This is a genomic window from Bacillus halotolerans (genome assembly GCF_001517105.1).
GTDB lineage: Bacteria > Bacillota > Bacilli > Bacillales > Bacillaceae > Bacillus > Bacillus halotolerans.
In genome coordinates this window covers 57672-172255 of the sequence record NZ_LPVF01000013.1, presented here as the reverse complement: position 1 = coordinate 172255, position 114584 = coordinate 57672, and the positions used below count along the sequence as shown (strand labels likewise).

General features: G+C 41.3%; 130 protein-coding genes, 1 other RNA gene and 9 pseudogenes (2 of these 140 cut by a window edge). 97 read left to right on the top strand and 43 right to left on the bottom strand.

Annotated features, from left to right (window positions below; all coding sequences use genetic code 11):
* Window positions 1–172: the 3' end of a 5'-3' exonuclease gene (locus AU387_RS18915; protein WP_059336598.1), read on the top strand. Its footprint begins 716 nt before the window's first position; the window shows 172 of its 888 coding nt (coding positions 717–888); its start codon lies beyond the left edge, outside the window; its stop codon occupies window positions 170–172.
* An 8-nt stretch (window positions 173–180) separates the two neighbouring features.
* On the opposite strand, the gene sspL is transcribed toward AU387_RS18915, so the two are convergent.
* From sspL to AU387_RS18900, 3 genes are read right to left on the bottom strand one after another with little or no spacing between them, the layout of a single operon-like run.
* Entirely contained in the window at window positions 181–309 is a 129-nt protein-coding gene (gene sspL / locus AU387_RS18910; protein ID WP_010334670.1) for a small, acid-soluble spore protein L, read from the bottom strand.
* Window positions 310–350: 41 nt separating this feature from the next.
* Window positions 351–749, bottom strand: a complete 399-nt coding sequence (locus tag AU387_RS18905) for a reverse transcriptase-like protein (RefSeq protein ID WP_024121805.1) — start codon at window positions 747–749, stop codon at window positions 351–353.
* Window positions 749–1438, bottom strand: a complete 690-nt coding sequence (locus tag AU387_RS18900) for a queuosine precursor transporter (RefSeq protein WP_024121804.1) — start codon at window positions 1436–1438, stop codon at window positions 749–751. The genes AU387_RS18905 and AU387_RS18900 overlap by 1 nt, the downstream gene beginning before the upstream one ends.
* An 82-nt stretch (window positions 1439–1520) precedes the next feature.
* Here AU387_RS18900 and AU387_RS18895 point away from each other — a divergent pair, with 82 nt between their 5' ends.
* Together AU387_RS18895 and AU387_RS18890 are read left to right on the top strand one after the other, a co-directional pair.
* Complete coding sequence (locus tag AU387_RS18895) at window positions 1521–2201, top strand: ribonuclease H family protein (protein WP_059336685.1); 681 nt, start codon at window positions 1521–1523, stop codon at window positions 2199–2201.
* Window positions 2194–2376 carry a zinc-finger domain-containing protein gene (locus tag AU387_RS18890; protein WP_024121802.1) on the top strand — a complete coding sequence of 61 codons (183 nt, stop codon included), beginning with the start codon at window positions 2194–2196 and terminating at the stop codon, window positions 2374–2376. The genes AU387_RS18895 and AU387_RS18890 overlap by 8 nt, the downstream gene beginning before the upstream one ends.
* Before the next feature lie 26 nt (window positions 2377–2402).
* Here AU387_RS18890 and AU387_RS18885 read toward each other — a convergent pair whose 3' ends face one another.
* Window positions 2403–2672 (bottom strand): DUF2564 family protein, encoded by a 270-nt coding sequence (locus AU387_RS18885; protein ID WP_044155453.1) that lies wholly within the window; start codon window positions 2670–2672, stop codon window positions 2403–2405.
* A gap of 156 nt (window positions 2673–2828) precedes the next feature.
* Here AU387_RS18885 and degR point away from each other — a divergent pair, with 156 nt between their 5' ends.
* Entirely contained in the window at window positions 2829–3011 is a 183-nt protein-coding gene (gene degR / locus AU387_RS18880) for a transcriptional regulator DegR (RefSeq protein WP_010334663.1), read from the top strand.
* Window positions 3012–3054: 43 nt separating this feature from the next.
* On the opposite strand, the gene cspD is transcribed toward degR, so the two are convergent.
* The 4 genes from cspD to metA all read right to left on the bottom strand — a co-directional run bounded on the left by cspD (window position 3055) and on the right by metA (window position 5787).
* Window positions 3055–3255: a cold-shock protein CspD gene (gene cspD / locus AU387_RS18875; RefSeq protein WP_003230776.1), complete on the bottom strand. Its 201-nt coding sequence runs from the start codon at window positions 3253–3255 to the stop codon at window positions 3055–3057.
* A gap of 15 nt (window positions 3256–3270) precedes the next feature.
* Window positions 3271–3426 (bottom strand): hypothetical protein, encoded by a 156-nt coding sequence (locus tag AU387_RS21675; protein WP_157722699.1) that lies wholly within the window; start codon window positions 3424–3426, stop codon window positions 3271–3273.
* A 76-nt stretch (window positions 3427–3502) separates the two neighbouring features.
* Window positions 3503–4651, bottom strand: a complete 1149-nt coding sequence (locus tag AU387_RS18870) for a diglucosyl diacylglycerol synthase (protein ID WP_044155455.1) — start codon at window positions 4649–4651, stop codon at window positions 3503–3505.
* Between the two features lie 230 nt (window positions 4652–4881).
* The gene (metA, locus tag AU387_RS18865; RefSeq protein ID WP_024121799.1) at window positions 4882–5787 is read right to left on the bottom strand and encodes a homoserine O-acetyltransferase MetA; all 906 of its coding nucleotides are present in this window, start codon (window positions 5785–5787) and stop codon (window positions 4882–4884) included.
* A gap of 352 nt (window positions 5788–6139) precedes the next feature.
* Between metA and AU387_RS18860 the strand changes: the two genes are divergently transcribed.
* From AU387_RS18860 to AU387_RS18810, 11 genes are all read left to right on the top strand, one after another.
* The gene (locus AU387_RS18860) at window positions 6140–6622 is read left to right on the top strand and encodes a glutathione peroxidase (protein ID WP_059336597.1); all 483 of its coding nucleotides are present in this window, start codon (window positions 6140–6142) and stop codon (window positions 6620–6622) included.
* Window positions 6623–6653: 31 nt separating this feature from the next.
* Window positions 6654–7259, top strand: a complete 606-nt coding sequence (locus tag AU387_RS18855; RefSeq protein ID WP_059336683.1) for an HD domain-containing protein — start codon at window positions 6654–6656, stop codon at window positions 7257–7259.
* Window positions 7260–7318: 59 nt separating this feature from the next.
* Window positions 7319–8449, top strand: coding sequence for a conserved virulence factor C family protein (locus tag AU387_RS18850; RefSeq protein ID WP_059336596.1), 1131 nt, complete (start codon window positions 7319–7321; stop codon window positions 8447–8449).
* 292 nt (window positions 8450–8741) lie between these two features.
* Window positions 8742–10418 (top strand): dihydroxy-acid dehydratase, encoded by a 1677-nt coding sequence (gene ilvD, locus AU387_RS18845; RefSeq protein WP_044155461.1) that lies wholly within the window; start codon window positions 8742–8744, stop codon window positions 10416–10418.
* A 105-nt stretch (window positions 10419–10523) separates the two neighbouring features.
* On the top strand, window positions 10524–10958 hold the full coding sequence (gene brxA / locus AU387_RS18840; RefSeq protein WP_024121794.1) for a bacilliredoxin BrxA: 435 nt from the start codon (window positions 10524–10526) through the stop codon (window positions 10956–10958).
* 39 nt (window positions 10959–10997) lie between these two features.
* Window positions 10998–11783 carry a class I SAM-dependent methyltransferase gene (locus AU387_RS18835; RefSeq protein ID WP_044155464.1) on the top strand — a complete coding sequence of 262 codons (786 nt, stop codon included), beginning with the start codon at window positions 10998–11000 and terminating at the stop codon, window positions 11781–11783.
* A gap of 259 nt (window positions 11784–12042) precedes the next feature.
* A complete protein-coding gene (locus AU387_RS18830; RefSeq protein ID WP_059336595.1) occupies window positions 12043–12657 on the top strand; it encodes a YpjP family protein in 615 nt (204 codons plus the stop codon).
* Window positions 12658–12674: 17 nt separating this feature from the next.
* Entirely contained in the window at window positions 12675–13208 is a 534-nt protein-coding gene (locus AU387_RS18825) for a phosphatidylglycerophosphatase A family protein (RefSeq protein ID WP_003230797.1), read from the top strand.
* 85 nt (window positions 13209–13293) lie between these two features.
* On the top strand, window positions 13294–14088 hold the full coding sequence (locus tag AU387_RS18820; protein WP_010334650.1) for a thymidylate synthase: 795 nt from the start codon (window positions 13294–13296) through the stop codon (window positions 14086–14088).
* Window positions 14085–14594 (top strand): dihydrofolate reductase DfrA, encoded by a 510-nt coding sequence (gene dfrA / locus AU387_RS18815; protein WP_044155468.1) that lies wholly within the window; start codon window positions 14085–14087, stop codon window positions 14592–14594. Before AU387_RS18820 ends, dfrA begins: the two co-directional genes overlap by 4 nt.
* Window positions 14595–15215, top strand: coding sequence for a lysophospholipid acyltransferase family protein (locus AU387_RS18810; protein ID WP_059336594.1), 621 nt, complete (start codon window positions 14595–14597; stop codon window positions 15213–15215).
* A 32-nt stretch (window positions 15216–15247) separates the two neighbouring features.
* Here AU387_RS18810 and trhA read toward each other — a convergent pair whose 3' ends face one another.
* Both trhA and AU387_RS18800 read right to left on the bottom strand, forming a co-directional pair.
* A complete protein-coding gene (gene trhA / locus AU387_RS18805) occupies window positions 15248–15889 on the bottom strand; it encodes a PAQR family membrane homeostasis protein TrhA (RefSeq protein WP_044155470.1) in 642 nt (213 codons plus the stop codon).
* A gap of 23 nt (window positions 15890–15912) precedes the next feature.
* Window positions 15913–16917, bottom strand: coding sequence for a sigma 54-interacting transcriptional regulator (locus AU387_RS18800; RefSeq protein WP_059336593.1), 1005 nt, complete (start codon window positions 16915–16917; stop codon window positions 15913–15915).
* Window positions 16918–17167: 250 nt separating this feature from the next.
* On the opposite strand from AU387_RS18800, the gene ilvA reads away from it, so the two are divergent.
* The 7 genes from ilvA to AU387_RS18765 all read left to right on the top strand — a co-directional run bounded on the left by ilvA (window position 17168) and on the right by AU387_RS18765 (window position 22542).
* Complete coding sequence (gene ilvA, locus AU387_RS18795) at window positions 17168–18436, top strand: threonine ammonia-lyase IlvA (RefSeq protein WP_044155473.1); 1269 nt, start codon at window positions 17168–17170, stop codon at window positions 18434–18436.
* A 90-nt stretch (window positions 18437–18526) separates the two neighbouring features.
* Window positions 18527–18778 (top strand): DUF2535 family protein, encoded by a 252-nt coding sequence (locus AU387_RS18790; protein WP_044155475.1) that lies wholly within the window; start codon window positions 18527–18529, stop codon window positions 18776–18778.
* Between the two features lie 149 nt (window positions 18779–18927).
* On the top strand, window positions 18928–19509 hold the full coding sequence (locus tag AU387_RS18785; RefSeq protein WP_024121784.1) for an SCO family protein: 582 nt from the start codon (window positions 18928–18930) through the stop codon (window positions 19507–19509).
* Between the two features lie 77 nt (window positions 19510–19586).
* Window positions 19587–20354, top strand: coding sequence for an SGNH/GDSL hydrolase family protein (locus AU387_RS18780; RefSeq protein ID WP_059336592.1), 768 nt, complete (start codon window positions 19587–19589; stop codon window positions 20352–20354).
* A 9-nt stretch (window positions 20355–20363) separates the two neighbouring features.
* On the top strand, window positions 20364–20927 hold the full coding sequence (locus AU387_RS18775; RefSeq protein WP_059336591.1) for a YpmS family protein: 564 nt from the start codon (window positions 20364–20366) through the stop codon (window positions 20925–20927).
* Window positions 20928–20938: 11 nt separating this feature from the next.
* Window positions 20939–21175: a protein YpmT gene (gene ypmT / locus AU387_RS18770; RefSeq protein ID WP_059336590.1), complete on the top strand. Its 237-nt coding sequence runs from the start codon at window positions 20939–20941 to the stop codon at window positions 21173–21175.
* Between the two features lie 29 nt (window positions 21176–21204).
* Complete coding sequence (locus AU387_RS18765; RefSeq protein WP_059336682.1) at window positions 21205–22542, top strand: MATE family efflux transporter; 1338 nt, start codon at window positions 21205–21207, stop codon at window positions 22540–22542.
* 47 nt (window positions 22543–22589) lie between these two features.
* Here the strand turns inward: AU387_RS18765 and AU387_RS18760 are convergent, their stop codons facing one another.
* Complete coding sequence (locus AU387_RS18760) at window positions 22590–23015, bottom strand: MarR family transcriptional regulator (RefSeq protein ID WP_024121778.1); 426 nt, start codon at window positions 23013–23015, stop codon at window positions 22590–22592.
* 133 nt (window positions 23016–23148) lie between these two features.
* On the opposite strand from AU387_RS18760, the gene msrA reads away from it, so the two are divergent.
* Window positions 23149–23682: a peptide-methionine (S)-S-oxide reductase MsrA gene (msrA, locus tag AU387_RS18755; RefSeq protein WP_024121777.1), complete on the top strand. Its 534-nt coding sequence runs from the start codon at window positions 23149–23151 to the stop codon at window positions 23680–23682.
* Window positions 23683–24117, top strand: coding sequence for a peptide-methionine (R)-S-oxide reductase MsrB (gene msrB / locus AU387_RS18750; protein WP_024121776.1), 435 nt, complete (start codon window positions 23683–23685; stop codon window positions 24115–24117). It abuts the gene before it with no gap.
* 46 nt (window positions 24118–24163) lie between these two features.
* Here the strand turns inward: msrB and AU387_RS18745 are convergent, their stop codons facing one another.
* Complete coding sequence (locus tag AU387_RS18745; RefSeq protein WP_059336589.1) at window positions 24164–25189, bottom strand: SDR family NAD(P)-dependent oxidoreductase; 1026 nt, start codon at window positions 25187–25189, stop codon at window positions 24164–24166.
* A gap of 355 nt (window positions 25190–25544) precedes the next feature.
* Here AU387_RS18745 and AU387_RS18740 point away from each other — a divergent pair, with 355 nt between their 5' ends.
* Window positions 25545–26693 carry a phytase gene (locus AU387_RS18740; RefSeq protein WP_059336588.1) on the top strand — a complete coding sequence of 383 codons (1149 nt, stop codon included), beginning with the start codon at window positions 25545–25547 and terminating at the stop codon, window positions 26691–26693.
* 69 nt (window positions 26694–26762) lie between these two features.
* On the opposite strand, the gene cgeB is transcribed toward AU387_RS18740, so the two are convergent.
* Both cgeB and cgeA read right to left on the bottom strand, forming a co-directional pair.
* Window positions 26763–27716: a spore maturation protein CgeB gene (gene cgeB / locus AU387_RS18735; RefSeq protein ID WP_059336587.1), complete on the bottom strand. Its 954-nt coding sequence runs from the start codon at window positions 27714–27716 to the stop codon at window positions 26763–26765.
* A 6-nt stretch (window positions 27717–27722) separates the two neighbouring features.
* Window positions 27723–28124, bottom strand: coding sequence for a spore crust protein CgeA (gene cgeA / locus AU387_RS18730; RefSeq protein WP_024121772.1), 402 nt, complete (start codon window positions 28122–28124; stop codon window positions 27723–27725).
* A gap of 203 nt (window positions 28125–28327) precedes the next feature.
* Here cgeA and AU387_RS18725 point away from each other — a divergent pair.
* The 13 genes and pseudogenes from AU387_RS18725 to AU387_RS18670 all read left to right on the top strand — a co-directional run.
* Window positions 28328–28618 (top strand): annotated as a pseudogene (locus AU387_RS18725) (spore maturation protein CgeC); the annotation flags it as partial.
* A gap of 68 nt (window positions 28619–28686) precedes the next feature.
* Window positions 28687–29967 carry a spore maturation glycosyltransferase CgeD gene (gene cgeD / locus AU387_RS18720; protein WP_059336586.1) on the top strand — a complete coding sequence of 427 codons (1281 nt, stop codon included), beginning with the start codon at window positions 28687–28689 and terminating at the stop codon, window positions 29965–29967.
* Window positions 29968–29995: 28 nt separating this feature from the next.
* Window positions 29996–30775, top strand: a complete 780-nt coding sequence (gene cgeE / locus AU387_RS18715; RefSeq protein WP_059293295.1) for a spore maturation N-acetyltransferase CgeE — start codon at window positions 29996–29998, stop codon at window positions 30773–30775.
* A 79-nt stretch (window positions 30776–30854) separates the two neighbouring features.
* A complete protein-coding gene (locus AU387_RS20860; protein ID WP_044155488.1) occupies window positions 30855–30971 on the top strand; it encodes a YjcZ family sporulation protein in 117 nt (38 codons plus the stop codon).
* Between the two features lie 130 nt (window positions 30972–31101).
* A complete protein-coding gene (locus AU387_RS18710) occupies window positions 31102–32424 on the top strand; it encodes an aspartate aminotransferase family protein (protein WP_059336585.1) in 1323 nt (440 codons plus the stop codon).
* An 18-nt stretch (window positions 32425–32442) separates the two neighbouring features.
* Window positions 32443–33132, top strand: a complete 690-nt coding sequence (locus AU387_RS18705; RefSeq protein WP_044155490.1) for a CoA transferase subunit A — start codon at window positions 32443–32445, stop codon at window positions 33130–33132.
* Window positions 33117–33770: a 3-oxoacid CoA-transferase subunit B gene (locus AU387_RS18700; RefSeq protein WP_059336584.1), complete on the top strand. Its 654-nt coding sequence runs from the start codon at window positions 33117–33119 to the stop codon at window positions 33768–33770. The genes AU387_RS18705 and AU387_RS18700 overlap by 16 nt, the downstream gene beginning before the upstream one ends.
* An 8-nt stretch (window positions 33771–33778) precedes the next feature.
* On the top strand, window positions 33779–35089 hold the full coding sequence (locus AU387_RS18695; RefSeq protein WP_082687963.1) for a peptidase: 1311 nt from the start codon (window positions 33779–33781) through the stop codon (window positions 35087–35089).
* Window positions 35067–35894 carry a putative beta-lysine N-acetyltransferase gene (gene ablB, locus AU387_RS18690; protein WP_059336582.1) on the top strand — a complete coding sequence of 276 codons (828 nt, stop codon included), beginning with the start codon at window positions 35067–35069 and terminating at the stop codon, window positions 35892–35894. The genes AU387_RS18695 and ablB overlap by 23 nt, the downstream gene beginning before the upstream one ends.
* Before the next feature lie 32 nt (window positions 35895–35926).
* Window positions 35927–37342, top strand: coding sequence for a lysine 2,3-aminomutase (kamA, locus tag AU387_RS18685; protein WP_059336581.1), 1416 nt, complete (start codon window positions 35927–35929; stop codon window positions 37340–37342).
* Entirely contained in the window at window positions 37339–37617 is a 279-nt protein-coding gene (locus tag AU387_RS18680) for a YokU family protein (protein WP_024121762.1), read from the top strand. Before kamA ends, AU387_RS18680 begins: the two co-directional genes overlap by 4 nt.
* An 86-nt stretch (window positions 37618–37703) precedes the next feature.
* Window positions 37704–37928: a YozE family protein gene (locus AU387_RS18675; protein WP_010334616.1), complete on the top strand. Its 225-nt coding sequence runs from the start codon at window positions 37704–37706 to the stop codon at window positions 37926–37928.
* Between the two features lie 153 nt (window positions 37929–38081).
* Window positions 38082–38762 carry a hypothetical protein gene (locus AU387_RS18670; protein WP_010334614.1) on the top strand — a complete coding sequence of 227 codons (681 nt, stop codon included), beginning with the start codon at window positions 38082–38084 and terminating at the stop codon, window positions 38760–38762.
* On the opposite strand, the gene AU387_RS20850 is transcribed toward AU387_RS18670, so the two are convergent.
* Window positions 38759–38902, bottom strand: coding sequence for a hypothetical protein (locus AU387_RS20850; RefSeq protein ID WP_063623049.1), 144 nt, complete (start codon window positions 38900–38902; stop codon window positions 38759–38761). The genes AU387_RS18670 and AU387_RS20850 overlap by 4 nt on opposite strands.
* Window positions 38903–39022: 120 nt before the next feature.
* Between AU387_RS20850 and AU387_RS20845 the strand changes: the two genes are divergently transcribed.
* From AU387_RS20845 to yodL, 3 genes are all read left to right on the top strand, one after another.
* The gene (locus tag AU387_RS20845) at window positions 39023–39199 is read left to right on the top strand and encodes a YozD family protein (RefSeq protein ID WP_010334612.1); all 177 of its coding nucleotides are present in this window, start codon (window positions 39023–39025) and stop codon (window positions 39197–39199) included.
* Between the two features lie 76 nt (window positions 39200–39275).
* Entirely contained in the window at window positions 39276–39887 is a 612-nt protein-coding gene (locus tag AU387_RS18665) for a phosphatase PAP2 family protein (protein WP_059336580.1), read from the top strand.
* Between the two features lie 59 nt (window positions 39888–39946).
* Entirely contained in the window at window positions 39947–40261 is a 315-nt protein-coding gene (yodL, locus tag AU387_RS18660) for a shape determination protein YodL (protein ID WP_038954208.1), read from the top strand.
* Window positions 40262–40299: 38 nt separating this feature from the next.
* On the opposite strand, the gene AU387_RS20840 is transcribed toward yodL, so the two are convergent.
* On the bottom strand, window positions 40300–40425 hold the full coding sequence (locus AU387_RS20840) for a hypothetical protein (RefSeq protein ID WP_024121758.1): 126 nt from the start codon (window positions 40423–40425) through the stop codon (window positions 40300–40302).
* Window positions 40426–40627: 202 nt separating this feature from the next.
* Here AU387_RS20840 and deoD point away from each other — a divergent pair, with 202 nt between their 5' ends.
* Window positions 40628–41329, top strand: coding sequence for a purine-nucleoside phosphorylase (deoD, locus tag AU387_RS18655; protein WP_059293287.1), 702 nt, complete (start codon window positions 40628–40630; stop codon window positions 41327–41329).
* Window positions 41330–41412: 83 nt separating this feature from the next.
* Window positions 41413–42233 (top strand): annotated as a pseudogene (locus AU387_RS18650) (M15 family metallopeptidase).
* A 40-nt stretch (window positions 42234–42273) separates the two neighbouring features.
* Here AU387_RS18650 and AU387_RS18645 read toward each other — a convergent pair.
* Both AU387_RS18645 and AU387_RS18640 read right to left on the bottom strand, forming a co-directional pair.
* Entirely contained in the window at window positions 42274–42534 is a 261-nt protein-coding gene (locus tag AU387_RS18645) for a hypothetical protein (RefSeq protein WP_044155510.1), read from the bottom strand.
* A gap of 86 nt (window positions 42535–42620) precedes the next feature.
* Window positions 42621–43322: a class I SAM-dependent methyltransferase gene (locus AU387_RS18640; protein ID WP_059293285.1), complete on the bottom strand. Its 702-nt coding sequence runs from the start codon at window positions 43320–43322 to the stop codon at window positions 42621–42623.
* A 151-nt stretch (window positions 43323–43473) separates the two neighbouring features.
* On the opposite strand from AU387_RS18640, the gene ctpA reads away from it, so the two are divergent.
* Entirely contained in the window at window positions 43474–44874 is a 1401-nt protein-coding gene (gene ctpA / locus AU387_RS18635) for a carboxy-terminal processing protease CtpA (protein ID WP_059336579.1), read from the top strand.
* A gap of 34 nt (window positions 44875–44908) precedes the next feature.
* Here ctpA and AU387_RS18630 read toward each other — a convergent pair whose 3' ends face one another.
* Both AU387_RS18630 and AU387_RS18625 read right to left on the bottom strand, forming a co-directional pair.
* The gene (locus tag AU387_RS18630) at window positions 44909–46399 is read right to left on the bottom strand and encodes a sodium:solute symporter family protein (protein WP_059336681.1); all 1491 of its coding nucleotides are present in this window, start codon (window positions 46397–46399) and stop codon (window positions 44909–44911) included.
* The gene (locus AU387_RS18625) at window positions 46399–46599 is read right to left on the bottom strand and encodes a DUF3311 domain-containing protein (RefSeq protein WP_044155515.1); all 201 of its coding nucleotides are present in this window, start codon (window positions 46597–46599) and stop codon (window positions 46399–46401) included. Before AU387_RS18625 ends, AU387_RS18630 begins: the two co-directional genes overlap by 1 nt.
* Window positions 46600–46783: 184 nt before the next feature.
* Here AU387_RS18625 and AU387_RS18620 point away from each other — a divergent pair, with 184 nt between their 5' ends.
* Window positions 46784–47695, top strand: a complete 912-nt coding sequence (locus AU387_RS18620) for a ring-cleaving dioxygenase (RefSeq protein WP_044155517.1) — start codon at window positions 46784–46786, stop codon at window positions 47693–47695.
* A gap of 11 nt (window positions 47696–47706) precedes the next feature.
* The gene (locus AU387_RS18615; protein ID WP_044155519.1) at window positions 47707–48309 is read left to right on the top strand and encodes an alpha/beta hydrolase; all 603 of its coding nucleotides are present in this window, start codon (window positions 47707–47709) and stop codon (window positions 48307–48309) included.
* A gap of 45 nt (window positions 48310–48354) precedes the next feature.
* Here AU387_RS18615 and AU387_RS18610 read toward each other — a convergent pair whose 3' ends face one another.
* Window positions 48355–48963, bottom strand: coding sequence for a nitroreductase family protein (locus AU387_RS18610; RefSeq protein WP_024121749.1), 609 nt, complete (start codon window positions 48961–48963; stop codon window positions 48355–48357).
* A gap of 129 nt (window positions 48964–49092) precedes the next feature.
* Here AU387_RS18610 and yodB point away from each other — a divergent pair, with 129 nt between their 5' ends.
* Window positions 49093–49431, top strand: coding sequence for a transcriptional regulator YodB (gene yodB, locus AU387_RS18605; protein ID WP_024121748.1), 339 nt, complete (start codon window positions 49093–49095; stop codon window positions 49429–49431).
* Window positions 49432–49612: 181 nt separating this feature from the next.
* Window positions 49613–49879, top strand: coding sequence for a hypothetical protein (locus AU387_RS18600; protein WP_024121747.1), 267 nt, complete (start codon window positions 49613–49615; stop codon window positions 49877–49879).
* Between the two features lie 92 nt (window positions 49880–49971).
* On the opposite strand, the gene AU387_RS18595 is transcribed toward AU387_RS18600, so the two are convergent.
* Complete coding sequence (locus AU387_RS18595; protein WP_059336578.1) at window positions 49972–50361, bottom strand: tautomerase family protein; 390 nt, start codon at window positions 50359–50361, stop codon at window positions 49972–49974.
* Between the two features lie 364 nt (window positions 50362–50725).
* On the opposite strand from AU387_RS18595, the pseudogene AU387_RS21525 reads away from it, so the two are divergent.
* Window positions 50726–50827: pseudogene (locus tag AU387_RS21525) on the top strand (GntT/GntP/DsdX family permease); the annotation flags it as partial.
* 99 nt (window positions 50828–50926) lie between these two features.
* Window positions 50927–51160: a hypothetical protein gene (locus tag AU387_RS18590; protein WP_044155524.1), complete on the top strand. Its 234-nt coding sequence runs from the start codon at window positions 50927–50929 to the stop codon at window positions 51158–51160.
* 33 nt (window positions 51161–51193) lie between these two features.
* On the opposite strand, the gene AU387_RS18585 is transcribed toward AU387_RS18590, so the two are convergent.
* Entirely contained in the window at window positions 51194–51649 is a 456-nt protein-coding gene (locus tag AU387_RS18585; RefSeq protein ID WP_059293281.1) for an Hsp20/alpha crystallin family protein, read from the bottom strand.
* Window positions 51650–51747: 98 nt separating this feature from the next.
* Here AU387_RS18585 and rarD point away from each other — a divergent pair, with 98 nt between their 5' ends.
* The 4 genes from rarD to bshB2 all read left to right on the top strand — a co-directional run bounded on the left by rarD (window position 51748) and on the right by bshB2 (window position 54029).
* The gene (gene rarD, locus AU387_RS18580) at window positions 51748–52644 is read left to right on the top strand and encodes an EamA family transporter RarD (protein ID WP_059293280.1); all 897 of its coding nucleotides are present in this window, start codon (window positions 51748–51750) and stop codon (window positions 52642–52644) included.
* Between the two features lie 74 nt (window positions 52645–52718).
* A complete protein-coding gene (locus tag AU387_RS18575) occupies window positions 52719–52997 on the top strand; it encodes a hypothetical protein (RefSeq protein ID WP_044155530.1) in 279 nt (92 codons plus the stop codon).
* On the top strand, window positions 52994–53344 hold the full coding sequence (locus AU387_RS18570; protein ID WP_010334594.1) for a YojF family protein: 351 nt from the start codon (window positions 52994–52996) through the stop codon (window positions 53342–53344). The genes AU387_RS18575 and AU387_RS18570 overlap by 4 nt, the downstream gene beginning before the upstream one ends.
* 19 nt (window positions 53345–53363) lie before the next feature.
* A complete protein-coding gene (bshB2, locus tag AU387_RS18565; protein ID WP_024121739.1) occupies window positions 53364–54029 on the top strand; it encodes a bacillithiol biosynthesis deacetylase BshB2 in 666 nt (221 codons plus the stop codon).
* 32 nt (window positions 54030–54061) lie between these two features.
* Here the strand turns inward: bshB2 and rsbRC are convergent.
* Window positions 54062–54909, bottom strand: a pseudogene (gene rsbRC, locus AU387_RS18560) (RsbT co-antagonist RsbRC).
* A gap of 15 nt (window positions 54910–54924) precedes the next feature.
* A complete protein-coding gene (locus AU387_RS18555) occupies window positions 54925–56283 on the bottom strand; it encodes an MATE family efflux transporter (protein ID WP_059336577.1) in 1359 nt (452 codons plus the stop codon).
* A 275-nt stretch (window positions 56284–56558) separates the two neighbouring features.
* On the opposite strand from AU387_RS18555, the gene cdaS reads away from it, so the two are divergent.
* The 8 genes from cdaS to odhB all read left to right on the top strand — a co-directional run bounded on the left by cdaS (window position 56559) and on the right by odhB (window position 68237).
* Window positions 56559–57173: a sporulation-specific diadenylate cyclase CdaS gene (gene cdaS / locus AU387_RS18550; RefSeq protein ID WP_059293277.1), complete on the top strand. Its 615-nt coding sequence runs from the start codon at window positions 56559–56561 to the stop codon at window positions 57171–57173.
* Window positions 57174–57416: 243 nt separating this feature from the next.
* Window positions 57417–58634 carry a macrolide family glycosyltransferase gene (locus AU387_RS18545; protein WP_059336576.1) on the top strand — a complete coding sequence of 406 codons (1218 nt, stop codon included), beginning with the start codon at window positions 57417–57419 and terminating at the stop codon, window positions 58632–58634.
* Window positions 58635–59030: 396 nt separating this feature from the next.
* Window positions 59031–60266 (top strand): C40 family peptidase, encoded by a 1236-nt coding sequence (locus AU387_RS18540; protein ID WP_059336575.1) that lies wholly within the window; start codon window positions 59031–59033, stop codon window positions 60264–60266.
* Between the two features lie 143 nt (window positions 60267–60409).
* The gene (locus AU387_RS18535; RefSeq protein ID WP_059336574.1) at window positions 60410–61000 is read left to right on the top strand and encodes a superoxide dismutase family protein; all 591 of its coding nucleotides are present in this window, start codon (window positions 60410–60412) and stop codon (window positions 60998–61000) included.
* An 87-nt stretch (window positions 61001–61087) separates the two neighbouring features.
* A complete protein-coding gene (locus AU387_RS18530) occupies window positions 61088–61978 on the top strand; it encodes an AAA family ATPase (RefSeq protein WP_010334584.1) in 891 nt (296 codons plus the stop codon).
* A gap of 10 nt (window positions 61979–61988) precedes the next feature.
* Entirely contained in the window at window positions 61989–63905 is a 1917-nt protein-coding gene (locus AU387_RS18525; protein ID WP_059336573.1) for a vWA domain-containing protein, read from the top strand.
* Window positions 63906–64133: 228 nt separating this feature from the next.
* Window positions 64134–66968, top strand: a complete 2835-nt coding sequence (sucA, locus tag AU387_RS18520; protein WP_059336572.1) for a 2-oxoglutarate dehydrogenase E1 component — start codon at window positions 64134–64136, stop codon at window positions 66966–66968.
* 15 nt (window positions 66969–66983) lie between these two features.
* A complete protein-coding gene (odhB, locus tag AU387_RS18515; RefSeq protein WP_059336571.1) occupies window positions 66984–68237 on the top strand; it encodes a 2-oxoglutarate dehydrogenase complex dihydrolipoyllysine-residue succinyltransferase in 1254 nt (417 codons plus the stop codon).
* A gap of 57 nt (window positions 68238–68294) precedes the next feature.
* Here odhB and AU387_RS18510 read toward each other — a convergent pair whose 3' ends face one another.
* Window positions 68295–69260 carry a bile acid:sodium symporter family transporter gene (locus AU387_RS18510; protein ID WP_059336570.1) on the bottom strand — a complete coding sequence of 322 codons (966 nt, stop codon included), beginning with the start codon at window positions 69258–69260 and terminating at the stop codon, window positions 68295–68297.
* Between the two features lie 240 nt (window positions 69261–69500).
* Between AU387_RS18510 and AU387_RS18505 the strand changes: the two genes are divergently transcribed.
* Window positions 69501–70838, top strand: coding sequence for a sodium-dependent transporter (locus AU387_RS18505; RefSeq protein WP_044155549.1), 1338 nt, complete (start codon window positions 69501–69503; stop codon window positions 70836–70838).
* A 31-nt stretch (window positions 70839–70869) separates the two neighbouring features.
* On the opposite strand, the gene AU387_RS18500 is transcribed toward AU387_RS18505, so the two are convergent.
* The 3 genes from AU387_RS18500 to dhaS form a co-directional block, all read right to left on the bottom strand.
* The gene (locus tag AU387_RS18500) at window positions 70870–71715 is read right to left on the bottom strand and encodes a superoxide dismutase (RefSeq protein ID WP_044155550.1); all 846 of its coding nucleotides are present in this window, start codon (window positions 71713–71715) and stop codon (window positions 70870–70872) included.
* The gene (locus AU387_RS18495) at window positions 71705–73603 is read right to left on the bottom strand and encodes a terpene cyclase/mutase family protein (protein ID WP_059336569.1); all 1899 of its coding nucleotides are present in this window, start codon (window positions 73601–73603) and stop codon (window positions 71705–71707) included. Before AU387_RS18495 ends, AU387_RS18500 begins: the two co-directional genes overlap by 11 nt.
* 98 nt (window positions 73604–73701) lie before the next feature.
* Window positions 73702–75189, bottom strand: coding sequence for an aldehyde dehydrogenase DhaS (gene dhaS, locus AU387_RS18490; protein ID WP_024121723.1), 1488 nt, complete (start codon window positions 75187–75189; stop codon window positions 73702–73704).
* A gap of 228 nt (window positions 75190–75417) precedes the next feature.
* On the opposite strand from dhaS, the gene AU387_RS18485 reads away from it, so the two are divergent.
* The 10 genes and pseudogenes from AU387_RS18485 to AU387_RS22160 form a co-directional block, all read left to right on the top strand.
* A complete protein-coding gene (locus AU387_RS18485) occupies window positions 75418–75621 on the top strand; it encodes a DUF6501 family protein (protein ID WP_059336568.1) in 204 nt (67 codons plus the stop codon).
* Window positions 75622–76004: 383 nt separating this feature from the next.
* Complete coding sequence (locus AU387_RS18480) at window positions 76005–76349, top strand: PH domain-containing protein (protein ID WP_059336567.1); 345 nt, start codon at window positions 76005–76007, stop codon at window positions 76347–76349.
* A 121-nt stretch (window positions 76350–76470) separates the two neighbouring features.
* Entirely contained in the window at window positions 76471–76962 is a 492-nt protein-coding gene (locus tag AU387_RS18475) for a TraR/DksA family transcriptional regulator (RefSeq protein ID WP_059293268.1), read from the top strand.
* A 150-nt stretch (window positions 76963–77112) separates the two neighbouring features.
* Window positions 77113–77739, top strand: a complete 627-nt coding sequence (azoJ, locus tag AU387_RS18470; RefSeq protein WP_024121718.1) for an FMN-dependent NADH-azoreductase AzoJ — start codon at window positions 77113–77115, stop codon at window positions 77737–77739.
* 230 nt (window positions 77740–77969) lie between these two features.
* Window positions 77970–78156, top strand: a non-coding RNA gene (ssrS, locus tag AU387_RS18465) — 6S RNA.
* A 135-nt stretch (window positions 78157–78291) separates the two neighbouring features.
* Window positions 78292–80079: a DNA helicase RecQ gene (recQ, locus tag AU387_RS18460; RefSeq protein ID WP_059336566.1), complete on the top strand. Its 1788-nt coding sequence runs from the start codon at window positions 78292–78294 to the stop codon at window positions 80077–80079.
* A gap of 236 nt (window positions 80080–80315) precedes the next feature.
* On the top strand, window positions 80316–81179 hold the full coding sequence (locus AU387_RS18455; protein WP_059293267.1) for a LysM peptidoglycan-binding and 3D domain-containing protein: 864 nt from the start codon (window positions 80316–80318) through the stop codon (window positions 81177–81179).
* 584 nt (window positions 81180–81763) lie between these two features.
* Window positions 81764–81976, top strand: a complete 213-nt coding sequence (locus AU387_RS22170) for a hypothetical protein (RefSeq protein ID WP_059336565.1) — start codon at window positions 81764–81766, stop codon at window positions 81974–81976.
* A 130-nt stretch (window positions 81977–82106) separates the two neighbouring features.
* Window positions 82107–82403 carry a sodium:solute symporter family transporter gene (locus AU387_RS22165; protein WP_232460809.1) on the top strand — a complete coding sequence of 99 codons (297 nt, stop codon included), beginning with the start codon at window positions 82107–82109 and terminating at the stop codon, window positions 82401–82403.
* Window positions 82404–82420: 17 nt separating this feature from the next.
* A pseudogene (locus AU387_RS22160) lies at window positions 82421–82497 on the top strand (lipoprotein); the annotation flags it as partial.
* A gap of 330 nt (window positions 82498–82827) precedes the next feature.
* On the opposite strand, the gene desR reads toward AU387_RS22160, so the two are convergent.
* The 5 genes from desR to AU387_RS18420 form a co-directional block, all read right to left on the bottom strand.
* Window positions 82828–83427, bottom strand: a complete 600-nt coding sequence (gene desR / locus AU387_RS18440; RefSeq protein WP_044155563.1) for a two-component system response regulator DesR — start codon at window positions 83425–83427, stop codon at window positions 82828–82830.
* Window positions 83428–83445: 18 nt separating this feature from the next.
* The gene (gene desK, locus AU387_RS18435) at window positions 83446–84558 is read right to left on the bottom strand and encodes a two-component sensor histidine kinase DesK (RefSeq protein WP_044155565.1); all 1113 of its coding nucleotides are present in this window, start codon (window positions 84556–84558) and stop codon (window positions 83446–83448) included.
* A gap of 119 nt (window positions 84559–84677) precedes the next feature.
* Window positions 84678–85736 (bottom strand): Delta(5) desaturase DesA, encoded by a 1059-nt coding sequence (desA, locus tag AU387_RS18430; protein ID WP_044155570.1) that lies wholly within the window; start codon window positions 85734–85736, stop codon window positions 84678–84680.
* A 121-nt stretch (window positions 85737–85857) separates the two neighbouring features.
* Window positions 85858–86835 (bottom strand): S66 family peptidase, encoded by a 978-nt coding sequence (locus AU387_RS18425; RefSeq protein ID WP_059336563.1) that lies wholly within the window; start codon window positions 86833–86835, stop codon window positions 85858–85860.
* A 66-nt stretch (window positions 86836–86901) separates the two neighbouring features.
* Entirely contained in the window at window positions 86902–87399 is a 498-nt protein-coding gene (locus AU387_RS18420) for a hypothetical protein (protein WP_024121710.1), read from the bottom strand.
* Between the two features lie 170 nt (window positions 87400–87569).
* Here AU387_RS18420 and AU387_RS18415 point away from each other — a divergent pair, with 170 nt between their 5' ends.
* Window positions 87570–88352, top strand: coding sequence for a VLRF1 family aeRF1-type release factor (locus AU387_RS18415; RefSeq protein ID WP_059336562.1), 783 nt, complete (start codon window positions 87570–87572; stop codon window positions 88350–88352).
* A gap of 137 nt (window positions 88353–88489) precedes the next feature.
* Window positions 88490–89026 carry a DUF420 domain-containing protein gene (locus AU387_RS18410; RefSeq protein ID WP_003231280.1) on the top strand — a complete coding sequence of 179 codons (537 nt, stop codon included), beginning with the start codon at window positions 88490–88492 and terminating at the stop codon, window positions 89024–89026.
* A gap of 92 nt (window positions 89027–89118) precedes the next feature.
* Here AU387_RS18410 and AU387_RS18405 read toward each other — a convergent pair whose 3' ends face one another.
* A complete protein-coding gene (locus tag AU387_RS18405) occupies window positions 89119–89793 on the bottom strand; it encodes a lysozyme family protein (protein ID WP_024121708.1) in 675 nt (224 codons plus the stop codon).
* Window positions 89794–89984: 191 nt separating this feature from the next.
* Between AU387_RS18405 and czrA the strand changes: the two genes are divergently transcribed.
* Window positions 89985–90317, top strand: coding sequence for a Zn(II)-responsive metalloregulatory transcriptional repressor CzrA (gene czrA / locus AU387_RS18400; RefSeq protein ID WP_024121707.1), 333 nt, complete (start codon window positions 89985–89987; stop codon window positions 90315–90317).
* Between the two features lie 30 nt (window positions 90318–90347).
* Here the strand turns inward: czrA and csk22 are convergent, their stop codons facing one another.
* Complete coding sequence (csk22, locus tag AU387_RS18395; protein WP_044155576.1) at window positions 90348–90890, bottom strand: mother cell-specific sporulation protein Csk22; 543 nt, start codon at window positions 90888–90890, stop codon at window positions 90348–90350.
* Between the two features lie 206 nt (window positions 90891–91096).
* On the opposite strand from csk22, the gene AU387_RS18390 reads away from it, so the two are divergent.
* The 7 genes from AU387_RS18390 (at window position 91097) to csaA (ending at window position 95880) form a co-directional block, all read left to right on the top strand.
* Window positions 91097–92035 carry a helix-turn-helix transcriptional regulator gene (locus tag AU387_RS18390; protein ID WP_059336561.1) on the top strand — a complete coding sequence of 313 codons (939 nt, stop codon included), beginning with the start codon at window positions 91097–91099 and terminating at the stop codon, window positions 92033–92035.
* A gap of 53 nt (window positions 92036–92088) precedes the next feature.
* Complete coding sequence (locus AU387_RS18385) at window positions 92089–92574, top strand: GyrI-like domain-containing protein (protein ID WP_059336560.1); 486 nt, start codon at window positions 92089–92091, stop codon at window positions 92572–92574.
* Window positions 92575–92649: 75 nt separating this feature from the next.
* The gene (locus AU387_RS18380; RefSeq protein ID WP_059336559.1) at window positions 92650–93354 is read left to right on the top strand and encodes an MBL fold metallo-hydrolase; all 705 of its coding nucleotides are present in this window, start codon (window positions 92650–92652) and stop codon (window positions 93352–93354) included.
* Window positions 93355–93356: 2 nt separating this feature from the next.
* Entirely contained in the window at window positions 93357–93932 is a 576-nt protein-coding gene (locus AU387_RS18375) for a TetR/AcrR family transcriptional regulator (RefSeq protein ID WP_059336558.1), read from the top strand.
* A 78-nt stretch (window positions 93933–94010) separates the two neighbouring features.
* Complete coding sequence (locus AU387_RS18370) at window positions 94011–94763, top strand: GNAT family N-acetyltransferase (RefSeq protein ID WP_059293261.1); 753 nt, start codon at window positions 94011–94013, stop codon at window positions 94761–94763.
* Window positions 94763–95485, top strand: a complete 723-nt coding sequence (locus AU387_RS18365; RefSeq protein WP_059336557.1) for an AraC family transcriptional regulator — start codon at window positions 94763–94765, stop codon at window positions 95483–95485. The genes AU387_RS18370 and AU387_RS18365 overlap by 1 nt, the downstream gene beginning before the upstream one ends.
* A gap of 62 nt (window positions 95486–95547) precedes the next feature.
* Window positions 95548–95880 carry a chaperone CsaA gene (gene csaA, locus AU387_RS18360; RefSeq protein ID WP_044155587.1) on the top strand — a complete coding sequence of 111 codons (333 nt, stop codon included), beginning with the start codon at window positions 95548–95550 and terminating at the stop codon, window positions 95878–95880.
* A 695-nt stretch (window positions 95881–96575) separates the two neighbouring features.
* Here csaA and AU387_RS18355 read toward each other — a convergent pair.
* Complete coding sequence (locus AU387_RS18355) at window positions 96576–96923, bottom strand: winged helix-turn-helix transcriptional regulator (protein ID WP_059336556.1); 348 nt, start codon at window positions 96921–96923, stop codon at window positions 96576–96578.
* Between the two features lie 168 nt (window positions 96924–97091).
* Between AU387_RS18355 and AU387_RS18350 the strand changes: the two genes are divergently transcribed.
* The 4 genes and pseudogenes from AU387_RS18350 to AU387_RS18335 form a co-directional block, all read left to right on the top strand.
* A complete protein-coding gene (locus AU387_RS18350) occupies window positions 97092–97838 on the top strand; it encodes an SDR family NAD(P)-dependent oxidoreductase (protein ID WP_059336555.1) in 747 nt (248 codons plus the stop codon).
* Between the two features lie 193 nt (window positions 97839–98031).
* Entirely contained in the window at window positions 98032–98475 is a 444-nt protein-coding gene (locus AU387_RS18345; protein WP_059336554.1) for an IS3 family transposase, read from the top strand.
* A gap of 216 nt (window positions 98476–98691) precedes the next feature.
* Window positions 98692–101295, top strand: coding sequence for a phosphoenolpyruvate synthase (gene ppsA / locus AU387_RS18340; RefSeq protein WP_059336553.1), 2604 nt, complete (start codon window positions 98692–98694; stop codon window positions 101293–101295).
* Window positions 101296–101589: 294 nt separating this feature from the next.
* A pseudogene (locus AU387_RS18335) lies at window positions 101590–101919 on the top strand (Y-family DNA polymerase); the annotation flags it as partial.
* Between the two features lie 46 nt (window positions 101920–101965).
* On the opposite strand, the gene AU387_RS21730 reads toward AU387_RS18335, so the two are convergent.
* The 3 genes from AU387_RS21730 to AU387_RS20835 form a co-directional block, all read right to left on the bottom strand.
* Complete coding sequence (locus AU387_RS21730) at window positions 101966–102109, bottom strand: hypothetical protein (protein WP_162264507.1); 144 nt, start codon at window positions 102107–102109, stop codon at window positions 101966–101968.
* The gene (locus AU387_RS18330; RefSeq protein ID WP_059336552.1) at window positions 102099–103229 is read right to left on the bottom strand and encodes a response regulator aspartate phosphatase; all 1131 of its coding nucleotides are present in this window, start codon (window positions 103227–103229) and stop codon (window positions 102099–102101) included. The genes AU387_RS21730 and AU387_RS18330 overlap by 11 nt, the downstream gene beginning before the upstream one ends.
* 502 nt (window positions 103230–103731) lie before the next feature.
* Entirely contained in the window at window positions 103732–103992 is a 261-nt protein-coding gene (locus tag AU387_RS20835) for a hypothetical protein (RefSeq protein ID WP_082687961.1), read from the bottom strand.
* Between the two features lie 171 nt (window positions 103993–104163).
* On the opposite strand from AU387_RS20835, the gene AU387_RS18320 reads away from it, so the two are divergent.
* From AU387_RS18320 to AU387_RS18300, 5 genes and pseudogenes are all read left to right on the top strand, one after another.
* A complete protein-coding gene (locus tag AU387_RS18320; RefSeq protein WP_232460779.1) occupies window positions 104164–104571 on the top strand; it encodes a hypothetical protein in 408 nt (135 codons plus the stop codon).
* Between the two features lie 737 nt (window positions 104572–105308).
* Window positions 105309–105528 (top strand): annotated as a pseudogene (locus AU387_RS22330) (hypothetical protein).
* Window positions 105529–105565: 37 nt separating this feature from the next.
* Window positions 105566–105988 (top strand): UPF0715 family protein, encoded by a 423-nt coding sequence (locus AU387_RS18310; protein ID WP_306481471.1) that lies wholly within the window; start codon window positions 105566–105568, stop codon window positions 105986–105988.
* An 84-nt stretch (window positions 105989–106072) separates the two neighbouring features.
* The gene (locus AU387_RS18305) at window positions 106073–106606 is read left to right on the top strand and encodes a GNAT family N-acetyltransferase (protein WP_059336549.1); all 534 of its coding nucleotides are present in this window, start codon (window positions 106073–106075) and stop codon (window positions 106604–106606) included.
* A gap of 373 nt (window positions 106607–106979) precedes the next feature.
* Complete coding sequence (locus tag AU387_RS18300) at window positions 106980–107492, top strand: GNAT family N-acetyltransferase (RefSeq protein ID WP_044155603.1); 513 nt, start codon at window positions 106980–106982, stop codon at window positions 107490–107492.
* 127 nt (window positions 107493–107619) lie between these two features.
* Here AU387_RS18300 and AU387_RS22155 read toward each other — a convergent pair.
* Together AU387_RS22155 and AU387_RS18295 are read right to left on the bottom strand one after the other, a co-directional pair.
* Window positions 107620–107846 (bottom strand): annotated as a pseudogene (locus AU387_RS22155) (hypothetical protein).
* 200 nt (window positions 107847–108046) lie between these two features.
* Window positions 108047–108550 carry a DinB family protein gene (locus AU387_RS18295; protein WP_059336548.1) on the bottom strand — a complete coding sequence of 168 codons (504 nt, stop codon included), beginning with the start codon at window positions 108548–108550 and terminating at the stop codon, window positions 108047–108049.
* A 327-nt stretch (window positions 108551–108877) separates the two neighbouring features.
* Here AU387_RS18295 and AU387_RS18290 point away from each other — a divergent pair, with 327 nt between their 5' ends.
* Together AU387_RS18290 and AU387_RS22325 are read left to right on the top strand one after the other, a co-directional pair.
* Window positions 108878–109498 carry a lytic polysaccharide monooxygenase auxiliary activity family 9 protein gene (locus AU387_RS18290; RefSeq protein ID WP_059336679.1) on the top strand — a complete coding sequence of 207 codons (621 nt, stop codon included), beginning with the start codon at window positions 108878–108880 and terminating at the stop codon, window positions 109496–109498.
* A 568-nt stretch (window positions 109499–110066) separates the two neighbouring features.
* Window positions 110067–110318 carry a hypothetical protein gene (locus tag AU387_RS22325; RefSeq protein WP_332455479.1) on the top strand — a complete coding sequence of 84 codons (252 nt, stop codon included), beginning with the start codon at window positions 110067–110069 and terminating at the stop codon, window positions 110316–110318.
* A 379-nt stretch (window positions 110319–110697) separates the two neighbouring features.
* Here the strand turns inward: AU387_RS22325 and AU387_RS22410 are convergent.
* Window positions 110698–110745: pseudogene (locus tag AU387_RS22410) on the bottom strand (hypothetical protein); the annotation flags it as partial.
* Window positions 110746–110982: 237 nt separating this feature from the next.
* Here AU387_RS22410 and AU387_RS18280 point away from each other — a divergent pair.
* From AU387_RS18280 to xynB, 3 genes are all read left to right on the top strand, one after another.
* Window positions 110983–111264, top strand: a complete 282-nt coding sequence (locus tag AU387_RS18280; RefSeq protein WP_059336546.1) for a hypothetical protein — start codon at window positions 110983–110985, stop codon at window positions 111262–111264.
* A 581-nt stretch (window positions 111265–111845) separates the two neighbouring features.
* Window positions 111846–113237, top strand: coding sequence for an MFS transporter (locus AU387_RS18275; protein ID WP_044155618.1), 1392 nt, complete (start codon window positions 111846–111848; stop codon window positions 113235–113237).
* A gap of 30 nt (window positions 113238–113267) precedes the next feature.
* On the top strand, window positions 113268–114584 hold the 5' portion of the coding sequence (xynB, locus tag AU387_RS18270) for a xylan 1,4-beta-xylosidase (protein WP_059336545.1). Its footprint extends 285 nt past the window's final position; 1317 of the gene's 1602 nt are visible here — the first part of the coding sequence; it begins with the start codon at window positions 113268–113270; its stop codon lies beyond the right edge, outside the window.

Sequence of the window (114584 nt, the reverse complement as noted above, 5' to 3'; positions counted from 1 at the left end):
GGAAATTTCGAGGAAGCTTGCTGAGATTAACTGCTCTGTGCCGTTAGCCTGTACGCTGACAGAAGCCGTTTTTATATTGAAAATGGAGCAGGCGGCTGTCATGCTTCGCCGCCATCAGATCAAAGGAATAGAGCGTATGCTTGAAAAACTGAACGCTAGAGAGATCGTTTAAGATCTTCTCTAGCGTTTTGTATTGCTTTTTTTAGCTCTTTCCTCAAGCTCTGTTTTAGGGTCATTATGCGTATTTCCTTCTAAATCGCCTTGCGGGGAAACACCGCCGGTCAGCCGGCCCTTATCTTTCTTTTTCATGTTTGTTCACCTCATCAATAGGATGAACCATTCAGCTTGATTTAATTCTTATCATTCATCCGAATCGCTTCTTTTGCCAGCTGGTCGGCTTTTTGGTTTTGCTTTCCCGGAATCCATTTGATGAAAAAAAGAGGGAAGGCCATTTTTAATCGGATGATTTCTTCGACAAATGACTGAAACGCTTTATTTTTCACGATTTCAAGATCGGCTGCGCGTTCCACGATATCCGAGTCAGTTCGAAAGGAGACCGATTGATACCCGCGCGCTGCACACAGTTTCATGCCTTCAATTAACGCCAGAAATTCCGCTTCCTGATTGGTATGCATTCCAATTGGAATCGAGAAAGATTCTGCTTTTCCTTCATGTTTGATAAAAATGCCGATGCCTGAAGGCCCTGGATTACCGGCGCTCGCTCCGTCAACATATATTTCAGTAGGCATCATGTACTCCTTTCGTCACTCGGAATCATTTTTTTCGCCGCATAAGCATATGGCAGCGAAATCAGAGATACCGCAAACTTAATCAAATATGTAGAAATAAAAATATGAAGCCAAACATCCGCCGGATATGTGCCGAAAAAAGCGACTCCGGTAAAAATGAATGTATCAAACAGCTGGCTGACTGCTGTACTGCCGCCGTTTCTCAGCCATAGAAGCCGATCGGAAGGAAATATCCTTCTAATTGCCGAATATACATAAACATCCAGTGTTTGGCTGAAGATAAAGGCAAGCAGACTTCCCAAAGCAACTCTCGGGAGAAAACCGAAAATCGTTTCCAGTGCTGTTTGTGAAATATCGCTCGAAGCGGGTTCGAAAAGCAGAACGCCCTGCATAACAAAAGTCAGTGTCAGGAGAGTCGAAAACCCGAGCCATACAGCTTTTCTCGCTTCAGCTGGCCCATATTTTTCATTCAGCACATCTGTAGCAAAAAAGATTGTACCGTACATCACATTCCCGAGCGTTGCTGTTAAGCCAAACAGTTCAACCGTTTTGACGACTTGAAGGTTGGCACAGACTGTTGCAAAGCCGATCCACACAAATAAACCCATTTTGCCAAATCCTTTATAAAATAAAAGAACAATGATAAAATGAATGATCGCAAAAAAGATCCAAAAAGAGTTATTAAACAAAATGAAGAAGCTTCCTTTCCGGGTTAAGAATGGTTTGATTATAGCACAAGCCCGGCAACTAATGAATGGTAAGGTGATTATATTGAATCTCAGACCGCACATGAAAATAGAAGCAAAAGGGACAGGGCCTGTCTCGTTTTTGGGCGAAAACTGGCTGACTGTTCAGGAAGCGCGTATGCTTGCGAGGGAACTCAGCCGTTTTCCTTATATGAAAGAATTTGAATTCGAAGATGAGAAGGGCGGCAGCTGGACGCTGAAGGAATTAGAAAAGCTGACTGAGGAGCTTGCGCATGAACCTGATGACATTACCGTTTATTTTGACGGCAGTTTCGATAAGGAAAGCCAGCTGGCCGGGCTCGGAATCGTCATTTATTATACATTGGGAGGGACGCGCCACCGCTTAAGAAAAAATAAAAGCTTCCGCCTGAAAACCAATAACGAAGCTGAATATGCCGCTCTTTATGAAGCAATAAGAGAAGTAAGAGAGCTCGGAGCTAGCAGAAATTCAATCACGATCAGAGGAGACTCTCTTGTTGTGCTGAATCAGCTTGACGGCAGCTGGCCTTGCTACGATCCCTCCCATAATGAATGGCTGGATAAAATAGAAGCGCTTCTTGAGTCACTAAAGCTGAATCCGACATATGAAACGATACAGCGGAAAGAAAATCAGGAAGCTGATGGCCTCGCAAAAAAAATCCTATCTCATCAATTCGTAGAAAGCCACATGAAATTAGACTGTAACGGAGATGACAATATTGGATAAGAAAGCTATATATAAGGAACTGACAGAACTGCAAGATGAATATTGCAAAGACTGTTTTATTAAGAAGCAGTTTCGCAAGGAGTTTGGCAAAACATATGCACATTCATTTTGTATCAATAAATGTACAGTGGGTGAAAAGCTTAAATCATATGGAGATGTCTTAACCAAGCACTAAAAAATAAAACCGCAGAAGCTGCGGTTTTATTTTTGAAATTCATCCAGCTGATGCTGACAGGCATCTAACAGCTGCTGTTGCTGCTGTATAAATTCAGGATCATCAAGAGCTGCCAGTTCTTGAGACAGTGAAAGCTCTCTGGCGTCCTCGATGGCTTGGTATGCGGAATTGAGTACTGTTGAGCTTCGGCCTCTTGTAGCGGCACCGGTTGTTTTCTGCGCTGTTTCCACCGCTAGCTCCAGCTGCCGTTTATCGGTAAATCCAGTCTGATCCTCTTCATGGAATTCTGAGTTCACAAAAAAACACCTCCGCAACTATTTTGCAGAGTTTTTTATAATTTATGTGCCAAAATAGAAAATAAAATAAAAAATAAGCCGATATAACTATTGAACCTGAATGAGTAGGTCTGTTTTACTATTTGAGGTATCTTGGTAGAGAAGGGGAACACAGCTATGGATGATAAAGACTTAAAATCAATCCTTCACAAAACATTTATAGAAATATACAATGATTTAGAAGAACTTGCGGATATTGCGAAAAAAGGAAAGCCGTCAATGGAAAAGCATATTGAAGAGATTGAGCAGAGGTGCAAACAAAATATTTTAGCGATCGAAATTCAGATGAAAATCAAATAGGAGAGGCATCTGCCTCTCCTCTATTTGTCAACTTGTATTGAGTTTAGAGTTTTACAACATTAGAAGCTTGAGGTCCACGATTACCTTCGACAATTTCAAAAGAAACTTCTTGTCCTTCTTCTAATGATTTGTATCCATCTCCTTCGATAGCTGTGAAGTGAACAAATACATCGTCTCCGCCTTCTACTTCAATGAAGCCGAATCCTTTTTCGTTGTTGAACCATTTTACTTTACCGTTTTGCATATTGCTTAATTCCTCCTAGTACTGTAGCACCCATGTGCTAAAAAAAATTTTGTCATCATTTAACTTCGTTGCGTTGTTAAATGATGGTTCAACTATACACCATCTGGCAGCACGCGTCAAGTTGCGAAACTGCTTATTTTTCAAAAAAAGGGCACATTTCTCAAAAAAAATGTAACCGCTTTTACGAAAATGTGGATGTAAATAAAAAGAGCACACGATTTTTCGTGTGCTCCTGCAAGAACATCAGTTAAGAAAGCGCCTTGGCTTTTTGTTTGGTCGTCATCATTTCTGATTCCTTCAAAATATCCTCCAAAATCACTTCAGAGGAGTGTGCCAAATGAAGACTCTTAATATTTTTCTTCATTCGCTGTAAGGTATCTTCATCTGAAAGAAGGGAGGTGACAGACTCGAGAATCTCTTCATGCCGGTTCACGACAATGGCAGCTCCGCGGTCCTCAAAGAAATTTGCATTTTCTTTTTCTTGTCCGGGTACTGGTTTGTACAGAATGACAGGCACGCCGATAGCAGTGGCTTCTGTCAAAGTAATGCCGCCTGGTTTTGTAATCATGCAATCTGTGACCCGGAAGAGCTCGTCAATTCGCTCTACATAGCCGAGAACCTTTAAGTTATCGCCGTTTTCTGCTTCAAGTATGCTCAAGGATTCTTTTAAAGCCGTATTTTTTCCGCATACGACCACCACTTGCACCTGATCATCCATAACAAGGTTTTCGCACAGCTCTTTTACGTTCTTTAATACACCGTGTGCGCCAGCCATGATGAGCAGCACTTTTTTGTCAGGCGAAAGATCGTACTTTTTATAAATCGGCTCAACCGGCAGAGATTCTTCGAATTGAGGCCTGATCGGAATTCCCGTAATTTTCACGTTGCTGGGATGGGTCCCGATCTCAATCAGTTTTTCCTTCACATAATCTGTTGCTACATAATATTTATCCACATTTTCGTGAACCCAAATTTTATGAAGGCAAAAATCAGTCATAACGTTGAAGGTAGGAATAACTCTTCCTGTTCTCCGTCTGTATTCGGGTACGACGATCATCGGAAATGTATTAATAATGATGTCGGGCTGATGTTCATCAACAAGTTCGCCCAATCGTTTATTTCCCATTTTAAAGTAAATATTAAATTTACGTTTATTATAGATTTTGTCAACTCCGTAATAAAACAAACGATAAAACTGTTTTCCGATTGAGAAGCTTTTTAAATAAAGGTACTGAGTTACCTCTGAAACAATCGGATTTGACTCTTGATACAAATTAGAAACTGTTACATGCTGAAAGCCGAGACGTACACATTGTTCATAAAGCGTTTTGGCTACCTGTACATGTCCATTTCCGTAATTTGCAGTCAAAATTAATACTCTTTTATTGGTATTCAAGTAAATTCACCTCAATGTAATCAACAACAAGCAAGCTTCATGCATCGTAAGGAGTTATTGTCTATACATAAACATAACACAAATACATAATCGAATTATTAATGCAGTGAAAAAATTAAACTAATTTTAAAAGATTCGGATTCCAGTATTTTTAATTTTTGTTATACGCATACTGAATCAGATGTATTTTATCATATTTTTTGCTCAGCGTATCACTTTAAAAAGAAAAATTAGTCCCATTCATAAGGAGTTTCTTGGTAAACATAATAATTAAGCCAGTTCATAAACAATAATGTCGCATGTGCTTTCCAGCGATTGACAGGTTCTTTGCTGTCTTCTGCGAAATAATGTTTCGGCGCCTCGACAGTCGAAAGGTTTCGTTCCAGATCTCTTTCATACTCTTGAAGCAACGTATTTGTATCATATTCAGGGTGTCCTGTTAAAAAGACTTGTTTTTCGTCTTTTGACACAATTAAGCAAACCCCAGCTTCCTTTGATGCAGTAAGAATGTTTAACTCGGGCACTGCTTGCAGTTGTTCCATATTTATATCTGTATGCCGGGAATGCGGCACGTAGTATAGCTCGTCAAAACCTCTTACCAATCTTTCGTGCTTGGAAAGAACAGTATGTTCAAACACACCAAAGATTTTTTTCGGCATTTCAGTTTTTTCCACGCCATAATGATAATACAAACCTGCCTGAGCACCCCAGCAAATATGCAAGGTTGACGTGACATTCGTTTTGCTCCATTCCATAATCTCTTTGAGCTCCTCCCAATAAGAAACATCTTCAAACGCCAAATGCTCGATCGGCGCACCGGTGATGATCATGCCGTCAAATTTCTTATGACGGATATTGGAGAATGTCGTATAAAACTCATCAAGGTGTTCCCTTGCTGTATTTTTCGGTGTATGAGTGCTTGGGATTAAAAATGTAAAATGAACCTGCAAAGGCGAATTCCCAAGCAGTCTGAGCAGCTGAGTTTCCGTTTGGATTTTTTTCGGCATTAAATTTAAAATAATAATTTTCTGCGGCCGGATATCCTGATGAAATGCTCTGCTTTCATCCATTACAAAGATATGTTCACTCTCAAGCACCTGTTTTGCCGGCAGGTGTGTAGGTATATTAATAGGCAACGTGCCACCTCCATCATTTCCCCGTTAATTTTCTTCATTATAGGAATTTTCCCGCCAATTTTCAATCTATCTATAAGGGTTTGAAGGGGAACAGCAGAAAATACTATATAATAAACGCAAACATATGACTTTTGGTTTCACTGTAATGAGTTTTCCAGGTGTCATGCAATATATAGAATAATAGCTCCTTCTCAAGAGATGTTTCTGTCCATAAACAAATGATCGATGAGGGAAGAACATCCGTTAAACACGATGTCTGTACAATTGATAAACCTAGAGCTTCCGTTTTGTTTTGAAACAGGAAAAAAGGTAAAATAATCACAGCACTCAGGTTCATTAGGAGGGAATTTCAATGTCTATATACAATATGAGGGTACGCACCATTACAGGCAAAGACATGACACTTCAGCCATTTGCCGGAAAGGTGTTGATCATTGTTAACACAGCCAGTAAATGCGGTTTTACTCCTCAATTTAAGCAGCTTCAGGAGTTGTATGATACATACCAGCCGGAGGGCCTGGAGATTTTAGGGTTCCCCTGCAATCAATTTATGAATCAGGAGCCTGACGACGAGGAAGACATACAGGAATTTTGCGAAACAAATTACGGCGTTACGTTTCCCATGTTTTCAAAAGTCGAGGTGAACGGAAAAAATGCCCACCCGCTTTTTGCGTTTTTGACAGACAATGCGAAAGGCATGCTTGGAACAAAGGCGATCAAATGGAATTTCACTAAATTTGTAGTGGACAGAAACGGAGAAATAGCCGGCCGCTATTCACCAAACACAAATCCGAAAGAGCTGGAAGACGTTATTACGAAGTTATTAGGACAATAAAGAGGGTGTTTTGGTGAAGGATCGAAAACTGATGCAGACAGAGCAAATCAGGACATGGGTCAAATCTGTTCTGAGCGGGGAAAGCACGGGTCATGATTGGCTTCATGTGTCAAGAGTTGCAGAGCTTGCTTTAAATATTGGAAAAAAGGAGAATGCGAATTTGTTCATCGTTGAAGCGGCAGCCTTGGTTCATGATTTGATTGATGTGAAGCTGCCTGACGCCATCAGGCTTTCAGTCAGTGAGGTGGACGAACGGCTGGTTTCTTTAGGAGCCGGAAAAGATGAGGCTGAAAGAATTATTCACATTATTACTAGAATGTCCTTTCGGGACAGGGAAAAGCTCGGAAAAGAACCGCTTTCACTTGAGGGGAAAATCGTACAGGATGCTGACAGGCTGGATGCAATCGGCGCAGTTGGTATAGCACGGACGTTTATGTTTGCGGGAGCAAAGGGACATAGCCTTTATGGAAATGATAAGAGTGCCTATGCCCACTTTTTCAGCAAGCTGCTGCTCCTAAAAGATATGATGAATACAGATACCGCAAGAGAAATGGCTGACGAGAGGCATAAATTTATGCTTCATTTTGTCAGTCAATTAGGAAAAGAAATTCCCGGAATTGATATTGAAACATCGTAATAGAAGGCGCGGGGCGACTATGTTAGAATAAGTCACAGATAGGCTATAGGAGGACAATCATGAAGATAAAATCAATTGAACCGACGCCAAGTCCGAATACAATGAAGGTCATCTTAACGGAAGAGCTTCCGGCGGGCAAAAGCAATAATTATAAACCGGATCAGGCAGAAGGCGCCCCGCCTGTTGTCGTGGAAATCCTAAATATTGAAGGAGTTAAAGGGGTATATCACGTTGCCGACTTTCTTGCGGTTGAACGGAACGCCAGATATGACTGGAAAGACATTTTACCGCAAGTCCGGACGGCGTTTGGAATGGAGAGCGCTGAGAGTGCAGAAAACCGCTCGGATCAGGAGTCATTTGGAGAAGTGAAAGTTTTTGTACAGATGTTCAGCGGAATTCCTATGCAAGTCAAATTGACAGATGGTGAGCGTGAAGAGCGGTTCGGGCTTCCTGACCGTTTTCAGCAGGCGATCTTAAAACTCAGATCTGAAGCGTCAAATGTTGTGTTTGAACGAGCTTGGAAAGAACAAGGCGTCAGATTCGGCGATTTTACTGAAATCGGCCATGACGTGACAGAAGAGCTTCAGGCCGCTTACAGTGATGAAAGGCTGAAACGGCTAACGGAAGCAGCGGCCCAAGGTAAAGGTGAAACGAAACAAACGGCACAGCGCAAAACCTATAAAGTAACGCTTGACATGCTGGATGATGAGGACTGGAAGCAGCGGTACGCACACTTGGAGCAGATGGATCCGAAAGAAGAGGACATCCCCGTTTTGCAAAAAGCATTGGATGATCCGAAGGTGTCCATCAGAAGACAGGCTGTTGTGTATTTGGGAATGATTGAATCACCTGATGTTCTTCCTCTATTGTATAAGGCGCTTGAGGATAAGTCTGTATCGGTGAGAAGGACGGCTGGAGACTGCCTTTCTGATATCGGCGACCCTCAAGCCATCCCTGCGATGATAAAATCGTTAAGCGATTCAAGCAAGCTGGTCCGCTGGCGCGCCGCTATGTTCCTTTACGAAGTCGGTGATGAAAGCGCGATAGAAGCTTTGCGGGCTGCTGAAGATGATCCGGAATTCGAAGTCAGCCTTCAAGTGAAAATGGCGCTGGAACGAATCGAACATGGGGAAGAGGCAAAAGGTTCAGTCTGGAAACAAATGACAGAGAGCAGAAAAAAAGGCGAATAAAAAAGAAGATGAAGGTGCAGATCATGCACCTTTTTTGTTTGAATTCACTTTTTATAAAAATTATTTCGAATATTGTTGAAAAATAGTCAAAAACTATATATAGTAAGTAACAATATTAATAGTTGGAGGGTTCACATCGACATAAAGCTATATAAATATAAAAACATGAATCAAACAACCGAGGAAAGGGCGGCCTGAAATCATGCGATTTAGAAAAAACGGCCCACAAATAAACTGAAAATTGTTAAAATAAAATTCAATCTAACAATTGAGACTATTTAGGAGGATCACCATGGCAGAATTACGCAGTAACATGATCACACAAGGAATCGATAGAGCACCGCACCGCAGTTTGCTTCGCGCAGCAGGTGTAAAAGAAGAGGATTTTGGCAAACCGTTTATTGCGGTTTGTAACTCATATATTGATATCGTTCCCGGTCATGTTCACTTGCAGGAGTTTGGGAAAATCGTAAAAGAAGCAATCAGAGAAGCCGGAGGCGTACCGTTTGAATTTAATACAATCGGTGTAGATGACGGAATAGCAATGGGGCATATTGGAATGAGATATTCGCTCCCGAGCCGTGAGATCATCGCGGACTCAGTGGAAACTGTCGTATCAGCGCACTGGTTTGACGGAATGGTCTGTATTCCGAACTGTGATAAAATCACGCCGGGAATGCTTATGGCGGCTATGCGCATCAACATTCCGACCATTTTTGTCAGCGGAGGACCGATGGCGGCAGGAAGAACAAGCGACGGCCGCAAAATCTCTCTTTCTTCAGTATTTGAGGGAGTCGGTGCTTATCAAGCTGGAAAAATCGGCGAAAGCGAACTTCAAGAATTAGAACAGTTCGGCTGCCCGACATGCGGATCTTGCTCGGGAATGTTTACAGCAAACTCAATGAACTGTCTGTCAGAAGCGCTTGGATTGGCTTTGCCTGGTAATGGAACCATTCTTGCGACATCACCGGAACGAAAAGAGTTTGTCAGAAAATCAGCTGCGCAATTAATGGAAACCATTCGCAAAGACATCAAACCGAGAGATATCGTTACAGTAAAAGCGATTGATAACGCGTTTGCGCTTGATATGGCGCTCGGCGGTTCAACAAATACTGTACTTCATACGCTTGCCCTTGCAAATGAAGCTGGCGTTGAATACTCTTTAGAACGCATCAATGAAGTCGCAGAGCGCGTGCCGCATTTGGCCAAGCTGGCGCCTGCATCTGATGTATTTATTGAAGATCTTCATGAAGCGGGCGGTGTGTCTGCAGCATTGAATGAGCTTTCTAAAAAAGAAGGAGCACTTCATTTGGACGCGCTGACAGTTACAGGTCAGACGCTTGGAGAAACCATTGCCGGACATGAAGTGAAGGATTATAACGTGATTCATCCGTTAGATCAGCCATTCACTGAAAAGGGCGGCCTTGCCGTATTATTCGGAAATCTGGCTCCGGACGGCGCTATCATCAAAACCGGCGGCGTACAGAACGGAATTACGAGACACGAAGGGCCCGCTGTCGTGTTCGACTCTCAGGATGAGGCGCTAGACGGCATTATCAACCGGAAAGTAAAAGAAGGCGATGTCGTCATCATTCGTTACGAAGGGCCAAAGGGCGGGCCGGGTATGCCTGAAATGCTTGCACCTACATCACAGATTGTCGGAATGGGGCTTGGTCCGAAAGTAGCGCTGATTACAGACGGGCGTTTTTCCGGAGCATCACGAGGCCTTTCAATCGGACACGCATCACCAGAGGCAGCAGAAGGCGGACCGCTTGCCTTTGTTGAAAACGGCGATCATATCATCGTTGATATTGAAAAACGCATCCTAGACGTTCAAGTGCCGGAAGAAGAATGGGAAAAACGAAAAGCGAATTGGAAAGGCTTTGAGCCAAAAGTGAAAACCGGCTATTTAGCCCGTTATTCTAAACTCGTGACAAGTGCCAATACGGGCGGTATCATGAAAATCTAGACATCAGGATCACATTCTCTTATTTTAAGACGTGAACATTTGAAATCCGGCTCTCTCTATAGTATCCTTTACTTCAGATGAAGGATAATAGAGGGGGCTTTTTTTATGTCAATGGCTTATGAAGAATATATGCGCCAGCTTGTCGTTCCGATGCGCCGCGAGCTGACTGGGGCCGGTTTTGAAGAATTAACAACGGCAGAAGAAGTGGAGAATTTTATGGAAAAGGCAGAGGGCACAACTCTCGTAGTCGTTAACTCTGTTTGCGGCTGTGCGGCTGGTCTTGCGCGTCCTGCGGCAACTCAGGCAGTCCTGCAGAACGACAAAACACCTGACAATACGGTGACAGTATTTGCGGGCCAAGATAAAGAAGCCACTGCAAAAATGAGGGAGTATTTTACAGGCCAGGAGCCTTCTTCACCGTCAATGGCTCTTTTGAAAGGCAAAGAAGTCGTGCATTTTATTCCGCGCCATGAGATTGAAGGGCACGAAATGGAAGAAATCATGAAAAACTTAACTGACGCTTTTGATGCACACTGCTAAATGCCCGTTTTCCGGGCATTTTCTTTTGGAGTATAGATCATGATTACAACAAGCTATAGACCGTCTGACCACACGATAAAGATCGCAAAAATGCTTTCGGAAGAGTTGGGTATACAATATTGCGACCGAAATAAACAAACGGTTGAAAATATGCTGAAGTCAGCTGAGCGTGATTTGCTCGTGATTGGAAAAGAGCGGTTCGAACTTTATACAAAACAAGGCGGTAAATTCTTTTTTCATCCGAATACAGCGATGTTCAGAGCTAAACGGTTTATGCGCGGCGAGCAAGAGCCAATGCTTCGGGCAGCCGGCTTAACGGCCGGAGATTCTTTTTTGGATTGTACGCTCGGTCTGGCTTCCGACGCTATTATTGCAAGTATGGCGGTTGGCGAAACCGGGTCGGTGATCGGGCTGGAAAAAAACAAGCTTGTGTCCGTTCTGGTGAATACGGGACTCCATTCATGGGAAACCGGTATAGAACAGCTTCAAGCTGCCATGAGAAGAATACAAGTGAATCATGCGGATTGCTTTGACTATCTAAAGCGGCTGCCTGACAAATCAGTAGATGTCATTTATTTTGATCCGATGTTTCATGAGCCTGTAGAGTCGTCTGATGGCATCGCGCCATTACGAGAGCTGGCTGAGGATTCTGCATTGGCCGACGGCTGCATCAAAGAAGCGGTGCGGGCAGCCAGAAAAAGCGTGGTACTCAAAGACCATTGGAAAAGCCCGCGCTTTAACCAATTTGGTTTTAACGTATTGAAAAGAAAAACAGCGCTTTTTCACTACGGTGTTATTCAAATCGCAAGCGAAACAAGCCCGTGAAGAACCTCACGGGCTTGTTTCTAATCGGTGACTTCCATGACGACAAAGTATAATAATGTTAAAAGTGAAACCGTTGCAAACAAAGCGTCAATCATGCGGAAGGCCTCCTTTCATATTATATTGTAAGCGTTTTTACACACGCGGCAAAGCAACAAATCTCCTAAATTGACTTAGAGCTTTATATAGTACATGACTTGTAAGTTCGACCTATGATAAAATAAGAGAAACATGACAATAAAATAGAGAGGAATAAGCAGTCATGAAATTGTGGATGAGAAAGACCCTTGTGGTTTTATTTACCATCGTAACGTTCGGGCTCGTATCTCCTCCGGCTGCTCTCATGGCAGACAAGCCTTCAGGACAGCCGAGCAGTCTTGAGCAGAATGATTACACCGCTTTTTATGATGAGCATGATCTGTACGATGATTATGAATCGGAAGACAGGCGAGACCCCGAATTACTTTTTAAATCGTACAAGGAACAGCTCCTTGACAGCGCTGAAAATCAGTCTTTTTTGAAATTTGGCAGCAAAATTGCTCCGGTCATTGAAGATGACTATCGGAAAGAGATTCTGCCGAAAATCGAAAACGTCATATGTGACTTTTTAGCGACATTACAAGATGACGAAGCGTATCAAGATGTTGTGATTTCAAGCAAGCCTTCAGCGGGGAAAACGGAGAAAATCTTTCACGTTTTTAATCGGACTACCGGAGAAGACCTCCTCAGGTTCCATGTGCGCAGAGACCACCCTCCGCATGACGGCTACTGGTTTAATTTTCATTATCATACAGCAGAAGATGGATTTCAATCACACCATGAGCTTGGGAGCATTTATTGGGACCGCAACACACCTCCCAACTGGATGAGTGCCTAAAGGAGATGCCATTAGATATGAAAAAGTACACAATGAATGAAATGGTCGATATAACAAAAGATATGCTGAACAAACGGGGCGTTATGATAGAAGATATTGCGCGTATTGTTCAAAAACTTCAGGAAAAATACAATCCAAATCTCCCGCTTAGTGTATGTATGGAGAATGTAGAAAAAGTACTGAACAAGCGTGAAATTATCCATGCTGTTTTAACTGGGCTGGCGCTTGATCAGCTTGCCGAGCAGAAACTACTTCCTGAACCGCTGCAGCATCTTGTTGAAACAGATGAACCGCTGTACGGCATAGATGAAATTATCCCTCTTTCAATCGTTAATGTGTACGGTTCGATTGGCTTGACCAACTTTGGTTATTTGGATAAAGAGAAGATCGGGATTATTAAGGAGCTCGATGAAAGCCCTGACGGCATCCATACGTTTTTGGATGATATTGTGGCAGCACTTGCAGCCGCAGCAGCGAGCAGAATTGCCCATACGCATCAGGATCTGCAAGATGAAGAAAAGGAACAGGACGAAAAGCCTGTTGTCAGCTGACTTATAAAAAAAATCATTTCTGGGTTCAGAAATGATTTTTTATTGTGTTACACTACTATAAGACTACTTTTAAAGGATGAATAAAATGAAACAATATAAAGAATTATGCCGACATGTTTTAGATCATGGTGAAAAAAAGGGCGACCGTACAGGAACTGGAACAATCAGCACCTTCGGCTATCAAATGAGATTTAATTTACAGGAAGGCTTCCCAATGCTGACCACAAAAAAACTTCACTTCAAATCAATTGCGCACGAGCTGCTTTGGTTTTTAAAGGGTGATACCAATGTACGCTATCTCCAGGAAAACGGAGTGCGTATTTGGAATGAGTGGGCTGATGAAAACGGCGAACTCGGACCTGTATATGGTTCGCAATGGCGTTCGTGGCGGGGAGCTGACGGAGAAACCATTGATCAAATTTCACGTCTTGTGGAAGATATTAAAACAAATCCGAACTCAAGACGTTTAATCGTCAGTGCATGGAATGTTGGTGAAATCGATAAAATGGCCTTGCCTCCGTGCCACTGCCTGTTCCAATTTTATGTATCTGACGGCAAGCTGTCCTGCCAGCTTTATCAGCGCTCAGCCGATGTTTTCCTCGGTGTGCCGTTTAATATAGCTTCTTATGCGCTGCTTACGATGATGATCGCGCATGTAACAGGGCTTGAGCCGGGCGAGTTTATTCATACATTCGGCGATGTTCATATTTATCAAAATCACATTGAACAGGTTAACTTGCAGCTGACCAGAGATGTCCGCCCGCTGCCGAAGCTTCGTTTTGCCAGAGAGGTTGATTCGATTTTCGGCTTTACGTTTGATGATTTTATCATTGAAGATTACAATCCGCATCCGCATATTAAAGGAGCGGTCAGTGTATGATTTCATTCATTTTCGCGATGGATGCCAACCGGCTTATCGGAAAGGACAATGATTTGCCGTGGCATTTGCCGAATGACCTTGCATACTTTAAAAAAATAACCTCAGGACATTCAATCATCATGGGGCGAAAAACATATGAATCAATTGGACGTCCGCTTCCGAATCGGAAAAATATTGTTGTGACTTCTGCACACGATTCAGAATTTCCCGGTTGTACCGTCGTCAGTTCAATAGAGGATGTGCTTCAGATTGCCTCAGATACTGAGGAATGCTTCGTGATCGGAGGCGCACAGCTTTACACGGCGCTGTTCCCTTACGCGGACAGGCTGTATATGACAAAAATTCATCACCGGTTTGATGGAGACCGCTACTTTCCTGAATTTGATGAGAGCAAATGGAAACTTGTTTCTTCTGAGCAAGGGACTAAGGACGAAAAAAATCCGTATGATTATGAATTTTTAGTGTATGAAAAAAAGAATGTATCATCTGAAGCGGGAGGATTTTAATTGATTCGCTACAGCTGTCTAGTGATTTACATTATGTATATGCTGTTAAAAAATATAAAACAATTGTTTAATCAAAGAATGCTGGATCCGCGTCTGTCATACAAAAAACAGATGACGCTCGTTTACGAGCAGCCAAAGGCATTTTTGGAAGGCTGTATCGGCATTTCAGGATCTGTCATCACCATTCATCAGCCAGAGCCGATACCGAGCGGTCCTGTTTTGTATGTGCATTCTCGTTTAGGATTGCCTGAACTTGCTTTGATTGCCGGGTATATTGAAGAACCAGCCGGATTTATCGCAAATCCCAAAGTGTTTCGTTTACCGATTATCGGACAATGGCTTGAACGGATGAATGTCATTCGAGAGAGCAGTTCAGAAATGGTATATGAAAATATTTTGACCCAATTAGAAAAAGGCCAAAGCATGATTCTTTCTTTAGATGGCTGTATCAATCCATTGGAACTTGCAGCCCGCTACAGCCTTCCGGTTGTAATGGTGGAAACGAAAGGAACCGATGAACTGCTGAAGGGATCGCTTGTTAAACGCTTAAAGCCAGCAGATATAGAAGTGTCATTTTCCAAGGCTTATATACCGGCAAGTGAGAAGCAATTACGGGCCTAAAAAAGCGCAGTCGCTGAGACTGCGCTTTTTCATTAGGATAAAAACGGCACTTTCACACAATAGAACAGCACGCAGAAAAACATCGCTGCACTCCCGCCTAAAACAAAGCTGTGCCAAATGGCATGATGGAAGGGGATCTTTCTCCAAATATAAAAGATCGTTCCGGCTGAATACAACAGACCGCCAAGTAAAAGAAGACTGAATCCAGCTCCTGTCAGTGAAGCATATAAAGGCTTAACCGCGATAATCATTAGCCATCCCATTAATAAATACATCAAGGTAGATAAAATGATAAAGCGTTTTACGAAGAAAATTTTGAATACGATTCCGCCAAGGGCTAGCGCCCAAACGATGATGAGCAGGGTGAAGCCGAGTGTGCCTTTTAACGGTCCAAGCAGAAAAGGGGTATAGGTTCCGGCAATCAACACGTAAATGGCGCTATGGTCAATAATCTCCAAAATATCTTTCGTCTTTTTGTGCTGAATGCTGTGAAGCAGGGTGGAGCTCAAATAAAGCAGCAGCATGGAAACACCAAATATGGTAAAACTGACGATATCCCATGCGGACCCGTAATTAGCCGCAAATATAATGAGAAACACTAATGCTGGTATGGATAAGAACACACCGATGCCGTGGGTAATGGCGTTGGCGATCTCTTCTTTTATTGTATACACGTACATTCTCCTCTCTTTAGCTGCTACATCATTTGTTTTTGCAGCGTTTCTAAAAAATTCAGCCCTTCTAAAGTAATTTTCGTGCCCGCACGTCCGCGGCTTTTTGTCACATACTCTTTCTTCTCCAAATAATCGAGACGGCTTCTGACCTGCTGCGGCGTTAAAGAGATTTGGCTGTTTTTGCTGCTTTCAGAGATGATCCGTCTGCTTGCCGGTTCGCCTTTTTCATTTAACACTTTTATGGTTTCCAAAATAAACAGAAACTCGGCTTTTTCCATTAAAGTCAGAAGCTTCGCTTTTTTCTTCGTCGTTTTTTCATTTAGCCCGTCCCGTATATACGGCGGTACGTCATACGGATGAATGGTTCCTCCGCTTGATACAGCCGCCATATAATCTGCAGCGTTTTTCAATTCTCTTACATTCCCATCAAAGGGATGCTGTTCAAGCAGCGGAAAGACTGAGGGATCAATTAACAATTGCTGCCCCGATTCCGAAAGGAAATACTGGGTCAAAAGGGGGATATCGCTTTTTCGCTCGGACAGCACCGGCAATGTGAGCGTTAAAATGTTCAGCCTGTAAAATAAGTCCTGCCTGAATGTATTTTCAGCAACATCTGTTATCGGGATTGCAGAAGCACAGATGATTCTCGGTTTTTCCCCATCTGAGTCAAGTGCTTCTAGAAGCTTAGCTTGTACAGAAACCGGCATACTCCATACGTCATTAAGAAAAAGTGTACCTCGGGCGGCTTTTTGAAACGCACCCAAGGCATCATCAGCGCCAAAAAGCTCGTATGCAAGGTTTTCTTCTGAATGGGTGCTGCAATTGATACTGATCAATGGTTCGCCGTTTCTTGAAGAGCCTTGGTGTATGGCTTGTGCAAAATGATCCTTGCCTGTTCCGACCTTTCCTGTGATCAGGACAGGAAGCTCTGATAGGGCGAACTGCATGGCGACTCGTTTTGTTTCGAGAAATAGTTGATGCTCTCCAATTAGATTATGAAAAGTGCAAGGTCGAGGTGCGGTAATCATTTATTGGCTCCTTTTGGTTCTAATTGGTTCTATTATAGCATGCCTTTCAGATGAAAACATCTTTTATCTTTAAGAAACTTTTTTCTTAGGCTGCTGGATACAGGTCACGCAGATGTTATCACGGTGCGGGGAACTTAGTATATGATTCATTTTTTTTATTTACTAAATAAAAATAATTGTCTTATTATTTGAATATTCATGTTATAATGGCATATTAAATAGGGATTTAAAACAAGAAAGGAATCTGTACATGAAACCGTTGCTTAAAGAAAACTCTCTCATCCAAGTAAAAGACATTTTAAAGGCTCATCAAAACGTGAAGGACGTTGTGACTCACACACCGCTGCAAAGGAATGACAGACTTTCTGAGAGATACGAATGCAATATTTATTTGAAACGAGAAGACTTGCAGGTAGTCAGATCTTTTAAACTCAGAGGGGCTTATAACAAAATGAAGCAGCTCTCTGACGAGCAGACTAAAAACGGAGTCGTGTGCGCAAGTGCCGGAAACCACGCGCAAGGTGTAGCGTTTTCGTGTAAACACCTGGGCGTTCACGGGAAGATTTTCATGCCTTCCACAACACCAAGACAAAAAGTGTCACAAGTTGAACTGTTCGGAAAAGGATTTATCGATATTATTTTGACAGGTGATACTTTTGATGATGCGTATAAAAACGCAGTTGAATGCTGTGAGCAGGAACACCGCACCTTTATCCATCCGTTTGATGATCCGGATGTAATGGCCGGCCAGGGAACTCTGGCGGTCGAAATTTTAAACGATATTGATACAGAACCGCATTTTCTATTTGGAAGTGTCGGGGGAGGCGGGCTTCTTGCAGGGGTCGGCACGTATATGAAAAACGTGTCTCCTGAAACCAAAGTAATCGCTGTTGAACCGGCGGGCGCTGCGTCATATTTTGAATCTAACAAAGCTGGACATGTCGTCACGTTAGATAAAATTGATAAATTTGTGGACGGAGCGGCTGTGAAAAAAATCGGTGATGAAACCTTTCAAGCGCTAGAAACCGTTGTAGATGACATACTTCTCGTGCCAGAAGGGAAGGTATGCACAGCCATTCTTGAACTGTATAATCAATGTGCGATTGTCGCTGAACCGGCCGGTGCTCTTTCTGTCGCGGCACTGGATTTATATAAGGAAGAAATTAAAGGGAAAAACGTAGTATGTGTTGTCAGCGGCGGCAATAACGATATCGGAAGAATGCAGGAAATGAAGGAGCGGTCTATGATTTTCGAAGGCCTTCAGCATTATTTTATCGTCAATTTTCCGCAAAGAGCTGGTGCACTCCGTGAATTTCTTGACGAAGTTCTTGGGCCGAATGATGACATTACACGATTTGAGTATACGAAGAAAAACAATAAAAGCAACGGACCGGCCCTGGTCGGCATTGAGCTTCAAAACAAAGCTGACTATGGACCGCTGATTGAACGGATGAATAAAAAAGCGTTTCATTATTTAGAGGTAAATAAGGATCAAGATTTATTCCATCTGCTGATCTGATTTTTTCGTCACAACCGCGCAAAATGACAGACAGCCCGGCCGGCATTGTATATAATAGAAGAAAACAATCAAAAAATGAGGATTGATAGCTTGTTACTCAAAAGCCTAGAGTTCAAACGCAGCGACGGGATTCAGGTGAAAGTGACAGAAATACCTGTGTTAAAGGAAGATGAACATTATTTCTTTATGATGAATCAGCATTTGCAGATCTACTTAAAAGAAGTGTTTTCATCAAAAAGCAGGACAAAAGTGTATTCTTTCCGACAATATATGAAGCGCCGGATGAAATGGACTGATTATCAGGCTGTTTTTCATCAAGAGGTGTTAAAACACAACGCGTGATACGCCGTTTATTCCTGTGTGTTCCCTTTGCTATGCCGCTCGCAGGCGGACAAAGGGGCGTGCAGGAATTTTTTTTGCGGGTATAGAATTAAACATAAAGGGTGAGCGCGGCATTTAGTAAGCGCTTTAAGCTGGAAAGGGTGAACGGCATGAAGATGATCAAAGGGTTGGCGGCGGGGCTGATTTTTCTGCTTTTGTGTGCCTGCGGAGGACATCAGATTAAGGATCCGCTTAATTACGAGGTGGAGTCTTTTACTTTTAAAAACCAAGATGGCAAAAATGTTTCTTTAGACAGTTTAAAAGGAAAGGTTTGGCTCGCAGACTTTATTTTCACCAATTGTGAGACCGTGTGTCCGCCGATGACGGCTCATATGACAGATCTTCAAAAGAAATTAAAAGCTGAGAATATAGATGTGCGTATCGTATCCTTTAGTGTTGATCCTGAGAATGATAACCCGAAGCAGCTGAAAAAATTTGCGGCAAATTATCCTTTATCGTTTGATAACTGGGATTTTCTAACGGGATACAGTCAAAGTGACATCGAGACGTTTGCGTTTGATAGCTTTAAAGCGATCGTGAAGAAACCTGAAGGCCAGGACCAGGTCATTCATCAATCCTCTTTTTATTTAGTAGGCCCTGACGGTAAAGTGCTGAAAGATTACAATGGAGTAGAAAATACACCATACGATGACATTATCGCTGATGTGAAAGCGGCTAGTAAACTCAAGTAATCTCGAAGACAAGGCATTTTCAAATCTCCTAAAACATGATACACTTTCCACTAGTAGAATGGGGAGGAGCAACAAGATTGAAACTGCGCATTTTTGCACTCATGGCCAGTTTGATTTTGCTTCTTACTGCATGTACGAGCATACGTACAGCATCTGAGGGAAAACAAAAAGCCCATGAACTGAAAACGAAGGAACACATTGTCATTGCCGCTGTCGGAGATTCGCTTACAGAAGGTGTCGGAGATCCTGAGGGCAAGGGATATGTCGGCAAGGTGGCGGATTCTATCCGGTCAAATGAGCAAGTCAAAAAGGTTGACGTTAAAAATTATGCCGTCAAAGGGAATCGTTCGGAAGATTTGTTAGAGAAACTAAAAGATAAAAACGTTCAAAAAGGCATAAAAGATGCAGATTATGTCTTTTTAACAATTGGCGGTAATGATCTGATGAAGGTCCTTCGTCAAAACTTCCTGCAATTAACCGTCGAACCGTTTCAGGAAGAGGAAAAGCCGTACGAAAAGCGTTTTAAAAAAATCATTTCAGAAATCCGCGCGCTGAATAATCACGCAGAGCTGATTTATGTCAGCATGTATAATCCGTTTACATTTACTTTATCTGAATTACAGGAATTAAACGGGGTAGTCACTGATTGGAACAATATTGCTCAAAAAGAGCTGAAAAAAGATAAACATGCAAAAATCATTAATATAGAAGACTTGTTCAATCAAAAAAGTGACAGTAAACGAATTTCTGAGGAAGATGATTTTCATCCTAATGGAACGGGTTATTCCTTAATAGCGAAGCGGGTCTATCAAGCAATTGAAAAAGAAGGATTACCGAAAGAGTAGGGTGAAATCATGAATAACTGGAAACGACTGTTTTTTATATTGCTTGCCATCAATATTGTGCTAGCAGTAGGATTTGTGACGCTGGTTATGCTGCCGGGCAAGCAAGCTGAGGTAGAGGATACCTCTAAAAGCGAGTACGGATTTCAAGTGACAAGCACAAAAGAATCCTTAGCTGCGTTTGTCAACTCATATTTAAACGAGAAAGCGTCAAATCAGCTTGATTACAAAGTGGATATCGATGATGATGTCCATGTGGCAGGGAAAATCAAAGCATTTTCCACGTCAATTGACGCGTTTATCGCATTTGAGCCGACCGTGAAAAAGAATGGCGATGTCGAGCTGAATGTAACGAAATTTTCCTTAGGGAAATTGAGTATTCCTATTAGCTTTGTGTTAAATTATATGGACAGCTTCTATGAACTTCCATCCTTTGTGCATGTTCATCCCGGCGATAAAAGCATTGAGGTTCGTTTGTCTGAAATGCCATTAACGAACGGTATGTATGTCAAAGCAGATACAATTAATTTAGAAAAAGATGAAATTGAGTTTTCCTATTACCATCCTAAACAATAGAGGTGACTGAAATGAAGCAGATTTACCAGTATTTCAGTTTGTTATCATTTACGTTTTCCCTTTACTTCGGCTGGCTGGCTTATCATCATCTGGCGGCTGAGGATATGGATCAAATGTACTTGAACATTTCGTACTGCGCATTGTTTTTGAGTGTGATGGTGTTTACATTTGGCATGAAAGACCGAAAAAAACCGATAAATCATGAAAAAAAGAGACATGCTGCACCGTCTCTTTTTTCATGCGGCTGAACGAAAATACAAAAGAACAAGGAGAAGAAATGAAAGCATACGATTTTACGAAGGGAAACGTGCTGAGGCAGCTTATCCTGTTTTCGATGCCTATTATGCTGGGAAATGCTCTGCAGGTTTCTTTTCAATTCATAGACAGTTTATGGGTCGGCAATTTGCTGGGTGCAAAAGCGCTTGGCGCGGCCGCGGTATCAAGCACGATTGTTTTAACCGTGCTGTCTTTTATTTTGGGACTTAATAATGCGACCTTAACCATTTTGTCTCAGCAAAAGGGAAAAGATGATGAGAAAGGAATGGCATCGTATATAAATGCCTTTGTGGTTTTATTAACAGGCTTAAGCATAGGGTTCGGCGCAGCCGGTTTTTTCCTGTCAGAACCATTGCTGCGTCTTCTGCAAACGCCGGAGTCCATGATTCCGCTTGCCGAGATCTATTTGCAGATTCAATTTATCGGCATACTGTTTCTGTTTGGTTATAACTTTATCAGTACGGTTCTTCGGGCGCTAGGCGACAGCAAAACACCGCTGCGGTTCATCGCTTTTGCCGTTGTGCTGAATGCTGTGCTGGCACCGCTTTTTATTTCTTTTTTCCGCATGGGGATTGCGGGAGCAGCTTATTCAACTGTTTTGTCACAGGGCATTGCGTTTCTTTACGGTTTGTTTTATGTCATCAAACATCAGCTGGTTCCGTTTTCTATGCCAAGAGCACCTAAGTGGGAAGAGACTGCTTTGATTCTGAAACTTGGTATTCCCGCCGGTCTGCAGATGATGGTGATTACAGGCGGAATGATGGCGATCATGAGCGTCGTCAACTCCTATGGAGAGCATGTGGTCTCTGGATTTGGCGCGGTGCAGCGGCTGGACAGCATCATCACACTTCCGGCTATGGCGGCCGGTACGGCGGTCAACAGCATGGCGGGACAAAATATCGGGCTCGGAAACTATAAAAGAGTGGAATCGATTGCGAAGCTTGGTGTGATGTCTGTTTTTTCTTGCATGCTCGTAATTGCTATTATCATTTGGTTATTTGGAAAATACTTGATGAGATTATTTATTAGTGAGCCTGACGCGGTAGCGTTTGGTGAACAATATTTGCGGTGGATTGCGTTTTTCTATCCCTTTATCGGTATTAATTTTGTACTGAACGGAATTGTCAGAGCTGCTGGGGCAATGATGCAGGTTTTGGTTTTAAATTTGATTTCTTTTTGGGTTTTGAGATATCCTTTCACGGCTCTGTTTTCAGCTTGGCTTGGACAGAAAGGGATCGGTCTCGGAATCGGTATGAGTTTCTTATTCAGCAGCTGTGCGGCGTTTTTGTACTACAGATACGGCCGCTGGAAAACGATGAAATTGTTTACTGAAAGATAAGAAAGGCGCTGCGAAAAGCACATACCCTAAATGGGTATGTGCTTTTTTTACCGTTTTTTATCAAGTTTGCTGAAAAGCTCGATTAATGTGGCGAGTTCAGTATCCGTATAACAATCAAAGCGTTTAAAGAAATATTCAGTTTTTTTCTCATTGAAATGCTGAACGATTTTTTCACCTGCTTCAGTGATATGGATGCGGATGATCCGCCGATCTTCCTTCGATCTGATTCTCGTGATCCATTCTTTTTCTACCAGCGCGTCAGTCACTGCGGTAATATGGCTTGCCGATACTTCCAAAATGGGCGCAAATTCCGTCACTTTCTTAGGTCCCTGTTCACTTAGAATGCGCAAAATGGTAAATTCATTCCGCGAAAGCTCTTTATCTAGAATATCGTTGATTTCATTGCGTATTTGTTTAAAAACTTTACGGAGTAAAGTTTCCATATCATACATCATTTGTGTTCTTACTTTCAAATTTGTGAACCCCCATTACATAATTGCTAATACTCAAAACCTATAGATTTTTATTGAAAAGCAGAATCATTTTCATTCTATTTTTACATGCTATAATATAATAATACCACGTATTAACAAAGGAGGCACCAGTATGTCTGAAAAAAAAGAACTCGCCACATTTGCAGGCGGCTGTTTTTGGTGTATGGTCAAACCATTTGACGAACAGCCGGGAATTGAAAAAGTGGTGTCCGGGTATACAGGCGGCCATACTGAAAACCCTACGTATGAAGAAGTATGCAGCGAAACAACAGGGCATCGTGAAGCTGTACAAATCACGTTTGAGCCTGATGTATTCCCTTATGAAAAGCTGTTAGAGCTGTTCTGGCAGCAAATTGATCCGACAGATGCAGGCGGCCAGTTCGCTGATCGCGGCAGCTCTTACCGTGCAGCGATTTTTTATCATAATGAAAAACAAAAGGAGCTTGCCGAAGCATCAAAACAACGGCTGGCGGAAAGCGGCATTTTTAAAGATCCTATCGTGACAGACATTTTAAAGGCTGAACCATTCTATGAAGCGGAAGATTACCATCAGCATTTTTATAAAAAGAATCCAGGGCATTATCAGCGTTACCGGACAGGCTCCGGAAGATCTGGATTTATCAGTGAGCATTGGGGGGCGAAATAAATGACGCTAAATAAAGAAGAAAGAATAAAGTCATTAAACCGTATGCAATACGAGGTCACACAAAATAACGGAACGGAGCCGCCGTTTCAAAATGAGTATTGGGATCATAAGGAAGAAGGGCTTTATGTTGACATTGTGTCAGGAAAGCCTTTGTTTACCTCCAAGGATAAATTTGATTCCCATTGCGGCTGGCCAAGCTTTACAAAGCCGATTGAGGAAGAAGAAGTAGAAGAAAAACAGGATACGAGCCATGGAATGATTCGGACAGAAGTCAGAAGCCGAACAGCCGATTCCCATCTGGGACATGTATTTAATGACGGACCTGGGCCTAGCGGACTTCGTTACTGCATTAATTCTGCGGCGCTGCGGTTTATTCCTAAGGATAAGCTCAAAGAAGAGGGATATGAAAGCTATCAGCACCTATTTGACAAATAAAATGCAAGAAAAAAACAAGCCTGCCTAATGGATAGACAGGCTTGTTTTATGCCTTTTTTTCTTTATGCAGGTCTTCAATAATTTGGGCAATTCTGTCTTTTGTAATAAGAGGAGCCTGATCAGACTGATATCCGGGCAAATTGACTTTGCGAAAATCAGGATGTTTTTCAGGTTCTGGGAGGATAGCATATAGGTTGCCCCATTCATATAGTGACTCTACTTCGTGGGGAGATGTCAATTCTTCGTGAAGCTTTTCACCTGGACGCTTGCCGACTTCTATTGCGGCCGGGCGCGGGAGACCGTGCTGCGCTGCGTATTCTTCAAATCCATGAATCAATTCCTCGAGTTTCAGTGATTCCATTTTAAAAATAAAAGTTTCTCCGCCTGTGGTTATAGCGGCTGATTGCAGTGTCAGTGTGGCTGCATCATCAATAGACATAAAAAATCTGGTCATGTTCTTGTCTGTGATGGTCAGCGGTTCACCCTCCATCATCTGTTCAAATAAAATAGGGATGACTGAACCTCTTGAGCCGAGAACATTTCCGAAACGGACGGAACAAAAAACAGTTCCTCTATTTTGAATGTGGCGGTTAGCTTGATGAAACAGCTTTTCAGATAACAGCTTAGTGGCACCCATTGTGTTTACAGGGGACACAGCTTTGTCTGTACTGATATTGATGACATGCTGTACTCCATTGATTAGGGCGGCCTCCACCACATTCTGTCCGCCGATGAGATTGGTCTGGATCGCTTCAAACGGATTGTCTTCGCATGTAGGTACCTGTTTCAGCGCTGCTGCGTGAAAGACGATATCGACACCTGTCATCACCTGATTCACTCTCCGGTGGTCGCGCACATCTCCAAGTATAAATGAAAGCCGCTGATCCTCCGCATACTTTTGACTCATTACATACTGTTTACTGTCGTCTTTGCTGAATACAATGATCTTTTTTGGTGTAAGCAGCAAAAGGCGTTTGACAATTTGACTTCCGATTGAACCCGTTCCGCCAGTGACTAAAACTGTTTTGTTATGGAAAAATGGTTTTAGTTCTGCTGTTTGCTGTTTAGGCATGGCTTATCCTCCAACTCTCGTTTCTCTACCATGCATTATATGTTCAACATTTTAATCGAGTTAATGAAAGCAACCAATAAAACGAAATTTAGGGGAATGATGATGTCACAAGGTGTTCTTTTTTAATAGAAAATGAAGAGATTGGCTTAATCTAACTAAATAAACAGTGTACTAAATTTTCATATGATCTTTTTTCGCTCCATATAAACAGGTCCCATATGATCTTATCACGTCCATATAAAAAGCTCTCTTTTGAATCAGAAACACTACGAAAAAAAGGTTCGATTGTCTCACTATTCTTCAACTTCATATATTTTACAATAAGAAATGAAGGTTAAAATAAGGAGGCTGTAAAATGAAGTATCCAAAAACTATACTGTTTAGTGCCGCTGCGGGTTTATTGCTTAGCCTATCTGCAAACTCGGTATCGGCTCATCAGGCTGATGAAGTGAATCATTTCAAAGTGACGGCAAAGGGAGAGACTGACCCGGTTGCTTCAGGAGATGACGCAGCGGATGATCCGTCCATTTGGGTTGATGCAAAGCATCCGGAAAAAAGCAAATTGATAACGACAAACAAGAAGTCCGGGTTAGTCGTGTATGATTTGGACGGCAAACAGATCAATTCTTACGAGTTTGGCAAGCTGAATAATGTCGATCTGCGTTATGATTTTCCGTTCAACGGCAAACAGATTGACATTGCCGCTGCTTCAAACCGGACAGAAGGAAAAAATTCGATTGAAGTTTACGCCATTGATGGGGAAAAAGGTGAATTGAAAAGCATCACAGATCCAAAACATCCTATTTCCACTGATATTTCTGAAGTTTACGGTTTCAGCCTGTATCACAGCCAAAAAACAGAGGCATTTTATGCGTTGGTAACGGGAAAGCAAGGAGAGTTCGAACAGTATGAAATTGCCGACAATGGGAAGGGATATGTAACAGGGAAAAAAGTGCGGCAATTCAAATTACATTCACAAACTGAAGGTCTCGTCGCAGATGACGAGTACGGGAATCTCTATTTAGCGGAGGAAGACACAGCGATTTGGAAATTTAATGCTGAACCATCTGGAGGATCGCAGGGCAAAGTCATTGATTATGCTTCTGGAAAGTATTTGACAGCTGATATTGAGGGCTTGACCATTTATTATGCGCCGGACGGAAAAGGTTATCTTATCGCCTCAAGCCAAGGCAATAACAGCTATGCGATGTATGAAAGACAGGCTGGCAATCAGTATATTGCCAATTTTGAAATTACGGATGGCGAGAAAATAGACGGAACGAGTGATACTGACGGTATTGATGTTCTTGGTTTCGGGCTGGGGCCAAAATATCCGTACGGCATTTTTGTAGCGCAGGACGGAGAAAATATAGAAAATGGACAAGCTGTCAATCAAAATTTCAAAATTGTATCATGGGAACAGATTTCTCAGCATCTAGGCGGAAAACCTGATCTGAATAAACAGGTAAATCCAAGGAAGCTGAAGGACAGATCTGATGAATAAAGAAGCAGCCTATTTTCGGCTGCTTTTTTATGTGCACGAAAAAATCGTTCATATGAAATGAACGATTTTTCAAGAAAGCGCCAGATGAATGGCTTTCAGTTTTGCGGGAAGCTCATCAAATGTATGAGCAGGAACGGTATCTTTGTAATTTAACGCCGCAGCTTTGTTTCGTTCCTCAGGATGATTGATATAGAAAGCGGCTTTTTCCTTAAAGTCATTGATGCTGTGATAAGAAATAAAGGATGAAAAAGGATGTGCCGCGGGGAGATCCACTAGTTGAAATGCTTCGCATGCAGCGATATCAAAGGTGCGGTTATTAAAGCTTGTATTTTTAATGCTGCTTTTATTTTTGTTGAACGTAAAATGATACGGCCGATGCTGATTGATCACGATGTCTGCCCCGTTATAATAATGAACGGCCTGTTCAGGCGGAACCCATGTGCTGACTACATCTATATGCGGCTGTTTGAGTACTTTTTTAGGCAGGTATTTTCTCCATTCCTTTCCGATGACCCGAATGGTGTACGGGAGATATGCCGCTTCTTTCACAAGCTGAACCCGATTAGGGTAAGGATAGCCGATGATAAGCAATTGTGAATGAAAGGAATGTTCGGTGTCCATTTTTTTAAACAGCCGATGATTAACAGGAATCGGAACATAATAGATATGCTGATAACCAAGCTCCTGATAATAGAGAGCAGCATTTTGGTCAATTGTTAAAATCGCGTCAGCGTGCTTTATCACCTGAAGACTGATATCAATATAAAATGGATCTTCTGTCAGCCAAACATATACGGGAATACCCTTACCCTTTAACCAGGTCAGCCAGTCGTGAGGAACGTGAACTCCAACCATCATGAGTGCGAAGTCCGGCTGAAACGTTTCAATGCGTGACAGCGATTCGGTGTCTGGTGTATCTGCAGACATGTATTCTGTCTGAGCGTGCCGAAAGCATTCTTCAGCCCAGCGGTCAAAATAACTGTATATTCCTCCATATCCCGACTGGATATACAAAACTTTCATCAGAGGTTATGAAAAGAATGTAACGCTTTCTACTTTATCTACATCAATCAATGTTGTCGCTTGACCTGGCGGAGTTACAGAGCTTTCCTGTGTGACAAATACGATGCCGTGGACTTGATCAAAAGCAACAAAGACAACCGGACCGATCATGTCACCGGAATCTGTCACAATGCTGATGGTAGTGCCAGGTGTAATTCTGGCAAAAATCCATCTTGCAGGAAGGGAAGGATCTAAAACAGATTCAGCAGTAACCGTTTCGCTTTCGTCAACTTTTTTATCAACAGCAGCTTCAAGTAATTCTTTAAGGTTATTATTCACGTTTTCTCCTCCTTCTGTTGCATTTGTAAATAAAGGGCTTAAAAGGCTTTTAATAATATCCTTTTTTAACTGCGCATTTTCACTGCTCAACACATACACCTCCTATTAATTATTGAACTCACGTTTAATCATATTCTTCTGATTGGCAATTGGTATGAGTCGAACGCCGTACCTGAGCTATTTTTCATATATTTAAGGAAAATGCTGATTTTCTTCTATGGATGGACATTGCCTATACCGCAATTGACAGCATGTTCATATTGTGAAACAGAGGGTAAGGGAGAGAAGGAAGTTTGGATTTAGAAAACAAAGTGAACCAAGAAGAAAATGACGACGAATTGCATTTTATTCTGTTTTTATTCATTCTGCTTATACGTCAAACAGCTTCAGACGGAAATCCATTTGATCACAGACGCCAGCTCGTAGTTGTTAAAGAGCTTGGTGTGCCGATTTCAAGAGTCAATCTGATCAATGGAGATACGCTTCAAAATGTATCGTAAAAAGTCCTGGCTGATTTGGTTATTTTTCAGAAGCCGCTAAATCAAACGGGATCAAATGTTGCTATTGTAAGTTGGTGTGCTTTTTACATGATGACAGAGGCTCTGCTTGCTGCGGAGCTGTTTTCATGTGTGACAATAGGAGGCTTGCAGAGATGGGGGACAAAATTTCCATTATTTTAACGAGTTATAACAAACCTGATTATCTGCAAATGGCGATTGAGAGTGTCATCAATCAAACTCATAGCAATTGGGAGCTTTTTGTCATGGATGACCATTCAAACGAGAAAACGATTGCGGTGATTCACAAGTACCTTCATGATCAGCGCATTCGTTATAAAAACAGCTTCGTCCATCCTCAAAATCGATTAAAAACAACCCGTTATGCCACATTAATTAATAACGCTCTTCCATTTGCCGCAGGCGACTACATTTCTTATCTCACCGATGATACAGTTTATCATCCTGATCGGCTGAGCCGTATGGTGCAGACATTTTTGTGTCATCCTGAAGCACAGGCAGTCTATTCAAAACAAAAAGTTGTTCATGTAAACGAAAGAGGAGAGGAAATTTCCCATTTTTACAGAGATGCCAATGCGGTGCTTGATCAAGCCGCTTTTCAAGTCGATCATTGCTCTGTTATGCATCGCCGTTCGTTGCTTGATCGGATCAAAGATAAATATGGAAGCTATTGGGACGATGATATGATGCATTGGAATCACGGCGACTCAATTTTTTGGATGAGAGTAAACACATTTGCCCCGTTCCTGCCGATAAATGAAGTATTAGATACAACGTATAAGACCCCGAATTCCTTTCAAAACGCTTATCAGTTTCTGCCCGCCGATTTGATTGACGGCACGTTTGTAAAAGGATCTGATCAACATGTGTATTTTCTTGATCAAGGTGTGCGGCATCCTGTGGGGGAGAGATGGAGTTCAGTGTATCTGGATCGGACTGTTGTTATCCCCGATCCGTATTTATTTCAATATCATACGGGAAAATGTTTAAACATTCCGAATTATGTTTTGGTAAAAGAACCTGACCAGCCTGCAGTATTTTACATTGACGCCGGTAAAAAAAGACGGATAGAAAGTCAGCATGCTTTTCAATTTTATCAATTTAAAAGAAAAGATATTTTGACGATTGAAAAAGAAGTGCTTGAGGATCTGCAGGAAGGGCCGCCTATCATGCGGGACAGATCTGGGGTGATCGCAAATCCGCCTGGACGAAGACTGTTTTTTATAGAACGCGAGCGGTTTCTATTTCTAAACGGTGTTTTTCATCCAATCAGCGAGCAAGTAGTGAGGAAATTCTTTTTGCAGCAGAAACCAATACCCGCTTCTTTCCGGAATATTCAGCAATTTCCAATTGGAAAGCCGTTTTATCCGGTGTACGATGAGATTATAAAGAAATTAAATATTGCAATCGAGTAAATGTATAGGTCATAAAAAGGAGACATTCATGACAGGACATTATTCAAAAACGGAGCATCAATATCTATCGTTAACGTCTGAATCGAAGTTGTTTGGTCATTACAGTGTATATAAAGATTCCAAGCTGCCGCAAATTTTTTCTCATAATTTTGTACAGCTTCATGATACATTTCCATTGGAGCGTATACCTGATTTTTTGCCGTCCGTACCGAAGCTGCTTGATGCGAATTATATCCATTTAAAAGCGTCTCCTCAGCATGTTTTTCCGCTTGTTTTGAAGCAATCGCTTGTGAAAAGCGGTTTTGTGGTTGAAGATGAGCTGTTATACTGCATGAAGCTTGGAGACTGGAAGGGACAGACGGGACATCCTTTCACGGCATGGGGGACGGCAAAGAGTCTTAGTGACGGTTCTTCTATCATGAAAATTTATGACTCGCTTTATATAGGAGAGGCAACCGCAGAACAAAAATTAGTAAGAAAATATCCTTTTTACAAAGCGGGTACGATTTTGCTTGTCGTTTGTTACAGCGATTCATCACAGAACATACCGATTGGCTGCGGGGAACTTTTTATTGATTCGCAAGAGAAAACGGCGAAAATTGAAGAGGTGGCGATATTGGATCAGTTTCAAAGAAGGGGCTACGGCAGTATTCTTGTGGGTGAGATGCTGTCCATTGCCAAATCTTCAGGAATGGACGATGCTTATTTAGTGGCCTCAAATTCTGATGGCGTCTCTCATTTTTATGAAAAGCTCAAATTTAAAAAATTTGAGCGGGTGCACACTGTTTTTCATTATTTCCTTACATAGATGGGCATTTGCACAAACCGTTTGGGACTTGGCCCGCATACAATGCCGTATATCGTGATAAGAAAGGATGAAAAACAATATGCATGGATATCATGGATACGGTTACGGAGGATTTGGCTGCGGGACAAATACATTTGTATTGATTGTTGTCTTGTTCATTTTATTAATTATCGTCGGAGCCGCTTTTATTTGCTAGATGAAATAACACAAGAGCCTTTCGAAGTTCGGAAGGGCTCTTTTTTTGTGCGAAAAAAGATTTTTTAGGGAACGTCATGCCGCTATTTGGACACTCATACAATGTAGAAAAGGCGTTTTTGAGGTGGAGCATGAGCAGTTATTTAATTAAGCCAGAGCTTAATGCGGAATATCCGATTGTCAGTCATGCAAAGGGCACATATGTGTATGATCAGAACGGAAAAAAATATCTTGATGGCTCATCTGGTGCGGTGACATGCAATATCGGCCATGGGGTTGAGGAAGTAACTGAGCAGCTGAAAGAACAGCTTGAAAAGGTGTCTTTTGCATACCGCTCGCAGTTTACGAGTGAGCCGGCGGAGCAATTAGCTGCTTTACTGGCCGAGCAGCTGCCGGGAGACTTGAATTGGTCTTTTTTTGTCAACAGCGGATCAGAGGCCATAGAAACGGCAATGAAAATCGCCATTCAATATTGGCAGGAAAAAAAGCAGACACAAAAATCCATCTTTCTCTCACGATGGAGCAGTTACCACGGAATAACTTTGGGAGCGCTTTCATTGTCGGGATTTTATGAACGAAGGTACCGGTTCACCCATTTGCTAGAGCGTTATCCCGCTCTCTCAGCCCCGCATATATATCGGCTGAATCAAGAGGCAAAAAAAGATTTTGTTCAAACGGCTGCGGAGGAGCTGGAAACCGCTATTAAAAGAATTGGAAGTCAGTTTATTGCTGGCTTTGTGGCAGAACCTATTATTGGAGCCGCGGGAGCAGCAATCACTCCTCCTTCTGGATATTATGAGAGATTGCAAGAGGTGTGCCGCTTACACGGCGTGCTGTTTATTGCGGATGAAGTGATGACCGGGCTTGGGAGAACTGGAAGGATGCTTGCGACAGAGCATTGGCATACCGTTCCTGATATCGCTGTGCTTGGAAAGGGACTCGGTGCCGGCTACGCGCCTATTGCAGCGGCAGTTGTATCTGATACGGTTCTCCAAACGATAAAACAAGGATCAGGTGTTATTATGAGCGGTCACACATACAGTGCTCATCCCTTTTCAGCCAAAGCCGCTCTCGAGGTTTTGCGTTATGTTATCAGACACGGCTTGATCAAACAGGCTGAAGAAAAGGGCTTCAAGCTGAAAAAGAAACTTATAGAGATGATGCACCGAAGCGGCATCATTGGGGATGTCCGCGGCAAAGGACTGCTGTTAGGCGTTGAATTTGTGGCTGATAAAAAGACAAAGCGAGTGTTTCCGCAAGATCGGTTGATGACCCAGCGTATCATCAGCGAAGCAAAAAAACGCGGGCTCATTGTCTATCCTGCCAAGGCTGGAATCGACAGCGGGGAAGGAGATGCCGTAATCATCGCTCCTCCATTTACAATATCAGACGGAGAGACGGAAGAGCTTATATCAACTTTTTCGGAAACAGTTGCAGAAGTTGAAAAAAACTGAAAAGGGATTGAAATCAATATGGCACCATTTCAAAAAACGATCAGCATTGAATCGGCAATTGCAGATGTGCGTGATGGATCGGTCCTTATGTTTGGCGGCTTCGGAGGAGTCGGCTCTCCTCCTTCTTTGATTGAAGCCATATTGGACAGCGGTGTGAAAGAATTAACTGTCATTTGCAATGATGCCGGATTCCCGGAGATTGGGATTGGACCGCTTATTGTCAATAAAAGAGTCAAGACACTGATTGCATCGCATATCGGTTCAAATCCTGTAGCCGGAAAACAGATGACAGACGGCACATTAGAGGTTCGATTTTCGCCTCAGGGCACGCTCGCAGAACGGATTCGCGCCGGCGGATCCGGCCTTGGCGGCATTTTGACCGATATCGGCATTGATAATCAAATGGTTTGTGAGAAAAAAGAGATTGTGTCTGTAGCGGGGAAACAATACTTGGTTGAAGAAGCGCTGACGGCTGATTTTGCCTTCATCAATGCCTGCATTGCAGATGAATTCGGCAATTTAACGTATGACAAAACAGCGCGCAACATGAATCCGCTTATGGCAATGGCCGCCAAAAGAACCTTTGCCGAGGCGGAGACGATTGTGCCTATGGGTGATATTGCAGAAGAAATGATTGTAACGCCTGGGGTTTTTGTTGAGGGAGTTGTGAGAAGCGAAGGGGTGAGGTGGAAATGGGCTTGGGAGTAACAGAAAGAGAGCAGATCGCCAGACGGGCTGCTTCTGAAATCAAACCAGGCATGATGGTGAATCTCGGTATCGGCATCCCTTCCTTGGTGCCGAACTTTTTGCCGCCTGACATGCAGGTTATGCTGCAGGCGGAAAACGGTGTACTCGGGATTGGCGAAAGTCCCGAAAAAGGGAATGAGGATGAAAATTTATGCAACGCCGCGGGATTCCCTGTCCGTGCTGTAAAGGGAGCATCTTATTTTGATACAACGATGTCTTTTGCCATGATCAGAAGATGCATGATTGACATTACGATTCTAGGCGCTTTGCAGGTAAGCCAGTCGGGAGACCTTGCGAATTGGCTTGTACCCGGAAAAAAGGTGCCAGGCATGGGCGGTGCGATGGAGCTCGCCCAAAAAGCGAAAAAAGTGGTTGTCGTCATGAGCCATACCGATCAAAAAGGGAGGCCTAAATTAACAGAAGCCTGCACCCTTCCGTTAACAGCAGCAGGCTGTGTAGATATGATCATTACTGAAAAAGCAGTTCTTGCAGTTGGCCGGCATCATTTTATTTTAAAAGAACTGATGAATGGCTCAACAATTGACGAGGTGATCGGGCTGACCGACGCTGAAATAGTGGTAGATATGCCTTTTTCTTAAAAGGGGGAGTGATGATGCAGGACATTGAAAGAAAAGTAATCGAATGGCTTGATCAGCATTCAGCCAAAGCCATTCGTCTTTTGAAAAGGCTGGTTGGAGAAAAAAGCACACTTGGCAAGGAATTTAACGCTCAGGCAGTAGTCCTTGAAAAGCTTAGGCAATTTCATATGGACATTGATGTGTGGGAGCCGAGCCTAAAACAATTAAAACAGCATCCCTATTTTATATCAGACCGGTCGGATTTTCATGAGAGCCCGAACATTGTCGCTAAAAAAACGGGAGAGGGCGGAGGACGATCTCTGATTTTAAACGGGCATATCGATGTTGTGCCAGAAGGAAATTTGAAGGAATGGAAGTATGAACCGTTTCAAGCTGCCGAAGTAAATGGTAAAATTTACGGCCGCGGCTCCACTGATATGAAGGGAGGCAATACAGCCCTTCTATTTGCATTAGAAGCTCTGCACGCCTGCGATGTCAAACTGAAGGGTGATGTATTGTTTCAGAGTGTTATAGATGAAGAGTGCGGCGGCGCCGGAACACTTTCTGCCATTATGAGAGGCTATCGTGCGGACGGGGCGCTAATTCCGGAACCGACCAATATGAAGCTTTTTATTAAACAGCAGGGCTCAATGTGGTTTCGGATCACGGTTAAAGGATTAGCGGCACACGGAGGCACACGATATGAAGGTGTCAGCGCCATTGAAAAAAGCATGCATGTCATTACAGCCATTCAAGAGCTTGAAAAAGTCCGCAATGCAAGAATTTCTGACCCGCTGTATGATCATATCCCAATTCCGGTTCCAATCAATATTGGCACCATCTCAGGCGGAACATGGCCGTCCTCGGTAGCAGACCGCGTCGTCATAGAAGGAAGGTGCGGAATTGCTCCCCATGAAAAGCCTGAAGCCGTGAAAATGGAATTGGAAAATTGGCTGAAAGATTTACAATACCATGATGAATGGTTTAAACGCCATCCAATTCAAGTGGAATGGTTCGGAGCTCAATGGCTGCCGAATGATTTGCCTGATGACCATCCTTTACTATCAGTCTTGCAATCGGCCTATCAAAAAATGAAACAAACAGAGCCGATCATCGAAGCGTCGCCTTGGGGGACAGACGGCGGCCTTTTGTATCATGCGGGAGATACTCCTGTTATCGTTTTTGGGCCGGGAGAGACGAAAACAGCACATCAGGCAAACGAGTATATTGAAGTTGAAGCCATGTTAGAATCAGCTAAAATTATTGCTCTTTTTGTGATGGATTGGTGCGGGCTTCATACAGACGGGGAGGATGCTGATGATCAAAACGGTAAAGAGTAGCGGTGTCACGGCTGTCATAGACAATGACCGCTTTAATAAACGAATGAGAGTCATTCGTTATGAAGGCGCTATTCAGGAAGCCTTGTCTGATATTATGGCAGCGGCTGAAGAGGAGGGTGCCGAAAAAATTATTGTGTACACGAAACAGCATGACGAGGCAGAGCTGGCTAAACAATTGTTTACGCCGGAGGGCTTTCTCGAAGGCTACTATCTCGGCCATCGCGCTGCCGTCATGGTCCGTTATCTCACAGAAAAACGAAGACAAACAGATACCTATTTAGCCGAGCAGGAAATGATAGAGCTATTATATAAAATGAAGCCTCAGCCACAAATCGAAGACAGGTCACCTTTTACAATGAGAAAAGCAGAAACAAACGACATGTATCAGTTATCTATGCTGTATAAAAAAGTATTCCGCACGTATCCGACTCCTGTGTTTGATCCCGCCTATATTGAAAAGACGATGAATGAGCATACGCTTTATTATGTCATGCTTGAAGATGACCGTCTGATTAGCGCGGCAAGCGCAGATATCAATCCTGAGCTGGGGCATGCCGAAATGACGGACTGTGCCGTGCTTCCCGATTATCGGGGCCGTTCGCTGACAAGTATTTTAATAGATGCATTAGAAAAAGAAATGAGAGAGCAAGATATCTTTCAAGTATTTTCACTCGCCCGCGCTGCATCTTTTGGTATGAATGCGGTCCTGTATCATTCCGGGTATCAGTATGGAGGAAGGCTGATCAATAATTGTTATATAGGAGAAGGGATCGAAAATATGAATATCTGGTGCAAGCGCCTGTAAGTCAAAAAGAAATGCACGAGGAGGAATTTCATTTGACAAACAAATGGTATAAACCGAAACGGCATTGGAAGGAGATAGAGTTATGGAAGGATGTTCCGGAAGAAAAATGGAATGATTGGCTGTGGCAGCTGACCCATACTGTAAGAACATTAGATGACTTGAAAAAAGTGATTAACCTGACGGAAGAAGAAGAGGAAGGTATCAGAATTTCTACCAAAACGATCCCCTTGAATATTACACCCTATTATGCTTCCTTAATGGATCCCGACAACCCGAGATGCCCGATACGAATGCAGTCTGTGCCGCTCTCTGAAGAGATGCACAAAACAAAATACGACCAGGAAGACCCGCTTCATGAGGATGAAGACTCTCCGGTACCCGGTCTGACACACCGTTATCCCGACCGAGTCCTGTTCCTTGTCACGAACCAATGCTCCATGTATTGCCGCTACTGCACAAGGAGGCGTTTTTCCGGTCAAATCGGAATGGGTGTCCCTAAAAAGCAGCTTGATGCCGCGATCGCCTACATTCGGGAGACACCCGAGATCCGGGACTGCCTGATTTCAGGCGGGGACGGGTTGCTGATCAATGATCAAATTTTAGAATACATTTTAAAAGAGCTGCGCAGTATACCGCATTTGGAAATTATCAGAATCGGCACAAGAGCGCCTGTCGTTTTCCCTCAGAGAATCACCGATCAACTGTGCGATATCTTAAAGAAATATCATCCGGTCTGGCTGAACACCCATTTCAACACAAGCATCGAAATGACGGAGGAATCCGTTGAGGCTTGCGAAAAGCTGGTGAACGCAGGTGTGCCGGTCGGAAATCAGGCCGTCGTGTTAGCAGGCATTAATGATTCGGTAACAATTATGAAAAAGCTTATGCATGACTTGGTAAAAATCAGAGTCCGTCCCTATTATATATACCAATGTGATCTGTCAGAAGGCATCGGACATTTTAGAGCTCCAGTTTCAAAAGGGCTGGAGATTATTGAAGGGCTGCGGGGCCATACTTCAGGCTACGCGGTACCAACCTTTGTCGTTGACGCACCAGGCGGCGGCGGGAAGATCGCACTGCAGCCAAATTATGTTTTATCGCAAAGTCCTGACAAAATCATCTTGAGAAATTTTGAAGGAGTCATTACCTCTTATCCGGAACCTGAACATTATATCCCTAACCAGGCTGAGGCCTACTTTGAGTCTGTTTTTCCTGAAACCGCTGACAAAAAAGAACCAATTGGACTGAGTGCCATCCTTGCCGACAAAGAGATTTCTTTCACACCGGAAAACGTGGCCAGAATCAAAAGGAGAGAAGCATATACAGCGAAGCCGGGGCATGAAACATTAAAGGACCGGCGGGAGAAAAGAGACCAGCTAAAGGAAAAGAAATTTTTAGCCCAGCAGAAAAAAGAAAAAGAGGCAGAAAGCGAGGGGAATTCTTCATGAAAACATGCGAATGGTGCGGTGTGCCTGAGGCGCAGCCTGGCACGAACACGGTTTATTGGGAGCTTCCTGACGGCACACGAGCCATAGAGCTGACAAACACCCCCGCGATGATTTGCTCTTCTTGCGGAATGGCCTACCAAGAGGATTCGACGATAAAGGATATTGAGGATCAGCTGTTTTTAATCAACACAAAAAAACTCCCTGAAAGTCTGACATATCAACAGCTCATGGAAACGGAAAGGATATTAAAACGCAACTATTTTGATTTTTCCTGAATGATGTTTCGTTATTCTTTTGTTGTAATTTTACACTTGCACTGTATAATAGAACAACAAAAGACAGACACCAGGAGGGGAAACCCATGAAATCCTTTTATCACTATTTATTGAAATACAGACATCCTAAACCGCAGGACAGCATCAGCGAGTTTGCCAATCAGGCGTATGAGGATCACAGCTTCCCAAAAACATCAACCGATTATCACGAAATCAGTTCATATTTGGAGCTGAATGTTGATTATCTGGACACGATGGCGACGTTTGATGAAGCTTGGGAAAAATACGAGGCCGAGGTGCACGGCAAATAACCACATGTTTAAATCCGCAGATCCGCTGCGGATTTTTTTGTGCGCATACACATACCATAATTGGATACTTCCAATGGTTTTCATGCCCATGCGAATTGGTGTAACCCAGCATACGATAGCGTATGAGAAATGTTGCGGCGAGGGGGAGACACCATGAAGCAAAACAAACCGAAATTCCAAGTAGGGGATATCGTAGTCGTCATTATGTATGGGACAGTCGGCACAATCACAAAAGTACACCAAATCGATAAGCACTATCTTTATGAAGTAAACCACAATGAAGTCTTATATTTTGAATCGTCCATTCAATTATATAAAGATTATGAAGGCGTCATTGTCGATATGGAAAAACTTGATATTGAATATGAATTCCTCATTGGAGATGTCGTTTATGTAAAAGATTATGGAAAAGAACTCTTTCGCATTATCGGCCACAGAACGGAAATTTGGAGATATTTAGAAGATGGCTGGGAAGATATTATTTATGAGCTGACTCGTTTAAAGGATGGAGAGTGGCTTGAAACGGAGGAAGAGGATCTCACGCTGGTTCTCAGAAAGTATGAAATGGACCAGTTTGTGCATCAGCTTTTGTTTGTCCATTATGTCGGAGAAACTGCTCATGAGATCGGCGAAGATATTGTCCCGTCTGCTCTTCTTCAGTTTGAAGGCGAAGATGAAGATCAAGATACCCTGCGCATCCTGGCTGTATCAATTGTTGATGAGCTTTTGGATATTTATAACGACTACAAAATTCTGTACGAAATGTTTAAAGATGAAGAATATAAAGATATGATGATGTTTGTGCTGGAAAGTTTAAAAGAACACTTCAGTTAGTTTGTGAACAAGCGGATGACCACATATAAAAAGTAAGGCAGACAGCCCCACATCATGACATGCGTCATACCTTTGAGCGTTTTTTCCATCACCATATCGAATCTTTCTCCGTCCAGTGCTTCCATCATTTTAGCGATCATATGTCAGCCTCCTATGGCTTGTTTTTTTATTCAATGTATATGAATGAAAGAATTGTTTAGAACACCGGGTATAATTCATCCCGTTTTTTCATAAAACATAAAAAAGGAGGCGGTACGGTTATGAAAGAAATAGATCTTGTGATTGACACGGAAGAAATCGCTGAATTTTTTTACAGAGAGCTTGCAAGACGGGGCTACATACCGAGTGAAGATGAGCTGTTTGAAATCGCCGATATTACCTTTGATTATCTGATAGAAAAATGTATGATAGATGAAGAGCTGGATGAAGATTGTTAAGGCTTGAACCGGAGCGGCCAGCTCCGGTTTTTTATTCGGCTGATATGAAATTTTGAAAAATAAAGGAGGGAAAATCTTGTACAAGCCAGTCAGTCTGTTTCTTCTCTTTCTTTTTTTAGCCGCGGTTATTCATACATCTGCTGTTCAATCAACAGATGAAATGATCAGTAGGGCAGCCGCAGCTATCCGTCAGCCTTGGCTGAATGATGTGATGATTTGGGTGACTCATCTTGGTGCTACTTCCTTTTTACTGCCACTTATCGTAGTCATTGGGGTAGGACTGTTTTTTTACAAGAGAACCTTGGATGGTCTTTTGATGCTCTTCATATTCGGTGCGGATCGTCTGTTAAACAAAATATTAAAAGAGTGGATCGAACGGTCAAGGCCGGATTTTGACCCGCTCGTTCATGAGTCGTCCTTCAGCTTTCCGAGCGGCCACTCCATGAACGCTGCTTGTGTTTATCCAGTAATCGCCTACTTTTTAGTGAAACACATTCCGTTTTTGTCAAAGCATAAAAAAGCGGTATACATAATCGCCGGAACTGTCGTTATTTTGGTTGGTGCCAGCAGAGTCTACCTCGGCGTGCATTTTTTAACTGACGTTTTAGGAGGCTTCAGTCTCGGCCTGCTGCTGTTTTTCCTCGTGAAAGGTTTTGACGAAAAGTTACATTCGTTTCGACAAAAGTAGAGAGAGGAAAAAGAGGACGAAACGCCAATATGTTATAGAAATAAAAGGGAGGGATCTTGATGATGTTATCCGTGTTTAAAAAGAAGTCTTGTTTTTACGATGTGACAATATTTCAAACACCCCGGTTTGGTGAAAAAAAAGGCTACAGAGCCGTCTATCGAACTGAACTGAACGGGAGCAATCATCAAGACGTGCTAAAAAGAGCGTTCTCTTTGTTTAATGTATTCGATACTGTTCCAAGTGATTATGATGCGAGATTTATGGCCACAGGGGATGTGATTTTGATTGATGAAGGCAGAAAAGGGAAAACATATTATAAACTGCTTCCTGCCGGATGGAGGAAAATCAATCGTCTGATTGTGCAAACAACATAACGAAAGAAAACTGCGGATATCCGCAGTTTTCTGTTTTTTTAAGGTTTTCGTTTGGCCGCGGAATGCTCTTTTTCGTGCGCCTCTTCAGCCGCGATAACGTCTTTAGCAGGTATGTGGTTGTTCTTTTTTTGTCCGGTTATTCGGTTACGCTGTTTTTTACCCATGTTTCATCCCTCCTTTTGCCGTTAGGTTCTCATATAAGCGGCTCAATTATCCCGATTTTCTCTAATGGCGCCTAAAATACCCCGGATCATTTTCTTTTTTCGGAACATTCCTTTATAATCAATGCTGAAGTTTGTCTCATCATGACATCCGTTGTAAAATGAACGGACTGATCGTTAATTTTGGTTTATAGGAGGATATGAGATGAGTGTACATATCGGTGCGGAAAAAGGACAAATTGCGGATACGGTACTATTGCCGGGGGATCCTTTAAGAGCAAAATTTATCGCTGAAACGTATCTTGAAAATGTGAAATGCTATAATGAAGTCAGAGGCATGTATGGATTTACAGGTACATATAAGGGCAAAAAAATCTCTGTGCAGGGCACGGGCATGGGTGTTCCGTCCATTTCAATTTACGTCAATGAATTAATTCAAAGCTATGATGTGCAAAATTTAATAAGAGTAGGCTCTTGCGGCGCTATCCGTAAAGATGTCAAAGTGCGCGACGTCATTTTGGCCATGACTTCTTCTACTGATTCACAAATGAACAGAGTCGCTTTTGGAAGTATCGATTTCGCGCCTAACGCAGATTTCGAGCTTTTGAAAAATGCCTATGACGCCGCCATGGATAAAGGCGTACCGGTGACAGTAGGCAGTGTATTTACTGCTGACCAGTTCTACAATGAAGATTCTCAAATTGAAAAGCTTGCCCGATACGGTGTGCTCGGGGTAGAGATGGAAACAACTGCTTTGTATACATTGGCAGCGAAGCACGGTAGAAAAGCGCTGTCCATCCTGACCGTGAGCGATCACGTATTAACAGGAGAAGAAACAACAGCAGAAGAGCGTCAAACCACTTTTCATGATATGATAGAAGTGGCTTTACATTCTGTATCAAAATAAAATAAATGAGGAGGCGTGCTGGGTGCCGGCAGCCTCTTCTTTATGGATACGGAAACGATTGATAAAAGGAAGGTAATGTGATTATGAAAAAGTCCGGTAAATGGTTCTCGCTGGCTGCCGCTCTGAGTGTGACGGCAATTGTCGGAGCCGGCTGCAGCATGTCAAATGGAGATGCTCAAAAGGATACGAAAACCACTGCAGAATCAAAACAGACAGAAGAAAAAACAGCTGACAGCAAAAAACAAATACGCAGGACAGTGAGTTCTTATTGGAAAGTAAGTTTTTCAATAACATTAAAAAAGTGGACGGCCTGGAAACCATTCAAAATCCAAAAAATATCCTCGCCCTTGTCAATAAGCAATACGCACTGCCAGGAGACTATGAACCTAGCGATCTAGTTATCCCTGATGTCGAGTTTTCTTTTGAAGAGAAAATACAAAAGCGATACATCAGAAAAGAAGCAGCAGACGCATTAAAAACGATGTTTGACGCTGCGAAAAAGGATGGCTATGAGCTGGCAGCCGTGTCAGGATACCGCTCGTATGACAGACAGCAGGTTATCTTTAAAAATGAAGTAAGCTTAAAAGGGGAAAAGAAAGCAAGAGAAGCTGTCGCATATCCTGGTGAAAGTGAACATCAAACAGGTCTGGCAATGGATATTTCCAGCCGAAGCAACGGTTTTGAGCTAAATGAGGCGTTCGGCAGCACCGAAGACGGAAAATGGGTGCAGAACAATGCATATAAATACGGTTTTATCATTCGCTACCCTAAAAACAAAGAAGACATCACGAAGTACGAATACGAACCATGGCATTTGCGTTATGTAGGCAAAAAGGCTGCAAAGGTTATTCATGAGAATGACTTAACATTAGAAGAATACTTTGAAAAAGTGAAGAAGATATAAAATAAAAACCCGCTTACCATTGGTTAAGCGGGTTTTTCCATTAAAAAAAGAATAAACCGGCGAGCGCCACACCAGTAATCAGCCCAAGGCCAATACCGTATGCGGCTCCATAGCCAAATCCGTAGCCGCCCCAATATCCATAGCCAAATCCGCCTCTTGGGCCCCCTGAAGTAACTGGAGCAATAAAGACCTTGCTGTTGGTTACCCGTGTAATTCTGCCCACGTGGACTCTGCCGTTTCTTTCTGTAATTCTAGCAACTTTTCCTTGGTGCTGGCGGCAGATATGATAGTATTTTTCCAATATAATTCCCTCCTAATCCGTCTTTCTACCAGCTTATGATAGATAAACAAAAAAGGTTGGACGAAAAGAGGGGGTGAAGCGCCGTTTTACTTGTATGCGATAAAGATACAATGACCCATATACTCGCTGTATGCCTGCATGAGGTCATAATGGGACTGAAGCGTTTCATAGTAGATAGGAGCGATTGCTTGCGATACATCCATTTCTGTCGTCGGTTCAAATTCCATATCTTCCGGCAAAAGGGTGATCGTTTCTGTTTTCTGAAATCCATGGGAATGAATCGATTCCATCCACTCCGATTCGTTATAAAGCTTTGTAAAACCGTAAAAGTCCATCATTTGCTTCTTTTCGCGCGGAGGCATCGGCTTTTTAAGCGCCGCTTCAATACCGATCAGCATTCCGCCCGGCTTCAATACTCTATTAATTTCTTGAAGGGAGGATGTCAGATGGGAAAAACTGAGGACGGATTCGGACAGGACGCAGGAAAAGGACGCCGAAGAAAACGGAAGATGTTCCAGCTCTCCAAGATATGCAGGGATGGCCAGCCCTTCATTTGCAAATCTTTTTTTCGCCTTCTCAAGCATGACAGGGTCTTTATCAACGACTGTGACAGGATAAAGCAAATGTCCTAAATAAGCCGCAGTTTGCCCCGTCCCGCATCCGGCATCAAGAATCGGCTGATCAGGCGGAGGTGCCGCTTTTTGCAATACGGCTTTTGAAAAAGCAAGCCCGCCTGGATGTGCACCTGAAACACCGAATAAGGACAGCATTTCTAAATATCGGCTCAAAATGGTATCCTCCTTTTTCGTTATTATATGTCGTGAAAAGACATAGGTTTATGAAACGATAAAGAAGGGCGGATCTCTATATTTTCTGCTCCGAGTTGACGAATAGGAAATCGTCCATGATAATAATGTAAGAAGAAAAGGTGGTGTTTAATTGAAACGGCAATTGAAACTGTTTTTTGTTGTGCTGATCACTGCGGTTGTCGCTTCAGCGCTGACTTTATTTATTACGGGCAATTCAAGCATTCTGGGCCAGAAATCAACAAGCGCAGGAGATAGTAAGTTCGATAAATTAAATAAAGCGTATGAGCAAATCAAAAGTGATTATTACAAGGAAACAAATGATGACAAATTAGTAGACGGAGCAATTAAAGGAATGATTGAGTCTCTGGACGATCCTTACTCTACCTATATGGATCAAGAGGAAGGAAAATCATTCGAAGAAAGCATTTCTGCATCCTTTGAAGGAATAGGAGCGCAAGTAGAGGAAAAAGACGGTGAAATCCTTATTGTTGCGCCAATCAAAGGTTCACCTGCTGAAAAAGCCGGAATCAAACCGAAGGATCAAATCCTGAAAGTAAACGGTAAAAGCGTAAAAGGCATGAATGTAAATGAAGCCGTTGCTTTAATCCGCGGCAAAAAGGGCACAAAAGTGAAGCTTGAGCTGAACAGAGCGGGTGTGGGAGAGATTGATCTTTCCATTAAGCGCGATACGATTCCTGTTGAGACCGTCTATTCTGAGATGAAAGACAACAATATCGGTGAGATTCAAATCACTTCTTTCTCTGAAACAACTGCTAAAGAGCTGACAAGTGCGATCGACAGTTTAGAGAAAAAAGGTGCCAAAGGCTATATTTTAGACTTGAGGGGCAATCCGGGCGGCTTAATGGACCAGGCAATTACAATGAGCAATCTGTTTATTGATAAAGGTAAAAATATTATGCAGGTTGAGTACAAAAACGGCTCAAAAGAAGTCATGAAAGCGGAAAAAGAACGAAAAGTCACCAAGCCGACTGTCGTTTTAGTAAATGACGGAACAGCGAGCGCTGCAGAAATCATGGCCGCTGCCCTTCATGAATCGTCAGGCATTCCGTTAATTGGAGAAACCACATTCGGAAAAGGCACAGTGCAAACTGCAAAAGAGTATGAGGATGGCTCAACAGTCAAACTGACAATGGCCAAATGGCTGACTGCTGACGGTGAATGGATTCATAAAAAAGGCATCAAGCCGCAAGTGAAAGCAGAGCTTCCTGATTACGCGAAGCTCCCATATTTGGACGCTGATAAAACGTACAAATCAGGCAATACAGGCACTGAAGTCAAAGTCGCTCAGCAAATGCTGAAAGCACTTGGCTATCAGGTGAAGCTAAACAGTACGTATGATCAAGATTTTGTATCAGTCGTCAAACAGTTCCAGAAAAAAGAGAATCTGAAACAAACAGGCGTGCTGACTGGCGATACTACAACAAAACTAATGACAGAACTACAACAAAAGCTGTCAAATAATGATACGCAAATGAAAAAAGCAATTGAAACGCTGAAAAAAGAAATGTAAAAAAGCCATACGCGGCTACCGCGTATGGCTTTTTTTAAGCACCCTTCTGATTCGGATTCGGTTCAGTTTTTTTACCAAATAAACCTTCTTTGACTGGATTTGAACCTGCTCTTTTTACAAACAGCGGATTGAGAATGATTACAGCGATGATATTGGCGGACAATCCCCAGAAACCTTCATAAATGCCGTGTGCAGATTGAGTGATATACACAGTAAACGTAACCGCAAGGCCGGCTAATAATCCGATCACTGTTGCCTCTCTCGTTTGGTTCTTCCAGAATAAGCTGACGGCAATCGCCGGGAAGATCTGCACCATACCGGAAACGCCTAAAAGCTGAAGTGTTACTAAGGCAGTCGGGAACAGCATTCCAAATAGAAGAGCAAGACCGATCACGACAAACACCATGGAACGTGTAATAAGGGTCAGTTTGCTTTGTGACACATTTGGATGGATCAAGTCACGGTATAAGTTATTGGCAAATAAATTCGATGCCCCGATAGCCATGATCGAACAGGGGATCAATGAAGCTAGGGCGATAGTGGCGTATGCAAAACCTTGTGCCACGCCGCCGTAAGACGTCTGAATCAGATGCAGCAGCGCCAGTCTTGGATTTGTATCTTCCGGCAGCACAAGAAAAGCGATAAAACCAAGGAAAATAACTAAGATTAAAACGATGTTATAAAGCGGCAAAAACATGCTGTTTTTTCTAACTGCATCGGCACTTTTCGCCGTAAATACACCTGTAGCGGCATGCGCCCACATAAAAAGTGCCAAGGCGGATACAATAGATGCTGTAATAAACCAAGGGATGCCTTTTGGGCCCTCTGTCGGTATCGTCAGCATTTGCGGCGCTTCCTTCACCAATGTATCAATCATCGGCGTCCAGCCGTTGAAATGAATAAGAGGGAGGGAAACGACCATAAACAGCATAATCACCCATACTAAAATATCTTTAATAATGGCTGTAAAAGTAGGCCCTTTAATCCCGCTGAAAAACGTGTAAAGAGCAACTAGAATGAATGAGATGATCACAACGAACTTTACGTTGATATAGCCAGTGCCCGCCACCTGAAGCGTATCTTGAATTCCGCTAAGCTGAAGACAGATATATGGGATAAGCATCAGGACACCGACAATTGCGACGAGACTTGCCAACAGCTTGCTGTCAAAACGTTCCCGCGCATAATCAGCGAGAGTTGTTAATTTGTGAATTTTTGCAACTTTCCAAAGTTTCGGCAGGAAGAAATAGGCGATAAAATAAGCCAATACAGAGTAAGGAATAGCAAAAAATGCAACACTTCCGCCTGTGTAAGCCGTACTGGTCAGGCCTAAGAAAGTATATGCCGTGTAAAGGTCAGCGCCTACTAAAAACCAAACGAGAAGGCCTCCAAAACGTCTGCCGCCGACAGACCATTCTTCCACCGAGGTTCGCGATGATTTGTCTCTCCCGGCGAGAAATCCGATACAGACAACAGTTAATACGATAATAGCCGTAATCATAAGTGCAGTGAGATTTCCTTGCATCATTCAATTCCTCCATCTTTTTTTTGCACCAGGTAAATGCCAAACGAACATACCGGCGTAATAATAATCCACAGCAGCAGCCAAAAATGGAAAAAAGGAAGGCCGAAAATAATCGGTTCGATTCGATTCACAAACGGCAAAAGTGCAAGCTGAATGAATGGTAAAATGATGAGTATAACAATAAGTGCTTTTTTAACCATTTACTTTCCTCCTGAAAGATGATAATGCTCACTATATTAGCAGTTGTAAGATAAGATCACAAGATAATTATTAGAAAAAAATGATTTTTTCAATTATTTAATTAAATCACATGGTTTGCATCCTGCACATTATAGGGTTAAAATAATAAATATCTCGAAATCAAGATAATTTAGGAGTGAAAAGATGAAAACAGAAGGATTGCATCATGTCACAGCATTTGCCAGAGATCCGCAAGAAAATTTGCGATTTTATACAGAAGTGCTCGGGCTTCGGCTTGTTAAAAAAACAGTGAATTTCGATGACCCGGGAACATATCATTTTTACTTTGGGAATCAAAATGGAGATCCAGGGACAATTATTACCTTTTTCCCGTTTCAAGGAAGCGGGCAGGGGACGGTAGGGAAAGGCCAAGCCGGCCGGATTTACTTTTCAGTCCCTAAAGGCTCTCTGGCTTTCTGGAAGGAACGCCTTCAAAATAATGGACTGAATGCAGAGGAGAAAATGCTATGCGGGGAACACGCGCTGATCTTTGATGATACAGAAGACCTTCCGTTAGCAATCATGGAAGACGGCGAAAGCGGAAAAAGCGAGTGGACACCTGACGGCATTTCAGAACATGAAGCCATCACCGGAATGAGAGGCGTGCTGCTGTACTCCTATGATCCGCAAGCAACGATTCAATTGTTAGCGGAAAGCTTCGGATACAGCAAAGTAGCGGAAGAAGATCAGATCGTTAGACTGAAATCCGCAGCGGCTGTCGGAAACGTGATTGACGTTCATTTGCAGCCGGAAAAAAGAGGCGTCGGCGGTTATGGAACAGTTCATCATATAGCGTTTCGGACAACGAGTGAGGAGCAGGCCAAGTGGCAGCCGATGATTGCTGAAAAACATCTCCCTTCATCAGAAATTCTGGACAGGGAGTATTTCACATCAATTTATTTCAGGGAAAAAGGCGGCATCCTATTTGAGATTGCCACAGATGAACCAGGCTTTATGACAGATGAAACGTTTGATGAGCTGGGGACATCCTTAAAGCTGCCTGAATGGCTGGAGCAACACCGCAAACAAATTACAGATATTTTGCCTGAATTGTAGGAGGGGACATGATGAAGCATATTTTTGAAAAAGGGACATCTGATAACGTCTTACTGCTGTTACATGGAACCGGAGGAAATGAGCATGATCTCCTTTCATTGGGCCGTTTTATAGATCCGGATGCTCATTTGCTGGGTGTCAGGGGATCAGTGCTCGAAAATGGAATGCCGCGCTTTTTCAAACGCCTTAGGGAAGGTGTATTTGATGAAAAGGATCTCGTTGAGCGGACAAAAGAATTGAAAGATTTTATCGACGAGGCGGCACAAACGCATCAGTTTGACCGGAGCCGAGTGATTGCAGTCGGCTACTCAAACGGCGCAAATATCGCGGCGAGCCTGCTTTTTCATTATGCGGATGTTTTAAAGGGGGCTATTCTGCATCATCCTATGGTGCCGATACGGGGGCTTGAGCTTCCCGATATGACAGGGCTTCCTGTTTTCATTGGGGCGGGAAAATATGATCCGCTTTGCACAAAGGAAGAATCGGAAGAGCTTCATCGCTGTTTGCTTGACAGCGGGGCATCTGCTTCTGTTTTTTGGCAGGATGGGGGCCATCAGCTCACACAGCATGAAGCTGAACAGGCTCGCCAATGGTACAAAGATACGTTTCAATAAAAAAACCTTAGTCCGTGTTTATACGGACTAAGGTTTTTCTTAGATTTACAGCCAAGTTGATACTTTTGATAGAGGCAAGCGGTTGCTTTGATGTGCAGGTTTCACTGCTTTCCCGATAGAAATAAGCATCACCGGAACATAGCGCTCGCTGATATCAAATTCCTTTTGGAACTGCTCCTTATTAAATCCTCCGATTGCGCAGGTGTCATAACCTTTCGCTTTTGCGGCAATCATAAGCTGCATAGCAGCCAATGAAGCATTTAAGAAAGCGGAATCGCGTGCGAACTGTTCACTTTGGTAAGCACCGTTAATTTGGCCAAGAAGCGTTTGTTTGATTTCATCCGTAATGAAACCTTGGTTTGCCAGTTCAGCGTAAACGTCTTCACCGTTTTCATTTGCTTTTAGATCGCCTAAAATGGCAACAACAGCAGAAGATTCAACAATTTGTTTTTGGTTATATGCTACAGGCAGAAGAGCCGCTTTTGATTCATCGCTGTGGAAAACTGTAAAATGCCAGTGCTGCAGATTCCATGCAGAAGGCGCTTTAGTGGCGAGCTCCAAAAGATCAGTCAGTTCCTCTTTAGAGATCGGGGCATTCGTATCATATTCCTTAACAGATGCCCGTGCTTGCAAAATGTCCAGAGTATCAGTCATAATGTTTCCTCCTTCGGGTAAACGTGGTATGATAATAGAAAAGTTAGAAGCTTACTAAATGTAACTTGAAAGATCATTTTAATGGATCAGTGAATACTTGTCAAACAATAGATGAAGGGATGAAGACTAGTGGGAAATACAATGTGCCCTAAAATGGAGTCAGCTTTCTCATTGCTGGGAAAACGATGGAACGGTCTGATCATCCATGTACTAATGGATGGGCCGAAACGATTTAAAGAGATAACGGAAACCATACCGATGATCAGCCAAAAAATGCTGGCAGAGCGCCTTAAAGAGCTAGAACAAAACGAAATTGTTGAACGCCGGGTTCTACCCGAGACACCGGTAAAAGTGATCTATACGCTGACTGAAAAAGGAACCGCGCTGCAAGCCGTATTTCAAGAAATGCAAGCGTGGGCCGATCAATTTTGTGAGCCTGGTGTTACAGTGTGCGAAGAAGAGAAATAATGGAAAGAAACAGAGCATCCGCAGAAAGGGTTTGTTTCAGTGAGAAAGTCATGTAAGTGGGTCATACCGTTTACATGACTTTTTATTTTAGGAGCCATGTTATGAATCAGCTTTTATTTTACATATATAAAAAGAGATGTTAGGATGATGTCAACATACAAAAATAGGAAAGGGTCCTTCCGTGAAAAAGTTACTAACAGCTATCCTGTTGTTAATGGGAATCATCATTTATCTTGTTGTTCAAATCAGCAAACCGGAACTCTATCTGCCTGAATTTTATATATACGATCAAAACCCTGTCAGCTTTCATTGGAATTACATAGGCATCGAAACTGGTTATAAAAAGGGAGACCCTGATTCTATCCATCAAATCTGGATCACACCGTTATATTTCGTTTTGCTGGCTGTTTTCATTCTGGTTATTTCTGCTTTTTTGAAAAAGAAATAAAAAAAGAGAGGTCTTGAATAAGGATCTCTCTTTTTTTATTTCATTGACTGGACATTTGCTAAGTGTAAAGCAGATGAAGAAGTTTCACCATCTTATAACTTACCATTCAAAAATTGTGCCTCGCCGAGCCCGAAACTCCAATCAGCATCACCGTTTTCCGTAATGGAAACCATTAGGTCTTCCGGGGAAATACCGCATTCTGCTTCTAGTTTTTCTGCCAGCAAGGCATATAATTTCTCTTTTTGGCTCTTTGTTCTTGTTTTACTTGTAATGCTGATCACGATCAAATCCTTGCTTCTATGAAATCCTAATCCGGTATCGTGAATCACGAGCTCATTCGGGGGGTGCTGGTGCACAATTTGATATCGGTCACTCTCCGGTACGCCAAACGCTTCTACCATCGCTTGATGAGCAGTGTCTAATAGCGATTGTAATGCTTTTTGATCACGGCCTTCTATCAGATCGAAACGTAATAATGGCATTTGAATTCCTCCTTTTGTGACACTGATTTTATCAGCATGTTATCACATTGTTTTGTTATCTGAAGCCAATTGATAGATAAAAACATAACATATAACCAATAATTGATCAATATATAACTACGTTGTTGTCTGACAGCCTATGAAATCATAAATATTATTGGCAGTAATTGATTAGGAGATTAGCATGAAATAATAGTTGATCAAAAGATGACAATTATATCACCACGAAGATCCTATTTCACCAAAAAACGAAAACGCTTTCTAACAAACATCCGGAGATATTGTCAAAAACAACATGAAAATGGAGGTTAGCCATGCCGATGTTTATCATTGCTGCCGTGGTTTTTATTTTGTTATTTCTGACGGCTTGAGCATGAAGGAAACGTTTCAAACATGGACGCTGCTCACAACGGTCCTCTCGATAACAGGACTGGGCTGTGTTTTATTGGCCGGACTATTTTTGTAATAATGCTTTATCAGTAAGAATCAATATAACAATAGCCCAATCGTTTTTCTTCCTGGATGAATATCTTACATATAGGCAGACATAAAGGAGGAAATAATCATGTACCCTCAACACTCGTATTATCGCGGGAACCCAGGTCCGGCCGGATACCCGGAACGAAACCCTTTTTTGTTTGGCGCTCCTTTAGTCGGCGGTTTATTAGGCGGTTTTCTTGGGAGTGCTCTTTTTAATTATCCGCGTCCCTATGCGTATCCGCCTGTTCCTTACGGTTACGGAGGTGCGCCATACGGCCCCGGAGGACCGTATGGCGGAGGTTATCCCGGTTTCTATTAGCAAAAACGGCCTGCTTCTGTGCAGGCCGTTTTTTTATCGCATAATTTCTACCTCGGACATATTGTAGTCCTGCTGTTTATGAAACATGACTTCCAGATGGCCGTCTTTATATACGGCTTTCGTTCCTTTCCGCTTGACAAGACAGGGAAGATTTACTTTTTTAGGATGGGTCAAACCCGGGAAATGTTCAATCAGTAATGTATGAGATGTATGTTTAATTTTGAGCTGTTCCAGCTGGCTTTCATTTACTGAAACCTTTACAAACACATGGTCTGCTGTTTCGAATATATCGATATCAGGTTCGGTGCGCTGTGTTTTTTCTTTAGTCGGGAGAGGATCGCGAAATGGAAATTGAGCCGCGTAATCACTTCCGAACACACTTTCCATTACACTGTTTACATAATGCTCAACCTCTTTTGGATCGGCCTTTTTTAATGCTTCCTTGGAAAATTGATTTTGGAAAGGAAAGTACTTGTTCCACTCAAACATCTTCGTCACACCTTTCTTCACGGACAAAATAGTATATGCCTGCTCGATCTTTCACGTGATATAATATAAGATGCTCTAAAGAAAGGCAGGGACAAAATATGCATCAATCAGAAACAAAAAAAGGTGTTCTTTACACAGCCGTTTCCTTTACGATGTGGGGGCTGTTTCCGCTTTATTGGAAGCTTCTTGAACAGCTGCCGGCACTTGATATTTTAGCTCACCGTATCATTTGGTCTTTTGTTTTTATGTGTATCGTGCTTTTTTTCTTGCGTCAATGGAAAACGGGGTGGCATGAGCTGCGGTCTTTAAAAAAGAACGGAGGCATACTATCTTTATTTCTCGCTTCAATTCTCATTTCGGTTAACTGGTTTGTATACATATGGGCTGTCAATCATGGATTTCTGCTTGAAGCAAGTCTTGGCTACTACATCAATCCGCTTGTGTCAGTTCTTCTCGGCATTTTGTTTTTAAAGGAAAAGCTGAATCGCCTTCAATTGGTTGCAGTTTCGATAGCGGCAGCCGGCGTTATTATTTCTGCGTTTCAATACGGCTCCATTCCGTACATCGCGCTGCTGCTAGCATTCAGCTTCGGCTTATACGGATTTACCAAAAAAAGAACAAGTCTTTCAAGCGCTATCGGTTTAACGCTGGAGACATTCATGATTATGCCGATTGCATTGGGGTATTTGCTGCTTAGCGGCCATATTCAGCCTGCGGGTGCAGAAAGCGGAGGGGCATGGGTGCTTCTCTTTTTTGCGGGTGTGTTTACCGCGCTGCCGCTCTTATTGTTTGCTGAAGGGGCAAAGCGGCTGCCGCTGTATCAAGTCGGTATATTGCAATATATTGCACCGACCATCACCTTGCTGATCGGGCTGTTCATTTACCATGAGCCATTTTCAAGCTCGAAGGCATTTACCTTTGCCTGTATATGGGCTGCATTAGTCTTGTTTACGTTTTCACAAGTGAAATGGAAACGGGCATCAAAAAGCCATTGAGCCTTTGGCTTTTCAGTTTGAGTATATATTATGTATAATCATTTCATGTATGTAAGACATAAAGGAGCAGGACGATGGACAATGATATAGAAATAGTAAAAGCATACGCCTCGCTATGGAACAGCCGCTCTTTCTCAAACGAAGATGCAGAAGCGGTTACAGAGGCAATTGATCTTGAGCTTTTGGATAAGAGAACACATCCGAGACTCCGTAAACCTATGCTGGAAAAATATTACGCTGCTATACAGCGCATTGTGAATTCACAGCTGGAACCGGCTGTCAAATATCAACTGGTCAAATTACATACAGAACGCGTACAGTATTTAAAAGAAGAAAGAGGGGAGCAATTATGAAAGCAATCATAAAAGAAGATGTGCAAGCATCTTTAGAACGATATGCGGACCGCCCTGTATATATCCATTTAGAAACCACAACCGGTTCTTACTCGGCACATTTAAATGAAAAAAACATGACGGTTGTTGCTTATATACGCAATGCGAAGGTAACCTATCATCAAGCTAAAATCAAAGGGAGCGGGCCTTACCGGGTCGGCTTAAAAACAGAAGAGGGCTGGATTTATGCTGAAGGCCTGACTGAGTACACAGTGGATGAAGAAAACCGCTTATTAATGGCAGGACACTTGCCGGGCGGAAAACTGGCAATTTCACTTCAAATCAGTGAAAAACCGTTCACAGTTTAAAGAAAAGGGTGAAAAAATAATGAAAGAACACGTGCTTGTAATCCTGCCTCACCCTGATGACGAATCATACGGTGTGGCGGGTCTGATTGCTTTAAACAGAAAAAAAGATGTGCCCGTTACATATGCTTGCGCTACGTTAGGCGAAATGGGCAGAAATATGGGAGATCCATTTTTTGCTAATCGGGAAACCTTGCCATTATTAAGAAAACAAGAGCTTATCAACGCCTGCAAAGAAATGGATATTAATGACTTGCGAATGCTCGGACTTCGGGATAAAACGCTTGAGTTTGAAGACGATGAATATTTAGCTGATATCATGGAAGAAATCATAGATGATGTAAAACCAAGCTTAATTGTCACATTTTATCCGGGACATGGCGTGCACCCTGACCATGATGCATGCGGGGAAGCGGTCATCCGGGCATTGTACCGCAAAAAGAAAGAAGACCGTCCGCGCACACTATGCATGGCTATTACACGCAATAGGGAAGAGGTGCTTGGCGAAGCAGACGTCGTACTTGATATCAAAGAAGTGGCAGATATTAAAATGAACGCGTTAAGAGCTCATCGCACCCAGACGGAAGGTATGCTCCGCGAGCTTGAGGAAAAACTGAAAAACAATGAACCTGTTATGGCAACATGGTTTGAAGAAGAAGTGTATTGGACATATCAATGGAATGACTAAAAAAAAGAAGGTATAAGGCCCTTGAGGGGACCTTATACCTTTTTTAATTTCAAGTCAGATGCAATCGCTGATGCAAGAGTAGATCTCAGTGAGATGTCCTCAAATGACAAACCGAGCTGAACCGCGGTTTGCGCAATTTCCGGGCGGATCCCCGATAATGTGGATGAAACGCCGATCAAACGCAGCGCCTCAATCAGACTGAACAGCTGGTGGGCAACCATGGTATCAATTACCGCTACTCCGGACAAGTCAATGTAAAGCTGCGTCACCTTTTTTTCGCACATTGATTCAATGTATTTTCCATGATCAATTTAGCGCGGACGGTATCAATATCACCGATTAACGGAAGCAGTCCCACACTGTGGAACAGCACGATTACCGGGGCGCTCAATTCAGTGATCATATCCTTCTGGGCTTGAAGCTGAAGACTTGTGTTTTTGTACATTTCTTCTATAAAAATATGAATCACAAGATCAAACGCCTTAATAAGAGTGTGATACAAATCCTCGGCTTCTTCGCTTTTCACGGTATCCTGATTGATATGAACAAAGTCCTTCATATAGGAAATATACAAGTCTCTCACTCTGACAAACTCACGGATAATATAGTGGATAGGCGTTTTTAAATGCTCCTGATCCTGAGTGACTTCAAATGCCCAGGCTTTTAGAATGGGCAAGTATACCTCTTCTTCATCTATAAAGATACGGCTGATCTTATAATTGAAAGCAAGATTCTGGCTCTTTAAATTTTTAATGACGGCCGGGTCTGTTGATGCATAGATTGAATTCGGATCAGTTTCCTCGATTGTTTCATACCATGTAGAACTTATTTCTTCTGCATGCTGAGACAGATACTCATATAATCTCTGATTTTGTGCCATATCATATCACCTCTTTTAAAATTCCTGTTTCAATAAATAACGCTTCTGCAGTTTAACCAGCCTGAAAAACAGCCCGACTGCTCCTGCCGCTAGCCCTGCAATTAACCCGATCCAATAACCGAACGCGCCAAGTCCTGTAAACGTGCCGACCGCATAACCGACAGGAAGGCCGATAACCCAATAAGAAATAAAAGCGGCAGCAAGTGTATAATTGACATCTTTATATCCTCTGAGGGCGCCCTGAATAGGTGCTGCCACAGCATCGGAAAGCTGAAAAAACAGCGCGTAAATTAAAAAGTGCTGCGTTAGCCGGAGGACATCCGGATCAGAGGTGTACATACCTGCGATTTGCTCTCTGAATAAAAGGATACAGGCAGCTGTTAACAAAGAAAAGCCTACTGCCATCATGATGCCGATAAAGCTGTAAGAGCGAGCGTCTTTAAAACGAGCTGCTCCGGCCTCAAACCCGACAACTATCGTTAACGCCATGGACACGCTGAGCGGCAGCATATATAAAAGTGACGCAAAGTTCATGGCGGCCTGATGGGACGCGATGGTCACTGTATTGAAATGGCTCATCAGCAAAGTGACAGCCGCGAAGATGCTCGTTTCAAAAAACACGGCAAATCCGATGGGCAGTCCGATTTTCAGCATATTTTTGCACGCTTCCCAAGAGAACTTATACATGGTAAGGAAAATGCCATATCCAGAAAACGGCGTTGCTTTATGAATGATGATAAAACTGATGATACAGATGCACCAATACGTAAGCGCTGATGCAATTCCGGCGCCGACTCCGCCTAGGGCAGGCATGCCGAATTTTCCGAAAATAAATACGTAGTTTAACACAAAATTAATCGGCAGTGAACATAGTGTAATCATCATGGTCACTCGTGTTTTTCCTAATGAGTCAATGAACGATCTCAAAACGGTGTAAACAAATAAAGGGAAAATCCCCAAAGATAAAAACCCTAAAAAGTGCTTAGCAATGTCATATACGTGTGCCTCAAGGTTCAACCGGGACAGAACAGGATCAACTATTCCATATCCAACCGCTAAAACGGCGATGCTTAGAAGCGCGGCCACATACACAGCCTGTAAGACAGTAAAGGGAATTTGTTTGGTTTTATCAGCACCTAATAGCTGTGCGACAATCGGCGTGACTGCCATTAATATACCTGCCAGTCCAGTATAGACAGGCGTCCAAAGACTTGATCCAATGGCCACACCGGCTAAATCGGCGGCGCTGACTTTCCCTGACATCACCGTATCTAAAAAGGTCATGAGAGAAAGCCCCGCCTGAGTGATTAAAATCGGAATTAAAATGTGCAAAAGCTGCTTTATCTTTTGTCCGGCGTTTTTGGTTTCTTTCATACATTGATCCCCGTTTCTTTATCATAACGAGAGAAATTATAACATTTTATGTATAAAAAGCAATGAACGCCTGGCCTATTCTTTTTTTGTCGGTTTCGTTTTTCTAAACATTTGGGCATAAATAAAAGAAAGCGAAATAACGCCTAACAAGGTGCAGATATATTGAATGATTCTTTCCATTTCCATTCTTTACATACCTCCTTTACCAATAGAATGTACATCAATAAGATAAGCATGCGTGCAAAGTTGAAAATATGAAAAGGAGATGAAGGCCCATGCATTATGAACAGATGACAGAAAGTGTATTCACGGCAAAGATACAATCGCATTTAGAACAGATATTAGGGGATGCTTCTCTTATTTTGAAAACGTTACACGAAAAAGATCAATGCCTCCTTTGTGAATTGGATGACTTGGGACGTATTTTTCAGAATATGCACGGCATTGCCTCATCTTTTTATTTGCAATCATATATTGAACAATTTACACCGTCATTTGTGGAACTGGCCAAGGCGATTAAAAATTTATCGGAAAATAAGCATGGCGCGTTAATTGTCATTGAAAGGACAGACCCGGTTGACAAATTTATTCAAAAAGGAACATCGCTTCATGCAGAAATCAGTGCTTCATTAATTGAAAGCATCTTTTTCCCGGGAAACCCTCTTCATGACGGCGCTTTATTAGTGAGGGATCATACACTCGTCTCAGCCGGAAACGTTCTCCCGCTGACGACACAAGAAGTGGATATCCATCTGGGGACCAGGCACCGTGCGGCTTTGGGGATGTCTGGATATACAGATGCGCTTGTGCTGGTTGTTTCTGAGGAAACAGGCAAGATGTCGTTTGCGAAGGACGGTGTGTTATATCCGCTCATCTCACCGAGAACATAAAAATAAACAAAAGGACCCGAACAGCTTTCGTCTCATGAGACAAAATGACTGGAATAGAACTCTTTTTTAAAAGCATTCATGCCATACTGAATGCTTTTTTTCTTGGAAATAGAAAGTCGGGAAATGTAACCTAGTATAAAAGTTACATTGGATTAATATTAATCAAGTTAAATACTTTACCTGATTTTGTATTTATAGTACTGTATAAAATATTACATAAATTTTAACGGAAGGGTGTGCCGCATGGCTAATGTATTAATGATCGGTTTTCCGGGAGAGGGCCATATTAATCCGTCTATCGGTGTAATGAAGGAGCTGAAATCACGAGGAGAAAACATTACTTACTATGCAGTAAAGGAATATGAAGAAAAAATCACCGCGCTTGATATTGAATTTCGGGAATATAACGATTTTAGAGAAGATTATTTCGGAAAAAACGCAACTGGTAATGAAGAAAGAGATTTTGCCGAAATGATATGCGCCTTTTTGAAAGGGTGTAAGGACATCGCCACCCATATTTATAATGAAGTGAAAAACGAATCATATGATTATGTCATATATGATCACCATTTCCTGACCGGTAAAATCATTGCCAATCTGCTGAAACTGCCTAGATTTTCATTATGTACGACCTTTGCGATGAATGAGGATTTTTTAAAGGAAATGAAGGACACCTTCAATAGCAGACCATTTGAAGACTCACCTTATTACGAATCCTATCAGCAGCTCGCAGAAACCTTAAATGCCGAGTTTCAAGCGGGCATTACCAAGCCGTTTGACGTTTTTTCGTCCGATGGAGATTTGACGATTGTCTTTACGTCAAGAGAATTTCAGCCAATGGCTGAGCAATTCGGAGAAAATTATGTTTTTGTTGGTCCTTCAATTGCAAAAAGAGCCAAAAGCAATGACTTTCCATTCGATCAGATTGACAATGAAAACGTGCTGTTTATTTCTATGGGAACTATTTTTAATAATCAAAAAGAGTTTTTCAATCAATGTCTCGAGGTGTGCAAAGACTTTGACGGAAAAGTTGTGCTGTCCATTGGGAAACATGTTAAACAAAGTGAGTTAAACGATATTCCTCACAATTTTATTGTGCGCCCGTATGTGCCGCAGCTTGAAATTCTGAAAAGAGCCAGTTTGTTTGTCACCCACGGCGGAATGAACAGCACAAGCGAAGGCTTGTATTTTGAAACACCGCTCATTGTCATTCCGATGGGAGCTGATCAATTCGCTGTCGGAAAACAGGTGGAACAAGTAGGTGCGGGGAAAGTGCTGAATAAAGAACAGTTGTCTGAAAACCTTCTGAAAGAAACCATTCAAGAAGTGATCAGCAATCCTGTTTATGCTGAGAAAGCAAAAGCAATTGGTCAGTCACTGAAAGCAGCAGGCGGTTCTGAAAAAGCTGCCGACAGCATTCTTGAATATGTTAAACACAATACTCAATCAGCTAACGCATAGTGTATACAGCCTGTTCATTTGTAATGGACAGGCTTTTAACTGTTTCGGAAAGCTGGGCAGAGTTGCAGTCAGAAGAAGGGATTTGACACTTTGATAGAGAATTGAAAGAAAAACAGACAGGAAAGGAGGGAAATCTGCTTCTTTCATCAGCATAAACCAATCATTTTACCCCCGCTTAAATAGTTCCTTAGACTTTCGATAAACCTATACAAATTATGTAAAGTATTAGGTGTTTATCTAAAGGTTTAAGGTCGAACGAAGCTGAATTTGCTGCCGATCTATATAAATTAGTTTATAACGCTAAAAAAGTGACGATAAAACGTATGTGTGCCATTTTTGGAAACAGAATACTAATTATTTCTGTTTGTCTCATAAAAAGTTTAGGAGGTTAAATGAATGAAAAAGAAGATCATAGCCGGCTTGGCTGTTTCCGCTGTTGTTGGGTCATCGATGGCAGCAGCACCCGCGGACGCAAAAACGATAAAGGTGAAAAGCGGTGACTCTCTTTGGAAACTTTCGCGCCAGTATCATACGAGTATTTCAGCACTGAAATCAGAAAACAAATTGAAATCGTCAATGCTTTATGTCGGCCAAAGCCTTAAAGTTCCTGAAAGCAGCAAAAAAAGCAAAACATCCCCATCAAACTCAAGCAAAACGTCAACATACACCGTAGCATATGGTGATTCCTTATGGATGATTGCCAAAAATCATAAAATGAGTGTTTCAGAGCTTAAAAGCTTAAACAGCCTGAGCAGTGATTTGATTCGTCCCGGCCAAAAACTGAAAATGAAAGGGACAAGCAGTTCAAATGGTTCGAATGGGCAGAAAAAAAGCAACGGTTCAAATTCTGCAGGCTCATCAAAAGGTACATATACTGTAAAGCTTGGTGATTCTCTGTGGAAAATCGCAAACAGTTTAAATATGACGGTGGCCGAATTGAAAACCTTAAATGGCTTAACATCAGATACACTTTATCCTAAGCAAGTATTGAAAATAAAAAAAAGCAGCTCATCCAATAGCGGTAGCAGCGGTTCCAAAAAGCCGTCAAACTCAAATTCTTCAAAAACAACTACATACAAAGTGAAATCGGGTGATTCGTTATGGAAGATTGCGAATCAGCTGGGCGTCACTGTGCAAAGTATCCGTGATAAGAACAATTTGTCTAGTGATGTGCTGCGAATCGGACAGGTTCTCACCATTTCAGGAACGACTAAATCAAATCATTCCAATAAGACAGTCCCGAAAGACAAACCAGGATCAAACGTTCAAATAGGAACAAAGATTGACAGAATGATAACGGAGGCAAAAAGATATGTCGGTGTTCCGTATCGCTGGGGCGGAAATACGCCTTCCGGTTTCGATTGCAGCGGTTATATTTATTACCTCATTAATAAAGTATCATCTATTTCAAGGCTGAGCACGGCAGGGTACTGGAATGTGATGCAAAAAGTCAGCCAGCCGTCAGTCGGAGACTTTGTTTTCTTTACGACGTATAAATCCGGACCGTCTCACATGGGGATTTACTTGGGCGGCGGCAATTTTATTCATGCAAGCTCCGACGGTGTGGGCATTTCCAATCTCAGTAATTCGTATTGGAAACAGCGCTACCTGGGAGCACGAAGCTATTTTTAAACTTTGAGCATCGACATTAGACAGACGGGGCGTTTGGGCAGGACGTCCTGCTGCCCTAATGTAAAAGCCTTTTAAAAGGCTTTTTTTAGTTTATATCGGAATATGATTGACCAGACTGTTAGAAAAAACAAGGGGGAGACAGCATGAATCGTTTCTTGCTCCTTATCGTGCTGACGGCACTGGGTCTTGCGGGATGCAATCAGGAAACACCTCCTGATCATCCGCGGCGGGTACCGGAAAAAAAGGTAATAGAAACCTCAGCGTTTCGTCATCAGATTCAGTTGGTCAATAGAGAAGGCAAAAAAGTCGGGTTTATTGAAATAAAAGAGTCAGAAGACGAAGGGCTCGATTTCCACATTTCAGCACACAGCCTGACACCTGGGGCTTCACTCGGGTTTCATATTTATGAAAAAGGATCATGTGTCAGGCCGGATTTTGAATCCGCGGGCGGACCTTTTAATCCGCTGAACAAAGAACACGGCTTCAATAATCCGATGGGACATCATGCCGGAGATCTTCCGAATCTTGAAGTCGGCGCAGACGGGAAAGTAGATGTTATTATGAATGCGCCTGAAACCTCTTTACAAAAAGGAAGCAAATTGAATATTCTCGACCAGGATGGCAGCGCGTTTATTATTCATGAACAGGCTGACGACTATTTGACGAATCCGAGCGGAAATTCAGGAGCGCGAATTGTCTGCGGAGCGCTTTCTGGCAATAACGAGAAACAGTAATATAGCGGGAGCCCTTTTGTATTGAGCATACAGGGGCTTTTTTAGTATACTCGTTAATGGAATACGAATAGGAAAGGAAAACTGTCTATGACATCTCAATTGCAGCACTTAACATTGCCGGAGGATATACAAAATAAGCTTTTATCATATAAAAGCCAGCCGATTTCTCCAGAATTTCAATCGCTTATCGGGACATCAGGCTATGAGGCGGAGGATGAAGCCATTTTATTCGATGCCATTATCGCATTAGCGATGGGGAAAAATATCCTGTTAAAAGGACCTACAGGCTCAGGTAAAACTAAGCTGGCAGAAACATTGTCCAGCTATTTTCATAAACCAATGCACAGTGTCAACTGCTCAGTTGATTTGGATGCTGAAGCGCTGGTCGGCTATAAAACCATTGAAAATCAATCTGGCCAGGCGACGATCGAGTTTGTCTCGGGACCTGTGACAACGGCCATGAATGAAGGCCACTTTCTTTATATAGATGAAATTAATATGGCAAAACCGGAAACCCTGCCCATCTTAAACGGTGTATTGGACTACAGAAAAATGATGACAAATCCGTTTACAGGAGAAGTCGTTCGGGCAAAAGAAGGGTTTGGAGTCATCGCTGCCATCAATGAAGGCTACGTCGGAACCGTTCCGCTGAATGAAGCGCTTAAAAACCGTTTTGTCATCATTGATGTGCCGTATATTAAGGGCGAGCTGCTGAAACAAGTACTCATGTCTCAGTCTGCTCTTCATGATGAGAAATTGATTGACCGGTTTATCACGCTGTCTTCTGATTTGATCGTTCAGGCCAATAACGGGCAGGTGTCTGAAGAAGCGGCATCCATCAGAGCTTTAATTGATACGTGTGATTTAGCCGCTTATATTCCGCCGCTACGCGCCATCGAACGCGGAATTGTAGAGAAGCTTGACGATGACCGTGAAAAGGCGGCGGTCCGAAATATCGCAGAAACTCTGTTTGAATGAGGGATGTGCGATGAAATTTATCAAATTTAATGACAGCACAATTGACTCGTTTTTATTTATGATGCTGACCGATTTGGCCAAAACGCTCACCAAAAGTGAGGCAGTGGAAGTGGAGTATGGCGTTCAGTCCTACTACAACCCATTTGAAAAAAAAATCTACATGAGCCACTTTTGGAAGGACAGAGCAGCTGAAGATATGGAAGCAGGTCTCAAAAGCGATGTCTACCTTCGATCGGTCGGAACAAAATACAGCTCGCTGCAAGAGTTTGCGAGCCTTTTGGATTATATCCAGCACAATCTTACGTACAAAAGCTTTGCCAAACAGCTGTTTATGCTGCTTGAGGACATCAGAATTGAAGAATGTATCAAACACGAGCGTCCTGGTACAAAGCATGTATTTGCAAAACGAAAAGACATGTACAGAAAACATTTCTCCACGCAGCTGACTTTAAATTTAGAACGAAGCATTTTTACGGATGCGCTCTTTTGCGCCATGTATGTCAAGCTGACGGCGGAATCGCCTCTGGAAGCCATCCCGTCTATGCGTGATGATATTGATCTGATGCGTCCGTTTATCGAACAGCAGCTCTTGCGTGTGTATGAAGCTGATTCTACACATCACGTTCTGAAAATTGTCGAAGATATCATGGACGGACTTGAAGAGGTGCTTGATAAAGACATGCTGAATACATACTTCTTTTTGCCTGAGTTAGATTATGCAAAAGCTGCAGAGCAGCCGTTATTTGAAGAAGAGAAAAAAGCGCCGAAGCTGAGCGATGACATAACGCTTCCGAAAAAGTCAGACGGCGATGAAGATATTCACGATGAAGAAATGCCGACTTGGCACCGTGAAACAGAAGCGCCGTCTAAAAGCTTCCTTCAATTTGATATTGAACACGGCGCAAAATCTGATTTAGGAAAAGATGCTTCTCGAGAAGGGGACGATGGAGACCAGGCCCTCGGCTCTGTTCAAGGTTCAGCCAGACAGACAAAACGAAAAGACTATTCCAAACTGGAAGCGCTGGAGTCCAAAAAAGACCAGCCGAACGGTGCGGGTCTTGCCGACGGAAAGGAAAATAAATTCGCGTTTGCGATTTATAAAGAACCGCAGCCTGCAACACAAGATGAAGAGCTTTCTTATAAACAGCAGGCAAAATCGATCGAATCGTATCAGAAGCGTTTGAAACAGATGATTCAAAAAACGCTTGAACACAAAAAAACGCTGCCAAGGACTGACCTTCACGCGGGCCGTCTGAACAACAAGCTTCTCCGTTATTTTACGGAGCGGAATCCGCGTCTTTTTTACAAAAAACAAGAGCCTTCTTCAGAAATTGACGCTGTTTTCACATTGCTGGTCGACTGTTCAGCCAGCATGTTCGACAAAATAGATGAAACAAAGCGGGGAATCGTATTGTTTCACGAAGCCCTGAAGTCGGTAGCAGTCCCGCATCAAATTGTCGGTTTCTGGGAGGATACAAACGATGCGACCGAAACGAGTCAGCCGAACTATTTTAATACGGTAATTCCATTTCAGTCATCCTTAAGACAGGCGGCGGGACCGGCGATAATGCAGCTTGAACCTGAGGAAGACAACCGTGACGGCTATGCGATCAGGCAAATGACGAAAAAAATGCTGCAGCGGAGCGAGGCGCAAAAATTCTTAATCGTGTTCTCTGACGGAGAGCCGGCCGCATTTGGTTATGAGCAAAATGGAATTGTCGATACAAGTGAAGCGGTTATCGAAGCTCGAAAAAGAGGAATAGAAGTCATAAATGTTTTTCTCTCCAACTCGGAAATTGAAGAATCACAAATGAAAACGATACAGGATATGTACGGGAAGTTCAGTATATTTGTCCCGGATGTCGATCAGCTTCCGGATGTACTGTATCCGCTTCTTAAAAAACTGCTCCATAAAAGCATAGGATAACCCTTTATTCTATGCTTTTTGGCGTTTCTTTTTTTAAATGATTAAATTTTTTGTTTTTTATAAAGGTTTTTTACTATTTTGTGAACAATCAAGGTAGAATCAAATTGCAAACAGTGGTAAAATATCGTTGGAAGCGTTTTTATTACATAATTTTGGGCACAGTGTTCGAAAGTTATTTTAAGATAGTGAATAAATCACTTGATTATCTAGGTTGGGGGTAATATTCAAATGTTTCAAAATAATATGAAACAACGAATGAATTGGGAAGATTTTTACGGTCCGAACCTCGGTTATGCCCTGGAGCTTTACGATCAGTACACCCAGGATCCGAACAGCATTGATCCGGATCTGAAGGAAATGTTCGACGAACTCGGAGCTCCTCCAAGCGATATAAAAGAGGCAACGGGAACAAAAGAAAAGGGACGTGTTACAGCCGATCTGATACAAAAGATCGCATCAGCAATCAGACTTGCAGAAGATATACGAACCTATGGCCATTTGAACGCTTCCGTCAATCCGCTCAGAAAGGATGGGAAAAAGAGCGAGCTCTTTCCATTATCCGATTACGGGCTAACAGAAGAGGAAATAAAAGAAATACCTGCGTCGGTCATTTGTAAAGACGCTCCTACAAACATTACGAACGGTTTAGAAGCCATTCAATATTTACGAAATACGTATAAAAGAACCATCTCATTTGAATTTGATCATGTACACGACTTTAAAGAGCGCGAATGGCTGACTCAAAAGATTGAATCCGGTGAATTGTTCCAAAAGGACTCAGCCGAAAAGCTGTCAGCTGTGCTGGAGAGACTGATGGAAGTAGAGGGATTCGAGCAATTTTTACATCGGACCTTCGTCGGGCAGAAGCGTTTTTCAATTGAGGGTCTGGACGCTCTCGTTCCAGTGCTTGATGACATTATTGCACAATCTGTCAAATCAGGTACAACGAGCGTCAACATCGGTATGGCGCACAGGGGCCGCCTGAATGTGCTGGCACATGTGCTGGGCAAACCGTATGAAATCATCTTCTCAGAATTCCAGCACGCGCCGAACAAAGATCTTGTCCCGTCTGAAGGATCAATCGGCATCAGCTACGGATGGACGGGGGATGTCAAATATCATCTGGGAGCGAACCGTGAGCTTCATGACGCTGAAACGAAGTCAGCGCGCATTACGCTGGCGAATAACCCGAGCCACTTGGAATTTATCAATCCGATTGTTGAAGGCAGCACAAGAGCGGCGCAGGAAACAAGAACACAAAGCGGATATCCGGTTCAGGATGAAACAAAATCACTTGCGATTTTAATTCATGGAGACGCTGCGTTCCCGGGGGAAGGAATTGTAGCTGAAACATTGAATTTAAGCTCTTTAAAAGGGTATCAAGTCGGCGGTGCGATTCATATTATCGCCAATAACATGATCGGATTCACAACAGAAAGCGCTGAATCAAGATCAACAAACTATGCCAGTGACCTGGCGAAGGGCTATGAAATTCCGATTGTTCACGTAAATGCGGACGATCCTGAAGCCTGTCTTTCAGCTGTTAAGTTTGCGGTAGAATACCGAAAAACATTCAACAAGGACTTTCTGATTGACTTGATCGGGTACAGACGCTATGGACACAACGAAATGGATGAGCCGTCAACTACTCAGCCGATGCTGTATGACGCTGTAAGAAAGCATCGGACTGTCAAACATATTTTCGCGGAAAAGCTCGTTAAAGAAGGGGTGCTAACCGAGGAAGTTGTTCAAAACATTGAAAAGTCGGTAACGAAACGCATAGAAGACGCTTATCAAAAAGTGCCGGCTAAAAAGGAACATATCGCCAGTGAAATAGAACTTCCGGAACCTGTTTCAAACGGCTTTCCGGATGTAGATACATCTATTGATTTTGATGTGCTCCGCAAGCTGAATGGCGAACTGGTCAATTGGCCGGAGTCGTTTAATGTATTCGGTAAGCTAAAACGCATTTTGGAAAGACGGGCCAAAGCGTTTGATGATGACAGAAAAGTGGAATGGTCATTGGCTGAATCTCTCGCGTTTGCTTCCATTCTGAAAGACGGAACACCGATTCGATTAACAGGACAGGATTCTGAGCGCGGAACGTTTGCCCAAAGAAACCTTGTGCTTCACGACAGTGAGACAGGCAAGGAATTTGTGCCGCTGCACCATTTGTCAGATTGTGACACATCATTTGCCGTTCATAACAGCCCGCTGTCTGAAGGATCTGTACTCGGTTTTGAATACGGCTATAATGTGTATTCACCTGAAACACTTGTCCTTTGGGAAGCGCAGTATGGGGATTTTGCCAATGCTGCTCAAGTGTACTTTGACCAATTTATTTCTGCCGGACGAGCAAAATGGGGCCAAAAATCCGGATTAGTGATGCTGCTGCCGCACGGTTATGAGGGACAGGGCCCTGAGCATTCAAGCGGTAGAATCGAGCGGTTCCTGCAGCTAGCTGCTGAGAATAACTGGACGGTTGCCAACCTGACAAGCGCCGCTCAATATTTTCATATATTAAGAAGACAGGCTAAAATGCTGCTGCGTGAGGAAATTCGTCCGCTCGTCATCATGACGCCGAAGAGCCTTCTGCGCAATCCGAATACCGTTTCTGAAGTGCAGGAGCTCAGCGAAAGCCGCTTCCAGCCTGTTTACGAACAGTCAGGACTTTCTCATGAGTATGAAAAAGTAACGCGGCTCGTATTATCCAGCGGTAAAGTATCTATAGACATCAGCGATCATTTCAACAAGTTAGAAGACGGGAAAGAGTGGCTTCACATTGCGAGAATTGAACAGCTGTATCCATTCCCTGCAAAAGGAGTCAAAGAATTATTTGCAAAGCTCCCGAACCTAAAAGAAATCGTTTGGGTTCAGGAAGAGCCGCAGAACATGGGGGCTTGGAGCTACATCAGCCCTTATTTGACAGAACTTGCACCAGAAGGAGTAAGCGTTCAATATATTGGACGAAGAAGACGATCCAGTCCTGCAGAGGGAGATCCGACAGTTCATAAAAAAGAACAGGAACGTATTGTATCTGATAGCTTGACTCGCAAAAACTAAGGGGGAAATGAAAAAATGGCGGAAATTAAGGTACCTGAATTAGCAGAATCAATCTCAGAAGGAACAATAGCCCAATGGTTAAAGCAGCCCGGTGATTATGTAGAACAGGGTGAATATCTGCTTGAACTTGAAACGGATAAAGTAAATGTTGAATTGACAGCAGAAGAATCGGGTGTTCTTCAAGAGGTATTGAAAGATTCGGGTGATACCGTCCAAGTTGGAGAAATTATCGGTACCATTACAGAAGGCGCGGGTGAAAGTTCTGCCCCTGCTCCTTCAGAGAAGGCTGAAAGCAAAGAAAGTGAAAAAGAAGAAAAGCAAGCTGAACCAGCGGCGCAAGAAGTGAGCCAGGAAGCGCAAACTGAAGCAAAATCAAGAACAATCGCATCTCCTTCTGCCCGTAAGCTGGCGAGAGAGAAAGGGATTGACCTGTCTCAGGTTCCGACTGGCGACCCGCTTGGAAGAGTGCGCAAACAGGATGTTGAGGCGTATGAAAAACCGGCGGCGAAACCAGCTTCTCAGCAAAAACAGCAGCCGCAGGCTCAAAAAACACAGCAAAGCTTTGAAAAGCCTGTTGAAGTGCAAAAAATGTCACGCCGCAGACAGACAATCGCAAAACGTCTAGTCGAAGTACAGCAAACATCTGCGATGCTGACTACATTTAATGAAGTTGACATGACGGCTGTTATGAATCTTAGAAAACGCCGCAAAGACCAATTCTTTGAGCAAAATGAAGTGAAGCTCGGCTTTATGTCTTTCTTTACAAAAGCTGTTGTAGCGGCTTTGAAAAAATATCCGCTCTTGAATGCAGAAATTCAAGGCGATGAGCTGATTGTTAAAAAATTCTATGATATCGGAATCGCTGTCGCAGCTGAGGAAGGACTTGTCGTTCCAGTTGTACGTGATGCAGACCGCCTGACATTTGCAGGCATTGAAAAAGAAATCGGCGAGCTTGCGAAAAAAGCGAGAAGCAATAAATTGACCCTTGGTGAGCTGCAAGGAGGCTCATTTACCATTACAAACGGAGGGACTTTCGGTTCACTCATGTCGACACCGATTTTAAACAGCCCTCAAGTTGGTATCCTGGGTATGCATAAGATTCAGCTGCGCCCTGTCGCAATTGATGAAGAGCGTTTCGAAAACCGTCCGATGATGTATATCGCTTTATCTTATGATCACCGAATTGTAGACGGTAAAGAAGCAGTTGGATTCCTTGTCACAATTAAAAACTTACTAGAAGATCCTGAACAGCTTTTATTAGAGGGATAAAATTAAAAAGGTACATCACGGATAAACGTGATGTACCTTTTTATATACAATAGAATGTTAAAGAGACAGTTCTGTGCTGTTTGAATCTTCTTTTGGATTCTTACCTTTTTTAGACCAATATGTAGCGAGCAGGGAGCCCGAAAGGTTGTGCCATACACTGAAAATCGCGCTCGGAACGGCAGATAGCGGTGAAAAATGTGCCGTGGCAAGTGCTGCGCCAAGCCCTGAGTTTTGCATGCCGACTTCAATTGCAATTGCTTTTTGAGACGAATAATCCATTTTTAACAGCTTTGCACAAAGAAATCCCAGTAAATATCCAAACCCGTTATGCAGGATAACTACTGAAAAAATAAGCAAACCTGATTGAAGCAGGTTTTCCCGGTTGCCGCTTACAACAGCTGACACAATGGCAACGATACCGATGACTGAAACAAGCGGCAGGGCATGAACGGCTTTTGCTACCTGTTTTTTGAAAAATATTTTGACGACTAGGCCTGCAATGATTGGAATCAATACAGCCTGCAAAATCGAAATAAATAACGAGCCAGGTGAGACAGGCAGCCATTCCTTGGCAAACAGCATAATCAAAACCGGCGTCAAAACAGGTGCCAACAAGGTGGAAATCGTAGTGACAGCAACAGACAGGGCCGTATTGCCTTTTGCTAAAAATGTCATGACATTAGAGGCAGTTCCACCGGGACAGCAGCCAACGAGAATAACGCCTACCGCGATTTCCGAGGGAAGATGCAGGCCATAGGCTAAGCTGAAAGCAACAAGCGGCATAATCGTATATTGGGCGATCACTCCGATAATGACATACAAAGGTTTTCTGATCAGCTCTTTAAAATCATCGGTTTGCAGTGTTAGCCCCATTCCAAACATAATAATGCCAAGAAAAATCGTAATATAAGAACTGATCCAAGAAAATAATGATGGGAAAGAAAATCCGAGCACGGCAAAAACAATGACCCAGATTCCGAAGGTTTGTCCCGCGAAATGACTTATCTTTCTGATGTTTTCCATAAAAACACTCCTCATACACTGATCAAGAACTCCAGCAGAAATCCTTACAGATTTTTTGGTATTCCCCTATTATAATTAATTTTCTGAATAATTCAATATTGATAGATTGACTGTATTCTGATATATCTATGGAAATAGATGATAAATATATTATGTAAACTAATCAAAATATTCTTGACTATATAGGTAGATATTCTTACAATGAACCTTTAAGCTGTTTTGGAAAATAGGAGTGATAGGGTGAAGGAAGCTAATCAATGGTCTTCGAAGCTGGGCTTTATTTTAGCTGCGGCTGGATCGGCTATCGGTCTCGGTGCAATATGGAAATTCCCATATGTAGCAGGCACCAGCGGAGGAGGCGCGTTTTTATTTATTTTTATTTTATTTACAATTTTAATCGGACTGCCATTATTGCTCGGTGAATTCATCATAGGCAGAAAAACACAGCAAGATGCCGTCCAATCCTATAAATCTCTTGCTCCAGGGTCTAAGTGGCATTGGATAGGCTATTTGGGCATGGCGACGTGCTTTATTCTGTTATCATTCTACAGCGTCGTCGGCGGATGGATTTTAAATTACATTTTTAAAGGCTTTACCGGCGGTTTATCGCATACGTCAGGATTTAATACGCTGTTTGCGAATACTATTTCAAATCCTTATTTGGCTGTAGGAGGCCAGCTGCTGTTTATGCTGGTGACAATTTTGGTTGTCGCAAAAGGTGTAAGCAGCGGAATTGAAAAAGCAAGCCAAATTTTAATGCCGGCGCTTTTTATATTATTTATCATTTTAATGGTGCGTTCAGTTACACTTCATGGAGCGATAGAAGGTATTAAGTTTTTCCTGACACCTGATATCTCTGCGATTGACGCCAATACGATATTATATGCGATGGGCCAGTCCTTCTTCTTATTAAGTGTCGGTGTATCTGTAATGGTAACGTATAGTGCTTATCTAGAGAAACAAGAAAATCTGGTGCAGTCTGCTGTATCTGTTACGGTTTTGAATGTCCTTGTCGCCATTATGGCGGGCATCGCGATCTTTCCAGCTGTTTTTTCATTCGGCCTCAAACCGGATCAAGGGCCTGTTCTGTTATTTAATGTGCTGCCGACTGTGTTTAATCAAATGCCGTTCGGAATTGTCTTTTTATTAGCATTTTTAATTCTATTTTTATTTGCGGCACTGACCTCTGCCTTTTCAATGCTTGAAATTTTGGTCGCTGTGCTTTCTAAAGGCGATGTTAGTAAAAGAAAACGATTTGCTTGGATCGGCGGGATTGCTATCTTTCTGGTCGGCGTACCGTCTGCGTTATCATACGGGGTTTTAAGTGATGTTACCATTTTTCACATGTCTATTTTTGACGCAGCTGATTTTCTGGTCAGCAATATTTTAATGCCGTTAGGAGCGTTATTGATTTCTATCTTTGTACCGTTAAAAATACCGAAAGAGGATTTGTTTAACGAGCTGAAAAGCGGCTCAAACCTCAAGCGAAAGTGGTTCGCGGTTTGGCTTCTGCTGATACGTTATCTTTCACCTGTTGCAATCATTATTGTATTTTTACATGTATTAGGTGTTTTTTAAAAAATGAAGCCCCCTGGAAAAGGGGGCTTTTTTAATAGAGTTTCCATACAACTTCTTTTGCCTGTTCAAAACGTTTTTCGGCTTCACGCCAATCGACTACATTCCACCAATGATCAACATAGCTCCCGCGGTCATTTTTATATTGCAAATAGTAAGCATGTTCCCATACATCAAGCGGCAAAAGAGGGATAACATCCCACTGGCTGAAGTGCTGGTGCTTCTCTGCGGCTAAAATCTCAAGCCGTCCGGAACGAGGGGACCAGACAAGAATGGCCCACCCGACACCCTCCACTTTTTTTGCAGCTTGGGTAAAATGCTCCTTAAAGGCCGAATAGCTTCCAAATGAAAGATCGATCATTTGAAACAATGCTCCAGTAGGACGTCTTTTTCCATTTGGATGCATAGAAAACCAAAAAATACTGTGCAAATAATGGCCGGCTCCATGAAATGCCAGCTCTCTTTCCCAATGAGTGATCAAGTCATAGTTCTTTGAAGCTCTGGCATTCTTAAGCGCCAATTCTGCTTTATTCAGTCCGTCAACATAGCTTTGATGATGCTTTGTATGATGAAGCACCATAATATCACGTGAAATATAAGGTTCTAAAGCGGAGTACTTGTACGGAAGCTTTGGGAGAACATGTTTTCCTATAGGAACGAAGGCACGTCTTTCACCTGTTTCTTCTGATTGTGTAATATCACGATAGAGTGTGGCGGCCTGCTGATACCACTCTTCTTCTGTCGTCTGGTCATCCTCCAGCGCTTCAATCATCTTTTCGATTTGATCCTCAAATTGATCAAGCTGTCCTCGTTTTTGAATCTGATCTTTTAAGGCTTCACACCAATTGAACATCTCGTTTTGATAAGATTCACGTTTCATTTGCTGTCTCCTTTTCAATAGAATTCAAATACTTGCTGACAGCCAACAAAGGGAACACATAAGGGTAACTATGGTAACGAATATAAAATTGCTTTGGCAGCCCGATACCCACTGGATAAGTCAAGCTTCTACCGTCTTGAGAACTGTTGTCCATGAGGTAGTTCATTCCTTTCACAATTGCTGAATGACTGGGTTTTTCAAATTGTAATAAAGCATCTAAAGCCCATGCAGTTTGTATAATGGTTCCTTCTTTAAGCGGCACATAGGTATTGACCTCCGCGCTTTTGCAGGATTCACCCCAGCTGCCGTCATCATTTTGTACGGTTTTGAGCCACCGGATTGCCTTTTGTATCGAAGGATGTGTTCGAACAACTCCGCAGGCGTGCATACCGGTCAAGGCAGCCCATGTGCCATAAATGTAGCAAACACCCCATCGTCCGTACCAAGATCCATTATGTTCCTGGTTTTCAAAAAGCCAGTTCACAGCACGCTGAATGTGGTGATGTTTTACTGAAAAGCCGGCTTTTTCACCTAAAAAGTGCAGCACCCGCCCGGTAAGGTCGGCGGTTGAGGGATCAACAGCCGCATCCTCGGCGGATTCAAGCGGGAGGTGGCGGATAAGAGGGTGGTTCACATTTTTTTCAAAGGCGGAAAACCCTCCATCATTGTTCTGCATCGATAAAAGCCAAGCCACACCTCGCTCCCAAGAAGAAGGAGAGAAGTTGCGGGGAATTGCTTTTAAGACGGCTGCGGTGTCGTCACAATCAGGGTTATTCGTGTTGATATTTGAAAATCCCCAGCCGCCTGGAGATACATTTGGATTTTTGACAGACCAATCTGCTATCTTGGTATGCTGCCGCTTTTGTAAAAACGAAGCGGCTTTTGTCATTGTACCGTCTGTTTCGGCAACGCCGTTTTGCTGAAGCGCATAGGTGATTAATGCAGTATCCCAAACAGTGGATGTGGAATTTTCTAAGTAAGGAATGCCGCCGCATTCAGCCACCAATGCTTTGATGCCATTTATTGCCCTTCGGATGACCGGTGAATGGCGTGACACACCAAGTGACAGAAGGCTGTATACCATAAATATTGTGGCGCTTGCATAACTGTACAGTGTGCCGTCTTCTTCAATCCGGTCAAGCATATACGTTTTAGCTGTGTGTAAGCCCAGTTTCTGAAGAGCAAAGGGTGCACGAAAAATGCGCTTCCAATGAGTCAGAACAGAAGAGAGGTCTCTCTCCTCGAAAGCATCGGAACGGAGCCAAGTCAAAGGATTTTTTGTCATGTGCGGGTCGAGGTGGCGGAGAGATTGAATTTTGCGGTTTTTTAGTGTGAATCGCTGATTGAGTGTTACGGCCATCGGGGCAAAGTGTATACGGGCATATGTGCTGAACTGATAAAAATGAACCGGGAATGTTGGGGGAATTGCTAAAAGCGACAATGGCAAATATAAAGCGGGCCAAGGGTAAAGGCCATTTGCTGCAAGCATCCATTTTGTCATAAAATGAATATTTCTCAAGCCGCCATGTGAAGCAATGAATTGTTCAGCTTTTTTCATGTGCGGATCAGTTCGATGGTAGCATCCTGAAGCCAGCATTCCGACATATCCTTGGACGGTAGCTGTTATATTGCCGCCTGTTTCGTCAGGAAAATTGTTAAACGTTCCGTCTGGCTGCTGATTTTCGCGAATGCCGGCTGCGAGTGCCGAAATGAGTTCTTTTTCATTTTCACCTTCATCAAGTGAGCTGAGGAGCAGAATAAAAAAAGAATTCGTCATGATTGGCCCTTCAAAGCAAAATGTCCAAGAACCGTCATCATTTTGCCTATCTTTCAGCTCTGAAATGGTGTTTTGCTGATAACGCCTCACCTTCTCCTGAAGTGTGCTCATCCCGCTCAACTCCTTCAGAAGATATATATTCATCTGCTTTTGCCGCCATTACTGAAAGAAAAAAACTGCTGGCTGGCAGCAGTTTTTTTAAAAACCTTTTAGTCCTCAAGATTAATCCAGACACTCTTGACTTCTGTGTAGTTATCTAGAGCATATGAGCCCATTTCTCTTCCGAGTCCGGATTGTTTATAACCGCCGAATGGGGAAGCTGCGTCAAACACATTATAGCAGTTTACCCAGACAGTGCCGGCTTGAAGACGATCTGCGATATAATGGGCTTGTTTTACATTCTCGGTCCATAGTCCGGCAGCAAGTCCGTATTCAGAATGGTTAGCTCGTTCAATGACTTCATCCACTGTTTCATATGGTATGGCCGTCAGGACTGGTCCGAAAATTTCTTCTTTAGCGATGGTCATATCGTCTTCCACATTCGCAAACACAGTCGGCGCGACAAAGTATCCTTCTTCATAAGGGCAACTTCCGCCAGTGACAGCTTTAGCTCCTTCATCTTTCCCTTTTTGAATATAAGAAAGAACGCGTTCATGCTGCTCCTTGCTCACGAGCGGGCCGATTTGGGTATCTTTATGAAGTCCGGCTCCTTGGCGGAGTGATTCAGCATAAGACACCATCTCATTGACAACTTCATCATACTGGTCTTTATGAATAAAGACGCGTGAGCCCGCACAGCAGACTTGGCCTTGGTTAAACATGACACCGTTTAAAGCGCCTGGAATGGCTTTTTTCAAATTCGCATCCGGGAGCAGAATATTAGGTGATTTTCCGCCCAGTTCCAGGGTGACCCGCTTAATGCTTTTTGCCGCCGTGCCCATGATTTTCTTTCCGATTTCTGTTGATCCGGTAAAGGCAATTTTATCAACCGCTTCATGGTTGGTAAGTGCTTCTCCCGCATCCTCGCCGAATCCCGGAATGATATTGATGACACCGTCAGGGAAACCGGCTTTATCAATTAACTCAGCCAAATAAAGAGCTGAAAGCGGGGTTTGCTCAGCAGGCTTAAGCACAATGGTACAGCCGGTTGCAAGAGCCGCACCCATTTTCCACATCGCCATAAGAAGCGGGAAATTCCATGGGATGATTTGCCCGACGACGCCAACAGGCTCATGGCGTGTGTAATTAAAATAAGAGCCGGAAACAGGGATTGTCTGCCCTGTTATTTTTGTACACCAGCCGGCGTAATAGCGCATATGCTCAATAGCCAGCGGAATATCTCCATTTGTTGTTTCGTTTATTGGTTTTCCGTTATCAAGGGTTTCAAGCTGAGCAAGCTCAGTTTTATGCTCTTCCATTAAATCTGCCAGCTTATACATCAATCTGCTTCTCGATGCTGGAGACATTGTTCTCCACTCGCCTTGATCAAAGGCTTTGCGGGCAGCTTTAACGGCTTTGTCCACATCCTCTGCCTGGGCTTCATACAGCGTCATTAAGGTTTCGCCTGTCGCCGGGTTGGGCGTGTCAAAGGTTGCCCCTGAGGCACTCGGAACAAACTTTCCATCAATATAAAGCTTCTTTGTTCCCTGTAAAAATGTCTCCAGCCTTTTACTCACTTGCATCGTTAAAGAACTCATTCGTAACAAACCTCCAGTCATTTTTATGGTCTGTTCTGAGATTCTTGGTGATAGTATGGATATTGCTTCATTGAAGAGCAGGAATTAGCTGTGATCGTTACTGCGGAAGTAAGCGTATACAAACATTCTATACTAGAAAACAAGGCAAAATCAATGAATAACCGATATTGCAATTTACAAAAGAAAAAAGCTACAATAGGTTTATAGACAAGTAAAGGAGATTTCATCATGATACATAAAAATTGGCTTCAAAAAGAAACCATTAAAAAAGTAAAGTGTGTTCAGACAAACGCAAAAAAATACATTGTAAATCGCGTATTAACTCCAGGGAAAGAATATGAAGTGAAGAATGAAACAGAGGAATTTCTGTTCGTCGTCGATAATACAAATAAAATCGGCGGTTACTATAAAGAATATTTTGAAGAGGTATAATCACCGATCGAATTCCTGAGGGAGAAGAAACAGAAGATGTCACATTGAAGATACAGATGGTTATGCAAAGAACCGCAGCTAAGCTGCGGTTCTTCTTTGATTCAAAAAGGGAAAATAAAACAGATACACAAAAGAAACGTTAAAAAACTCATTTTTCAAAAAATATTTACGGAAAATGAAACTTTTTTCTCTTTTGGTGCGTACTACATGATGACAACAATTCAAAAGACAAGAAACAAATCAAAAATTTGAAAAATGTAATCTGTTCGTAATGGTTTAAATGTCTTCTATGTCGTATTCTTATATAGGGATAAAGGACTTATTTTATTTAATGTAATCTCGTCATAAGAAAAATAGATAAATGCAGAAAGAGGGGTTCTTCATTGGGTGTTTTTTCTGTTAGCAGATCAACTGACGCAAAGAAGCTTGAAGCTTTGCTCGTTGAAGGGGAAAGAATAGAATCGATTTATAAGCTCCGGGTTGACCAAATTTGCTTTACAAACAAACGTATCATTTTCTTTGATAATAAGGTGTTTTCTAAAAAGAAGGTACGTGTATTTCTTCCATATAAAACGATTGAAAGCTTTGCCATTCAAGAGGCGGGAATGTTTGATCCCGATACTGGACTTTTATTAATGACAAGAAGCAAAACCTTTGAATTAGAATTTGCGAAAGATACCGATTTAAGCGAAGTGCAAGCGGTGCTGACAAAGTATTTATGCAGCTGAATAAACTGACTGAGGCCAGCCGTCTCCAAAGAATGGTTTGGCTTTTTTTGTGCCATAAAAACGCTTTTTTGGTTTGTCAGTATTCAAAACGGGGAACAGAGAAAAAAAGGAGAGGATATACATGGCACTGACTAAAGAACAAACTCAGCATCTCTACCATAAATTGCTTGATATGCAAAAAGAATTGTCTGGCGAAAAAAAGAAAACACAATCAATGACTGAAGAAGTAGGAGAGCTGTCTAATGGGGTCGATAACCATATGGCTGACCACGGAACACTTGTAACAGACCGCATGACAGACCAAACGGTAAAAGAAATAGACCGGGAGCTTTTGGAGGAAGTTAATCATGCTTTACAAAAGATAAAAGACGGAACGTACGGCATTTGTGAAAAAACTGGTCAAGACATTCCATACGAAAGATTAGAAGCTGTTCCGTACGCAAGAATGACAGTGGAAGCCCAAGCTGATATAGAGGATGACTTGGAAACGGATGCTCCGTCATTCGAAAGGGAGTTTCATGAACAGGTCAAAGATCTATCTAATAAAGAAACAATTGATCAAAAAAGCTCTCAAACGTATGAGATTTTAGATCGTGAGCAGGATTCAAACTGAAAATGGCAAGCAAGTACACCGATATGAAGTGTACTTGCTTTTTTTTATGAAAAAATCTCATATTCGAAATAAAGTGATTGACTTTGCATAAAAAAGAAAGTAACATACTATTTGTAAGTTAATATAAAAAGTTTACCGGGAGGAATACAAATGTCTACAGTTTTATTTGTAAAATCAAGTGACCGTACAGCTGAAGAAGGTGTTTCAGTTAAACTATACGAAGCATTTCTAGCTGCATATAAAGAAAACAACCCTAATGATGAAGTGATTGAATTAGATCTTCATAAAGAAAACCTTCCTTACCTTGGAAGAGATATGATTAACGGAACATTTAAAGCAGGTCAAGGTATGGAAATGACTGAGGAAGAGAAAAAACAAGCTGCAACAGCTGACAAATATCTGAACCAATTTGTAAAAGCTGATAAAGTGGTATTCGCATTCCCGCTTTGGAACTTTACAGTGCCAGCAGTGCTTCATACTTATGTGGATTACCTGTCTCGCGCAGGCGTTACATTCAAATACACACAAGAAGGACCAGTTGGTTTAATGGGCGGCAAAAAAGTTGCACTTCTTAACGCGCGCGGCGGCGTTTATTCAGAAGGACCAATGGCTTCACTAGAAATGTCATTAAACTTCATGAAAACAGTTCTTGGTTTCTGGGGTGTTCAAGACTTGCACACAGTTGTCATTGAGGGACATAACGCAGCGCCTGATAAAGCACAAGAAATTGTTGAAAAAGGTTTACAAGAAGCGAAAGAGCTTGCTGTTAAATTTTAATGAATGAAGACTCCTATCCGTGAGATAGGAGTTTTTTTGCGTGTACATATTATATAGAAGAAAGTGATGACTTCTTGCCGTTAAAAAGCGCCGTTTTTTATTGTAATATATTTTTTGTTTGTCGAATCATTAGATATATTAACGAAAAAACAGTTTTATGGACGGAAAAAAGTTTTTCTGAACAATTGATCTGCCCCTTGATAAAATATGTCCGATGGTGTACTATATAAAAGAAGCTACTTTGTACGTATTGTTAATTAAGTTTTAACCTTTAAGCTGTAATAGGGAGTTTTATATCGAAGCCGGAATGTCATGCCTCCATTGTAGAGGACGACAGGAACGTTTCTGCAAACACCCACTTTGAGGAGTGGTGGTTTAAAACTTTCTTACTTGCATACGGCAAGATGTAGCGAAAGCCATTTCCTTTATGGAAATGGCTTTTTATTTTATCTGAAAAAGTATCGAAAATTCAATTTCTATTTGAGAAGAAATGCAGGGTTATTTTTTGTGATATGATGGGAGAAATTGAAGGAAAAGCGAGGGTTACACGTTATGTTACATAAAGCCCAATCTCTTTTGGCGCATTATTTCGGTTATGAAAAGCTGCGCAGAGGGCAGGAGGAAGCCATCCGTTCGGTGACAGAAGCGAGACAAAACACGGCCTGCATCATGCCGACAGGCGGGGGGAAATCAATTTGCTATCAAATTCCGGCATTGATACTTGAAGGAACAACTATTGTCATTTCACCGTTAATTTCCTTAATGAAGGATCAGGTTGATGCTCTTGAAGAAGCGGGAATCAGAGCTGCTTACATCAACAGCACGCAAACCAATCAAGAGATATATGAAAGGCTGAACGGGCTGAAAGAAGGAGCTTATAAGCTTTTTTACATTACACCAGAGCGGTTAACGTCAACAGAATTTATTCGTATTTTGCAAAGCATTGACGTTCCTCTAGTAGCAATAGATGAAGCACACTGTATTTCTCAATGGGGCCATGATTTCAGGCCAAGCTACAGAAACATTGAAATTCTGTTTCGTGAGTTAAATGACAAACCCGTCATTATGGCATTAACGGCAACAGCAACACCTGAGGTGCATGATGATATATGCAGCCAGCTGCATATTCAAAAAGAAAACACGGTGTATACCGGTTTCTCCCGTGACAATCTGACTTTAAAAGTTGCAAAGGGGGAAAACAAAGATCGTTTTATTGAAGAGTATGTAAAAAGAAACAAACATGAAGCAGGCATTGTCTATACGGCGACAAGAAAAGAAGCAGATCGGATATATGAGCGATTAAAACGAAATCAGATCAGCGCAGGGCGGTATCACGGGGGCTTACAGGACGAAGTCAGAAAAGAACAGCAGGAAAGGTTTCTGAACGATGAGCTGCAGGTCATGGTTGCCACATCTGCTTTCGGCATGGGCATCGATAAATCAAATATCAGGTTTGTTCTTCATGCACAAATCCCGAAAGATATGGAAAGCTACTATCAGGAGGCGGGACGAGCTGGCAGGGATGGCCTCGACAGTGAATGTGTGCTTTTATTTTCTCCGCAGGATATTATGGTGCAGCGCTTTTTAATCGAGCAATCGGAAAATGAAGAGAAGCAAAAGCAGGACTTGAAAAAACTGCGGCAAATGGTTGACTACTGCCATACGGAAGATTGTTTGCAGCGATTTATTCTGATGTATTTCGGAGAAAAGGAAGCTGAAGCCTGCGGACAGTGCGGAAACTGCACAGATACAAGAACAGCCCATGACGTGACGAGAGAAGCACAAATGGTCTTATCGTGTATCATTCGCATGAATGAACGTTTTGGGAAGACGATGGTTGCTCAGGTGCTCGCTGGATCAAAAAATAAAAAAGTGCTCGAAAACGGTTTTAGCAGCCTTTCAACATACGGAATATTAAAGCACCAATCAGTTGGTGAAATCAGCGACTTCATTGAATTTCTGATTGCTGACGAATTTATTAGGATGTCAGATGGAACATTTCCGACTCTTTTTGTAAGCGGAAAAGGGAGAAATGTGCTGAGAGGCGAATTATCAGTAGCGAGAAAAGAATCATTAAAAGCAGAAGCCATTACAGAAAATGACGCGCTGTTTGAACGGCTGCGCACCTTACGCAAGCAAATTGCAGCAGAGCAGGGCGTTCCGCCTTTTGTCGTTTTTTCTGATCAGACGCTTAAAGATATGTCTGGAAAACAGCCTGTAAATGATGAGGAACTTTTGTCTGTAAAAGGAGTCGGAGAACAAAAAAGAGCAAAATATGGCCGGCTTTTTTTAGAAGAAATACAAGCTTATGTACAGGTGACAGACTCAAAAAAAGCATAAATCAACCTTTTTTTCTTTGAAAAACACATTTTCTTTTCTTTTTTTTGACTCGAACTTAAAAGACTTGAAAAGCCTATTATATCAAGGGTTCAGTAAGACTTTCCAACAGAGAGAAATCCTTCATGTAAAGGAACTGTAATCTAAATCATATCTTTTTGTTATTGATTTGACATTTACATGTGTTACGATATCACCTGTTAGCCGCCAATAAAAAGCTAACAAGGGAGGATTTACTTATGAAGAAGACGATTATGTCCTTTGTAGCAGTTGCAGCACTTTCAACAACTGCATTCGGAGCTCACGCTTCTGCAAAAGAAATCACGGTGCAAAAGGGTGATACGCTCTGGGGGATCTCTCAGAAAAACGGAGTGAACCTAAAGGACCTAAAAGAATGGAACAAGTTAACTTCTGATACAATCATTACGGGAGAAAAACTGACCATTTCTTCAGAAGAAACAACCACTTCTGGGCAATATACAATTAAAGCGGGAGATACGCTTTCTAAGATTGCTCAAAAATTCGGTACGACAGTTAACAACCTGAAAGTTTGGAATAACTTAAGCTCTGACATGATCTATGCTGGATCTGCACTTTCAGTAAAAGGTCAGGCAACAGCAGCAAACACAGTGACTGAGAATGCGCAAACAAGCGCACCTCAAACTGAAACAAAACAAGAGGCTGTGCAAAAAGAGCAACCTAAACAAGAAGCTGTTCAACAGCAACCAAAACAAGAAACAAAGGCTGCAGCAGAAACTTCTGTTAAAACAGAAGAAAAGGCTGTTGAATCTAATACAAATCAACAAGAAGCGGCAAAAGAACTAACTGTTACTGCTACTGCTTACTCTGCTAACGACGGCGGCATTTCCGGCGTTACAGCAACAGGCATCGACTTAAACAAGAACCCGAATGCTAAAGTTATTGCGGTTGATCCAAACGTGATTCCGCTAGGTTCTAAAGTCTATGTTGAAGGTTATGGAGAAGCAACAGCAGCAGACACTGGCGGCGCAATAAAAGGAAATAAAATTGACGTATTTGTACCAAACAAAAGTGATGCACATAATTGGGGCGTCAGAACAGTAAGTGTAAAAGTGTTAAATTAATAGAATAGATGAAGTTAAAGGACATGTAGCTCTAAGCTCGTGTCCTTTTTTTGTTTTTTAGAGACGTAAAACATAATATGCTGATAAAAGAAAAATTGTGCTCCTTCTGATTTCGATGAATAGAAGGTAAACGCTCCTGTCATCTACTGTCTTTGCAGAAGGTGTTGCTGGTTTTTGCTATGATTATTGTATCGTTCATACTCTAACCTTATTTCTTAGGGGAGGAGCCTCACTGTTTTATATATTGAAAGCTCTCTTTTATAACGAATTTATCAACTGAGCTGATGGCCGGGTTAAATGGACAAAGCTACGCGGGCTCTATGACAGCATGTCTTGGGAAGCAAGTGCGCCGCCCGCGTTACTTAAAAACAGGAGTCATGGCGATACCTGATTTTTTGGAGCAGCGATTTGATCATAGGTTATGCTGTTTCATTCCAGCAACAATCTGTATTCAAGGCTCTTGTCTTCCGCTTTACGGAGACGCTTGGCATCAGCACGTTCATGAGGTTTAGCTGATTTCCTTCATTATTGCGTAACGACTGCCTACATTTTTTGCGGGCTGATCGCAGCTGCTTTTAGCAGATGTGATATACGGAAGTGATTTAATTTTAGACGATTTTTTTATTGTGGTTCTCGGCGTTCTTGCAGTCGAAGATGGCAGCTTTGAGAGCGGAATTGCAAGACTGACTGCATTACATAAAATCGATATTCGTAATTCGGCAGATGTATCCTGGCCGACGATTTTAACAGGTTTATTAGTTGAATCACCTGTATTTATGAACATGCAATTTGTTTAGCGTGCGTTAGGCGCTAAACATTCAGATGAAGGACAGGGGCTTTTTTAGCAGGTTTTTAAACTGATTGAAGTGTTTTATAAAGTAGTTCCGGGAGTGACTGCCTTTTCATTTGTATGGCTTCGGAATAGAGATGCTGCCGCTGTATACCCTCGAGATCGTCGACTTATTGCCAACGTCGCTTAATGGTATTTTTGCCGCTATTTTATTCAGGGTGATTTTAAGCTCTTTCAGTGGGGCTGTAAACAGTACAGTTACCTTGTTTACATTAAATATATACAAGCCAATGTTCAAGCCAGATGATGGTGAAGGTGAAATTGTCAAATCAGGGCGCATTTTTGTTCAAGCCCTCGGGATTGTATCCATGTCATCGCACCATTTGTTTTATACGCGTCATAGAGCTATACAGCTATCATCAAGAGGTGGATGATATGCCAATGAACAATGAACGGCGAAAATGACGCCTTGGTTTATCAAAGAAAACACCAGACTATGAAGAAGTGAAGGGGCAAGAAACTAAATAGAGGAGTAGATCATGTGTTTACTCCTCTTTTGTTCTGTCTATGAAAGATTCGTGTGATATGCCTTCCAGTATACAATCTTCAAGAGATGATCAGGTTCTTTAATGTCCTCGTGGTTTCTTTACGAAAAGAGTACCGGCATTTGCTGCGGTTCCTAAATTGAATACAAGCCTGATTATGACCCGCAGGTTGATATTACACCATGGAAGCACGTCAAGATGGCGTCATGTGATGTGTTATTTTCATTCTTGGAGCGGCAACATATCTCCTGTTCCAGCGTGGGGAGTAGCAGATGAACAAAAGAGGATCTTGGACATATGCCAAGATCCTCTTTTACTTAAACCACCCTTTTTCCTTTGAACGCGTAATGGCTTCTATACGGTTTTTCACTTCAAGCTTTTCTAGAATCATAGAGATATAATTTCGCACCGTCCCGCTTTTAATGCTGAGTTCTTGGGCGATTTCTTTTGTGTTTTTTCCGTCAGCCACAAGTTCGAGCACTTCTTTTTCTCTATCTGTGAGAGGGTTGGCCTCGCTATACATATCCTCCATCAGCTCAGGTGCGTAGATACGCTTTCCGTTCATGACGCTTCGGATGGCGCTCGCGAGCTCTTCACTCGGACTGTCCTTCAACAAATAGCCTTTAACGCCGGCTTTAATGGCTCTCTGAAAGTAGCCGGGGCGGGCAAAAGTGGTTAAGATAATAATTTTGCAATCTGTATCCTTTAATTCCTCAGCAGCTTCAAGCCCCGTCTTTCCGGGCATTTCAATGTCCATAATGCATACATCGGGCTGATGTTTTTTTGCGAATTCGACAGCATCCTGTCCGGTTGTTCCTTTGCCGACAACTTTCATATCGTCTTCTAAGTTTAATAGTGACCCTAAAGCGCCCAGCAGCATTTGCTGATCTTCCGCAATAAATATACTAATCATGTAAGCCATCCTTTTTGTTTATTTTGAGTTATTAGGAATTGTCATGGTAAGCTTGGTTCCGTTTTTGGTGTCGATGTGAAGGCTCCCGTTTGCAAATTCAAGACGCTCTCTCATACCGAGTAAGCCATGTCCTTTTGAAAAGCACGTGTCTCTTCCTTGAAATGTTCCATCGTCAGACACTGTAATAACAACTTCCTTCCAGAGCTCCTGAATATCAACTCGGCATGTTTTAGCCTGACTGTGTTTGACAACATTTGTGACAGCTTCCTTTAAGCACATGCTCAAAATGTTTTCATTAAGCAATGAGATATTTTCGGGCATTTTCTCATCTTCGTAGATAAATGTAATGTCAGCTGCTTCGAGAATTTGTTTGATGTTTATGATTTCATCCTTGAGCCGGATGCCCTTCATAGAGGATACGATTTTTCTTACTTCATTTAAAGAAGTTCTAGCTGTTTGCTGAACACTTTTCAGCTCACGTGTTGCTTGTTCAGGATCTTTGTATATTAATTTTCTCGCCAAGTCGCTTTTTAAACCAATAAGAGAAAGCTTTTGACCAAGCGTATCGTGGAGATCGCGGGCAATTCGCTGCCTTTCTTCTAATTTTACCAAATCGGCAATCCGTTCATTTGCAAATTCAAGTTTTTCTTCCAGCCGTTCGCGCTCCTTACGGCTTCTGATACTGAACGGCAATAAAATTGCACTGATGAGGGTAATGACTACAAAAGGAATTTGTGTCAGAAAGAATTCCTTTTTTAACACAAGACTGAAATTCGCTGCGACGGCTGCGCTTATTAAATGTACGTAATATAAAATGTGGAAAGGGACGCGTTCTTTTATGTTTCCAATAAAATACGCGATAAAAAAAGCAAAATAAATATAACTGAACAGCGTAATGGAGGCTGTTGAAATGCCGATTAGCAGAAACGCCCACAAATAAATGGCCCAGCCTTTTGAGACAAAAGCAAATCGATAAACTGAAAAAAATAAAAGCGTCAAAATAATTCCGACGATAATAACAACTGTAGAAGTTGATTTAAATATAAAGTAGAAGGGCAGGATGAAAAATATCGTCCATATATAAGGCGTGATCCCGCTTAGTTTTTGAAATGTAAAATGCTTTTTGATCATGATATAACCTCATTTTCAGCTTTTCATCTTAAATGTAACTTTACCATTGTGAAAGCCAGATTGCACCACCGAACAATAAAAAGGAAGCCTTCTTGTTGTATAAGAAGACCTCCTAATTGTCAGGCGTTCTTCCGCAGCTTCTGTTTTTCTGTTGAATCAGGCGGAAGGCGGAAAGATATTTGTTTGATATCCCGAAATGACACAAATTGTTTTTTGTCTTCATCCCAAAGCCGGAATGCGAGTGATTGCAGGCTTGTTTTTAAGGTGATTGTCGGTACGTTTTTTAATGGTTCGTGATGTTCATGAGCAACTTCAAGCTTATAGTTGGGCACCTTTGGGCTCAAATGGTGAACGTGGTGGTAACCGATATTGCCTGTCAGCCATTGAAGGAGTTTCGGGAGTTTATAAAATGAACTGCCTTCCACAGCGGCCTGAACGTAGCTCCAGTTTTCATCTGCTTCAAAATAAGAGTCTTCAAATGTATGCTGTACATAAAACAGCCACACGCCGATTGAACCTGAGATCAGAAAGATAGGGCCTTGCACCAGCAAAAACGATTGCCAGCCAAAGATCAGGCAGCAAACAGCAGCCAATGACACAATTGCCAGGTTTGTAAGGTACGTGTTCACACGCTCCTTACGTCTTGCGCCTTTTTTGTTAAAACGGTTGGTGATCAGAAAAACATAAATTGGTCCGAGAATAAACATGATAAACGGATTTCTATAAAGTCTGTATGCAAGTTTTGTGCGTCTAGGTGCGGCTTTATATTCGTTTACCGTTAACAGCCAGATGTCGCCTGTTCCGCGTTTATCCAGGTTGCTGCTGGTCGCGTGATGAATCGAATGGCTGTGCTGCCATTGAAGGTAAGGGAATAAAGTCAGAACACCTGTCAAAAAACCGAGAATATGGTTATAGCGCTTTTGTTTGAAAAATGATTGATGGCAGCAGTCATGAAAGATAATGAAAATTCTGGTTAAAAACCCTGCGGCAATCACTGTTAAAGCTAAAGTAAGAAGATAGGAGACATTGAGGCTGAAATAAGCAAGAAACCACAGTCCGAAGAAAGGAATAAACGTGTTTAAAAGCTGAATCAGACTGTTTTTTGTTTCTGGCTGAGCAAAAGCAGCGACTTGCTTTGTCAGCAGTTTTTGTTTATGGGCAATGGTTTTTTCAGTCATAGTAAGTATCCTCTCATTGTGTGTCTCGGTTAAGTATACGCTAATGAGAGGAGTCATTTGTAGTAGCACACATCATGCATCATACATGACACTTGTCATATGCCCTCGTGCAGTAAGCTGTTTAATGCTTGTCGATCCATATTCGTGATTTGCCCGAATCAGCTTCAATCCTGCATGTTCCCCCTATAGGGAACGTGGCAATTGGAGAGGTATGCCCGGCATTTATGTTTGCGATGACGGGGAGGCCGGATAATTCTTTTTTTGATCTAATCATGGCTTTTACATGATCTATTGATACGTTTGATGCTTTTTGGAACCTGCCGATCAATATCCCCTTTACATTTGAAAAAGAAGGGAGGTGGATGAGCGATTGTAAATCGCGGTCAAACATATTTGCGTCTGACATATAATCATCTTCAATCAGTAAAATTGTATTTTCTGTTTCAGGAAAATACTCCGTGCCCTGCAGCAAATTAAGTGTACACAGGTTGCCGCCAATCAATGTGCCTTCAGCATAACCATCCTGGATCACATTAGGACCGGAATGAGGGTGAAAGTGCCTGTTTTCTTGATCTGAAAACCATTGATCATCACTCCACTCTTGTGATGGCAGGATTTCAAAGGCTTCATCCGAAGCGCAGCAAGCCAGAAAATAATCTTTTATATAGTCCAAGCCTTTTTTCATTGCAAATGTAGAAAAGTGGGGGCCTGAATATGTAACGAGACCGGTTTTTTGATAAATAGCATTGGCGAGAGCCGTAATATCGGAATAGCCGCAAAGAATTTTTGGATTCTGTTTGATTTTCTCGTAATCAAGATAACGCAGCAGCTGATTGCTGTTGAATCCGCCGAGTGTTGTTAAAATAGCTTTGACGTTGGGAGCAAAAAAGGCGCTGTGCAGATCACTTACTCTTGATTCGATAGAGGATGACTGGAATTCGTTTAATTCCTCTGCGTGTTCAGCAATGGTCACCCGAAAACCCAATCGTTCTAATGTCGTTTTTGCGTGCAACTTTGCTTCATTTGTTAATACGGACATGCTGGTGGCGGGAGACACAATTCGAATTTCGTCTCCCGGTTTCAGTTTGGGTGCAAACACTCTTCAGGTCCTCCTAAACAGTTTTACACCATTACAGCATATCTCGGCATATTCTTCCAGACTTTTTTAGAAATCCGTCCATTTAATGCTTCCTGATTGTGTATCGTAGTCAATGGATACTTCAAATTGATGCTTTTCATAAAAATGAATGAGTCTGTCCACATGATTCCAATCCCGTTTGGCTATATCGCCGGTGACTTTCGGGATATTGCAGTCTCTGGCAATATCTTTTAAATATTTCATACAAATAGAACCGAAGCCGTAATTCGGAGGTCCTTTAATATCCCCAATATGAATGGCATCGTCCTGATAGGATGCTACAAGCGAAAAGCAGCTTTTCCCTCTATAAGCTGTTTCACAATCTGTGAGCATAATCTTGCATGTTTGGCCATCATCAATCGAGGAAACAATCATCCAATCTTCATCTTTCGATTGATCAATACCAAGCACTCTGGCATCTTTCGATAGATCCTTTATATTTTCCTGCATGCGATAAATTTGAAATTCTAAATGATTCAGCTCTTCTTCAAGCTCTTGGCGGTTTTTTTCCTTAGTGGTAATCAAAATCAAACCCCTTTCAAAAAATAGTTAGAAACACAGTAACCAATTGTAGTAGATAGAAGAGGCGTTTGTAAATGATAAATCCATAATTGCTAGAATTTAGTGCAAGGAAGGTTTGATTGGTTTTAAGAGAGGAAAAAGAAAAGTAATCCGTTGCAAAAGGAGGAATATGAATGCCGATTGATTCATTGATTAAGAAATTGCGTTATGTCCAATTGGAACCCCCGGACAAAATTCTCTCGTTATATCTCAACACAGATATGAGGGATCCAGAGCAGCAAGGGGGAGAATGGAAAATTGCCCTTAAGTCAGGGTTCGGCAGATTAAAAGAATATCTGGCAGCAAGTGACCCGGAGGAAGAAAAGTGTCTGAATGCAATCACGGATAAAATCTATCAGCACCTTAACGGAATAGGAAAAAACATGCCGCGCAGCCTCGTGTTTTTTGTTTCGAATAGCGGTATATGGGAAGCGATCAGGCTTCAAATTCCTGTTGAAACAAAATTTTACTGGGAAGAGACAGCTGTACTTGATCAGCTGGAGAATTTGCGCAAAACGTATCCAAGCACGGCTTTTATTTTAACGCAGCAAAATGAAGTAAAAATTATAGAAACCGTTTTAGGCAAAATTGAAGCGGTGGAACATTATGAATATGACGTAATCAATGAATCATGGGAGAGCAGCCAGTCTTCTAAAACCACATCGGCTTCATTAGAAGAGGAACAGCTGAAGAATCATGTAACGGAGAATCAAACGAGACTGTACAAGCGGCTGGCGGCCAACCTCGACCAAAAGGCCGCGGCAAAAAAATGGGAGCGGATGATCATTGCCGGTGAGAAAGAAACGGCTGACATCCTTGATCAGCATATGACCAAACCCATTCACTCGAAAATCCAAAAAAATTTGCTGAATGAAAATGAACATAAGGTTGTTGATCATTTAATGCAAGAGGCATAAATCAAAAGGCTGGTGCTTTTAATGCACCGGCCTTCTGAAGTGTGTCTAATTTCTGACGAAGCCATCGAAAACGTTGACATCTCCGTTGAATTTGCATACGATTTGGATAGCCAGTACAAATTAGGAGAGGTCACCAAATGAATCAAACAGAAAATAAACCGAAAAATTATACTGGAATTGTCCTTACACTGACAGTTCTGATTAACGGTTTAATCGCAGTGCTGTTTTTTATGCCTAAATTAGATCAGTTCAGCCATGCGAATATTCACATTTTGCCGATGCTGAATGCGATATTCAACAGCTTTACGTTTATCTTCTTATTGGCGGCACTGATTATGATTAAACAAAAAAACATTAAGGCGCATAAACGCTTTATTTTAGCAGCTTTTACGACAACATTATTGTTTTTGATTTGCTATGTCACATACCATTCGATTGCGGAGAATACGCTGTATGGCGGAGAAGGTATAATGCGTCCGATTTACTTCTTTATCTTAATTACGCATATCTGCCTTTCTGCAATCATCGTGCCGCTTGCGCTGTTTACGCTGATCAGAGGCTTCAGCATGCAGGTTGAGCGCCATAAAAAAATTGCCAGATGGACAATGCCGCTTTGGCTGTATGTCAGCCTTACAGGCGTTATTGTATATTTGATGATATCACCGTATTATTAAAAGCCATACTTTGTATGGCTTTTTTGAGGTTTGTAAGCATAACAAAAGCCCAAATATCGTTTTGGGCTTTGTCAGTAAATTGACAGGCTCCTTTAATGAGCCGTTGATTCCATGGTTTCAAGTGTTGCAACTTGTAAAGATTTTTCAACAGTTTTCGTTTTTTCTTTTACTTTTTCCGCGTACGTGTAATCACCGTAGCAATACGGATAACGGAAATTGTTTTCATTTCCTCCGCAAGTATAGAGCCCGGGATTTTTTTCGACTTGCTGCTCGGAGTATTGTTTTGCCAATTCCTCAGTATGCGTTCCTCCATGTTCAGCTACAAAATCAATATAACCTGCCCCCATGTTGTAGCTTTGAATAATCGTATCCAAATCCACACCTTTTTCTTTACCGGTTTTGTACATGAGGGTAAATTGCTTGATGCCTTGTTTAATACTGAGTTGAGGGTCTGTTATCTCATTACGCTTTAACCCTAGAGATTCAGAGGACTGCATCGGATCATTGCCTTTTCCTTTTGACTCCTGATACATCATGCCGAGTATCAGCGATGTGTAATTGGAGAGTCCCCGATTTTCAAGCTCGTCCTCAACCAGCGGTTTATAATCTGTTAAACGTTCGAGGACAATTGTTTTCGTGTCAATCGGAAGTTTTTTGATTAAATCGCGGTTGAACAAAAGCAGGACCAATAAAAAAGAGGCCATGACAAAGACAGAAATCATCATAAAACCCGCAGCAGCGAAACAGCCTTTTCTCTTTTTCTTCACTGTGTTTCACCCTCAATGTTTGCAGCAGTATGACTTTTTCATTATGACACAGAACGTATACCAGACCAAGTGAAAACCTGATTTGAAACATAAATTTAAACTATGAGATTAAATTGGAACAAGAAGAGACAGGTTTGCATGAAAGGACATTTGTTATAAGATAAAATTATGAAATAAGAAAGGTGAGACACATGACTGAATTTCGAGAAACGGACCGTGCGAATGAAACGGTGACCGATTTGGACGAAGAAACTTTATTTCTGGTCGCACAAACCTTCAAAGCGCTTTCTGATCCTACGAGAATCAGAATTCTCCATTTGCTTTCTCAGGGTGAACATGCTGTGAACGGGATCGCGGAGAAACTGAATTTACTGCAATCAACAGTATCCCATCAGCTCAGGTTTTTAAAAAATCTACGGCTCGTGAAATCGCGCAGAGAAGGAACATCAATCTACTATTCTCCCGAGGATGAGCATGTTTTAGATGTGCTTCAGCAAATGATCCATCATACAAGACACGATTAAAAAAGACATCCTTGCTGCCGCATGTCGCGATTAAGCAAGGATGTCTTTTTCTTTACTGTGCCCATTTTGTTCCAGACCGTTTCTGCTGATTTTGATGACAATAGAGGAAAAACCGATATAATATACGGCGATCAGAAAACAGACGCCAATCGTGAAAGGATCAGTACCGATAGACTGGCTGTAAGATCCCAGGCTGTGTAAATCAGGCGCGGCAAGGTACAGCTCTGTTACACGATAAAGAAATCTCGATAGAAATAGGGTTAGCAGAATAAGCTCTACCCAAATATGAGTCCGAAAATAAATTTTTCCTCTGCGTTTTTCAAATGAGAGATTTTTCCTGGCGAAAAAAACCAGCAGACCTCCGCCGAGAATGCCGATAATGAAATATCCGTATAAAAAAGGATGAATGAGACTGAAGATGGTGAGACCGAATGCAAACATTGAAAAAAGAATCATACGAGTAAAAAGCCAGCGAGGCTTCAGCGGCTGATATCCGATGGATCGTTTGATTTTTTTATACAGAAAAAAGACGATAATCACGACAGGATAAACGCTTTGAAGTGTAAGATGCATGATGTGATATCCCCTCCGTTGAGAAGTGTATGCTTATCCGTTTTGAATTAGTAGTCTAAATAAACAATGACCATAAAAAAAGAAGGGGAGGCCCCTGTTTTCATAACATATGCACGATGCCTTTAGGCTGCATAATAGATATGCCCAAGCCTCATAAAATGGTATGATAATATTGGAAAATAAAAGCAGGAGACAAGGTGCGAAAAATGAAACTGGAACGTATGTTAGCGATGGTGATGTTATTAATCAGCAAAAAACAAGTGCAGGCTGCTGAGCTAGCTGATTTGTTTGAAGTATCAGTCAGAACGGTGTACCGAGATATTGATACGATCAGCAGAGCGGGCATTCCGATTGTAACCTCACAAGGCGCCGGGGGCGGGATCAGTGTGATGGAAAGGTATCGGCTTGAAAGAGAGTGGCTGAAAGAAAAGGAGCTATTTGCTATTGCTTCCGCTTTGCAGAGCGTCTCATCGATGTATGAACCCGCTTCTCACAGCGCGGCTTATCAAAAAATAAAACATCTCATACCTGACCAGGCCGCAGAGGCATTTAAGCGTGAAACGGAAAAATGGTTTATTGACATGACGGCATGGGGACAAACAGAGGACCAAAAGGCGCTTCGAGAAAACATCAGTGATGCAATCGATCGGTCGTCAACCATATCATTTACATATACAAACGCAAACGGGGAAACACTTCTCCGTGAAACAGAGCCTTACACGTTGGTGTGCAAGACAGGCCGCTGGTATTTATACGCCTACTGTCTGGTTAGAAACGATTTCCGCTTTTTTAAATTAAGCCGGATGAAAGATCTGACTGTTTTACAGCAATCATATAAGAGAAAAGACATACAGCTGGATACTCTGCCTTGGGATGCGAATTGGTATCGAAAGGATCGTTTAACTGAGCTGGTCATTCTTGTCCAGCCCGGTGCGCATCAGCGTATAAGTGAATGGTTTGGAAATGATGTCCTTCTATTTGATGATAATGAAGCCTGCCGAGCGGTGATATCTCTGCCTGAGGATCAATGGCTGATCGGTTTCTTGCTGCAATTTGGCAAGGATATTGAGGTCCTGGAACCCCTTCATATCCGGGAAAAGGTAAAAGAAACGATTTTTCATATGCAAAAAATATATGAAACCTGACACAATGCTGTCAGGTTTCTTCTTTTATAATCTAGGTAAAAAGGAGGTATCATATGAGCTATTCACATATGACACATTTAGAACAAAAGCGCTTTTCAGGGCTGTCACAAAGAACAAGCAATGCATTGGAAATGACGGAAAAAAGACAAATCCCGCTCTTATGGAATCGATTTTGGCAGCAGGATACGAGCGTGTTACTTCCGCCTAATAAAAAGGATCAGAGCATTATCGCTTTATACTCTCATTACGAACAGCAGGAGAATGGGTTTTACACATTTTCTGTCGGCGCTTTTACCGAGCATAGCGACATACTTCCGGAACCTTATGAGGATATATATTTACCAGCTTCCGCTTATGCTGTTTTTACTTCAAGAATCGGTCCTATTGAAGACATTGTACTCGACACATGGAAGGAAATCTGGTCTTGGGACAAGCGCCATTTGCGTACGTTTTCAGGAGACTTTGAGCAATATGATCAAAGTGCGCTTTCACCGCAGCGGGCGCAGGTTAAAATATTTGTCGCCATAAACTTGGTATAACACTCTTGAAAAACTAATGGTATTAGTTAATAATAAAACTAACACCATTAGTTTTTTATTCAGGAGGAGTATCATATGAGAATCATTCAGAATCAAACTGTGCGGCAGCTGACGTTTTATCCGACATTATTTCCGGTCAATTGTTATCTTGTAGAGGAAGAAAATGAAGTAACCTTAATTGATACTGGTCTTCCGAACAGCTATAAAGGGATTATCCAAGCAGTGAATCAGCTTGGAAAACCGTTACAACACATTTTATTGACTCATGCGCACGGTGATCATGTCGGTTCGCTGGATGCACTGTCCCAAGCTTTCCCTCATGCAAAGGTTGTCATATCCGAGCGTGATTCATTTTTGTTAAAAGGTGATGTTTCTTTGCGAAAAGATGAACCGCAGACGCCTATAAAAGGAGGAATTCCAAAAAATATCAAAACAAAGCCTGACGCTTTGCTGGCGGGTGGTGAAACAATCGGTTCTCTCCTTGCGATTTCAAGCCCAGGTCATACCCCGGGAAGCATGTCGTTTCTGGACACAAGAAACGGAATTGTAATAGCTGGGGATGCATTTCAATTACGCGGGGGAATAGCCGTCTCAGGCCAGATGAGATGGTCATTTCCTTTTCCTGCCTTCGCCACTTGGAATAAGGAGGCTGCTGTAAGAAGCGCGGAATGGCTTGTTGACAAGGCGCCGAGCTGTCTTGCGGTCGGACATGGGAATTTCCTTGCTTCACCAGAACAATTGATGAAATTAGCAATTCAAAAAGCAAAGAAGGGGATCTGACCATGTCACCGAGAGCAGGATTGCATCAAAAGATGATTATAGAGGCGGCGGCAGAGATTGCTGATCAGGAAGGAATAAACGGCGTGACGCTAGCCGCACTCTCTAAAAAAATGAATGTACGGCCCCCGTCTCTGTATAATCACATAAGCGGGCTGCAGGGAATCAGAACAGAGCTTGCCGTTAGCGGTTTGACAAGGCTTTTTGATCAGATGGCTGATTCCGTCAAAGAACAGAAGGGGGAGTCCGCCTTGCTATCTTTAGGCGATGCATATGTTGGGTTTGCAGTTGAAAATCCGGGTTATTATGAAGCGACTTTGCTTAAAATTCAAGATGAAAGAGCTGAAAGCCTGTCAAACCAGATTGTCCGTCTTGTCACGAAACTGCTTATTGACAGCGGTTATGCAAACGAACAGACTGTGATCCATGCAACAAGAGGGCTGCGAAGCTTGCTGCACGGATTCGCGACTTTAATCGGAAAAGAAGCGTTTGAATTAAAGGAAGACATTTCAGACAGCTTAGCATTTTCAATTCGATTATTTCTATCGGGTCTGTCAATAAACAATAAAAGTATTATGTAAACTAAATAATATATGTCTTATATTTCTGAATATTGTATAATAAATCATGCAGTATATATAAGGGAGAGGCAAGAGGCTATGCATGATATTTACAAAATTGAGCAATTAGCGGCAGCATCATGGCCGTCTTATATTCAAAAAAGAATGGGGAAATGGCTTCTCAGAGCGAATTTTGGCGTAACCAAACGGGCGAACAGCGTATGGACATCGGCGGACATGCCAGAAGGAGATTACCAAAAAGAGATCGAGCATTTCTATAAAAGTTTAGGTCTGCCCGTTTGTGTTCAAATCAGTGACGCATCTCCGGAAGGACTGGATGATGCGCTGGCAGACAGCGGATATGAAAAGATTGATGAATGTTTTCAAATGACAGCAACATGCTGCGATATTTTAGATCGTACTTTTGACAACAGCCGATTTACATATAAGTGGGAGCGGGAGTCATCGTCTTCATGGATTGATGATTTTATCCGATTGGAAGCATTTTCACCCGAACGGCATTGCGGCTATACAAGCATTTTCAAACGAATGCAGCCGTGTAAAACCTTTTTCACTATGTATGACCAAGGCAGCCTGACAGCAGTGGGCACGGCTTCCGTTATCGATGGCTATGGCGGACTCAGCAACGTTGTAGTAGCAAAGGAACATAGAGGAAAAGGGGCAGGGACCCAAGTCATCAGGGCTCTGACTGAATGGTCAATGAACAATGGAGCTAAGTATATGTACTTGCAAGTGATGAAAGAAAACACAGCCGCCGTTTCTTTGTATGAAAAAATCGGGTTCTCGCCTATATCGGAACACCATTACCGGATCAAAAAGGAGGATGGCTGATGAATTCGCTTCAAGAGATTATCTGTGAAAAACGGACATATACACGCCTTTATTCCTCACATAAGCACGCATACAGCCAATTTCTTTTTCCCCTTGAAGGGAATATCGATCTTGAAACAGAGGATCGGCAGGTCAAATTAAAGCCGGATCAATTTTTATATATTCCGCCAGAGTGCGAGCATCGGTTCCGCTCTATTGGCAGAAATGAATGTCTTGTGCTGGATGTGCCGCTTCAGGCGATGAAAATTGAGGAGCATCATGCAGCCGCAGGGATTGAAGCTGCAATCGATCCTTTTTGGTCTTCGATCAGGCACTTATTAATAGAGGAAGCAAACACACGCTCAGCGCACACGCTCCACCTGCTTGTTCAATACATAAAAGAAAAACTGCAAACCCATACTCATGCGTCAATCGCATACATCCATAGCCATTTGTCTGAGCCGCTGACAATACAAAAGCTGGCGAAAATTGAACATTATCACCCAGCTTACTATTCAAGCTGGTTTAAGAAACAGACCGGTAAGTCCCCTCAAGTCTATATAGCTGACCTCCGTCTTGAGGAAGCGAAACGGATGCTGATTGAGAAAAATGTTACGCTGACTGTCGTGAGTCAATCGCTCGGTTTTCAAAACCTTTCTTCTTTTACAAGATGGTTTGCAAAAAGTACAGGTGTATCGCCCCGAATGTACCGGAATACCTTTCATTCAGATAAAAAAAGATGAGCTTTTGGTTAAACATTTAGCTGGTGTCTCTTTTAAAATAGTAAGAAAAAGGAGATATAATGATGGCTGTAATTGAAGATTTTGAAAAACTGGATATCAGAACTGGCACCATTATCAAAGCGGAAGAGTTCCCTGAAGCAAGAGTCCCGGCGATTAAACTGTTCATTGATTTTGGAGAAGAAATCGGCATTAAACAATCAAGCGCGCAAATCACAAAGCGCTATTGCTCAGAAGAACTGGCCAACACACAAATTATCGCTGTCGTGAACTTCCCGCCGCGCCGAATTGCAGGTTTTAAATCCGAAGTCTTAGTCCTCGGCGGCATTCCCGGTCAAGGCGATGTCGTCCTGCTTCAGCCTGAACAACCATTACCAAACGGAACAAAAATCGGATAACACAAAAAAGACGTTTGCCTAAGAGGCAAACGTCTTTGCGTATTGAGGCGATGCACCACACGCCACATTCGTGTGTGCCGCAAAGGGCATGTACATCGGCTTACACAATTCAGCTCATCGCTATATGAATATAGCATGACGGATGAGGAAATGCAAGGAGTACTTTGTTATTTTATGTTTGAGTTTACTGTGAAAATATGAACTGAAGAGAGATAGGGTAGATTACTGTACAATGATTAGTTTGTATTGGATGATTTGAAACAGGTAAAAGTCATTTTATGACCTGAGTGTGACCCGAAGTGTACATGTAAGAGTTGTCATAAACATAGTTAAATCAATAAAAACGTACTAAATAATAAGGTGAATACAGGGGAGTAGTGTGACCTGGATTTTTAATTCAGGTCTTTTTTTATGCACAAAAAAATGCCTATCTAGAGATCATAGGCATTAAATATTATTATCAATATCTTCATTTATTTTTTGGCTAAGTTTCTGAACCTTCTCTTTAACATTTGAAACAGCTCTTTTTTGAATTTCATCAAAGTTCTCCTGAATATAGTCCATGACACTTCTTATTAGAACTTCACTTTCAAAATTGAATATCTCATTTATTTTTGACTGTTCTTCATCTGTTAGGTGATGGTATTGAAGTTGTTTAGCATTTACTTCAGCAGCTACATCAATCCTAACTTTAGTTATTCTGGTTGTACAATTTCATATTCACCTTCTGCATACTCTTGCTCCGCATAATGACTTCCCCATTGACAGAGCTCCTGCAAGATAGGTTTAAGAGATTCTCCAAGTTCAGTGGATGAATATTCAACCTTCGGCGGTACTTGATTATACATCTTTCTGCTCACAAGTCCACTGTCTTCAAGCTCTCTAAGTGTTTGAATCAGCATTTTCTGAGTTATATTTGGGACAATGCGCTTTAATTCACTCGTTCTCTTTGGTCCATTCATTAAAAAGTATAATACAAGGCCTTTCCATTTTCCGCCAATAACTTCCTTTGTCACTTCGAACCCACAGCTAAATTTTTTCATGTCTAAAGCTCTCCATTCCACATTTATTACTTTTTAGTTACTATATCACAAAAAAGTGGGTACTTCCGATAATGTGCTTACTGAAGGATACTATATCTTGTAAGTTGTTCTTCAAGTACTTAAAGGTACTAGATATAAAATAAAATTAATTCTAAAGGAGTGTTAAGTATGGGTAAATTTGAAGGTAAAATAGCGCTTGTAACGGGTGGAACAAGTGGGATTGGTCTTGCTACAGCACAAAAATTTGTAAACGAAGGTGCATATGTTTATATCACGGGACGTAGACAAAACGAACTTGATAAAGCTGTTAACCAAATTGGCAAGAACGTAACCGGTGTTCAAGGTGATATTTCTAAGCTTGAAGACTTAGACAAACTATATGACATTATAAAGCAGGAAAAAGGTAAGCTGGACATTCTTTTTGCTAATGCAGGCACCGGCAACTTCCTTCCATTAGGTGAAATTACTGAAGAGCAGGTTGATAGAACGTTCGACATTAACGTTAAAGGAACCATCTTTACTGTTCAAAAAGCGTTATCACTATTCCCGGACAAAGTAGGTTCTATTATTGTAACGGGCTCTACTGCTGGATCAATTGGCAACCCAGCGTTTAGTGTATATGGAGCATCAAAAGCAGCATTAAGGGCACTAGTTCGCAACTGGATTCTTGACCTAAAAGGTACTGAAATCCGTGTAAATGTGGTTAGTCCAGGAGTTATTCTTACACCTGCATACGATGAGCTTTTTGGTGATGCACTTGAAGGAGCAATGGAAAATGCCAGAAATACTGTTCCAGCTGGAAAAGTTGGGACACCTGAAGAAGTAGCAAACGCTGTATCTTTCCTTGCTTCAGACGAAAGCAGTTACTTGACGGGTGTTGAATTGTTCGTAGATGGCGGGCTAGCACAGGTATAATTTAACTGCGCAGAGATTACAAATAGTCCCCAAAAAAGGTTAATGGGGATTTACTTGAAGAAGTCGTATAAAAAAGTCGTTTTCCTTAAAGGACAGGGGGGACTGACCCCATAAGATGAGACAAATAAAAAACACCTTCAAGTTTGAAAACGGATGATTGTTAGCCGAAATTAGACTTGGAGGTGTTTTTTGCATGGGAACAAGAGTGAGTTATTCGATTGAAGTCAAACAGAAGGCTGTAGAAATGAGATTGGCAGGCGTGCCTATGAAAGAGATCATGCAGGAATTGAATATCAAGAATAAGACGCAGGTTCAGACATGGGTTAGATGGCATAAGGCTGGGGATACACATCGATTAGAACAGCCTGTTGGAAAGCAATACACTTATTATGAGTATCAGAAAGCTGTTAAAACAAAAGGCATTACCAAGAGCATGTCCCGCAAAGGGACGCCCGCTGATAATGCCTCCATCGAATCGTTTCATTCCTCACTAAAGTCTGAAACGTTCTATCTTAACAGCATTGATCGAACCACGACCGCCATCGTAGAACGCACTGTCAAAGAATACATTTATTATTATAACAACATTCGTATTCAAACGAAACTAAACAGCCAATCACCGATAAGCTATCGGTGATTGGCTGTTTAAAAGGTGTTTTGATCCCTGTCTCAAAAACGGGGGTCAGTCCCAAATAGCCCAGGTTCTTTTTATATTGCACAATAATAGACACGGTGATATAATCAGACTACGTGTGCTTTCTGTATAAAAAGTTATAGATATCCATCTTATATTTTTAATATATCATACTGAAAAGCTCTTTGTCAATTATTATTTTTGAAGGGGAGATGTAGAATGAGTTCTTTGGTTCTTGGTTTTCACGAAATTGAAAAAACACAGCATTTGCTTGTTGGAGGGAAAGGATTAAATTTAGGGGAATTATCTAAAATTCAAGGTCTGCAAGTACCAGAAGGATTTTGTGTCACAACAGTAGGATATCAAAAAGCCATCGAACAAAACGAAACGTTACAAGTGTTGTTGGATCAATTGGCCATGCTAAAAGTTGAGGATCGAGAACAAATTGGTAAAATCAGCAGAAAGATTCGACAAATCATTATGGAAGTTGAAATTCCTTCCGATGTTGTGAAAGCAGTTGCTCACTATCTCTCCCAGTTTGGCGAGGAACATGCCTATGCCGTGCGTTCGAGTGCGACTGCTGAAGATTTACCACATGCCTCTTTTGCCGGTCAGCAAGATACCTATTTAAATATTATCGGCAGAGAAGCGATCTTGCTGCATATCAGCAAATGCTGGGCTTCCCTATTTACGGATCGCGCGGTAATCTACCGCATGCAAAATGGATTCGACCATACCCAAGTTTATTTATCTGTTATCATTCAAAGGATGGTTTTCCCACAGACTTCGGGGATTTTATTTACCGCTGATCCAATCACTTCCAACAGAAAGGTGTTATCCATCGATGCCGGTTTTGGACTTGGTGAAGCACTGGTCTCTGGCTTGGTATCTGCCGATTGTTATAAAGTACAGGATGGGCAAATCGTCGATAAGATGATAGCAGCCAAAAAATTGGCTATCTATGGACGAAAAGAAGGAGGAACAGAAACACAGCAGATCGAGCCTACTCAGCAAAATACTCAAACACTTACTGATGAACAAATTCTACAACTGGCACGCATCGGGAGACAGATCGAAGCCCACTTTGGTTGCCCGCAAGATATCGAATGGTGTTTGGTTGACGATACTTTTTATATTGTCCAGAGTCGTCCAATCACAACTTTATACCCCATCCCTGAAGCGAGCGATCAAGAAAATCACGTCTATATCTCTGTTGGTCATCAACAAATGATGACGGATCCCATAAAACCATTGGGATTGTCTTTTTTTCTGTTGACGACTTCTGCACCCATGCATAAAGCTGGTGGAAGGTTATTTGTTGATGTCACACATAATCTGGCATCACCTGACAGCAGAGAATTTTTATTAAATGGCATGGGACAACACGATCCGCTCTTAAAAGACGCACTTATGACCACAATTGAGCGACGAGATTTCATTAAGTCGATACCAAATGATAAAACAGCAACGATTCCCAACCGAAGTAATAATACAGATATGCTGTCACAATTCGAGAACGATCCGACAATCGTTTCTAATTTGATTAAGCGAAGTCAAACATCGATAGAAGAGTTAAAACAAAACATCCAAACGAAATCGGGATCGGATTTGTTTGATTTTATTCTCGAAGATATCCAGCAATTAAAGAAGATCTTATTTGACCCACAAAGTTCAGCTGTGTTTATGGCTGCTATAAATGCTACATCATGGATTAACGAAAAAATGAACGAGTGGTTAGGCGAAAAAAACGCAGCAGATACGCTTTCTCAATCTGTACCTCATAATATTACTTCAGAAATGGGTCTTGCGCTATTGGACGTCGCAGACGTGATCCGTCCTTATCCAGAAGTAATTTCTTATTTACAGCATGTAAAAAATGATCACTTTTTGGATGAGCTGGTTGAGTTTGAAAATGGACAGAAAATCCAAGACGCTATCTATGCTTATCTCAACAAATACGGGATGCGATGTGCTGGAGAAATTGATATTACAAGAACTCGGTGGAGCGAAAAACCAACTACACTTGTCCCAATGATTCTTAATAATATCAAAAACTTTGAGCCTAATGCCAGCCATCGGAAATTTGAGCAAGGGCGACAGGAGGCTTTGAAGAAAGAACAAGAGCTATTAGATCGATTGAAGCAATTACCGGATGGTGAACAAAAAGCCAAAGAAACCAAACGAATGATCGACATAATCCGGAATTTCATCGGTTATCGGGAATATCCAAAATACGGCATGGTTAATCGCTACTTCGTTTATAAGCAGGCTTTACTGAAAGAAGCCGAACAACTCGTAAAAGTGGGCGTTATTCATGAAAAAGAAGATATCTACTATCTCACTTTTGAAGAACTTCACGAAGTCGTACGCACAAATAAACTGGATTACCAAATCATAAGCAAACGAAAAGACGAGTATAAATTATATGAAAAACTATCTCCACCACGTGTTATCACGTCTGATGGTGAAATCATGACGGGCGAGTACAAACGAGAAAATCTCCCAGCTGGAGCGATTGTAGGTCTCCCTGTTTCCTCCGGAGTTATAGAGGGGCGAGCACGTGTCATCTTAAACATGGAAGATGCTGATCTAGAAGCTGGAGATATATTAATCACTTCCTTTACTGACCCTAGCTGGACACCATTGTTTGTATCCATAAAAGGCCTAGTCACCGAAGTTGGTGGACTGATGACCCATGGAGCAGTGATAGCGCGTGAATATGGCTTACCTGCAGTTGTTGGAGTTGAAAATGCTACCAGATCAATCAAAGACGGGCAACGAATTCGTGTGAATGGAACAGAAGGGTACATTGAAATATTGTAATGGCTTATCAATTGAGATCTTGTTATAATGGACGACCTTAAATGGATAAAAGAACGGTTATACTGTTCATTCTTTTATCTCTTGAGCAGAGATAAGGACACTTAGTGAATGTTGAATATTTGATGGCTTGCTACACACATTGAGGCCATAGCTATTCTTCGACAAGATTAGAGAGTCGATGAAATATAAAAAAATGAAAAAAATAATACTCTAACAATAAGCAAAGCCGGATCCCCATAGAGTGGGGATCCGGCTTTTTTATGTAATAATTGCTTAGCGTGGGAAATCCGCATTGCAGGAAAAGAAGATCCTGAAGAAATGGCCAAAGCAATCCAAAGCAGCATGTGGAGAGAATTTGGTTTGATGTGCACAGTAGGTATTGGAGACAATATGTTACTCAGTAAGCTTGCACTTGACCTGGAGAGTAAGAAAACAAATGCACGTTGGAGATATGAAGATGTGCCAAATAAGGCTTTAGAATGTTCATTCGTTGTTGTCTAAAATGGGGATAGGAGGGAGGGTAGAAAGGAACCTGAACCGAATGGGGATATCGACTGTAGGCCAGTTAGCCAAGTTTCCCTTAGAGCTGCTTGAACAAAGTTCAGAATAAAGGGTAACAAGTTGGTGGACATAAGAGTTAAAACCCTTCTCATTGAGAAGGGTTTTAACATTAAACAAAAAACTTGGTTGGTTGAATAGAAGTAATGTTCCTTTTAGCTTCATGGAATTCTTGGTCATTCGAGGATGAAAAGCCACTAAACACTGCTAATCCAACGAAAACTGACAAGGTGGCTAATGCAAGTTTAAATTTCATATAAACACTCTCCTCTTTGTATTTGGATTCGGACATCCACCATGGCGTCAAAAAAGGTGGTTGAGTTTTCAAATTGCCCTATCTCCTTACAATAATTAGCCGTGTCGAGTGCTAATTCCTCTAAATCTGGATACATAACATTATCTTTAAGTACAGAAAAAGTTCGGAAAACTGTGCGTTTATCTATAGAGTCGATATATAAAGCCTTTAAGTAATTAAACTCAGCAATTAAGACATCGTCATTTATTGCTTTTGCTTTCTCGATTCCTTTTTTGTAAAGAACCAAGGCTTTTTCAATATCCTTCATTTTAAAGTGAATTTGTGTCAGCGTAAATAACGTGTGAGGGAGGAGATCGCTTTTATCTCTTTCATACAATGAAACTGCTTGTTCAATATATTCAGCAGCTTTGTCATACTCTTTCATCTTATAATAACAGTTTCCCAAATTATATAATGATGCACCAATTAGTTTATGTTTGTTTATGGCTTTTGAGTCTTTTAGGGCTCTCTGAAGATGGGGAACTGCTTTTTCATGACTTTCCAGATCATCAAAGTTGCCTGCTACAACAAATGCACATTGTATTCGGCGAACAGTATAAGTTTTTTGGTCTTTATAAATGTTAAGGGCTGCTTCAGCATAGTGCATTGATACATGGGTTTGTTTCATGTGATAATACACTTCAGCCATTTTGAAATAAAACTCAGCTCGTTCAATTTCATCTGTTACTAAAGCAAGCTTTTTCTCAGCAATTTTATATGACCTTATTGCATTTATATAATCCTTCTTATCAAATTCATACATTCCTCTAAAGAAATTGCAGTAGTATTCCAGGACACCTTTAAGCTTTGTTTGGCTGCTTTCGATCTTTTCTAATAAGTCTGAAATTTTAGGACGTGCTTCATTCAATGACTTAGGTTCAAGGTAATCCAGCATTAGCTGATGACGAAAACACATTAGAGAATAATACAGCAATAAGTCTTGGTCTTCCTTCATATGTTTAATTTCTTCTTCAATCTCTGCTTTCAATATCTCTGAATCTGGAACGGCGAACATCCGTATGTATTTATACCACTCATTGATTTTAACTCCAACCGTGGATGACGGAATTAATTGCTCCATTGAAATCCCTCCCTCTATGTATCCAATAGACTAAATATGTAATATTTTATCATATTTACGTGTTTAAGGAAGATTAACGTTTTCTTAAAAAGCGAAAAAAATACCCTCCTCGATTAAGAGAAGGGTAGGGGTTTTATTTCGGTAAATCAAAATCCATTGCTTGTTCACTATCAGAAATACCTTGAGAGTTGTCGGGTCAACAATGATTCCCATTGCAGTTAAAAAAGTTAGAAGTGCATTAAATTTCTCTGTCAAATTGTCACCCAATACCGTCAAGTCGTATATCGTACACGATCCTAGTACTTATATTACATCTAAGGGTTAATCAGTCGAGATCATTGAGGAATCAAAATATAGCCAAGTGATTGTTATTACTCAGCGCAACAGAAAAGAAGGAACCAGCAAAAGTAGATATTACGGTTGATTTCATAAATAAAAGATCACATAGGAAGAAACACCTTGCTTAAAACAAGAAAAAGGAGCTAAAAAGCCGCTTATAAGTTTAAACAACTTTTGTATAAATAGCCTTATAAAATCCTATTGAGTAATCAAAATAAAAATTTGTAAGAGTATAAGTATAACCATTGTATTCAAGAGAAGGCTTGAAGTTTGGTATGGGACTAAGCTGATATATGGTGTCGTACTCATATTCATCATTTTTCACAACAACTTCAGATGATACATTCGTTGCCAAGGCAGGAACAGCGGATATTAGCATGCCGAATGTTAAAGCAGAACTCAATAAAATTTTCCGAGGGTTCAATTATATCAACTCCATTTACATATTATTCATTTATTATGCAATATCTGGAGTTTATTTAGAAGTGAATGAAGGATCATAAAAGCCTATTTATTTTCAAAATCGTGGTTTTAAACAAATTAGGGGGAAACGAATGAATCAAGATATTCAGCTTTTGAAAGACCTCAAAACGAATTGAAAACGCAGGATCATGGCTCTCAAGCTGCACCGCGGTTTTGGTCTATAGGAGATTATAAATGGATTAAGACTTCAGATGATGATGCGGAACGCTATTCTGTTTACATTCCTGAAGATGGCGAATCCTATGAGCTGGAAAGTTGTCTAAAGGACATCAAGAAGAATGATGAATTGTCTTCAGAAGCGATGGAAGATATAGAGTGTGAGGCTTCCGCATTAGATTGGATACATGAATATGTAGACAGTGGCGCTGATCTGATACCAGAAACAGAGGTTCATTACATTTATCAAAATACAATGTTTCTAACTAAAGCGGAGGAAAAACAGTACATAAAACAAAATCATTACCACTATACGAAAAAGGTTCATACGGGCTATGACAGCTTGGAGAGCACCAAAAGTTGAAAGGTTGCTTAAAATTCTCGAAACGTTTGATTGGAGTTCAATAACGATATCTAAATAAAAGATAGTTTTTATATAGTTGAGTTGTTGAAACGATCGCAATAATAACTAATCTTTGCCAATGGGTCGTCCTTAGCAAGAGACTTATTAAATCGTTCATCTAATGTTATATTGCTTGATGAATTTGATAAAGCTCCTGCAGTATTTCATAGCGCATTTTATAAAATAAGGCATTTTAGTTGATAAACACTATGTAGCAGATATTTCAAAAGCAATCATTATCTGCACTTCTACCTTCTAACTATAAATCTAGAGAAGAAATTAAAAAGTCATGAGGAGAAGCCTTGTATTCCAAGTTTGATCACTTTATTGAATTCGAACTAACATTAAAAGAGGCACCACTAGAATTAATTGAAAAAAGTTATATAAAAATGATACAATTTTTCTCAAAGAAGGAGAAAGAAGTAATGGAAGATGATGTTTTTAAATCTATAATTGACCTAGCGGGCAGTTTAATAATGTAAGAGAAATTGAGCGGGAAACCCAGAAGTTGATGTGTAGTGTTTTAATTAAGGAGCTATAAAAAGCTATTGTTTTTAAATAGAAAGAAAAAGGTTAAGACATTCCTGGGAAAAAGTCTAAATAAAACTACGAATTTAAGAGAAGGGAGACTTGCTATCAATATGAATGTTAAAAAAGCTGCAGCTATTTTTTCAATCGCTATTCCAATTATCTGAGCTATCTATTATTTTTATGGGAGTATCTCAATTCCATGGCAAAGTATGCCGATGTTTTTTCATTATTGCTTTCTCCTATAGGAATGTTTTTTGCGTTGGTTTCAATAAAGTCAAATAAACGGTGTGCATATATGAAATAGTCTTAAATGGAATTATGTTTCTATTTCCTTTTTTCTGGTTTATAGGTGGGATTTTGTTATTTGAAGTTTGGATAACTGAATAACAATTCTTTTTTAAAGAAAAGATTTGAGCTATATTTTTTGGAGGTTAAAGCTTTGAGTTTTAATAAAAAAAATGTCGCTAGATATAGTCTTACACTAGCGCTCTCATGCATTACATACGGGATTATTATTGGGTTTTATGGTTTTGCTTATTCTAATTTCGAACCTTGGATGCTGATAACAATTTTCATCATACCATTTTATGCATTCATCCCATATACAGTATTTGCTATTCCATTGCAAATATTACTTCGAAAAAAAGTAAAGAAATTTAGTGTGCTGTACTTATTGATTTACATAATCGTAGCGCTAATCGCATTATTCTTGTTCTCCTTAGCCAGTGATCCAACTTATGTGCTTACTGAGGTTCAACATGTGAACTTTTATTATTTGAGTTTTGTAGCAGCGGCGGTGTACTGGTTCTGGGATTCAGTATTTATAAAGAATCAAGAAAAGATTTAATATAACAACGTTCTAAACAACAAGTATTAAGGCTGTTGAAGAAAAAGCTTATGGCAATTAACTAAAAGAACAGGGGATATGAATATGGAAATCTCAATTAGGCAAGAGCTCACTGAAGAATATCATACGTCTGAAGAAATGATTAAAAGAGCTTTTTCAAAAGTAGAATATAGCGACAAGAAAGAACACATACTTGTAAATAAGATTAGAAAATCAGATGCATTCATTCCTGAACTTTCATTAGTTGCATTACATCAAAACAAAGATATCGTAGGTCATATCCTTTTATCTAAAATCCAAATCATAGATGGCGATAATGCAGTCGATTCTTTGGCACTTGCTCCAGTTTCTGTTGCGCCTGAGAACCAGAAAAAAGGAATCGGGAGTCAATTAATTCGTGCTGGGTTAAAAAAAGCAATAGAGCTTGGTTATCGTTCAGTAATTGTTTTAGGACATAAAGATTATTATCCGAAGTTTGGTTTTAAGCCAGCTAGCTTATGGAATATAAAAGCGCCCTTTGAGGTGCCTGATGAAGTATTTATGGCTCTGGAATTAGCAGATCATTCTCTTGAAGATGTGCAAGGTGTCGTTCATTATTCAGAAGCTTTTATGGAGTGAAAGCTAGATGATTGATTAGAAATTGATAAAAAAGAGGTTATCCCTGAAATTTTCATTTTGTGGATAGCCTCTTTTTTGTGTAAATAGCTTTAAAAATGAAAAAGAAAGCTGCAAAGGGATATGAATGAAAATAAAAAAGACGCGATTATTGAATCATTAAAGCGGAAAGTCAAGCGATTAGAGCATAAGAGCAACGATTTACGTGACCAATTAAAGGCGTACACAGAAGTCTACAAGAAGATATAGCTGAGACGCCTACCCTTTGTGTGCAAGGGCCCAGATTGTTGTATAAGGATAGTATTTAAAGAGGTTATTATTGTTTTAATATCGAATAAAGATTTAAGTGTAATTATTTTTGATGGGAGATATTTTAATGCATATAACAACAAAAAGGTTATTGATACGTGAATTTGAATTCAAAGATTGGAAAGCTGTATATGAGTATACGTCAGATATGAATGTTATGAAGTATATACCAGAAGGGGTTTTTACTGAAGAAGATGCAAAAACATTTGTAAATAAAAACAAAGGTGATAACGCTGAAAATTTTCCTGTAATACTAAAAGATGAAGATTCTCTTATAGGCCATATTGTTTTTTATAAGTATTTTGGTGAACATACATATGAGATTGGGTGGGTGTTTAATCCGAATTATCAAAATAGAGGGTATGCTTCTGAAGCAGCACAAGCTATCTTGGAATATGGATTTAAAGAAATGAACTTACATAGGATGATAGCTACGTGTCAACCTGAGAATATCCCATCATACCGAGTTATGGAGAAGATTGGAATGAGAAGAGAAGGCTTTTTTAAAAAATGTATTCCTAAAGGCAATGAATGGTGGGATGAATATTATTACGCTATTTTAGAGGAAGAGTGGAATTGAACTATATTGAAGGCAGAAACATTGGCGATATAAACAAAATACCATCTCCTACTTAGAACACTGAAATGGCAGGAGACATTCTTACATGCAGGGCATTTTATTTGAGACAATTCTAGTAGGATTAAAACTATATATTTACTAATGTGTAAACCAATGCAACGATGAACAAGAAATATGGAATATAAGAAATTGACGAACTTGCTTTATGTTTTTGGAGAGTATATATAAGTGCAAAACTCAAAAAGAAAACAGTCACAAACCAAGAAGTGTATTCAGGAAAGATTGCGGCCACCAACACGATGATCGTTGAAAAAATAATGAAGAGTAATGAGTAACTTTTTGATCATGATTCAAAGAAATCACCTTATAAATTTTTACCCATTTTAATGTGTATCAAAACATTATTCAAAAAGGAGATTAGAAAAATGCCAGATATTATTTCTCATGTTAATCAACATTGATTAAATGAACAAAAGGAAGAGCATGTTTTGAAAAAAAATCATCGAAACATGCTTTTATATTTTGTAATAGGTTAACTTCGTTATAAAGGCTGCTTACATTTGCGGGGGTTCCAAACCGAATCTTGTCCATTCCTCTTTAGCTGGACCATAAATACCTGGAACAGTTAATCCTGCTTGTCTCATAAGAACAGTCATTTGTCCTCGATGGTGATTTTGATGTTGAATCAAAAACATCAAAAGTGAACCATTTGGCAATTGTTGACCAATAAAGTTGATACGTTCTTGAAGTGTATGATCAGTCCATTGGGTAGTTAATGCCTGTACAAACGCATTGCTGGCTTGATGATAGCTGTCTGCTATAAACTGAGCCGAAGTAGGAACAGGATAATCTTCAGCAGGGGCATGAAACGTTAAGTTTGTGTTTGAGGTAATGATGCGAATGGCAGCAACAGTATGCCAAGCAATACGGCCTAAAGTCCAATTTTGTGAAGTTATTGCTTGTTTAAGTGATTCATCAGTTAGACTATTTAGCAGTTTCTGTGTAGCGTCAGCTTCGAACTCCCAAGATTTTAAAAAATGGTCTAAGGTTTGAAACACAAAAATCCTCCTTATGATGTTTTGTTTTCTTTTTATAGCTTAATTATACCTGCTCGTTTAGTTAAAAAGAACAAAACTTTAGACAAGAATTTTCTAAGGAAAAGAAGGCAGCGCAACATTATTATAGACGTTACGACTTTATTTCAAAGTTACATGAATACATGTAATCAAGACGAAAAAAAGCTGTAGGAAGAACAAAAGAGGGGGGAGTATGAAGTTTTTTAAGTGTTACGCCATCAAAAAAAAGAAGGAGTTTACCTGACATATAATGAATTATTATAGTAGGGAAGAGAAAAATTTTACAGAAAAGGGAGGAATGAGTTGGTAATGAAGGGTTTTGTCAAAGGCGCTGTTCTAACTGCTGTTCTGAGTGTGGGTGCTACTTTATTTGCAGGTGATGTATCTGCACACGGGTATATAAAAGAACCTGCTAGTAGAGCGTACATGGGATCATTAGAAAAACAAATAATTGGTTGGACGGCAGCTACACAAAAGTATGGTTCTGTAGTTGATAATCCTCAATCGGTAGAAGGACTAAAAGGGTTTCCAGCCGGAGGTCCGCCAGATGGAAAAATTGCATCGGCAAATGGAGGCTTTGGTCAAATTGACTTTGGGTTAGACAGGCAGACTGCAGATCATTGGGTAAAACAAAACATGCATGGAGGTCTAAACACCTTTACTTGGCACTATACTGCTCCTCACGCAACATCAAAGTGGCACTATTATATAACCAAGAAAGATTGGAATCCAAACAAACCATTAACAAGAGATGAGTTTGAATTAATTGGAACAGTTGATCACGATGGTTCAAAGGCAGATACAAATCTTTCTCATAAAATTTATGTGCCAGCAGATCGCAGTGGTTATCATGTCATTCTAGGGGTGTGGGACGTTGCGGATACCTCTAATGCCTTTTATAATGTAATTGATGTAAACCTAATACAATGATGTTGAACCTCCATCGAATAAATCTTAATCCCAATGGACAAGAATATGAGGCTTAATCAGAAAATTGCCATCAAATCTGGCACAGTGTATACCGCTAAGGTTTTAACAGCTGCCAATAGTTGTGAAGCCATCACCAGCTAGTGAAACGTCTACAGTACAACGAAGGAAACTGTAACGGAACCGGGAGAACACAGAGTGTTTGAGTGTGGAAGTACGAGAATCAGATATCTATTGCAGATCGGTTAGATGTTCGTGCATCTGCCGATCTTTTTTTAATTTTAATTGAAGTCTACTCAATACATAGAATAGAATGGCATTAAGCTTCTTCACTTCCTTGATACTAACGAAAAAAATCATTTAGATAAAACATCTTTTCGGAATACGAGAAAAGAATTAAGCGCAGTGTGATCTGAGGCAAGGTTTGAGGCATCTTTTGAAAGTATTAATGAACCTGTTGTTGAAGCAATAGCATCGTAGACAATGACGTCTTAATATATTTTTATGAAAAATACGATTTTAAAGAGAACGGAGATTTACTTTTAATATGAATTAAAAAAAAGCTGCAGTCATATTTTCATTTGCTTTTCCAATTATCTCAGCTATATTAATAATTAATTTGTTGACAGGGATTATTTTAATGCCGTGGCAAGGAATGCCGGTATTGTTCCCTCTATTACTCTCACCTATAGGGATAATGCTGGCGTTAGGTTCAATCAAGACAAATAAACGGTGGGCTATATGGGGAATCATTTTAAATTCAATTTTGTTACTATTCCCTTTCTTCTTTTTTATAGGTGGAACTTTGTTATTCGGAGTCTAATTTTTTAAATGACGTGAAAATCAATGAAGATTTTGAACAATTGGATAACTGGTTAAAAAGGATACATGGTAGGGGGGGCTGATTTTGAGCCAGAATTAAAGCTGCACATGAAATCAGTATTTTTGAAGCTTTAAACAAAGAACCACTCCTTGGAAGTTTTATTAAACCATAAAACGGTATGAGCATTTATTGGAGAGGAAAGGGGTCATGATAAAAGAAGTGTTTTATTTAAAATTGGGGGAGTTGACTTGAACATTTTTATTTGGATTGCCATGTTTATAGCTATTTTTGGCGGCTCTTATGCAGGTTACAAAAGGAATAAAAAGAAAGAGCTTAAACAAGAAAAGTAAGTATATAAGTTTCTGGAAAGAGTATTAAGTTAAATGCTCTTTTCTATTCCACATCTCCGGCATTCACGTATGAATACACCGCTCTTTGCAGAGTTTTTGAATAAAGCTAATCGCCATTATCGCAAGGGAAGGAGTGTTTATTTGTATTGGAATAGAGCGGAAAGAGAATGGTGAGTCAAAAAGCATGGCAGCTGAGAGGGTTTGTAGAGCGGGCTCCTATACTTGTAGACCTGTATCAAAAGCGGTTTAATAATGGAAACGGATTTAAAAAGGGGTGAAAAGCTATCAAAACATTAGTTGTATTATCCAGTTTTATGGGGATTGTGTTATCAATTATTGGACAAATATTTGGAATCCTAACTGATTTCTTTATTCCAGGCATTGCTCGATTTATAGGGGTAATAGCGGGTATTCTAGTGTTACTTAGTTTGAAGTCAAGAAATACAGAAATGCAGGCTTTTATATTAGGTTCAAGTACTGCGTTAGGAATAATGGGAGCAGGAATTTTATATGTTCCAGCTGCAATGATCAATGTCTTCATTAGTTTCAAACTAAACAAAAAGTTAAAAGAAGAGAACGTAAAGGAGCAGATCTGAATAGACTGCTTTTTGTTTTATTCAGAGTAAAGTTTATATGAATTTAAAAATTTCACAGGGTTCTTAGAAGGAATGAAATCTTTTTGAAGAGAATAATCAGGATATTTGAGAAACTGACTGTTTAAAAAAGCAATAATCAATATTTGCTTCAGGAATTTAAATTTTCTGAAAAAACATTGAAAAAGTTGATAGGATTTTATAATATTAAGTCAAGTTAGTTTGTCTAATCAACAAACTAATGAAGATGACTTTATTAGTTCCATAAGATAAGGCTACTTCTAAATATAAAGGGGGGAATAAGAGGCTCGATTCAATGGGAGCTAAACAATATATAAAACAAAAGAGTGTTGTATCTTTAATCCTTTCCAAAGTATACGGGTGCAACTAAAAAGATGAATTTACTGCTTGCTGATTAGATCGCTTTGTACGATGAAAAATGCACTGTGAAATTAAACCACTCATATTTTTTGTGATTTATTGAAAGCGCTTTTATAAACAATTGCCGGCCGAGGTGAGTTTGAGAAATTTTTATACCATTGCATACTGTTCCTTATTTAATGATCGAAAAGGGAGGAAAGATCATGGTCAGTGAAAATGTAAAGAAGATTAGCATGACTGAAAAAGTTGGCTATGCTTCTGGAGATTTTGCATGTAATTTAATTTATGCAACGGTGTCTACTTATCTTTTGTTCTTCTATACAGATGTATTTGGTTTATCGGCAGCAGCAGCCGGTACCATGTTCTTAGTGGTTAGAATCATCGACGCTCTCGCTGACCCTTTTATTGGAACAGTAGTAGACAGAACAAATAGCAGGTTTGGACGCTTTAGACCGTATCTTTTATTCGGAGCTTTCCCATTTGTCATACTGGCAATACTCTGTTTTACAACACCAGATTTTTCAGATATGGGGAAATTAATATATGCCTATATGACCTATGTTGGCTTGTCGCTTACATACACAACGATTAACGTGCCATATGGCGCGTTAACTTCTGCAATGACTAGAAATAATCAAGAAGTGGTTAGTATAACATCAGTTCGTATGTTATTTGCGAATCTTGGGGGACTTGTCGTTGCATTTTTTGTTCCCTTATTGGCTGCTTATTTAAGCGATACTTCCGGCAACGAATCTCTTGGCTGGCAGCTAACCATGGGTATTTTAGGATTGATAGGAGGGTGCCTTTTAATCTTTTGTTTTAAAAGCACAAAAGAGCGTGTCACTCTTCAAAAATCCGAAGAAAAAATTAAATTTACGGATATATTTGAGCAGTTTCGTGTTAATCGTCCACTTGTTGTATTAAGTATTTTCTTTATTATTATTTTTGGAGTGAATTCCATCAGTAATTCGGTTGGCATTTATTACGTAACGTATAACTTAGAAAGAGAGGATTTGGTGAAGTGGTACGGTTTGATAGGAAGTTTGCCCGCTTTGGTCATTTTACCGTTTATTCCAAGGCTTCATCAATTTTTGGGGAAGAAGAAATTACTAAACTATGCTTTATTACTGAATATAATCGGCCTCTTAGCTTTACTGTTTGTTCCGCCAAGTAATGTATATCTCATACTTTTCTGTCGCTTAATCGCTGCTGCTGGAAGTCTCACTGCCGGGGGATATATGTGGGCGCTTATTCCTGAAACAATAGAATATGGAGAGTACAGGACTGGGAAAAGAATGGGTGGGCTTATTTACGCTATCATCGGATTTTTCTTTAAGTTTGGTATGGCCTTAGGAGGAGTTGTTCCGGGTCTGGTTCTTGATAAGTTTGGATATGTGGCAAATCAGGCACAAACCCCGGCGGCATTAACGGGGATTTTAATTACAACAACCATTATTCCCGTGTTCTTGCTGGCTCTGGCTTTAATTGATATTAATTTCTATAACTTAGATGAGAAAAAATATAAAAACATGGTTCGAGAATTAGAGAATAGAGACAAAGTTTATTTGGATCATATTGATGATTTCAAAGCTTAAAAAAGAAAATAGACTGAGGAGGAGTCCCAAATGAAGATTACCAATCCAGTACTTAAAGGATTTAATCCCGATCCAAGTATTTGCAGGGCAGGGGAGGATTATTATATCGCTGTATCTACATTTGAGTGGTTTCCAGGTGTCCAGATACACCATTCAAAAGATTTAGTGAATTGGCGCTTAGTCGCACATCCTTTACAGAGAGTTTCACAATTAGACATGAAAGGAAACCCTAATTCAGGCGGGGTATGGGCACCATGTTTAAGTTACAGTGACGGAAAGTTTTGGCTGATCTATACGGATGTTAAGGTCGTAGATGGCGCCTGGAAAGATTGTCACAATTATTTAGTGACTTGTGAAACGATTAATGGCGATTGGGGGGAGCTGATCAAATTAAATAGCTCAGGATTTGATGCTTCTTTGTTCCATGATACGGATGGAAAAAAATATTTATTAAATATGTTATGGGATCAGCGTATTGATCGGCACTCCTTTGGAGGCATTGTCATGCAGGAATATTCTGATAAGGAGCAAAAACTAATCGGTAAACCGAAAGTGATATTTAAAGGAACTGAAAGAAAGCTGACAGAAGCGCCGCACCTTTACCGTATCGGGAACTATTATTATTTATTGACTGCAGAAGGAGGAACACGGTTTGAACACGCTGCTACAATTGCCCGTTCTAAAAATATTGAGGGGCCATATGAAGTTCATCCCGATAATCCAATCTTAACATCATGGCATGATCCAGGAAATCCATTGCAAAAATGCGGGCATGCATCCATTGTTCAAACACATACAGATGAGTGGTATTTAGCTCATTTAACGGGACGTCCCATTCATCCTGACGATGATTCAATTTTTCAGCAGAGAGGATATTGTCCTTTAGGCAGAGAAACAGCTATTCAAAAACTGGATTGGAAAGATGAATGGCCTTATGTAGTAGGTGGAAAAGAAGGAAGCTTGGAGGTAGAAGCGCCTTCTATACCTAATACAATGTTTCAAGCAACGTACCCGGAAGTTGATGAATTTGAGGACTCAACATTAAATATAAATTTTCAAACTTTAAGGATCCCGTTTACGAATGAATTAGGTTCATTAACTCAAGTGCCAAATCATTTACGATTATACGGTCATGAATCATTAACCTCAACTTTTACTCAGGCATTTGTGGCCAGACGTTGGCAAAGTCTCCATTTTGAAGCAGAAACGGCTGTTGAGTTTTATCCGGAGAATTTTCAACAAGCTGCTGGATTGGTGAACTATTACAATACAGAAAACTGGACGGCTCTTCAAGTCACGCATGATGAAGAACTTGGCCGTATTCTTGAATTAACAATATGTGATAAC

Bases quoted from the DNA above. Each gene is read 5' to 3' on its own strand.
- sspL (WP_010334670.1), bottom strand. From the start codon at position 309: ATGAAAAAGAAAGATAAGGGCCGGCTGACCGGCGGTGTTTCCCCGCAA.
- AU387_RS18905 (WP_024121805.1), bottom strand. From the start codon at position 749: ATGCCTACTGAAATATATGTTGACGGAGCGAGCGCCGGTAATCCAGGG.
- degR (WP_010334663.1), top strand. From the start codon at position 2,829: ATGGATGATAAAGACTTAAAATCAATCCTTCACAAAACATTTATAGAA.
- cspD (WP_003230776.1), bottom strand. From the start codon at position 3,255: ATGCAAAACGGTAAAGTAAAATGGTTCAACAACGAAAAAGGATTCGGC.
- AU387_RS18860 (WP_059336597.1), top strand. From the start codon at position 6,140: ATGTCTATATACAATATGAGGGTACGCACCATTACAGGCAAAGACATG.
- AU387_RS18855 (WP_059336683.1), top strand. From the start codon at position 6,654: ATGCAGACAGAGCAAATCAGGACATGGGTCAAATCTGTTCTGAGCGGG.
- AU387_RS18850 (WP_059336596.1), top strand. From the start codon at position 7,319: ATGAAGATAAAATCAATTGAACCGACGCCAAGTCCGAATACAATGAAG.
- ilvD (WP_044155461.1), top strand. From the start codon at position 8,742: ATGGCAGAATTACGCAGTAACATGATCACACAAGGAATCGATAGAGCA.
- brxA (WP_024121794.1), top strand. From the start codon at position 10,524: ATGTCAATGGCTTATGAAGAATATATGCGCCAGCTTGTCGTTCCGATG.
- AU387_RS18835 (WP_044155464.1), top strand. From the start codon at position 10,998: ATGATTACAACAAGCTATAGACCGTCTGACCACACGATAAAGATCGCA.
- AU387_RS18830 (WP_059336595.1), top strand. From the start codon at position 12,043: ATGAAATTGTGGATGAGAAAGACCCTTGTGGTTTTATTTACCATCGTA.
- AU387_RS18825 (WP_003230797.1), top strand. From the start codon at position 12,675: ATGAAAAAGTACACAATGAATGAAATGGTCGATATAACAAAAGATATG.
- AU387_RS18820 (WP_010334650.1), top strand. From the start codon at position 13,294: ATGAAACAATATAAAGAATTATGCCGACATGTTTTAGATCATGGTGAA.
- dfrA (WP_044155468.1), top strand. From the start codon at position 14,085: ATGATTTCATTCATTTTCGCGATGGATGCCAACCGGCTTATCGGAAAG.
- AU387_RS18800 (WP_059336593.1), bottom strand. From the start codon at position 16,917: ATGATTACCGCACCTCGACCTTGCACTTTTCATAATCTAATTGGAGAG.
- ilvA (WP_044155473.1), top strand. From the start codon at position 17,168: ATGAAACCGTTGCTTAAAGAAAACTCTCTCATCCAAGTAAAAGACATT.
- AU387_RS18785 (WP_024121784.1), top strand. From the start codon at position 18,928: ATGAAGATGATCAAAGGGTTGGCGGCGGGGCTGATTTTTCTGCTTTTG.
- AU387_RS18775 (WP_059336591.1), top strand. From the start codon at position 20,364: ATGAATAACTGGAAACGACTGTTTTTTATATTGCTTGCCATCAATATT.
- ypmT (WP_059336590.1), top strand. From the start codon at position 20,939: ATGAAGCAGATTTACCAGTATTTCAGTTTGTTATCATTTACGTTTTCC.
- AU387_RS18765 (WP_059336682.1), top strand. From the start codon at position 21,205: ATGAAAGCATACGATTTTACGAAGGGAAACGTGCTGAGGCAGCTTATC.
- msrA (WP_024121777.1), top strand. From the start codon at position 23,149: ATGTCTGAAAAAAAAGAACTCGCCACATTTGCAGGCGGCTGTTTTTGG.
- msrB (WP_024121776.1), top strand. From the start codon at position 23,683: ATGACGCTAAATAAAGAAGAAAGAATAAAGTCATTAAACCGTATGCAA.
- AU387_RS18745 (WP_059336589.1), bottom strand. From the start codon at position 25,189: ATGCCTAAACAGCAAACAGCAGAACTAAAACCATTTTTCCATAACAAA.
- AU387_RS18740 (WP_059336588.1), top strand. From the start codon at position 25,545: ATGAAGTATCCAAAAACTATACTGTTTAGTGCCGCTGCGGGTTTATTG.
- cgeB (WP_059336587.1), bottom strand. From the start codon at position 27,716: ATGAAAGTTTTGTATATCCAGTCGGGATATGGAGGAATATACAGTTAT.
- cgeD (WP_059336586.1), top strand. From the start codon at position 28,687: ATGGGGGACAAAATTTCCATTATTTTAACGAGTTATAACAAACCTGAT.
- cgeE (WP_059293295.1), top strand. From the start codon at position 29,996: ATGACAGGACATTATTCAAAAACGGAGCATCAATATCTATCGTTAACG.
- AU387_RS20860 (WP_044155488.1), top strand. From the start codon at position 30,855: ATGCATGGATATCATGGATACGGTTACGGAGGATTTGGCTGCGGGACA.
- AU387_RS18710 (WP_059336585.1), top strand. From the start codon at position 31,102: ATGAGCAGTTATTTAATTAAGCCAGAGCTTAATGCGGAATATCCGATT.
- AU387_RS18705 (WP_044155490.1), top strand. From the start codon at position 32,443: ATGGCACCATTTCAAAAAACGATCAGCATTGAATCGGCAATTGCAGAT.
- AU387_RS18700 (WP_059336584.1), top strand. From the start codon at position 33,117: ATGGGCTTGGGAGTAACAGAAAGAGAGCAGATCGCCAGACGGGCTGCT.
- ablB (WP_059336582.1), top strand. From the start codon at position 35,067: ATGATCAAAACGGTAAAGAGTAGCGGTGTCACGGCTGTCATAGACAAT.
- AU387_RS18680 (WP_024121762.1), top strand. From the start codon at position 37,339: ATGAAAACATGCGAATGGTGCGGTGTGCCTGAGGCGCAGCCTGGCACG.
- AU387_RS18675 (WP_010334616.1), top strand. From the start codon at position 37,704: ATGAAATCCTTTTATCACTATTTATTGAAATACAGACATCCTAAACCG.
- AU387_RS18670 (WP_010334614.1), top strand. From the start codon at position 38,082: ATGAAGCAAAACAAACCGAAATTCCAAGTAGGGGATATCGTAGTCGTC.
- AU387_RS20850 (WP_063623049.1), bottom strand. From the start codon at position 38,902: ATGATCGCTAAAATGATGGAAGCACTGGACGGAGAAAGATTCGATATG.
- AU387_RS20845 (WP_010334612.1), top strand. From the start codon at position 39,023: ATGAAAGAAATAGATCTTGTGATTGACACGGAAGAAATCGCTGAATTT.
- yodL (WP_038954208.1), top strand. From the start codon at position 39,947: ATGATGTTATCCGTGTTTAAAAAGAAGTCTTGTTTTTACGATGTGACA.
- AU387_RS20840 (WP_024121758.1), bottom strand. From the start codon at position 40,425: ATGGGTAAAAAACAGCGTAACCGAATAACCGGACAAAAAAAGAACAAC.
- deoD (WP_059293287.1), top strand. From the start codon at position 40,628: ATGAGTGTACATATCGGTGCGGAAAAAGGACAAATTGCGGATACGGTA.
- AU387_RS18630 (WP_059336681.1), bottom strand. From the start codon at position 46,399: ATGCAAGGAAATCTCACTGCACTTATGATTACGGCTATTATCGTATTA.
- AU387_RS18625 (WP_044155515.1), bottom strand. From the start codon at position 46,599: ATGGTTAAAAAAGCACTTATTGTTATACTCATCATTTTACCATTCATT.
- AU387_RS18620 (WP_044155517.1), top strand. From the start codon at position 46,784: ATGAAAACAGAAGGATTGCATCATGTCACAGCATTTGCCAGAGATCCG.
- AU387_RS18615 (WP_044155519.1), top strand. From the start codon at position 47,707: ATGAAGCATATTTTTGAAAAAGGGACATCTGATAACGTCTTACTGCTG.
- AU387_RS18610 (WP_024121749.1), bottom strand. From the start codon at position 48,963: ATGACTGATACTCTGGACATTTTGCAAGCACGGGCATCTGTTAAGGAA.
- AU387_RS18595 (WP_059336578.1), bottom strand. From the start codon at position 50,361: ATGCCATTATTACGTTTCGATCTGATAGAAGGCCGTGATCAAAAAGCA.
- AU387_RS18590 (WP_044155524.1), top strand. From the start codon at position 50,927: ATGTACCCTCAACACTCGTATTATCGCGGGAACCCAGGTCCGGCCGGA.
- AU387_RS18585 (WP_059293281.1), bottom strand. From the start codon at position 51,649: ATGTTTGAGTGGAACAAGTACTTTCCTTTCCAAAATCAATTTTCCAAG.
- rarD (WP_059293280.1), top strand. From the start codon at position 51,748: ATGCATCAATCAGAAACAAAAAAAGGTGTTCTTTACACAGCCGTTTCC.
- AU387_RS18575 (WP_044155530.1), top strand. From the start codon at position 52,719: ATGGACAATGATATAGAAATAGTAAAAGCATACGCCTCGCTATGGAAC.
- AU387_RS18570 (WP_010334594.1), top strand. From the start codon at position 52,994: ATGAAAGCAATCATAAAAGAAGATGTGCAAGCATCTTTAGAACGATAT.
- bshB2 (WP_024121739.1), top strand. From the start codon at position 53,364: ATGAAAGAACACGTGCTTGTAATCCTGCCTCACCCTGATGACGAATCA.
- AU387_RS18555 (WP_059336577.1), bottom strand. From the start codon at position 56,283: ATGAAAGAAACCAAAAACGCCGGACAAAAGATAAAGCAGCTTTTGCAC.
- cdaS (WP_059293277.1), top strand. From the start codon at position 56,559: ATGCATTATGAACAGATGACAGAAAGTGTATTCACGGCAAAGATACAA.
- AU387_RS18545 (WP_059336576.1), top strand. From the start codon at position 57,417: ATGGCTAATGTATTAATGATCGGTTTTCCGGGAGAGGGCCATATTAAT.
- AU387_RS18540 (WP_059336575.1), top strand. From the start codon at position 59,031: ATGAAAAAGAAGATCATAGCCGGCTTGGCTGTTTCCGCTGTTGTTGGG.
- AU387_RS18535 (WP_059336574.1), top strand. From the start codon at position 60,410: ATGAATCGTTTCTTGCTCCTTATCGTGCTGACGGCACTGGGTCTTGCG.
- AU387_RS18530 (WP_010334584.1), top strand. From the start codon at position 61,088: ATGACATCTCAATTGCAGCACTTAACATTGCCGGAGGATATACAAAAT.
- AU387_RS18525 (WP_059336573.1), top strand. From the start codon at position 61,989: ATGAAATTTATCAAATTTAATGACAGCACAATTGACTCGTTTTTATTT.
- sucA (WP_059336572.1), top strand. From the start codon at position 64,134: ATGTTTCAAAATAATATGAAACAACGAATGAATTGGGAAGATTTTTAC.
- odhB (WP_059336571.1), top strand. From the start codon at position 66,984: ATGGCGGAAATTAAGGTACCTGAATTAGCAGAATCAATCTCAGAAGGA.
- AU387_RS18510 (WP_059336570.1), bottom strand. From the start codon at position 69,260: ATGGAAAACATCAGAAAGATAAGTCATTTCGCGGGACAAACCTTCGGA.
- AU387_RS18500 (WP_044155550.1), bottom strand. From the start codon at position 71,715: ATGAAACGTGAATCTTATCAAAACGAGATGTTCAATTGGTGTGAAGCC.
- AU387_RS18495 (WP_059336569.1), bottom strand. From the start codon at position 73,603: ATGAGCACACTTCAGGAGAAGGTGAGGCGTTATCAGCAAAACACCATT.
- dhaS (WP_024121723.1), bottom strand. From the start codon at position 75,189: ATGAGTTCTTTAACGATGCAAGTGAGTAAAAGGCTGGAGACATTTTTA.
- AU387_RS18485 (WP_059336568.1), top strand. From the start codon at position 75,418: ATGATACATAAAAATTGGCTTCAAAAAGAAACCATTAAAAAAGTAAAG.
- AU387_RS18475 (WP_059293268.1), top strand. From the start codon at position 76,471: ATGGCACTGACTAAAGAACAAACTCAGCATCTCTACCATAAATTGCTT.
- azoJ (WP_024121718.1), top strand. From the start codon at position 77,113: ATGTCTACAGTTTTATTTGTAAAATCAAGTGACCGTACAGCTGAAGAA.
- recQ (WP_059336566.1), top strand. From the start codon at position 78,292: ATGTTACATAAAGCCCAATCTCTTTTGGCGCATTATTTCGGTTATGAA.
- AU387_RS18455 (WP_059293267.1), top strand. From the start codon at position 80,316: ATGAAGAAGACGATTATGTCCTTTGTAGCAGTTGCAGCACTTTCAACA.
- AU387_RS22165 (WP_232460809.1), top strand. From the start codon at position 82,107: ATGCTGCCGCTGTATACCCTCGAGATCGTCGACTTATTGCCAACGTCG.
- desR (WP_044155563.1), bottom strand. From the start codon at position 83,427: ATGATTAGTATATTTATTGCGGAAGATCAGCAAATGCTGCTGGGCGCT.
- desK (WP_044155565.1), bottom strand. From the start codon at position 84,558: ATGATCAAAAAGCATTTTACATTTCAAAAACTAAGCGGGATCACGCCT.
- desA (WP_044155570.1), bottom strand. From the start codon at position 85,736: ATGACTGAAAAAACCATTGCCCATAAACAAAAACTGCTGACAAAGCAA.
- AU387_RS18415 (WP_059336562.1), top strand. From the start codon at position 87,570: ATGCCGATTGATTCATTGATTAAGAAATTGCGTTATGTCCAATTGGAA.
- AU387_RS18410 (WP_003231280.1), top strand. From the start codon at position 88,490: ATGAATCAAACAGAAAATAAACCGAAAAATTATACTGGAATTGTCCTT.
- czrA (WP_024121707.1), top strand. From the start codon at position 89,985: ATGACTGAATTTCGAGAAACGGACCGTGCGAATGAAACGGTGACCGAT.
- csk22 (WP_044155576.1), bottom strand. From the start codon at position 90,890: ATGCATCTTACACTTCAAAGCGTTTATCCTGTCGTGATTATCGTCTTT.
- AU387_RS18390 (WP_059336561.1), top strand. From the start codon at position 91,097: ATGAAACTGGAACGTATGTTAGCGATGGTGATGTTATTAATCAGCAAA.
- AU387_RS18385 (WP_059336560.1), top strand. From the start codon at position 92,089: ATGAGCTATTCACATATGACACATTTAGAACAAAAGCGCTTTTCAGGG.
- AU387_RS18380 (WP_059336559.1), top strand. From the start codon at position 92,650: ATGAGAATCATTCAGAATCAAACTGTGCGGCAGCTGACGTTTTATCCG.
- AU387_RS18375 (WP_059336558.1), top strand. From the start codon at position 93,357: ATGTCACCGAGAGCAGGATTGCATCAAAAGATGATTATAGAGGCGGCG.
- AU387_RS18370 (WP_059293261.1), top strand. From the start codon at position 94,011: ATGCATGATATTTACAAAATTGAGCAATTAGCGGCAGCATCATGGCCG.
- AU387_RS18365 (WP_059336557.1), top strand. From the start codon at position 94,763: ATGAATTCGCTTCAAGAGATTATCTGTGAAAAACGGACATATACACGC.
- csaA (WP_044155587.1), top strand. From the start codon at position 95,548: ATGGCTGTAATTGAAGATTTTGAAAAACTGGATATCAGAACTGGCACC.
- AU387_RS18355 (WP_059336556.1), bottom strand. From the start codon at position 96,923: ATGAAAAAATTTAGCTGTGGGTTCGAAGTGACAAAGGAAGTTATTGGC.
- AU387_RS18350 (WP_059336555.1), top strand. From the start codon at position 97,092: ATGGGTAAATTTGAAGGTAAAATAGCGCTTGTAACGGGTGGAACAAGT.
- AU387_RS18345 (WP_059336554.1), top strand. From the start codon at position 98,032: ATGGGAACAAGAGTGAGTTATTCGATTGAAGTCAAACAGAAGGCTGTA.
- ppsA (WP_059336553.1), top strand. From the start codon at position 98,692: ATGAGTTCTTTGGTTCTTGGTTTTCACGAAATTGAAAAAACACAGCAT.
- AU387_RS21730 (WP_162264507.1), bottom strand. From the start codon at position 102,109: ATGAAATTTAAACTTGCATTAGCCACCTTGTCAGTTTTCGTTGGATTA.
- AU387_RS18330 (WP_059336552.1), bottom strand. From the start codon at position 103,229: ATGGAGCAATTAATTCCGTCATCCACGGTTGGAGTTAAAATCAATGAG.
- AU387_RS18305 (WP_059336549.1), top strand. From the start codon at position 106,073: ATGGAAATCTCAATTAGGCAAGAGCTCACTGAAGAATATCATACGTCT.
- AU387_RS18300 (WP_044155603.1), top strand. From the start codon at position 106,980: ATGCATATAACAACAAAAAGGTTATTGATACGTGAATTTGAATTCAAA.
- AU387_RS18290 (WP_059336679.1), top strand. From the start codon at position 108,878: ATGAAGGGTTTTGTCAAAGGCGCTGTTCTAACTGCTGTTCTGAGTGTG.
- AU387_RS18280 (WP_059336546.1), top strand. From the start codon at position 110,983: ATGGGGATTGTGTTATCAATTATTGGACAAATATTTGGAATCCTAACT.
- AU387_RS18275 (WP_044155618.1), top strand. From the start codon at position 111,846: ATGGTCAGTGAAAATGTAAAGAAGATTAGCATGACTGAAAAAGTTGGC.